At 60.1% G+C, this 115,343-nt stretch carries 96 protein-coding genes, 1 tRNA gene and 3 pseudogenes (1 of these 100 running past the window's edge); 49 read left to right on the top strand and 51 right to left on the bottom strand.

The window, feature by feature from the left end; all coding sequences use genetic code 11:
* The 14 genes from rng to ACE3UG_RS09430 form a co-directional block, all read right to left on the bottom strand.
* Positions 1 to 559, bottom strand: the start of a protein-coding gene (gene rng / locus ACE3UG_RS09495; protein ID WP_374622769.1) for a ribonuclease G. It extends 911 nt beyond the left edge of the window; the window shows 559 of its 1,470 coding nt (coding positions 1-559); its start codon is at positions 557 to 559; its stop codon lies off the left edge, out of view.
* Positions 560 to 603: 44 nt separating this feature from the next.
* Positions 604 to 1,248 carry a nucleoside triphosphate pyrophosphatase gene (locus tag ACE3UG_RS09490; protein WP_374622767.1) on the bottom strand — a complete coding sequence of 215 codons (645 nt, stop codon included), beginning with the start codon at positions 1,246 to 1,248 and terminating at the stop codon, positions 604 to 606.
* Positions 1,249 to 1,453: 205 nt separating this feature from the next.
* Positions 1,454 to 2,233 (bottom strand): glycerophosphodiester phosphodiesterase, encoded by a 780-nt coding sequence (gene ugpQ, locus ACE3UG_RS09485; protein WP_374622764.1) that lies wholly within the window; start codon positions 2,231 to 2,233, stop codon positions 1,454 to 1,456.
* Positions 2,230 to 3,327, bottom strand: coding sequence for a sn-glycerol-3-phosphate import ATP-binding protein UgpC (locus ACE3UG_RS09480; RefSeq protein WP_374622761.1), 1,098 nt, complete (start codon positions 3,325 to 3,327; stop codon positions 2,230 to 2,232). The genes ugpQ and ACE3UG_RS09480 overlap by 4 nt, the downstream gene beginning before the upstream one ends.
* 2 nt (positions 3,328 to 3,329) lie before the next feature.
* Entirely contained in the window at positions 3,330 to 4,175 is an 846-nt protein-coding gene (ugpE, locus tag ACE3UG_RS09475) for a sn-glycerol-3-phosphate ABC transporter permease UgpE (RefSeq protein ID WP_374622758.1), read from the bottom strand.
* Positions 4,172 to 5,068 (bottom strand): sn-glycerol-3-phosphate ABC transporter permease UgpA, encoded by an 897-nt coding sequence (gene ugpA / locus ACE3UG_RS09470; RefSeq protein WP_374622755.1) that lies wholly within the window; start codon positions 5,066 to 5,068, stop codon positions 4,172 to 4,174. Before ugpA ends, ugpE begins: the two co-directional genes overlap by 4 nt.
* Before the next feature lie 134 nt (positions 5,069 to 5,202).
* A complete protein-coding gene (gene ugpB / locus ACE3UG_RS09465; RefSeq protein WP_374622752.1) occupies positions 5,203 to 6,534 on the bottom strand; it encodes a sn-glycerol-3-phosphate ABC transporter substrate-binding protein UgpB in 1,332 nt (443 codons plus the stop codon).
* Positions 6,535 to 6,789: 255 nt separating this feature from the next.
* Entirely contained in the window at positions 6,790 to 7,260 is a 471-nt protein-coding gene (gene rlmH, locus ACE3UG_RS09460) for a 23S rRNA (pseudouridine(1915)-N(3))-methyltransferase RlmH (protein ID WP_374622749.1), read from the bottom strand.
* 24 nt (positions 7,261 to 7,284) lie between these two features.
* Entirely contained in the window at positions 7,285 to 7,728 is a 444-nt protein-coding gene (gene rsfS, locus ACE3UG_RS09455; protein WP_374622747.1) for a ribosome silencing factor, read from the bottom strand.
* A 54-nt stretch (positions 7,729 to 7,782) separates the two neighbouring features.
* Positions 7,783 to 8,514: a nicotinate-nucleotide adenylyltransferase gene (locus ACE3UG_RS09450; protein WP_374622745.1), complete on the bottom strand. Its 732-nt coding sequence runs from the start codon at positions 8,512 to 8,514 to the stop codon at positions 7,783 to 7,785.
* A gap of 13 nt (positions 8,515 to 8,527) precedes the next feature.
* Entirely contained in the window at positions 8,528 to 9,463 is a 936-nt protein-coding gene (hemF, locus tag ACE3UG_RS09445; RefSeq protein WP_374622742.1) for an oxygen-dependent coproporphyrinogen oxidase, read from the bottom strand.
* A 124-nt stretch (positions 9,464 to 9,587) separates the two neighbouring features.
* Positions 9,588 to 10,472, bottom strand: a complete 885-nt coding sequence (locus tag ACE3UG_RS09440) for a mechanosensitive ion channel family protein (RefSeq protein WP_374622740.1) — start codon at positions 10,470 to 10,472, stop codon at positions 9,588 to 9,590.
* Between the two features lie 291 nt (positions 10,473 to 10,763).
* Complete coding sequence (gene purD / locus ACE3UG_RS09435; protein WP_374622737.1) at positions 10,764 to 12,041, bottom strand: phosphoribosylamine--glycine ligase; 1,278 nt, start codon at positions 12,039 to 12,041, stop codon at positions 10,764 to 10,766.
* A 1-nt stretch (position 12,042) separates the two neighbouring features.
* The gene (locus tag ACE3UG_RS09430) at positions 12,043 to 12,768 is read right to left on the bottom strand and encodes a YebC/PmpR family DNA-binding transcriptional regulator (RefSeq protein WP_374622735.1); all 726 of its coding nucleotides are present in this window, start codon (positions 12,766 to 12,768) and stop codon (positions 12,043 to 12,045) included.
* Positions 12,769 to 13,236: 468 nt separating this feature from the next.
* On the opposite strand from ACE3UG_RS09430, the gene ACE3UG_RS09425 reads away from it, so the two are divergent.
* Together ACE3UG_RS09425 and ACE3UG_RS09420 are read left to right on the top strand one after the other, a co-directional pair.
* On the top strand, positions 13,237 to 14,718 hold the full coding sequence (locus ACE3UG_RS09425; protein WP_374622901.1) for a helicase HerA-like domain-containing protein: 1,482 nt from the start codon (positions 13,237 to 13,239) through the stop codon (positions 14,716 to 14,718).
* Positions 14,719 to 14,878: 160 nt separating this feature from the next.
* On the top strand, positions 14,879 to 15,799 hold the full coding sequence (locus tag ACE3UG_RS09420; RefSeq protein ID WP_374622732.1) for a DMT family transporter: 921 nt from the start codon (positions 14,879 to 14,881) through the stop codon (positions 15,797 to 15,799).
* Between the two features lie 51 nt (positions 15,800 to 15,850).
* Here the strand turns inward: ACE3UG_RS09420 and upp are convergent, their stop codons facing one another.
* Positions 15,851 to 16,501 carry a uracil phosphoribosyltransferase gene (gene upp / locus ACE3UG_RS09415; RefSeq protein WP_374622730.1) on the bottom strand — a complete coding sequence of 217 codons (651 nt, stop codon included), beginning with the start codon at positions 16,499 to 16,501 and terminating at the stop codon, positions 15,851 to 15,853.
* Between the two features lie 210 nt (positions 16,502 to 16,711).
* Here upp and ACE3UG_RS09410 point away from each other — a divergent pair, with 210 nt between their 5' ends.
* Genes ACE3UG_RS09410 through ACE3UG_RS09400 form a run of 3 tightly spaced genes read left to right on the top strand, consistent with a single transcriptional unit; the run spans position 16,712 to position 18,939 of the window.
* Positions 16,712 to 17,491, top strand: coding sequence for an SDR family oxidoreductase (locus tag ACE3UG_RS09410; RefSeq protein ID WP_374622728.1), 780 nt, complete (start codon positions 16,712 to 16,714; stop codon positions 17,489 to 17,491).
* Between the two features lie 19 nt (positions 17,492 to 17,510).
* Entirely contained in the window at positions 17,511 to 17,924 is a 414-nt protein-coding gene (locus tag ACE3UG_RS09405) for a methylglyoxal synthase (RefSeq protein WP_374622725.1), read from the top strand.
* 40 nt (positions 17,925 to 17,964) lie between these two features.
* Positions 17,965 to 18,939: a quinone oxidoreductase gene (locus ACE3UG_RS09400; protein ID WP_374622723.1), complete on the top strand. Its 975-nt coding sequence runs from the start codon at positions 17,965 to 17,967 to the stop codon at positions 18,937 to 18,939.
* 95 nt (positions 18,940 to 19,034) lie between these two features.
* Here ACE3UG_RS09400 and ACE3UG_RS09395 read toward each other — a convergent pair whose 3' ends face one another.
* Positions 19,035 to 19,316, bottom strand: coding sequence for a YkvA family protein (locus tag ACE3UG_RS09395; protein ID WP_374622720.1), 282 nt, complete (start codon positions 19,314 to 19,316; stop codon positions 19,035 to 19,037).
* 385 nt (positions 19,317 to 19,701) lie between these two features.
* On the opposite strand from ACE3UG_RS09395, the gene ACE3UG_RS09390 reads away from it, so the two are divergent.
* Positions 19,702 to 21,135: a gamma-glutamyl-gamma-aminobutyrate hydrolase family protein gene (locus tag ACE3UG_RS09390; RefSeq protein ID WP_374622717.1), complete on the top strand. Its 1,434-nt coding sequence runs from the start codon at positions 19,702 to 19,704 to the stop codon at positions 21,133 to 21,135.
* Between the two features lie 103 nt (positions 21,136 to 21,238).
* Here the strand turns inward: ACE3UG_RS09390 and ACE3UG_RS09385 are convergent, their stop codons facing one another.
* Positions 21,239 to 22,402, bottom strand: coding sequence for a porin (locus ACE3UG_RS09385; protein WP_374622715.1), 1,164 nt, complete (start codon positions 22,400 to 22,402; stop codon positions 21,239 to 21,241).
* A gap of 835 nt (positions 22,403 to 23,237) precedes the next feature.
* Positions 23,238 to 24,521, bottom strand: coding sequence for a sigma-54-dependent Fis family transcriptional regulator (locus ACE3UG_RS09380; protein ID WP_374622712.1), 1,284 nt, complete (start codon positions 24,519 to 24,521; stop codon positions 23,238 to 23,240).
* Between the two features lie 181 nt (positions 24,522 to 24,702).
* Between ACE3UG_RS09380 and ACE3UG_RS09375 the strand changes: the two genes are divergently transcribed.
* The gene (locus tag ACE3UG_RS09375; RefSeq protein WP_374622709.1) at positions 24,703 to 25,647 is read left to right on the top strand and encodes a LysR family transcriptional regulator; all 945 of its coding nucleotides are present in this window, start codon (positions 24,703 to 24,705) and stop codon (positions 25,645 to 25,647) included.
* Positions 25,648 to 25,827: 180 nt separating this feature from the next.
* Here ACE3UG_RS09375 and ACE3UG_RS09370 read toward each other — a convergent pair whose 3' ends face one another.
* The 3 genes from ACE3UG_RS09370 to ACE3UG_RS09360 form a co-directional block, all read right to left on the bottom strand.
* Positions 25,828 to 26,583, bottom strand: a complete 756-nt coding sequence (locus ACE3UG_RS09370) for an SDR family NAD(P)-dependent oxidoreductase (RefSeq protein WP_374622707.1) — start codon at positions 26,581 to 26,583, stop codon at positions 25,828 to 25,830.
* Between the two features lie 102 nt (positions 26,584 to 26,685).
* A complete protein-coding gene (locus ACE3UG_RS09365) occupies positions 26,686 to 28,548 on the bottom strand; it encodes a TRAP transporter large permease subunit (RefSeq protein WP_374622899.1) in 1,863 nt (620 codons plus the stop codon).
* Between the two features lie 15 nt (positions 28,549 to 28,563).
* Positions 28,564 to 29,583 carry a TRAP transporter substrate-binding protein gene (locus ACE3UG_RS09360; RefSeq protein ID WP_374622704.1) on the bottom strand — a complete coding sequence of 340 codons (1,020 nt, stop codon included), beginning with the start codon at positions 29,581 to 29,583 and terminating at the stop codon, positions 28,564 to 28,566.
* A gap of 668 nt (positions 29,584 to 30,251) precedes the next feature.
* Here ACE3UG_RS09360 and ACE3UG_RS09355 point away from each other — a divergent pair.
* The 4 genes from ACE3UG_RS09355 (at position 30,252) to ACE3UG_RS09340 (ending at position 34,093) form a co-directional block, all read left to right on the top strand.
* A complete protein-coding gene (locus tag ACE3UG_RS09355) occupies positions 30,252 to 31,421 on the top strand; it encodes an acetyl-CoA acetyltransferase (protein ID WP_374622701.1) in 1,170 nt (389 codons plus the stop codon).
* A 61-nt stretch (positions 31,422 to 31,482) separates the two neighbouring features.
* Complete coding sequence (locus ACE3UG_RS09350; protein WP_374622698.1) at positions 31,483 to 33,150, top strand: acyl-CoA synthetase; 1,668 nt, start codon at positions 31,483 to 31,485, stop codon at positions 33,148 to 33,150.
* Complete coding sequence (locus tag ACE3UG_RS09345; RefSeq protein WP_374622696.1) at positions 33,147 to 33,683, top strand: hypothetical protein; 537 nt, start codon at positions 33,147 to 33,149, stop codon at positions 33,681 to 33,683. The genes ACE3UG_RS09350 and ACE3UG_RS09345 overlap by 4 nt, the downstream gene beginning before the upstream one ends.
* Positions 33,680 to 34,093 (top strand): PPC domain-containing DNA-binding protein, encoded by a 414-nt coding sequence (locus ACE3UG_RS09340; RefSeq protein ID WP_374622694.1) that lies wholly within the window; start codon positions 33,680 to 33,682, stop codon positions 34,091 to 34,093. The genes ACE3UG_RS09345 and ACE3UG_RS09340 overlap by 4 nt, the downstream gene beginning before the upstream one ends.
* Before the next feature lie 156 nt (positions 34,094 to 34,249).
* Here the strand turns inward: ACE3UG_RS09340 and alaC are convergent, their stop codons facing one another.
* Complete coding sequence (gene alaC, locus ACE3UG_RS09335; RefSeq protein ID WP_374622691.1) at positions 34,250 to 35,467, bottom strand: alanine transaminase; 1,218 nt, start codon at positions 35,465 to 35,467, stop codon at positions 34,250 to 34,252.
* Positions 35,468 to 35,642: 175 nt separating this feature from the next.
* On the opposite strand from alaC, the gene ACE3UG_RS09330 reads away from it, so the two are divergent.
* Positions 35,643 to 35,972 (top strand): multidrug efflux SMR transporter, encoded by a 330-nt coding sequence (locus tag ACE3UG_RS09330; protein ID WP_374622688.1) that lies wholly within the window; start codon positions 35,643 to 35,645, stop codon positions 35,970 to 35,972.
* Positions 35,973 to 36,113: 141 nt separating this feature from the next.
* Here ACE3UG_RS09330 and rocD read toward each other — a convergent pair whose 3' ends face one another.
* Positions 36,114 to 37,319 (bottom strand): ornithine--oxo-acid transaminase, encoded by a 1,206-nt coding sequence (gene rocD, locus ACE3UG_RS09325; protein ID WP_374622686.1) that lies wholly within the window; start codon positions 37,317 to 37,319, stop codon positions 36,114 to 36,116.
* 203 nt (positions 37,320 to 37,522) lie between these two features.
* Between rocD and ACE3UG_RS09320 the strand changes: the two genes are divergently transcribed.
* From ACE3UG_RS09320 to ACE3UG_RS09300, 5 genes and pseudogenes are all read left to right on the top strand, one after another.
* A tRNA-Arg gene (locus tag ACE3UG_RS09320) sits at positions 37,523 to 37,599 on the top strand.
* Positions 37,600 to 38,048: 449 nt separating this feature from the next.
* Positions 38,049 to 38,801, top strand: coding sequence for a hypothetical protein (locus ACE3UG_RS09315; RefSeq protein WP_374622683.1), 753 nt, complete (start codon positions 38,049 to 38,051; stop codon positions 38,799 to 38,801).
* Between the two features lie 304 nt (positions 38,802 to 39,105).
* Positions 39,106 to 40,314, top strand: a pseudogene (locus tag ACE3UG_RS09310) (IS110 family transposase).
* Between the two features lie 285 nt (positions 40,315 to 40,599).
* Positions 40,600 to 40,815, top strand: coding sequence for a hypothetical protein (locus ACE3UG_RS09305; protein WP_374622680.1), 216 nt, complete (start codon positions 40,600 to 40,602; stop codon positions 40,813 to 40,815).
* A 78-nt stretch (positions 40,816 to 40,893) separates the two neighbouring features.
* Positions 40,894 to 41,451: a hypothetical protein gene (locus tag ACE3UG_RS09300; protein WP_374622677.1), complete on the top strand. Its 558-nt coding sequence runs from the start codon at positions 40,894 to 40,896 to the stop codon at positions 41,449 to 41,451.
* Between the two features lie 1,929 nt (positions 41,452 to 43,380).
* On the opposite strand, the gene ACE3UG_RS09295 is transcribed toward ACE3UG_RS09300, so the two are convergent.
* The 3 genes from ACE3UG_RS09295 to hpaR all read right to left on the bottom strand — a co-directional run bounded on the left by ACE3UG_RS09295 (position 43,381) and on the right by hpaR (position 46,210).
* Complete coding sequence (locus ACE3UG_RS09295) at positions 43,381 to 44,685, bottom strand: hypothetical protein (RefSeq protein WP_374622674.1); 1,305 nt, start codon at positions 44,683 to 44,685, stop codon at positions 43,381 to 43,383.
* On the bottom strand, positions 44,664 to 45,104 hold the full coding sequence (locus tag ACE3UG_RS09290; protein ID WP_374622672.1) for a hypothetical protein: 441 nt from the start codon (positions 45,102 to 45,104) through the stop codon (positions 44,664 to 44,666). Before ACE3UG_RS09290 ends, ACE3UG_RS09295 begins: the two co-directional genes overlap by 22 nt.
* 707 nt (positions 45,105 to 45,811) lie before the next feature.
* Positions 45,812 to 46,210 (bottom strand): homoprotocatechuate degradation operon regulator HpaR, encoded by a 399-nt coding sequence (gene hpaR, locus ACE3UG_RS09285; RefSeq protein WP_374622669.1) that lies wholly within the window; start codon positions 46,208 to 46,210, stop codon positions 45,812 to 45,814.
* A 172-nt stretch (positions 46,211 to 46,382) separates the two neighbouring features.
* Here hpaR and ACE3UG_RS09280 point away from each other — a divergent pair, with 172 nt between their 5' ends.
* From ACE3UG_RS09280 to hpaI, 7 genes are read left to right on the top strand one after another with little or no spacing between them, the layout of a single operon-like run.
* A complete protein-coding gene (locus ACE3UG_RS09280; protein WP_374622666.1) occupies positions 46,383 to 47,138 on the top strand; it encodes a fumarylacetoacetate hydrolase family protein in 756 nt (251 codons plus the stop codon).
* On the top strand, positions 47,135 to 47,893 hold the full coding sequence (locus tag ACE3UG_RS09275; RefSeq protein ID WP_374622897.1) for a fumarylacetoacetate hydrolase family protein: 759 nt from the start codon (positions 47,135 to 47,137) through the stop codon (positions 47,891 to 47,893). The genes ACE3UG_RS09280 and ACE3UG_RS09275 overlap by 4 nt, the downstream gene beginning before the upstream one ends.
* Before the next feature lie 18 nt (positions 47,894 to 47,911).
* Positions 47,912 to 49,369, top strand: coding sequence for a 5-carboxymethyl-2-hydroxymuconate semialdehyde dehydrogenase (gene hpaE, locus ACE3UG_RS09270; protein ID WP_374622663.1), 1,458 nt, complete (start codon positions 47,912 to 47,914; stop codon positions 49,367 to 49,369).
* A gap of 40 nt (positions 49,370 to 49,409) precedes the next feature.
* On the top strand, positions 49,410 to 50,273 hold the full coding sequence (gene hpaD, locus ACE3UG_RS09265) for a 3,4-dihydroxyphenylacetate 2,3-dioxygenase (RefSeq protein WP_374622660.1): 864 nt from the start codon (positions 49,410 to 49,412) through the stop codon (positions 50,271 to 50,273).
* An 18-nt stretch (positions 50,274 to 50,291) separates the two neighbouring features.
* Positions 50,292 to 50,708 carry a 5-carboxymethyl-2-hydroxymuconate Delta-isomerase gene (locus tag ACE3UG_RS09260; protein ID WP_374622657.1) on the top strand — a complete coding sequence of 139 codons (417 nt, stop codon included), beginning with the start codon at positions 50,292 to 50,294 and terminating at the stop codon, positions 50,706 to 50,708.
* Between the two features lie 6 nt (positions 50,709 to 50,714).
* A complete protein-coding gene (gene hpaH / locus ACE3UG_RS09255) occupies positions 50,715 to 51,518 on the top strand; it encodes a 2-oxo-hept-4-ene-1,7-dioate hydratase (RefSeq protein WP_374622654.1) in 804 nt (267 codons plus the stop codon).
* A gap of 8 nt (positions 51,519 to 51,526) precedes the next feature.
* Positions 51,527 to 52,330, top strand: a complete 804-nt coding sequence (hpaI, locus tag ACE3UG_RS09250) for a 4-hydroxy-2-oxoheptanedioate aldolase (RefSeq protein WP_374622651.1) — start codon at positions 51,527 to 51,529, stop codon at positions 52,328 to 52,330.
* Positions 52,331 to 52,379: 49 nt separating this feature from the next.
* Here the strand turns inward: hpaI and ACE3UG_RS09245 are convergent, their stop codons facing one another.
* The 5 genes from ACE3UG_RS09245 to hisC all read right to left on the bottom strand — a co-directional run bounded on the left by ACE3UG_RS09245 (position 52,380) and on the right by hisC (position 59,188).
* A complete protein-coding gene (locus ACE3UG_RS09245; RefSeq protein WP_374622648.1) occupies positions 52,380 to 53,171 on the bottom strand; it encodes an IclR family transcriptional regulator in 792 nt (263 codons plus the stop codon).
* Between the two features lie 358 nt (positions 53,172 to 53,529).
* On the bottom strand, positions 53,530 to 54,960 hold the full coding sequence (locus ACE3UG_RS09240) for an aldehyde dehydrogenase family protein (protein WP_374622645.1): 1,431 nt from the start codon (positions 54,958 to 54,960) through the stop codon (positions 53,530 to 53,532).
* Entirely contained in the window at positions 54,957 to 56,633 is a 1,677-nt protein-coding gene (locus ACE3UG_RS09235; RefSeq protein ID WP_374622642.1) for a thiamine pyrophosphate-dependent enzyme, read from the bottom strand. Before ACE3UG_RS09235 ends, ACE3UG_RS09240 begins: the two co-directional genes overlap by 4 nt.
* A gap of 118 nt (positions 56,634 to 56,751) precedes the next feature.
* On the bottom strand, positions 56,752 to 58,047 hold the full coding sequence (locus tag ACE3UG_RS09230) for an MFS transporter (protein ID WP_374622640.1): 1,296 nt from the start codon (positions 58,045 to 58,047) through the stop codon (positions 56,752 to 56,754).
* A 40-nt stretch (positions 58,048 to 58,087) separates the two neighbouring features.
* Positions 58,088 to 59,188 carry a histidinol-phosphate transaminase gene (gene hisC, locus ACE3UG_RS09225; protein WP_374622637.1) on the bottom strand — a complete coding sequence of 367 codons (1,101 nt, stop codon included), beginning with the start codon at positions 59,186 to 59,188 and terminating at the stop codon, positions 58,088 to 58,090.
* Positions 59,189 to 59,483: 295 nt separating this feature from the next.
* Between hisC and ACE3UG_RS09220 the strand changes: the two genes are divergently transcribed.
* The 6 genes from ACE3UG_RS09220 (at position 59,484) to ACE3UG_RS09195 (ending at position 64,962) form a co-directional block, all read left to right on the top strand.
* Complete coding sequence (locus tag ACE3UG_RS09220; protein ID WP_374622634.1) at positions 59,484 to 60,389, top strand: LysR family transcriptional regulator; 906 nt, start codon at positions 59,484 to 59,486, stop codon at positions 60,387 to 60,389.
* Between the two features lie 473 nt (positions 60,390 to 60,862).
* On the top strand, positions 60,863 to 61,951 hold the full coding sequence (locus ACE3UG_RS09215) for a 2Fe-2S iron-sulfur cluster-binding protein (RefSeq protein ID WP_374622631.1): 1,089 nt from the start codon (positions 60,863 to 60,865) through the stop codon (positions 61,949 to 61,951).
* A gap of 44 nt (positions 61,952 to 61,995) precedes the next feature.
* Entirely contained in the window at positions 61,996 to 63,342 is a 1,347-nt protein-coding gene (locus ACE3UG_RS09210; protein WP_374622628.1) for an aromatic ring-hydroxylating dioxygenase subunit alpha, read from the top strand.
* Between the two features lie 15 nt (positions 63,343 to 63,357).
* The gene (locus tag ACE3UG_RS09205) at positions 63,358 to 64,152 is read left to right on the top strand and encodes an SDR family NAD(P)-dependent oxidoreductase (RefSeq protein ID WP_374622626.1); all 795 of its coding nucleotides are present in this window, start codon (positions 63,358 to 63,360) and stop codon (positions 64,150 to 64,152) included.
* A 20-nt stretch (positions 64,153 to 64,172) separates the two neighbouring features.
* Entirely contained in the window at positions 64,173 to 64,760 is a 588-nt protein-coding gene (locus tag ACE3UG_RS09200) for a 3-phenylpropionate/cinnamic acid dioxygenase subunit beta (protein ID WP_374622623.1), read from the top strand.
* Between the two features lie 13 nt (positions 64,761 to 64,773).
* Positions 64,774 to 64,962 carry a hypothetical protein gene (locus ACE3UG_RS09195; protein WP_278646460.1) on the top strand — a complete coding sequence of 63 codons (189 nt, stop codon included), beginning with the start codon at positions 64,774 to 64,776 and terminating at the stop codon, positions 64,960 to 64,962.
* 212 nt (positions 64,963 to 65,174) lie between these two features.
* Here ACE3UG_RS09195 and ACE3UG_RS09190 read toward each other — a convergent pair whose 3' ends face one another.
* The 10 genes and pseudogenes from ACE3UG_RS09190 to ACE3UG_RS09145 form a co-directional block, all read right to left on the bottom strand.
* Positions 65,175 to 65,555: a VOC family protein gene (locus ACE3UG_RS09190; protein ID WP_374622620.1), complete on the bottom strand. Its 381-nt coding sequence runs from the start codon at positions 65,553 to 65,555 to the stop codon at positions 65,175 to 65,177.
* A gap of 63 nt (positions 65,556 to 65,618) precedes the next feature.
* A pseudogene (fghA, locus tag ACE3UG_RS09185) lies at positions 65,619 to 66,504 on the bottom strand (S-formylglutathione hydrolase).
* A 10-nt stretch (positions 66,505 to 66,514) separates the two neighbouring features.
* Positions 66,515 to 67,621: an S-(hydroxymethyl)glutathione dehydrogenase/class III alcohol dehydrogenase gene (locus ACE3UG_RS09180; RefSeq protein WP_374622617.1), complete on the bottom strand. Its 1,107-nt coding sequence runs from the start codon at positions 67,619 to 67,621 to the stop codon at positions 66,515 to 66,517.
* Between the two features lie 37 nt (positions 67,622 to 67,658).
* Positions 67,659 to 68,381 carry an enoyl-CoA hydratase/isomerase family protein gene (locus tag ACE3UG_RS09175; protein ID WP_374622614.1) on the bottom strand — a complete coding sequence of 241 codons (723 nt, stop codon included), beginning with the start codon at positions 68,379 to 68,381 and terminating at the stop codon, positions 67,659 to 67,661.
* On the bottom strand, positions 68,381 to 69,559 hold the full coding sequence (locus ACE3UG_RS09170) for a CaiB/BaiF CoA transferase family protein (RefSeq protein ID WP_374622612.1): 1,179 nt from the start codon (positions 69,557 to 69,559) through the stop codon (positions 68,381 to 68,383). The genes ACE3UG_RS09175 and ACE3UG_RS09170 overlap by 1 nt, the downstream gene beginning before the upstream one ends.
* A 71-nt stretch (positions 69,560 to 69,630) precedes the next feature.
* Positions 69,631 to 71,034, bottom strand: a complete 1,404-nt coding sequence (locus ACE3UG_RS09165) for a TIGR00366 family protein (RefSeq protein WP_374622609.1) — start codon at positions 71,032 to 71,034, stop codon at positions 69,631 to 69,633.
* A gap of 65 nt (positions 71,035 to 71,099) precedes the next feature.
* On the bottom strand, positions 71,100 to 72,209 hold the full coding sequence (locus ACE3UG_RS09160; RefSeq protein ID WP_374622606.1) for a Rieske 2Fe-2S domain-containing protein: 1,110 nt from the start codon (positions 72,207 to 72,209) through the stop codon (positions 71,100 to 71,102).
* A 52-nt stretch (positions 72,210 to 72,261) separates the two neighbouring features.
* Positions 72,262 to 73,272: a 2Fe-2S iron-sulfur cluster-binding protein gene (locus ACE3UG_RS09155; protein ID WP_374622602.1), complete on the bottom strand. Its 1,011-nt coding sequence runs from the start codon at positions 73,270 to 73,272 to the stop codon at positions 72,262 to 72,264.
* A 177-nt stretch (positions 73,273 to 73,449) separates the two neighbouring features.
* Positions 73,450 to 74,337, bottom strand: a complete 888-nt coding sequence (locus tag ACE3UG_RS09150; protein WP_374622600.1) for a LysR family transcriptional regulator — start codon at positions 74,335 to 74,337, stop codon at positions 73,450 to 73,452.
* Between the two features lie 211 nt (positions 74,338 to 74,548).
* Positions 74,549 to 75,430, bottom strand: a complete 882-nt coding sequence (locus tag ACE3UG_RS09145; protein WP_374622598.1) for a LysR family transcriptional regulator — start codon at positions 75,428 to 75,430, stop codon at positions 74,549 to 74,551.
* Between the two features lie 378 nt (positions 75,431 to 75,808).
* Here ACE3UG_RS09145 and ACE3UG_RS09140 point away from each other — a divergent pair, with 378 nt between their 5' ends.
* From ACE3UG_RS09140 to ACE3UG_RS09075, 14 genes and pseudogenes are all read left to right on the top strand, one after another.
* Entirely contained in the window at positions 75,809 to 76,369 is a 561-nt protein-coding gene (locus ACE3UG_RS09140; protein WP_374622595.1) for a hypothetical protein, read from the top strand.
* Between the two features lie 435 nt (positions 76,370 to 76,804).
* Positions 76,805 to 77,305, top strand: a complete 501-nt coding sequence (locus tag ACE3UG_RS09135) for a flavin reductase family protein (RefSeq protein ID WP_374622592.1) — start codon at positions 76,805 to 76,807, stop codon at positions 77,303 to 77,305.
* A gap of 94 nt (positions 77,306 to 77,399) precedes the next feature.
* The gene (locus ACE3UG_RS09130) at positions 77,400 to 78,761 is read left to right on the top strand and encodes an LLM class flavin-dependent oxidoreductase (RefSeq protein WP_374622590.1); all 1,362 of its coding nucleotides are present in this window, start codon (positions 77,400 to 77,402) and stop codon (positions 78,759 to 78,761) included.
* An 85-nt stretch (positions 78,762 to 78,846) separates the two neighbouring features.
* Positions 78,847 to 80,184, top strand: coding sequence for an MFS transporter (locus ACE3UG_RS09125; protein ID WP_374622587.1), 1,338 nt, complete (start codon positions 78,847 to 78,849; stop codon positions 80,182 to 80,184).
* A 76-nt stretch (positions 80,185 to 80,260) separates the two neighbouring features.
* Positions 80,261 to 81,733, top strand: a complete 1,473-nt coding sequence (locus ACE3UG_RS09120) for an NAD-dependent succinate-semialdehyde dehydrogenase (protein ID WP_374622585.1) — start codon at positions 80,261 to 80,263, stop codon at positions 81,731 to 81,733.
* 193 nt (positions 81,734 to 81,926) lie between these two features.
* A complete protein-coding gene (gene ribB / locus ACE3UG_RS09115; protein WP_374622582.1) occupies positions 81,927 to 82,604 on the top strand; it encodes a 3,4-dihydroxy-2-butanone-4-phosphate synthase in 678 nt (225 codons plus the stop codon).
* Positions 82,601 to 83,812, top strand: a complete 1,212-nt coding sequence (locus tag ACE3UG_RS09110; RefSeq protein WP_374622579.1) for an MFS transporter — start codon at positions 82,601 to 82,603, stop codon at positions 83,810 to 83,812. The genes ribB and ACE3UG_RS09110 overlap by 4 nt, the downstream gene beginning before the upstream one ends.
* Positions 83,813 to 84,228: 416 nt before the next feature.
* On the top strand, positions 84,229 to 85,227 hold the full coding sequence (locus ACE3UG_RS09105) for an MDR family oxidoreductase (protein WP_374622576.1): 999 nt from the start codon (positions 84,229 to 84,231) through the stop codon (positions 85,225 to 85,227).
* A gap of 415 nt (positions 85,228 to 85,642) precedes the next feature.
* Positions 85,643 to 87,052, top strand: a complete 1,410-nt coding sequence (locus tag ACE3UG_RS09100; RefSeq protein ID WP_374622574.1) for a TIGR00366 family protein — start codon at positions 85,643 to 85,645, stop codon at positions 87,050 to 87,052.
* 73 nt (positions 87,053 to 87,125) lie between these two features.
* Entirely contained in the window at positions 87,126 to 88,619 is a 1,494-nt protein-coding gene (locus ACE3UG_RS09095) for a class I adenylate-forming enzyme family protein (protein ID WP_374622571.1), read from the top strand.
* Positions 88,620 to 88,645: 26 nt separating this feature from the next.
* The gene (locus tag ACE3UG_RS09090) at positions 88,646 to 89,476 is read left to right on the top strand and encodes an enoyl-CoA hydratase/isomerase family protein (RefSeq protein ID WP_374622569.1); all 831 of its coding nucleotides are present in this window, start codon (positions 88,646 to 88,648) and stop codon (positions 89,474 to 89,476) included.
* The gene (locus ACE3UG_RS09085) at positions 89,476 to 90,672 is read left to right on the top strand and encodes a nitrate/nitrite transporter (RefSeq protein ID WP_374622566.1); all 1,197 of its coding nucleotides are present in this window, start codon (positions 89,476 to 89,478) and stop codon (positions 90,670 to 90,672) included. The genes ACE3UG_RS09090 and ACE3UG_RS09085 overlap by 1 nt, the downstream gene beginning before the upstream one ends.
* A 193-nt stretch (positions 90,673 to 90,865) precedes the next feature.
* Positions 90,866 to 91,531: a TetR family transcriptional regulator C-terminal domain-containing protein gene (locus ACE3UG_RS09080; protein WP_374622563.1), complete on the top strand. Its 666-nt coding sequence runs from the start codon at positions 90,866 to 90,868 to the stop codon at positions 91,529 to 91,531.
* A 127-nt stretch (positions 91,532 to 91,658) separates the two neighbouring features.
* A pseudogene (locus ACE3UG_RS09075) lies at positions 91,659 to 92,753 on the top strand (NAD-dependent succinate-semialdehyde dehydrogenase); the annotation flags it as partial.
* Positions 92,754 to 92,968: 215 nt separating this feature from the next.
* Here the strand turns inward: ACE3UG_RS09075 and ACE3UG_RS09070 are convergent.
* The 8 genes from ACE3UG_RS09070 to ACE3UG_RS09035 all read right to left on the bottom strand — a co-directional run bounded on the left by ACE3UG_RS09070 (position 92,969) and on the right by ACE3UG_RS09035 (position 102,869).
* A complete protein-coding gene (locus tag ACE3UG_RS09070) occupies positions 92,969 to 94,051 on the bottom strand; it encodes a porin (protein WP_374622560.1) in 1,083 nt (360 codons plus the stop codon).
* A gap of 100 nt (positions 94,052 to 94,151) precedes the next feature.
* Positions 94,152 to 95,441 (bottom strand): nitrate/nitrite transporter, encoded by a 1,290-nt coding sequence (locus tag ACE3UG_RS09065; protein WP_374622557.1) that lies wholly within the window; start codon positions 95,439 to 95,441, stop codon positions 94,152 to 94,154.
* A gap of 821 nt (positions 95,442 to 96,262) precedes the next feature.
* On the bottom strand, positions 96,263 to 96,577 hold the full coding sequence (locus ACE3UG_RS09060) for a transposase (RefSeq protein ID WP_374622555.1): 315 nt from the start codon (positions 96,575 to 96,577) through the stop codon (positions 96,263 to 96,265).
* Positions 96,578 to 96,849: 272 nt separating this feature from the next.
* Complete coding sequence (locus ACE3UG_RS09055) at positions 96,850 to 97,575, bottom strand: class II aldolase/adducin family protein (RefSeq protein ID WP_374622552.1); 726 nt, start codon at positions 97,573 to 97,575, stop codon at positions 96,850 to 96,852.
* A gap of 237 nt (positions 97,576 to 97,812) precedes the next feature.
* Positions 97,813 to 99,108 carry an alpha-hydroxy acid oxidase gene (locus ACE3UG_RS09050; RefSeq protein ID WP_374622549.1) on the bottom strand — a complete coding sequence of 432 codons (1,296 nt, stop codon included), beginning with the start codon at positions 99,106 to 99,108 and terminating at the stop codon, positions 97,813 to 97,815.
* Between the two features lie 70 nt (positions 99,109 to 99,178).
* Positions 99,179 to 100,513: an MFS transporter gene (locus ACE3UG_RS09045; protein WP_374622546.1), complete on the bottom strand. Its 1,335-nt coding sequence runs from the start codon at positions 100,511 to 100,513 to the stop codon at positions 99,179 to 99,181.
* A gap of 726 nt (positions 100,514 to 101,239) precedes the next feature.
* Positions 101,240 to 101,578, bottom strand: a complete 339-nt coding sequence (locus ACE3UG_RS09040) for a hypothetical protein (protein ID WP_374622544.1) — start codon at positions 101,576 to 101,578, stop codon at positions 101,240 to 101,242.
* A 112-nt stretch (positions 101,579 to 101,690) separates the two neighbouring features.
* A complete protein-coding gene (locus tag ACE3UG_RS09035) occupies positions 101,691 to 102,869 on the bottom strand; it encodes a toxin-antitoxin system YwqK family antitoxin (RefSeq protein WP_374622542.1) in 1,179 nt (392 codons plus the stop codon).
* 507 nt (positions 102,870 to 103,376) lie between these two features.
* On the opposite strand from ACE3UG_RS09035, the gene ACE3UG_RS09030 reads away from it, so the two are divergent.
* On the top strand, positions 103,377 to 103,634 hold the full coding sequence (locus ACE3UG_RS09030; RefSeq protein ID WP_023594725.1) for a helix-turn-helix domain-containing protein: 258 nt from the start codon (positions 103,377 to 103,379) through the stop codon (positions 103,632 to 103,634).
* Positions 103,635 to 103,643: 9 nt separating this feature from the next.
* On the opposite strand, the gene ACE3UG_RS09025 is transcribed toward ACE3UG_RS09030, so the two are convergent.
* A complete protein-coding gene (locus tag ACE3UG_RS09025; protein WP_374622538.1) occupies positions 103,644 to 103,943 on the bottom strand; it encodes a hypothetical protein in 300 nt (99 codons plus the stop codon).
* Between the two features lie 1,108 nt (positions 103,944 to 105,051).
* Positions 105,052 to 106,017, bottom strand: coding sequence for a DUF932 domain-containing protein (locus tag ACE3UG_RS09020; protein WP_374622535.1), 966 nt, complete (start codon positions 106,015 to 106,017; stop codon positions 105,052 to 105,054).
* A 105-nt stretch (positions 106,018 to 106,122) separates the two neighbouring features.
* Between ACE3UG_RS09020 and ACE3UG_RS09015 the strand changes: the two genes are divergently transcribed.
* The 4 genes from ACE3UG_RS09015 to ACE3UG_RS09000 form a co-directional block, all read left to right on the top strand.
* Positions 106,123 to 106,389, top strand: a complete 267-nt coding sequence (locus ACE3UG_RS09015; RefSeq protein ID WP_374622532.1) for a hypothetical protein — start codon at positions 106,123 to 106,125, stop codon at positions 106,387 to 106,389.
* Between the two features lie 812 nt (positions 106,390 to 107,201).
* Positions 107,202 to 108,761, top strand: a complete 1,560-nt coding sequence (locus tag ACE3UG_RS09010) for a hypothetical protein (protein ID WP_374622529.1) — start codon at positions 107,202 to 107,204, stop codon at positions 108,759 to 108,761.
* A gap of 179 nt (positions 108,762 to 108,940) precedes the next feature.
* On the top strand, positions 108,941 to 113,035 hold the full coding sequence (locus tag ACE3UG_RS09005) for a HigA family addiction module antitoxin (protein WP_374622527.1): 4,095 nt from the start codon (positions 108,941 to 108,943) through the stop codon (positions 113,033 to 113,035).
* A gap of 563 nt (positions 113,036 to 113,598) precedes the next feature.
* Positions 113,599 to 115,343 (top strand): SIR2 family protein (locus tag ACE3UG_RS09000; protein ID WP_374622525.1); only part of this gene is annotated, 1,745 nt, incomplete at its 3' end.

Genomic DNA, 115,343 nt, shown 5'->3' with positions numbered 1-115,343 from the left:
CGATGTCGTTTGCCAGTTCGGCGTCGGCTGCGTCTTCCGCGATGGTGCGCACGATGAAGCCGCCTTTCTCGTCGGCCGGCACGAGCGCCTGGATCTTGCTGCGCAAGGCCTCGCGCTCCGCTTCGCTCTCGATTCGCTGCGAGATGCCGATATGGGGCTCCTGCGGCAAGTAGACGAGCGTGCGTCCCGCAATGCTGATCTGCGTCGACAGCCGTGCGCCTTTCGTGCCGATCGGGTCCTTGATGACCTGCACCATCAACGTCTGTCCCTCGAAAACGGTCTTTTCGATGGGCGGCTGCGGGTGCGGGGTCGACGTGTCGTTGCTTGTGCGCGGATGCCAGATATCGGCGACGTGCAGGAACGCCGCGCGCTCCAGGCCGATATCGATGAATGCCGACTGCATGCCCGGAAGCACGCGCACGACCTTGCCCAGATAGATGTTGCCGACCAGCCCGAGCGAGAGCGTGCGCTCGATGTGCAATTCCTGCACTGCACCGAGCTGCATGAGTGCCACACGGGTTTCCTGTGGCGTGATGTTGACCAGAATGTCTTCGTTCATAAAGTGTCGACCCGACTCGAAAGGCTTGGCAAATTCGGAATGCATCAGAAGTCGACGCCTGCCTGGCGCAAGAGCGCGGCAGTCTCGCACAGCGGCAACCCCATGATGCCGGAGTAGCTGCCGTCGATGCGCAGGACAAATTCGGCGGCCTTGCCCTGAATGCCGTAGGCACCCGCCTTGCCCCTGGGCTCGCCCGAGGCGACATAGCGCTCGATTTCGTCGCGACGCAGCGGCCGGAACCAGACGTGCGAAATGTTGACCGCCTGATGGATCTCATCGCCTGCGCAAACGGCAACGGCGGTCAGCACGCGATGACGTGTGCCCGACAGACGTGCGAGGACGGCGCGAGCGTCGGCGTCGTCGAAGGGCTTGCCGAGGATGGTGCCGTCCAGACACACCGTCGTGTCGGCGGCCAGAATGGGGGCGCCGGGCAGTCCGGCGCGGGCGAGACGCGTGCGTGCCGCCTCGGCCTTGGCGTGTGTGACGCGCTGTACATAATCGTCGGGTGGCTCACCGGGCAGCACGGCTTCGAGTGCTTCGGCGTCCTCGTCGGCACCGGGCAACAGCAGTTCGAAACGAACGCCGAGCTGTTGCAATAGTTCCTGACGGCGGGGGCTTTGCGAAGCGAGATAGATGTACGGCATGGCGGCTTGGCTCGAATTCGTCCAGCCCGGCACACGATTTCGCATCGATTCGCGACGCATGCACCGGGCCGCTGGGTGGGCTGGGCGAGGGGATGCCCTATTATGCCGCCTTGCGCCCACGCCCGCCAGCTTGGGCGGGACAGGGACCGTGGCGCAAGGGCAGGGAAACGGTGGGAATGCCCGAAATGCAGGAAATGCCGGAACGACCGGAAAGGCCGGAAAGGCCGGAAAGGCCCCCCGGGCGGAACGCTCAGGCGTCGACGAGGAAGTCGGCGCCGATCAGGTCGATGCGGTCGGTGCAGATCGCATCGACCCCCCACGCGGCCAATTCGCGCGCACGCGCCGGCTCGTTGACCGTATAGACGAGCATATGCAGGCCGGCCGCCTTGATTTCTGCAACCTGCGGGCCGTCGAGGTGCTTGTGGCTTGCGTGCAGCGAGACAGTGCCGAGCTTGCGGGCGTCCTCACGCCAATGCGCCGGCACGGCCTCGTAGAGCATGCCGCGCGGCAGGTCCGGCGCGGCGGCGGCCGCCGCTTCGAGTGCCTCGTAGGAAAACGACGAGAGCAACGGCGGTTGCGCCTGTCCGGCCCATAGCGTCTGGACTGCCTTGGCGACCCACCGACCCGTTTCGGCCTCACGGCCAGGGCACGGCTTGATCTCGACGTTCGCCGCCAGCCCCAACGTCAGGCAGCGCTCGGCCACCTGTTCGAGGGTCGGCATCACCTGAGCGGCGAAGCGTGCGTCGAACCAACTGCCGGCATCGAGCCTGGCGATCTCCGCATAAGTCATCTGCGCCGCGGCGCCGTGGCCGTTGCTCGTGCGATCGACGGTGTCGTCGTGCAGCAGGAAGACGACGTTATCCGCCGAGAGCTTCGCATCGAACTCGACCATGCGCAGGCCGAGCGAAGCGCCCATCTCGAAGGCAGCCAGCGTGTTCTCCGGTGCCAGCTTGCCGCCGCCCCGGTGCGCGACGATGCGCGGATACGGCCAGACGCGCCACAAATGAGCCGGCGTGGAGGTATCGCTCATGCTTCGACTCGCTTGCCGGTCGCAGGATCGAACAGATGCAACGCCTTGGCCGAGATGGCCAGCGGCACCACCGTGCCTGCGCTCGGGCGCATCTCGTGCGGCAGACGCACCGTGACAGGCTGATCGCCCCAGCGGCCGTGCACCAGATTGTCGGCGCCGAGCAGTTCGAGTTGGTCGACGAGGATGTTGGTCTGCGCCGCGAACGCGCCCAGGCCGTTGTGCTGCTCGGCGGGCACCAGATGCTCGGGGCGCACACCGAGCACGAGCTCGCGATTGGCATGTGCCATGCTCGTGGGCGGCAGACGCAGCGCAGGACCGCCGCCGTTGACCTGGAACGTGCGGCCTTCCGAGTCGACGCGGCCCTGCAGCAGATTCATCGCGGGCGAGCCCATGAAACTCGCCACGAACAGCGACGCGGGGCGCTCGTACACTTCTGTCGGCGTGCCGATCTGCTCGGCGTAGCCCTTATTCATGACGATCACGCGATCGGCCAGCGTCATGGCTTCGATCTGATCGTGCGTGACATACAGGCTGGTGGTCTTCAGGCGCGCATGAAGGCGCTGAATTTCCAGACGCATCTGCACGCGCAGCTTGGCGTCGAGGTTCGAGAGCGGTTCGTCGAACAGGAACACCGCCGGCTCGCGCACGATGGCGCGGCCCATGGCCACGCGCTGACGCTGCCCGCCCGAGAGTTCGCGCGGCTTGCGTGCGAGCAGCGGTTCGAGTTCCAGAATGCGCGCCGCGGCCAGCACGCGCTCGTCGATGAGTTTCTTGTCGACGCCACGGATCTTCAGGCCGTACGACATGTTCTGGCGCACATCCATATGCGGATACAGCGCGTAGTTCTGGAACACCATCGCGATGTTGCGATCTTTCGGCTCCAGTTGATTGACGACCTGCGAGCCGATCAGGATGCTGCCTTCGCTGACCGATTCGAGGCCGGCGACCATGCGCAGCAGCGTCGACTTGCCGCAGCCCGAGGGGCCGACGATGACGACGAATTCGCCGTCTTCGATGTCGATATCGACGCCGTGCAGGACGTAGTTGGTCCGGTCGTAGGTTTTCTTGACGCTATGGAGTTTGAGATTTGCCATGATTACTTTTCCGAATCGACCAGACCGCGCACGAACCAGCGCTGCATGAGCAGGACTACCGCGAGCGGCGGCAGCATGGCGAGCAGCGTGGCGCTCATGACGAGTTGCCATTGCGTGGCGGTGTCGCCACTGCCGATCATGCTCTTGATGCCGACCACGGCCGTCGTCATCGACGGGGCGTTGGTCACCAGAATCGGCCACAGGTACTGATTCCAGCCATAGATGAAGGTGATGACGAACAGCGCTGCGATGTTCGTCTTCGACAGCGGCAGCACCACGTCGACGAAGAAGCGCATCGGTCCGGCACCGTCGATGCGTGCGGCTTCGACCAGTTCGTCGGGCAGCGTCATGAAGAACTGCCGGAACAGGAACGTGGCCGTGGCCGACGCGATGAGCGGCACCGTCAGACCCATATAGCTGTTGATGAGCCCGAGGTCCGAGATCACCTGCACCGTTGGGAAAATCCGCACTTCGACCGGCAGCATCAGCGTGACGAAGATCAGCCAGAAGAACAGATTGCGCAGCGGGAAGCGGAAATACACGATGGCGAAGGCCGACAGGATCGACACCGAGATCTTGCCGATGGTGATGACCAGGGCCATGAACAGGCTGTTGCCGAGCATCAGCCCGAACGGCGTGGCCATGTCGCCCGAGCCCTGACCCCACACCGTGGCGAGGTTCTCGAACAAGTGCGTGCTTGGGATGAGCGACAAGGGGACGGTGAAAATCTCGCTCGAATTCATGGTGGCGGCGACGAACGCCACATAGAGCGGGAAGACGACCAGCAGCACGCCGATGATCAGCATGACGTGGCAGAAGATATCAAGGCCGCGACGGTTCTCGATCATGCGTATTGCACCTTGCGTTCGATGAAGCGGAACTGCACGACCGTGAGCACGATGACGATTGCCATCAGCACCACCGACTGGGCAGCCGAGCTGCCGAGGTCGAGCCCCTTGAATCCTTCCGAGTAGATCTTGTAGATCAGCGTCATGGTCGACTGACCCGGACCGCCGCCGGTCGCGGCATCGATCACCGGGAACGTGTCGAAGAACGAGTACACGAGGTTGACCACGAGCAGGAAGAATGTCGTCGGCGAAATCAGCGGCAACACCAGCCCGAAGAAGCGCCGGATCGGCCCCGCGCCGTCAATCGCTGCGGCTTCCACGAGCGAGCGCGGAATCGCCTGCAAACCCGCGTAGAAGAACAGGAAGTTGTAGCTGATCTGCTTCCAGATCGAGGCGAGCACGACGAGGAACATTGCCTGGCCGCCATTGAGCGCGTGATTCCACTCGATGCCGAGCTTCGCCAGGCCGTACGTGACGAGACCGATACTCGGGTTGAAGAGGAACGCCCACAGTACGGCCGCAATGGCCGGCGCCACCGCGTACGGCCAGATGAGCAGCGTCTGGTAGGTGCGCTTGCCGCGTGTGACGCGGTCGGCCATCGCCGCGAGCAGCAACGAGATGACCAGCCCGCAGACGGTCACCAGCCCGCTGAACACCATGGTGGTGCGAAACGATGCGAGGTAGAGCGGGTCGTGCCACAGCGATGTGAAGTTATCGAGGCCGACGAACTCACTCGACAGCCCGAAGGCATCCTGTGCCGACGTCGATTGCCACAGGGCCTCGCCCGCAGGCCACAAAAAGAACACGACGGTGATGAGGAGCTGCGGGGCTACAAGAGCGTAGGGCAGCCAGCCGGTGCCGAAGCGAGGGCGTTCTCTGGAGTTATGCGCCATAACGGAGTGACTAAAAAAAAACCAACCCGGCCCGCGTTGACGGCGGGCCGGGCGGTCATTGTAACGTCACGATTCGCGCCCTGAAAGCAGGAAACTCGCCTGCTTCAGTTGCGCCATCGCACGTTGGGAGCTGCTTAGCTGCCCTGCTTCTGGAAGCGGCGCAGCAGTTCGTCGCCACGAGTGACCGCCTTGTCGAGTGCGGCTTTGGGCGTTTGCTTGCCACTCCACACGCCTTCGAGTTCCTCGTCGACTACCGTGCGGATCTGCGGCATGTTGCCCAGACGCAGGCCGCGCGTGAACGGCAGAGGCGGCTTGTTGAGCATCTGCTTGATGGCGACGTCGGCGCCCGGATTCTTCGCGTAGAAGCCTTGCTTCTCGGTCAGTTCGTAGGCGGCCTTCGTGACCGGCAGGTAGCCGGTGTCCTGGTGCCACTTGGCGGCCACGGCCGGCGAGGCGAGGTACTTCAGGAACTTGGCCACGCCCTTGTACTCGGCCGACGACTTGCCGGCGAGCACCCACAGGCTGGCGCCACCGATGATGGCGTTCTGCGGCGCGCCCTTCACGTCGGCGTCGTACGGCATCATGCCTACGCCGTAGTTGAACTTCGCATATTTGGCGATGTTGGCGAGCGCACCCGAGGTGGTCATTGCAATACCGCAGTCGCCGCTATAGAACTTCGAGGTCACTTCATCCTTGCGGCCCACGTACGTGAACGTGCCTTCCTTGGCCATGTCGGCCAGGAACTGGATGTGCTTGATCTGTTGCGGACCGTTGAAGGTCAGTTTGGCGTCCAGGCCATCGAAGCCGTTGTTCTTCGTGGCGAACGGCAGGGCGTGCCAGGCGCTGTAGTTCTCGAGCTGCGTCCAGCCCTGCCAGCCGGTGCTGAAGCCGCACGCAAGACCCGCGGCCTTGAGCTTCTCGGCGTCGGTCTTTACGTCGGCCCAGGTCTTGGGCGGGGTGTTCGGGTCGAGGCCTGCCTTCTTGAAGGCGTCCTTGTTGTAGTACAGCACCGGCGTCGAGCTATTGAACGGCATCGACACGAGGTGGTTGGTCTTGCTGTCGGCGTAGTAGCTCGCGATCGTCGGCACGAAGGCCGATTCATCGAACGGCTCGCCGGCGTCCTTCATGACTTGCCACACCGGCTTCACGGCCTTCTTGGCCTGCATCATCGTGGCCGTACCGACTTCGTACACCTGGAGAATCGCCGGTGCGTTGCCCGCGCGGAAGGCGGCGATACCGGCCGCCAGTCCCTGCTCATAGTTGCCCTTGTAGATCGGGACAATCTTGTAATCGCTTTGCGATGCGTTGAAATCGTTGGCGATCTGGTTCACGCGATCGCCGAGCGCGGACTCCATTGAGTGCCAGAACTGAATCTCGGTAGCGGCCAGGGCCGTTGTGCTCATGCCGAGCGCCATTACAGCGCCAACGCCAGCCAGGGCGATTCTGCGCAGGGAAGGTTGCTTCATGCCAATCTCCGGTGGTTCACGAGAAGTCTAGTCTAGTTGTTCGCGGTGCGAACTGTGCAGCGCCGGGTAGACTAACACGTCGTCATGTTTTTTCCACTCGCACCGCACAACAAGTGTTGCACGAGGGCATCTGCCAGGGATTGACAAAGTTCGGCGCGGCCCATCCAGCAAGGCGTTGTGCGGCATTGGCCGTCCGGTGCAACGTTGCATTGCGCCGCACAAGGCGCGTTGACATATTTCTGACTTATTTTTTTGTCAGGCGCGGTGATACGGATGATTGGCGTTGATGCTCCACGCACGGTAGAGCTGCTCCGCGAGCAACACACGCACCATGCCATGGGGCAGCGTGAGGCTGGACAGACGGATGAGCGTATCGGCGCGGGCCTTGAGGGCGGGGTCGAGTCCATCGGCGCCGCCGATCACGAAGGCCACGTCGCGTCCGTCCTGCTGCCAGCCGGTGAGCGACTGGGCCAGGCGCATCGTGGTGAGGTCTTGTCCGCGTTCATCCAGGCACACGAGGCGACAACCCCGCGGCAGCGCTGCGTCGATACGCTGCGCTTCGGCCGCCATCACCGTCTCGGCCGTGCGGGACTGGGAGCGCTGCTCGGGCTTGATTTCCTTGAGCTCGATGCGTAGCTCGGGCGGCATGCGCTTGGCGTACTCGGTGAAGGCGGTCTCGATCCAGCCGGGCATCTTGTGCCCGAGCGCGAGAATGAACAGACGCATGACAGACGAAGTGCGCGCTGCGCCTTATTTTGCCTTGCGGCGGGCGGGGACCGGGGATTCGGGCGTGTCGTCCTCATCCTCGTCGTCGTGGTCTTCCACGCTGGCCTTGGCGCCGGCCTTGGTGCCGGCAGCCTTCAGGCGCACGGGCTTCTCGCCCCAGATTTCTTCCAGGTTGTAATACTGGCGCAGTGCCGGCTGCATGATGTGCACGATGGCGTCGCCCGTGTCGACCAGTACCCATTCGCCCACGTCTTCGCCTTCCATGCTGACGATATCGCCGCCGGCGGCCTTGACCTTGTCGCGCACGCTCGCAGCGAGTGCCTTGGTCTGACGGTTGGAGGTGCCGCTCGCGATGATCACGCGCTCGAACAGGGCGGTGAGGTGCTCGGTGTTGAACACCTTGATGTCCTGGGCCTTGACGTCCTCGAGGGCGTCGACGATGAGGCGCTGAAGTTTACGAATATCCATAGTGCGTTATTTTTGTGAAACAGGGCGTGCGAGGTGGCAGCCCTGGAGGGGCCGTCAGGCGCGGTACAGGTGTTGCGCGCGGATGTAATGCCACACGGGTTCGGGCAGGTTCGCCGGGGGCGTGGCCGCATCTCGCGCGTGCGCCAGCGTGGCGCGCAACTCGGTGGCGGAGATGTCGACAGCCAGTGAGTTGTCGATCAGAATGCCGCCGCATGGCGTGGATTGTACCCCGAGCGCGGACTTTTCCCGCTCGGCGAAGACTTGGCGCAGTTCTATGGAGGCGGTGGCCCGGCTGAAACCGGGTCGTGCGGCCGCGCAGACATGGGCATAGGTGAACAGCTCGCGCCAGGCGTGCCAGGTGTCCAGGCGCACCAGTTGATCGGAGCCGATGAGCAGCGACAACGAGGCCTGCGGGCCGACGTCATGGCGTAAATCGCGTAGCGTATCGACGGTGTAGCTGGGGCCCGCTCGGTCGATCTCGCGCGTGCTCACCGTCAGTTGTGTCCAAGGCTGCGTGCGTGCCAGTTCGGTGGCGAGCAATGCCGCAGCCAGGCGCGTCATCGCCAGCCGGTGCTCGGCTGGGGTGCTGCCCTGCTTCTGCGGTTGCTGGCCGGCCGGCATCAGAATCAGTTCGTCGAGCGCGAGCGTGCGGGCGAAAAGCGCGCCGAGCGCGAGGTGGCCCGTGTGAATCGGATCGAACGTACCGCCCAGCACGCCGATGCGCCGGATCGACCCGGCGGGCGACGTGTCGCAAGCGTGGTGGGCAATGGGGGAAGAGGCGGTCATGCGCGGCTGGCCTTCACACCCACTCGCGGCGTACGAGGAAGTCGGAATAGAGTTTTGCTTCCGGCGTGTCCGGTTCCGGCTTCCAATCGTAATGCCATTTCACGATCGGCGGCATCGACATCAGGATCGATTCGGTGCGCCCGCCCGATTGCAGTCCGAAATGCGTGCCACGGTCCCAGACGAGGTTGAACTCGACGTAGCGCCCGCGCCGATGCGCCTGAAAATCCCGTTCGCGCTCACCATACGGCATGCCCCGACGGCGCTCGACGATCGGCACGTAGGCGTCGAGGAACGCATCGCCCACGCTTTGCATGACGGCGAAGCCCGTCTCGAAGCCGCCCCCCGAAAAGTCGTCGAAGAAGATGCCGCCGATGCCGCGCGGCTCCTGTCGGTGTTTCAGGTAAAAATACTCGTCGCACCAAGCCTTGAAGCGCGGGTACCACGACGTGTCGAACGGATCGAGCGCGTTCTTGCAGGTCTGATGGAAGTGCCGGCAGTCGTCTTCGAACGGATAGTACGGCGTGAGATCCATGCCGCCACCGAACCAGAACGCGGGCAACTGACCGGGGGCGGTCGCAATCAGAATGCGCACGTTGAAGTGCACCGTCGGGCAGTACGGATTGCGCGGATGCAACACCAGCGAGACGCCCAGGGCTTCGAAGCCGCGACCTGCCAGCTCGGGGCGAGAGGCGCTGGCCGAGCCCGGCAGCTTGTCGCCGACGACGTGAGAGAAATTCACGCCGCCGCGCTCGAAGAAATCGCCGTCGTCGAGCACGCGCGTGCGGCCGTCACCGCGCAGTGGGCTGTCGGCCGGGCGCTGCCAGTCGTCGGCGAAGAAGCGTTTGCCGTCGAGGCGCTCGAGCGTCTCGACAATGCGGTCCTGAAGCCCGAGCAGATAAGTTCGCACCGCGCCGGTATCCGGCGCCGGTGCGGCGTCTTGCGCTGTCATTCTGTGACGTCCCGATGCGTGGTAATAAGCGCGATTGTACCGGCAGCCACGCGTTCGGGGGCAGGCCGGGGCGGCGAGCGGACTCGCCAATGCCGCCCGAATGACCTGAATCAAACCTCGGCGATCAGGGCGTGGGCGCGTTGGGCAGCGGACTTGTCGGTGCGGCGCCGCCAGCGGGCAGCGGGGGCATGCCTTTGCCGGTATCGCCGGGCGGCGGCATGAGGATCTGGCGCGGCGCCGGCACCGGCCAGTGCGCCGTGCCGCCGACCTCGGCGATCGCGCGGTTGGTGTCGAAATACACCTGCCAGTAGTCGCGGTTATGGCAATACGGGCGCACCGCCAGTACCGGGCCGGCCGGATTGAATTCGAGAATCTCGATGTCGGTGGCGGGCGAGCCCATGACGTTCGGAATCTGTGCGATGCGTGTCTTGAGACGCGCAATTGCGTCCGGCACATCGACCGTGTGGGCGAGCTGTGCGGTCAGATCGACGCGGCGGAACGCGTTGGCGTCATACACCGTGATGTTGTCCCCAAAAACCTTCGTATTGCCAACGTACACACGCAGATTGTCGGCCGTCGTGAGCGTGGTGACGAACAGCCCGATCTCATCGACCACGCCCGTCACGCCGCCCGCGCCGATCATGTCGCCGGTCTTGAACGGGCGCAGCACGATGAGGAAGATGCCCGAGGCGAAGTTCGACAGGAGTCCGGACCAGGCGGCGCCGATGGCGATGCCGGCGGCGGCGAGCAGCGCGGCGAAGGAAGTCGTCTCGATGCCGCAGACACTGAGGATGGAAATGATGAGGGCGATGCGCAGGGCGATGCGCAACGTCGATTCCGTGTAACGCACGAGCGTGGGATCGATGGACCGGCGCGTCATGGCGCCGCGTACGAGCCGTGCCACGATGTTGATGGCGATACCGCCGACGATCCAGATGACGATGGCCATCACGATCTTCAGGCCGAACGGCATCAGATAGTCGTTGACCAGCTTGGAGAGATCGAACATGTACGTCTCCGTCGAGTGAAGGGCTGTCGGGAAAACTGCATGAATTCCGCCGGGGCTGGCCGGATGCGCGAGCGGGAGGCGTAGGGTGTGAGCCGTGAGCCGCGAAGCGTCTGCGCGGTGCCAGCGTGCCAACTTGCCGCGTACTTGTCAATCGCGGTGGTGCGATGGCTCTCGTGCCGCCGTGCGACGTTGCGCCGCCGCTGAAACGAAAACGGCCCGGGTGACATGGCGTCCCCGGGCCGTGGCAAAACGGTTCAGCGCTTCAAGGCATCCCTTCGAGCGCTGCCGGACTCACTCCGGTTTGCGCGCCAGCGCGCGATTGCCGATATCGTGGCGATACTGCATGCCTTCGAAGTTGATCTGGTTTACGGTCTGGTACGCCACGCTCTGCGCGCCGCGCACGGTGTCGGACAGACCGACCACGCACAGCACGCGTCCGCCGGTGACCTTGAGCACGTCGTTTTCGAGTTGGGTCCCTGCGTGGAACGTCACGCAATCGGCAGTCTCGGCCGGAATATCGGAGATCCGGTCGTCCTTGCGCGGATTGTCCGGATAGCCGTGAGCGGCGAGTACCACCCCGAGCGCATAGCGGCGATCCCAGTCGAGTTCGACCTTGTCGAGCGTGCCGGCAATCGCGTGCTCGACCACCACCGAAAAGTCGCCCTTCAGACGTGCCATGATCGGCTGCGTCTCGGGGTCGCCCATCCGGCAGTTGAATTCAAGCGTCTTGATGTTGCCTTGCGGATCGATCATCAGACCCGCGTACAGGAAACCCGTATAGCGAATGCCATCGGTTTCCATGCCTCGCACGGTTGGCAGAATGATCTCGCGCATCACGCGCGCATGAATCTGCGGTGAGACGATCGGGGCAGGCGAATAGGCGCCCATGCCGCCCGTGTTGGGGCCCTGATCGTTGTCGAGCAGGCGCTTGTGATCCTGCGACGTGGCGAGCGGCAACACGTTCTTGCCGTCGACCATCACGATGAAGCTGGCTTCCTCGCCTTGCAGGAACTCCTCGATCACCACGCGGGCGCCGGCGTCGCCGAGCTTGTTGTCCGCGAGCATCATGTCGACGGCGTGGTGCGCTTCCTCGAGCGACATCGCCACGACCACCCCCTTGCCTGCGGCGAGGCCGTCCGCCTTGATGACGATCGGCGCACCCTTGGCGTCGATGTACGCGTGGGCGAGGGCGGCGTCGGAGAACGTTTCGTAATCGGCGGTGGGAATGCCGTGACGCTTCATGAACGCCTTGGCGAAATCCTTCGACGATTCGAGCTGCGCGGCTTCCTTCGTCGGGCCGAAGACCTTCAGGCCACGCGCGCGGAAGAGGTTCACGATACCGGCGGCGAGCGGCGCTTCCGGGCCGACCACCGTGAGCGCAATGCCCTCGCGCACGGCAAATTCGGCGAGCACGTTCGGATCGCTGATCGGCACATTGCGCAGACGCTCGTCGAGTGCGGTGCCGCCATTGCCTGGGGCAACATACACGAGTTGAATACGCGACGATTGAGCAAGCTTCCACGCCAGCGCGTGTTCGCGGCCGCCTGAGCCGACAACCAGAATTTTCATCTTATTCCTCGATGACGGCGTTGGTGAACACTTCCTGCACGTCGTCGAGGTTTTCGAGCGCGTCGAGCAGCTTTTGCATCTTCACGGCGTCTTCGCCGGTGAAGACCACTTCGGTTTGCGGCTTCATGGTGACCTCCGCGACTTCGGCCTTCAGACCAGCCGCTTCGAGCTTGGTCTTGACGGCCTGGAAGTCGTTCGGCGGGCAGATGACTTCGAAGCTGCCGTCGTCGTTGGTGATGACGTCGTCCGCGCCGGCGTCGAGCGCCACTTCCATGAGTTTGTCTTCCGGGGTTTCCGGCGAGAAAAGGAACTGGCCGCAGTGCGTGAAGAGAAACGCCACCGAGCCGTCGGTGCCCATGTTGCCGCCGTGCTTGGAGAACGCGTGACGCACTTCCGCCACGGTGCGGGTGCGGTTGTCCGTCATGGTATCGACGATCACCGCAGCACCGCTCAGGCCATAGCCTTCGTAGCGGATTTCTTCGTAGTTGGCGCCGTCCAGGCCGCCAATGCCGCGATCGATCGCGCGCTTGACGTTGTCCTTGGGCATGTTGGCGTCGGCTGCCTTTTCCACGGCCAGACGCAGGCGCGGGTTGCTGTCGGCGTCACCGCCGCCGAGGCGGGCGGCCACCGTGATTTCCTTGATCAGGCGTGTCCAGACTTTACCGCGCTTCGCATCTGCCGCGGCCTTCTTGTGCTTGATGTTGGCCCATTTGGAATGACCCGCCATGAATTTCTCCGTCGTGCCGCGCTGTGCGGCGATGTGTGCTCTGCCGGCCGGCGCAGTGCGGCGCGGCCAACCGTTGATGCGGGAGCGCCCGCCACCTCCGCGGTCGCGGGCGCTCGATGCCCAATCGCCCCGTTGGCTCCGACGGATCCTGTCGATCCCGTCGATCCGGTCGGTCCCGTCAGTCATTTCGGGCCGGGGCAGTCCCAGCGGCAACCTGCCGCTATAATCGAAGGCAATTTTATCATGCCGCCGCACCGTGCCACGGGTGTTTGCTGCGCCGTGTCACGCGCCACGCCGTGGCCATCGCCGAGGACTCTCATGCCCCAGAAGCCCGTGTCGCCGCAAGCATCGCCGCTCGAAGCGCCCTCATCGGCCCCCGCCGCCAGTGTCGCGCGTTCTGCTCACGAAGCCGGTGAACGGCTCGTGATCGCGCACAACGACCAGCATGTCCTCGGCCTGCTCCCCGCCATGGGCAACCGCCATGGACTGATCACCGGGGCCACGGGCACTGGCAAGACCGTGACGCTTCAGGTCGTCGCGCAGGCTTTCTCCGATATCGGCGTGCCCGTGTTCATGGCCGACGTGAAAGGCGATCTGACCGGAATCACGCAGCCCGGTGTCGAGACGCCCAAGCTCAAGGAGCGCATCACCCGTCTTGGCTTTGATACCCCCGACTGGCACGGCAGCCCGGCCACGCTGTGGGACGTGTTCGGCGAGCAGGGCCATCCGGTGCGTGCGACGGTCTCCGACCTCGGGCCGCTCCTGCTCGCGCGTTTGCTCGGGCTGAACGAGACGCAGACCGGCGTACTCAATCTCGTGTTCAAGATCGCCGACGACAATGGCCTGTTGCTGCTCGATAGCAAGGACCTGCGCGCCATGCTCCAGCACGTGGGCGATAACGCGTCGACCTTCACCACGCAATACGGCAACATTTCGGCCGCGTCGGTCGGGGCGATCCAGCGCGGCCTGCTCACGCTCGAGCAACAGGGCGCTGACAAGTTCTTCGGCGAGCCGATGCTCAATATCGAAGACTTCATGCAGACGGACGCGCAAGGGCGCGGCATCGTCAACATTCTCGCGGCCGACAAGCTGCTGGCCGCGCCGCGCATCTACGCCACCTTCCTGCTGTGGCTGCTCGCCGAGTTGTTCGAGCGGCTGCCGGAGGTGGGAGACCCCGACAAGCCCAAGCTCGTCTTTTTCTTCGATGAGGCGCATTTGTTGTTCAACGAGGCGCCCAAGCCGTTGCTCGAGCGCATCGAGCAGATGGTGCGTCTGATTCGTTCGAAGGGCGTCGGCGTGTATTTCGTGACGCAAAACCCGGTCGATGTGCCGGACACCATTCTCGGCCAACTGGGCAATCGCGTGCAGCATGCGCTGCGGGCCTATTCGCCGCGCGATCAGAAGGCGGTGAAGGTGGCCGCGCAGACCATGCGTGCCAATCCGTCGCTCGACATCGAAACGGCGATCGGTGAGCTGGGGGTCGGCGAAGCGCTGGTGTCGTTGCTCGACGAGAAGGGGCGTCCGGCGGTGACCGAGCGCGCGTATATCGCGCCGCCGGCGTCGCGCATCGGACCGATAACGCCGCAGGAGCGCGCCGCGCTGATCGCCGCCTCGCTGGTGGCGGGCGTGTACGAGAAGACGGTGGATCGCGAGTCGGCTTACGAAAAGCTCGTTGGGCGCACGCAAACGCGGCAGGGCGACGTGCCCCCCGCTTCCGGGGGCGCGCCTGTGCCGGATGCTCAGGCCGGCGGGTCTTCCGGCGGCGGTCTGCTCGATGCCGTGAAAGACTCGCTCGGCGGCTTGCTCGGCGGTGCGGGCGGTTCGCGGCGAAAGGACACGGCTGTCGAGGCGATGGTCAAGAGTACGGCGCGCACGATTGGCAGCCAGTTGGGCCGCGAGATCGTACGCGGTGTGCTGGGCAGCATTCTCGGCGGTAGCAAGCGCCGGTGAGCCGGGGCATCGCGCCCGACGACGCAGCCTATGACGGCGCGTGCGTCCGAGGGCTTGTCTTGTGCGGCGCGCGCTGCGGCGCGGGCGCGCCGCCTGCATCGTCACCTGCACCATCACCATCACCTGCACCATTCCCCCCTCCAGGACCCTGCACTGCCCCATGTCGCTGAAATCTTCGCTGGAACCGGTGCGCACCGGCGTCGCCCACGATCCGTGGTGGCTGCGCGCGGCGCCGCTCATCTTTCTGTTTCTGTGGTCGGTCGGCTTTACCGTCGCCAAAATCGGTCTGACGTATGCCGACCCGCTGACTTTTCTCGCGTTGCGCTACGGCCTCGTGCTCGTGCTGCTCGCGCCGCTGGCGGTCGTCATGCGTCCACCGTTGCCGAAGACGGCCGCCGCGTGGGGGCATCTCGTCGTCATCGGTCTGCTCATTCAGGCGCTGTATTTCAGCATGACGTACCTGGCGCTGCGATTGGGCGTGTCGGCGGGCAGCGTGGCGCTGATTACATCGCTGCAACCGATTCTCGTCGCGCTGGCCGTGCCGCATCTGGTGGGTGAGCGCGTGAGCGGTGTTAACTGGATCGGGCTCGGGCTGGGGTTGGCGGGCGCGGCGCTCGTCATCGTGGCGCGCTCGGCGGTGGAGGCGACCTCCATGCTGGGGCTGGTGCTGACGTTCGTGGCGCTCGGCGCGATCACTTGCGGCACGCTCTACGAAAAGCGCTTCGGCGTCGGCGAACACCCGATCACGTCCAATCTCGTGCAGTATGCCGTGGGCTTCGCGGCGACGTTGCCACTTGCCTGGTGGCTCGAGCCGATGCGCGTCGAATGGACATGGCAGCTCGGCGCGGCGCTCGTCTATCTCGTGATCGGCAATTCGATTGTCGCGATCTCGTTGCTGCTGGCGATGATCCGGCGCGGTGAGGCGTCGCGCGTTTCGGCGCTGTTTTTCCTGGTGCCGCCCTCGGCGGCGCTCGCAGCGTGGATCATGATCGGCGAACACATGCCGCCGCTGGCGTGGGGCGGAATGGTGCTGGCGGCCGTCGGGGTGGCCATGGCCACGCGGCGGCGCAAGGGCGCTTAGGCAAGCATGGAGTGCGCCTCGGCGTTGCCGGGGCGCACTGGCCGCAGCTTGTCAGTTCTTGGTGCCGAACAGCCGGTCGCCGGCGTCGCCCAGACCGGGAATGATGTAGGCGTGATCGTCCAGACGTTCGTCGAGCGACGCGACATACAGTTTCACGCCCGGATGGGCATCGTGAAGCACCTTCACGCCTTCGGGCGCCGCCACCAGCGCGAGGAACGCGATGTTCTCTTCGGCCACGCCGCGTTTGCGCAGCACGTCGACGGCGTGCACGGCCGAATAGCCGGTCGCCACCATCGGATCACACAGAATGAAACGGCGGTCGGCCACGTCCGGCAGACGCACGAGATATTCGACCGGACGGTGTTGTTCATCGCGATACACGCCAATGTGCCCGACGCGCGCCGACGGCACGAGATCGAGCAGGCCGTCGCTCATGCCCACGCCGGCACGCAGCACCGGCACGATGGCGAGCTTCTTGCCCGCGATCACGGGCGCGTCCATGGCGACCATCGGCGTGTCGATACGCTCGGTCGTGAGCGGCAGGTCGCGCGTGATCTCGTAGCCCATGAGCAACGTGATCTCGCGTAGCAGCCCGCGGAATGTGCGCGTCGACGTTTCCTTGTCGCGCATGTGCGAGAGCTTGTGCTGGATCAGCGGGTGATCGCAGATGTAGAGATTCGGGAAGCGGATGTCTTGTTTCATGGCAGGCAATCTGGGGCAGGGCCGGTGTGGCCCGCATGGCCGCGATTTTAGCCGATGCACGCACCGCCGGTCCGGGTTTCGATGTCAGCCGGGGCGAATCCCCACGGCGCGGGCACGGCAAAGCGGCCCTCGCACGATTCCCTTAGAATCGCAGCAAGACGGCGGTACGGCCGCAGTTGTCCAACGCTTCACTTGTTTTGAAGGCTGAACATGGATCTGGGAATCAAGGGGCGCGCCGCGCTGGTGTGCGGTGCGAGCAAAGGGTTGGGGCGGGCATGCGCGCAGGCGCTGGCCGACGCCGGGGCGAACGTCGTGATCGTCGCGCGCACCGCAGACGCGCTCGAAGCGGCGGCAGAGCACATTCGCGCGACGTCGGGCGTGCGCGTGACCTCCGTGGCCTGCGACATCACGACGCCGCAGGGGCGTGCGCAGGCATTGGCGGCATGTGGGCAACCCGACATCCTGGTGACCAACGCGGGCGGGCCGCCGCCGGGCGACTTCCGCGACTGGCAGCGCGACGACTGGATTCGTGCGCTCGACGCGAACATGCTCACGCCGATCGAACTCATCAAGGCGAGTGTTGACGGCATGATCGCGCGCGGTTTCGGGCGCATCGTCAACATCACCTCATCTGCCGTGAAGGCACCCATCGACATCCTCGGATTGTCCAACGGCGCGCGATCCGGGCTGACCGGGTTCGTGGCCGGGCTCGCGCGCACGACGGTCGCGCATAACGTCACCATCAACAATCTGCTGCCGGGCGCATTCGATACCGACCGCCTCGCGGGGACCCTGCAGGCATGGGCCAGCAAGAGCGGCCAGTCGCTTGACGACGCGCGCGCCAAACGGGCCGCGGCGATTCCGGCACGCCGCTTCGGCCGGCCGGACGAGTTCGGCGCGGCCTGCGCGTTCCTTTGCAGCGCACAGGCAGGCTATATCACCGGGCAGAACGTGCTGATAGACGGCGGCGCGTATCCGGGCACGTTCTAATCCATCAAGGATCGACTCAATGACTGTATCGACGGTGCCGAGCGTTCGGATCGCGCTCATTGCGCACGATAAGAAGAAGGACGAAATTCTGGCGCTCGCGCGCGACTACGTCGGCGTGCTGCGCCAGTGTCGACTCGTGGCGACGGGCACAACGGGTGGGCGCATCGCCACCGAGCTGGGCCTCGACATCGAGCGCATGCTGTCCGGGCCGCATGGCGGCGACCTCCAGATCGGCGCGCAACTGGCCGAGGGGCGCGTCGACATGGTGCTGTTCCTGCGCGACCCGATGACGCCGCAACCGCACGAACCCGACATCAACGCCCTCGTGCGTGCCTGCGACGTGCACAACGTGCCGTGCGCGACCAACAGCGCCACCGCGCGCTTGTTGCTCGAGCAACTGATGGTACGGCTGGCGGCACAACCGTCGGCCTGACGCCGAGAACCTGCATATCTGACGAAGGGAAGGAGCGAGGATGACGAAGGCAATCCGCATTGAACAGAATGGCGGTCCGGAAGTGATGAAGTACGTTGACATCGAAGTCGGCGAGCCCGGACCGGGCGAGGCGCGCGTGCGGCACAACGCCGTGGGGCTGAACTACATCGACGTATATTTTCGCACCGGTCTTTACCCGCAACCGCTGCCCGCCGGTCTGGGCATGGAGGCTGCCGGAGTGGTCGAGGCTGTGGGCGAGGGCGTGACGCATGTCAAGCCGGGCGATCGCGTGGCGTACGCGAGCCGTCCGTGCGGCGCATACGCTCAGGCTCGTGTCATGCCGGCTGAGCCGCTCGTGCGTCTGCCCGACGCCATCAGCGACGACCAGGCCGCCGCGATGATGCTGCAAGGCATGACGGCGCAATACCTGCTGCGCCGCACCTATCCGGTCAAGGCGGGCGACACGATCCTCATCCACGCGGCGGCGGGCGGCGTGGGACTCATCGTCTGCCAATGGGCCAAGGCGCTGGGCGCGACGGTGATCGGCACGGTCGGTTCCAACGAAAAGGCGGCGCTCGTGCGCAAGCACGGTTGTGACCATCCGATCGTCTACACGCGTGAGAATTTCGTCGAACGAGTGAAAGAGATTACCGGCGGCGAAGGCGTGCCTGTGGTCTACGATTCGATCGGCAAGGATACCTTCATCGGATCGCTCGACTGCCTGCGGCCGCTTGGCATGATGGTGAACTTCGGGAGCGCGTCAGGCCCCGTCGAGCAGATCAACACGGCGGATCTCGTGTCTCGCGGCTCGCTGTTCTTCACGCGCCCGACGCTGTTCAGCTACACGGCCAGGCGTGCTGATCTGGAAGCCACGGCGAACGAACTGTTCGACGTCGTCGCCAATGGGGCGGTCAAGATCGAGGTCAATCAGCGTTACGCGTTGTCCGACGTAGCGCAGGCCCATCGCGATCTCGAAGCGCGCAAGACCACGGGATCGACGCTGCTCATGCCCTGAGCTGCCGTGGCCGTCGCCGTGCCGGTGGGGCACGGGGCGGTGGGACGGCCTCGGCGTCTCGCTTTTGTTGCAGGCGATGCCGCTGGCGGCTGCGTTCAGGCGCGTTGGGTGAAGACGTTGGCGCGTGCGTCCTCGCGCAGGTCGACCGGCAAACGCGTGATGAGCCAATGTACGACCATGCCGATGACGACGACATCGTCGAGCAGGCCGAACACCGGCACGAAGTCGGGAATCAGGTCGAACGGGCTGACCAGGTACACGGCGAGCAGCGCCAGCGCGGGCAGCAACCAGCGAGGGCGGCGCGGATCACGAGCCGCACGCCACAGGACGCGGAAATCGTGGCGGGCGACTTGCCAAAGACGGAGAAAACGCTTCACTTTCAGGCTCCTGGTACCGATATGCCCGCCGGATGACGGCGGGTATGTCACTGCGGTGGCACAAACGTCGTTCAAAATTTGGGGAACGTCGAGCTTCGTGCGCCAATTGTACGCGTTGAGTGCGTTGAGTGCGTTGAGTGCGTTTAGTGCGTTGAGCGCACTGCGTGCCGGGCGCGAACGAATGTGCACGAAGCGTGACAAATGATTTCGACCGCGCAGCGGCCGGACGGTTTCATCGGCGTTTGCACTGGCTGGGATTCGCTGCGCCTGTTCCGGCAGTGCATTGGCTTTCCGGGTTGCGGCTGGGTCAGGGCAGCGGGATAATTTGCCAGCCGCAGTGGTCAATCCATTTTTCCCCCTTAGCGGACGCCTTCCAAACGCCATCATGACCGACGCTCAAGATCCGAAATCGCCGCAGCAGTCAAATCAGTCAGAGTCCGATACGAGCAAGAGCGCAACGCCACCGAAGACATCTCCGGCAACCGAGGCTGGCGAGGCTGGCATCGCGCCAGCGTCAGCCACGCAGGGCTCGTCCGAGTCCGACTATGTGGAGGCACCGACATCGGCGACGGCACATGCGACGGGGAAGCCCGTTGCCGGCACGTCCGAAGCCTCGACCGACATGCCGGGCAATCCCGATACGCTGACGCGTCAGGCGCAGCCGTCCGAATCACCGGCGTCGAGCGACGCCCCGCCCGACAAGCCGCAGGGTCAGCCAACGCCTGCAACGATACCGGCAGCGCATGCGCCGGTCGTCGACGTGGCATCCGAGCGCAATCCGATCGGTGCGTCCGCGCCACGCTCGGGCGAGGACGTGAGAGCGGCCGGCCCGGGCACTGCGGGCGCGACTGGCGGTGCCGGGGACGGCGAGACTTTGCATCAACCGACGTTCGGCCAGGGCGCCCCGCGTCCGGGGAGTCCGTCGTCGATGGGCGACCAACCGTCGTACTTGCGGGCGGGAGATTCCCCTTGGTCGGTCCTGCGTCGCATCACGTCGGCACGTTTTCGCGCGTGGTACGAGCGTGCGGGGCAGCGCATCACGCAGCGCACGCTGAAGATCGGCATCTCGGCGCGCATCTTTCATCCCGAGCCGGGGGCCAAGGGGCTGCGTGGCAAGACGCTGCAATATCTCGAAGAGTCGATCGCGCATTGGGTGATGTCGCGCGACGTGCTGGTGTTCATGATCCCTACGGTCGACACGCAGGGCCTGCTGCACCCGAGTCATATCCGCCTGCACGATTACGCGAAGCATCTCGACGGGCTTGTGTTGCAGGGCGGCGCAGACGTTTCGCCGATGACGTATTCGGAAGTGGCAACGCGTCATGAGTGGCAGGGCGATCGCATGCGCGACATGTACGAACTCGAATTGCTGCATGAGTTCGTGGAGCAGGGCAAGCCGATTCTCGGCGTTTGCCGTGGCTGTCAGCTCATCAATGTGGCGTTCGGCGGCACGTTGCACCAGGACATCGCGACGGATCTGACCGAAGCGATCCCGCACGTCACCGAGACATACGAACACAACCGTCACACGCTGACGTTCCCCGAGGGCTCATCGCTTGCGCAGATGCTGGCACCGGTCGACGTGCCGATCGTCAACTCGATCCATCATCAGTCGGTGAAGACACTCGGACGCGACTTGAGTGTGGAGGCGGTGTGTGCGGAAGATGGGGTGGTGGAAGCCATACGCTACCGCAAGGCGCCGTTCGTGCTGGGGCTGCAATGGCATCCGGAGTTCCACCGGGCGGGCGGGCCGGAGTTTCTCGATTGCACGCCGGTTCTCGACAACTTCCTGCGTGCCGCGCGCGAAACGCGCTTCTGATCGCGAGAGACGGTCGATGCAATAAAAAATGGGCAGCCGCGAGGCTGCCCATTTTCATGTCTCGAGCACCGGCATACAGCCGCCGGTGCTCGAGCCGCGTCGCTTAGAAGCGGTGACGGATACCCGTGCCCACAACGGTTTGCGAGCTGGTCGACGACATACCGCCGGCAGCGCCGACACCGGCCTGGAGGCCCGTGCCTTCGTTGTCGGAGATGTGCTGGTACGAACCGGTCAGGTACACATCGGTACGCTTCGACAGACGGTAGTCGGCTTGCAGCGTGACGGTGTGGAACTTCGGCTTCTTGTCCGTCGAATCCTGCTTGGCCATCGTGTACGTATAGGCGGCCGAGAGCGAGACAGCCGGGGTCAGCATGTAGCGACCGTTGACTTCGAAGTTGTCGAACTTCAGACCGTCGTTGCCGAAGGCAACGGCCGTGCTGTTGTAGTTCAGGCCGGTCAGCCCTTGCAGTTGCGTGTGGGTGTACACCAGGCCGACGGTTGCCGGGCCGAATGCGTAGTTACCACCGATACCCCAAACGCGTTGCTTCGAGGCGTTGAACACCGAGTCACCGCCGCTCGACGTGTCGACTGCGCCGCCGGTGTTGTTGTTGCCCGGGTTACCCTGACGCTCCAAGTAGGCAGCCGCGACCGTCAACGGGCCGTTGGCGTAGTTCACGCCAGCGCTGAACGCACGGTTGTTCGAGAAATCACCGGCCTTGTTCGAGAAGCCATACAGGCCGCCGAACGTCAGACCGTTGTAGTTGGCGCTCGAGTACTTGACCGAGTTGTTCACACGGAACGAGTTGTTCGTGTTGTCGTTATCGTACGGGTGAGCGGCGATGGTGCCGCCGAACGACGAGCCGTTCAGCGTGAGCGGCGCCAGGTAGTCCACCAGCGAGTCGTACTGACGGCCGATCGTGACCGAGCCGAACTTGTCGTTCTGCAGGCCAACGAACGCCTGACGGCCGAACATGCGGCCGTTCTGGCCCGACGTGCCGTTGTTGATCGAGAAACCGTTTTCCAGCACGAAGATGGCCTTGTTACCGCCACCCAGATCTTCCGCTCCCTTCAGGCCCCAACGGCTGCCATTGACCAGGCCACTCGTGGCGCGGAAGTTCTTCGAACCCGAAGCACCTGCCGTGTTCGTCGAGTTGCTGGTGTAGGCAACGCCAGCGTCGATCAGGCCGTACAGGGTGACGCTGCTTTGTGCTTGGGCGCTCGCGGAGAACGCGCCGACAACGGCAGCGGCAAGAAGAGTTTTTTTCATGGTTTAAGCTCCAGTAACGTGACACGAATCGCAGAATTCGCGTGAAAACAGAACGCGGCGAAACAGAACATGTCGAGGCGACCGTTTGTCATTCGCGGACCCGATCAGGTATCGGCACTGCTCTGTAGACAGGGGGCAGTGTATGAGTGAGCGTTACTCCCGCCTATTTCATAATCCGCAAGAATCTATTTCGGATATGGGAAGAATCCGACGGATGTGTCGAAAAGCGTTGTCCGATAAGGGATTGGCTTGATTAAGCGTAGGTGAGAAATGGCCGTGCAAGCGACGTGTGTTGCGCTTGGGACACAGTGTTCAGTGCATGGGAAGGTGCGCGGGAACCATTGTCAGTACTGGATTTGCGCGCGACAGGTGCCCATGTCGTTTAGTTCCGGCGATGCATCCGGCGACGCATGAGCAAGGCACGGGGTCTGTTGGTGAGCGTGGCGCCCCGCACGAAACGTCGTTGTCGACATCGGACGCAGTTCGACGCATGGGGGTTCACGTTTCGCCACCGCGATATGGAAGTGCCTTCATCGGGGGAGATTGGGCGGCGGTGATGCTCATGTCAACGCGCGCTGACCTGCTCGCGATGAGGAAAATCCGAGATGATGGTCCGCATGAAAAATCTGCGTGTCGCAAAAAGTCCTTTATTAATAGTGTTTTATCGGACTATTGCGAGTCGCCGAATAATGCATTGCGTCGAATGATGACAATGATCTCGGTCAGCAGACCTATACTACGCGTCGCGAGAAGTAGACTTTTGCATTGAGTGAAAAGTCTCCAAACCTTGGCGCGGCCTTATTGGCCGCGCTTTTTTTTTGCCTGCGTTTTTCGGCTATGCGTAGTGGACCGCGCTAAGTGCCTCGCCGCAATCGCGTACGTGCGGAATGCTCAACTGCTTGAGCTTTCGATACAGCGACGCGCGGCAGAAGCCGAGCGTGCGCGCGGCAGCGGAGATGTTCCAGCGATGTTGCGCGAGCGCTTGCAGAATGCGCTCACGTTCCCGGTCCTGCGGGGAGTCGTCCGGACTTGTCTCATCATGCAATGCGAGCGGCATCGACGCGACGGCATCGTCGGCTTCCTGTGTCCCTATCGCTCCTATCGCCCCTTTCGCCCCTATCGCTCGGATCGCCTGCGTCGCTCGCATCTCTGCGTGACGATCCGATCCTCGCGCCGGCGCCGACAGGTGGGGTTCCGGCGGCAGATCGTCGGCGCACAACACGTTGCCGCTCATCACGGCACAGGCGTAGCGCAGCGCCGCGCGCAGCTGGCGCAGATTTCCCGGCCATGCGTGGGCGAGCAGGCGCGACTCGGCGTCGGGCGATAAACGCGCCAGCGCCTGATCGGCGCGCAGATCTGGCCATTCATCGCACAGCATGCGGGCGATCAAATCGCGCTTGTCGCTGCGCTCGCGCAGGGCCGGCAGTGTGAGTATGCCGACGGCAATACGGTAGTAGAGATCTTCGCGGAACGTGCCCTGGGCCACCGCGCTGGCGAGATCCTGATGCGTTGCGCAGATGAGCTGCACATTGATGGGCACCGAATGACTCGCACCCAGCGGCGTGACTTCGCGCTCCGAGAGCACCCGCAGCAGGCGCGTTTGCAGCGCGTGCGGCATGTCGCCTATCTCGTCCAGGAAGAGCGTGCCGCCATCGGCCTGTTGTAGCTTCCCCTTCATGCCGCCGGGTAATGCGCCTGAAAATGCGCCGCGCTGATAGCCGAAGAGCTCGCTCTCGACCAGATGCTCGGGCAGCGACGCCGTATTGATCGCAACGAACGCCTGTGCGCGCCGCTCACTGTACGCATGCAGTGCTCGGGCCAGAAACTCCTTGCCCGTTCCTGTCTCACCGAGAATCAATACCGGCAGTCCGCGATCGATAAAGCGTTTGCCGCGCGTGAGCAGCGCGCGCATGCGGCTATCGGTACCGCACAGCTCGTCGATAGCGAGGTAGTCGGGACGCATCGGATGCGCTGCAGTGGGGGGGGCGGGCACACGGACGATGCGCTCGGCGAGCGCGGTGATGTTGTTGAAGGCGGTATTGGGAGTGGCGGCGCCGTGGGGGCTGGCGTGGCCGACAGGTCGAGCAGGGGCTGGCGCTACAGCGAGGTGAGCGGGCATGACTTGTCTCCTTCTCGTATCGGTACGAAAGGGCGCCGTCGGTGGCTTGTGGCCTGGCGTTTCCTGACGTCTCTTTATGTCGCGGCCGGCTCGGGTGGCCAACCGCTAACGCAGCATACGACCGCATAGTCATAACATCCAATACAATATTGATGCGCTATTAATACCTCTGGGGTATCAAATGATCGAGCTGCGCCATTTCCAGTATTTTGTAGTGCTCGCGGAGACCCTCCATTTCGGCCGTGCGGCCCAGCAATTGCATATCTCGCAGCCGCCGTTGTCGCGGCAGATTGCCCTGATGGAGGCGGAGTTGGGCGTGCAGCTTTTCGAGCGCACGCGGCGCAGTGTGCGGCTCACGCGTGCCGGCGCACGCTTTTATCAGGACGCGATGGAAATCCTCAACGCGGTCGAGCGGGCGCGCCGCAATGTCGTGGCGGCGAGCCGGGGCGAGGATGGTGCGATCACGGTCGGCTTCATGATGTCCTCGGCGTATAACATTCTGCCGGCGCTCACGCGCACGTATGCTGCGGCGTACTCGCGCGTCGACATGAAACTGGCGGAGACCTTGCCCAATCTGCTCGCTGAGGCAGTGCGGGCTGGGAAAACCGATGTGGGCATCATGTATCGTCCGGAAGACCTCAGCGGCCTCAACACTGCCACCGTGTTTCGCGAGGAAATGGTGGCGGTGCTGCCGCGCACGCACGCCCTGGGCAAAGCGCGGGTGCTAGACGCCGCGCAACTGGCCGAGGAGTCGTTCGTGAGCATTCCGCGCGAGATCGCGCCGCTGGTCTACGATCTGGTCGTCGATCATTGCCGTCGCGCGGGCTTTTCGCCGCATATCCGGCTGGAAACGAACTTACAGCAGACCATCATCAACCTGGTGGGGGAGGGGCTCGGTGTCGCGATGGTGCCGATGTCGATGAGCAGCGCGAGCGCATCGGGCAACGCGGTCTTCAAACCGTTGCGCAACGCACCCGTGGCGGAGGTGGTGCTGCTGTGGAGCCGCGACAATCACAATCCGTGTGTCGAAACGTTTGTCGCGAACGCGAGAGCCGTGTGGCAGGAGATGCAGAGCGCACCGGGTGCCCGGCTGGTGCCCGATGGACCGCGCGCCGGGGCTGGCTGATGGCGCAAAAGGGGGGGGGCGAAGGCTAATACCGTTCAATGACGCGTGTGAGGCGCTTGTGCCGGCATGGCGAAGCGCCACCAAGCGCCGAAGCGCCGAAGCGCCGACGAATTGCCGTTTCGATTTGCGTCGACGCGGCAATTCGTCTTGTCCGAACGGCACTGAAGGACGAAAGCGAGATCAGATCTCCAGAATTCCAGCCGCCACAAAGCCGCCGTCAACCGGCAGGATGTGACCGGTCACGTAAGACGCGTCGTCCGACGCCAGAAAGCTCACCGCCCCCGCGATCTCGCTCGGCTGACCGTAGCGGCCGAGCGGCGTCGTCTCCGTATAGTGACGTCGCGAGATGTCGGAGTGGAGCGCCTGCGTGAGCGGCGTGTCGATGGGGCCGGGCGCGACGCCGTTGGCGGTAATGCCGAACGGCGCGAGTTCAATGGCCATCTGGCGCGTAAGGCCGATGACCGCCGCTTTCGAGGTTCCGTAAGCCGTGCGCCCGGCGCTCGCCAGAATGCCCGCGACGGACGCCAGATTGACAATCCGCCCCCAGCGTTGCTCCCGCATGAGTCGCCCCGCATGCTGAGCGCACAGCAACGTGCCCGTGAGGTTGACGGCCATGACCTGATGCCAGTGATCGAGCGGATAGTCGAGAAACGGGAATGTCTTGGCGATGCCGGCGTTGTTCACGAGGACATCGCAGCGGCCATGCCGTTGCGCAACCTGTGCGAAGCCGCTCTCAATCGATGCCGCGTCACCGACATTCATCCCCAGCGCCCATGCCTTCCCCCCCGCCGCGCTCAACTTCTGCGCCGTTTCTGCCGCCGCACCTTCGTTCAGATCGGCCACAACCACGGTCAGGCCGTCGCTCACCAACCGTTCGCAGATGGCCGCGCCAATACCCATTGCGCCGCCCGTCACAACTGCTACTCTCTCCGTCATGCTATGGACTCCTAAATTTATTTATTTCTACAGGACGGGCCCCGCCGCCAGCAGCGCGGCGGAGCCCGTCGGTGATATCGAGAAACCGTTAGCGGGTTTGCCTTACTTCAGAAAGCCGACCGAGATCCAGGGGACGAAGACGACGAGGAGCAGGGCGATGAACAGCGCGCCCATGTAGGTCCACATCCGGTTGAATACTCTGTCCGGCGATGTCTTGCCGATGGCGCACGCGGCATAGAAGCCGACGCCCAGCGGTGGAGCGAACAATCCCATGCCCATCGACAGGATCACGACCATTGCGTAATGCACGTCGTGAATGCCCAACGACCGGGCGACCGGAAAGAGCAGTGGCCCGAACAGCACGATGGCCGGAATGCCTTCCAATACGCTGCCCAGCACGATGAACACGACCATCGAGATAAGCAGAAAGCCGACCTGCCCGCCGGGCACGCCATGCATCAGCGCGACAAGCTTGGCGGAGAAGCCCGACTGGGTGAGCGCCCAGGCCATGGCGGTGGCCATGCCGATGATGAGCAGAATCGCACCGGAGAGCGCAGCCGTTTCCGTCAACAGCGGGTAAAGGCGCTTGAAGTTCAGGTGCTTCCGGAAGGCGTGGACGATCAGGCCAATCACGATTGTGTAAGCGATGCCGACAGTCGAGACCTCGGTCGCCGTCGCGGCACCTTCGATCACGGCCGTGCGGATGAGGATCGGCAGGGCGAGCGCGGGCAAGGCAACGATGAACGTCTTGCCGATCACGCGCCACGGCGCGCGACGTGTCGCACTGGGCGCTTCCTTGCGCGAACGTGCGAAGCACACCACGACGATCGCGAGCGTGGCGATAACCGCAGGCAGCAGACCGCCGACGAAGAGCGCGGTGATCGACACACCGCACACCGCGCCGATCGTGATCAACACAAGGCTGGGTGGGATCGTCTCGGTCATGGCGCCGGTTGCCGAGAGCAGCGCGACGAGATCTTCGGGCTTCGATCCGCGCCGCTGCATCTCGGGGAAGAGCGCGGGGGCGACGGCGGCCATATCGGCCGCCTTGGAACCGGAAATGCCCGAAACCAGGAACATGGCGCCGAGCAGCACATATTGCAGGCCGCCGCGCACGTGACCGAGCAGCGAGGCCATGAATTCGATGAGGCTGCGCGCGAGTCCGCTCATCTCTATGAGCGCGCCGAGCAGAACGAACAGCGGGACCGACAGCAGAATGAGGCCCGACATGCCTTCGTCCATGCGGCTGACGACGATTTGCAGCGGCGCATCGGTGACCAGCGCCAGATACGCCAGTGTTGCCGTGCCGAAGGCGAAGGCGATGGGAATGCCGCCTGCCACGCATGCGCCCACGATCAGCACGAAGAACACCAGCAGGTTGTAGTTGCCCATGGCAATGAGCGCCGGACGGCCGAGCCACAGCGCGGCCCCCAGTGCGGCGACGAACAGCACACCGAGACCGACTTGTCGCATGCTCGAGCAGCGCGCCAGACGCGAGACGGCCGCGATGAGCATCAGTACCGCGCCCACTGGCAGGGCGGCGGCGCGAAGCCCGTCGGGGATCTCGAGTGCCGGCGTGGTGATATCCATCTGCTCGATGGCGTGCGTGTACGCGGGCACGATGATGAGCGCGACGAACACGCAGACCGTGAGCGCAGCCATGGTCTGGAACCAGTCGCGCCACGTCGCCGGGAGTTTGTTGACGATGGCGGACAAGCGCATATGCTCGCCCCGGTCGAGCGCGAGCACAGCGCCGAGCATCGATAGCCAGATGAACAGGATTTGCGCCAGTTCGTCCGACCACGTGAGCGGATTGTCGAACCCGTAACGCGAGACGACGCCCGCGAACAGGATGAGAGTCTCCGCCACCACCAGCAGCACGGCAACCGCTTCGGTGACTTTCATCACCGCGCGGTTGACGTGGCAGAAGAGGCGGGCGAGCGCGTGCGTCGGCTCGGCCGTCATCGTCAACGTTTCCATTTACGCGAGCTTCCCGGTGTACTTTTCCAACATGGCCCACGCCTCGTCACCGAACTTCTTGTGCCATTCGGCATAGAAGCCGGCGGCGCGGAGCTTTTCGCGGAACTGCTCGTTGTTCGGTGCGTTGAACACGAGTCCCTTCTGCTTGAGTTCGACCATCACGCCGTCGTTGAGCTTTCGCACGTCGTCGCGTTGCGCCATTGCTGCGGCGTTCACATTGGCGGTCACGATCGCCTGCAGGTCCTTCGGCAGCTTGTCCCACTTCTGCTTGTTGGCGAGGAACCAGAAACCGTCCCACATGTGATTCGTCATCGACACGTACTTCTGCACTTCGTACAGCTTGGCCGTGGTCAGCAGGGCCAGCGGATTTTCCTGGGCTTCGACGATGTGCGTCTGCAGTGCCGAATACACCTCGGCGAAGTTGATCGACGTGGGCGACGAGTCGAAGGCGCGGAACATCGACGTCCACAACGGGCTCGGGGGAACGCGGATCTTCAGGCCCTTGAGGTCGACCGGGGTGTTGATCGGGCGGCTGCTCGTGGTGATCTGGCGATAACCGTTTTCCCAGATCTTGTCGAACGCGAACACCGACGTCTTAGCGATCTGGCCACGAACGTGCGCACCGAGATCGCCGTCCATTGCCGCCCACACCTGTCCGTAATCCTTGAACGCGAAGCCCACGCCGGAAATTTGCGCCGAGGGCACGAGCGTGCCGAGAATCAGCGGCGAGAGCGTGAAGAAATCAATGGCGCCCGCGCGAATCTGGCTCAGCATGTCGCTGTCGGTGCCGAGCTGGTTGTTCGGGTAAATCTGGAAATCGATGCGACCTTTCGACTGCTCCGCGATCTTCTGCGCCATCTCTTTGGCGCGAATGTTCATCGGGTGACTGATGGGAAGGTTGTTGGCGAATTTCAGCGTGAATTCGGCAGCGTGCGCTTGCGTCTGATACAACCCCGTGGCGGCCGCGGCCGACGTGGCTGCCACGACCTTGATGAAGTGGCGGCGATCCATGTTGCTCATACTGCATGTCTCCTGTTTATTGGTTTGGTGACTGCGTCTGAAGCGCGAGGCGTGCGGACGTGTTGCCCTGCAGCGTCTCGGCCATCTCGGAAGGCGAGCGTGACGCGGCTCGCAAGTGGCCTGGCTATCTTACGCAAGTCGAATGCCAGATCGCGGCTTAAGCGGGAAAACCCTTATGTTATTAAGCATTAGTGAAATCCCGACGCGCGCGCAGTGCCTTGTCGCAGCGGCGCCCGCCGCGCGGAACAAGTCACGGTGCGGATTAGGGGCGAGCGAGGGTGTTTGATACGCGCGCCGTGTGAGTGCTGGACGTGCAAAGCGTGCTGCGACACCTGTCGCACTTGTCCGCAGTCGTGCGACACCTGTGACACGCGATGGGCGAAGACGATGCGACAGGTGTCGCAGGCGTTGCGCGCGTGACGTCGTGCTGCGGTACAGCAAATTGGCCTTCGCCTGCGGGCCGCCGCAGGCCCTGGTTCGTGTGATGGATGGGGGGCTGTCCGCCTACGCTAGCGGCGAGCGCGTCAATGCATGCAAGGGCGGTGCTGAGGGCATCCCGGGCCGAGGCGCGATGCCGTAGGTGCAGCACCGCTCGACGAACGTGCCCGTATCTGGCATTGAACTTGCTCACCGGAGTCTTGATGACCCCAATTTTCCGGAGACACTTCATGGTTGCTGCATGCCTAACGGGCTGGGCCCACTCCCAGTTCGGCAAACTCGATAACGTGGACGCCGAAGTTCTGCTGGCCGACGTTGCACAAGCTGCGCTCGACGACGCGGGCCTCGCGCCCGAGCAGATCGATTCCATACACGTCGGCACATTCAATGGCGGTTTCCTGTATCAGGATTTCCCGTCGTCGCTGATCTTCAACCGAATTCCGGGACTGCGCTTCAAGCCTGCCACGCGATATGAGAATGCGTGTGCGACGGGTTCGGCCGCCGTGCACGGCGGGCTGCAATCCATCGAGGCGGGCAAGGCCACGCATGCGCTGGTGATCGGCTTTGAGAAGATGACCGAATTGGCAACGCCGCAGGTGGGCGAAGTGCTGCTTAAGTGTTCGTATGCACGTGAAGAGGCCGACATTCCGGGGGGCTTCGCGGGCGTGTTCGGCACGATTGCGCAGGCCTATTTCGACCGCTATGGCGATCAGTCCGATGCCCTCGCGCGCATCGCCGCGAAGAACCATCGCAATGGCTCGGTGAACCCCTACGCGCACATGCGTCGCGACTTCGGCTATGACTTCTGTCGCAACGTCTCGGAGAAGAATCCGTTCGTGGCGGGGCCACTCAAGCGTACTGATTGTTCGATGGTCTCGGATGGCGCCGCGGCGCTGGTGATCTCGTCGGCCGACGTGGCGCGCTCGATGTCCAAGGCGGTCGGCTTTCGCGCGGCGGTGCAGGTCAACGACTACTTGCCGCTCTCGCGTCGCGATCCGCTGGCGTTCGAAGGCGGCCAGCACGCGTGGCGGCAGGCGCTCGGGGTTGCCGGCGTTTCGCTAAAAGACTTGTCGCTGGTCGAGACGCACGACTGTTTCACGATTGCCGAGCTCATCGAATACGAGGCCATGGGGCTGGCCAAGCCCGGGCAGGGCGCGAGCGTGGTGGCCGAGGGCTTGACCGAGAAGACCGGCCTGCTGCCGGTCAATCCGTCGGGCGGCCTCAAGGCGAAGGGCCATCCGGTGGGCGCCACCGGCGTGTCCATGCACGTGATGGCCGCCATGCAACTGACGGGGACCGCTGGCGAGATGCAGATTCCCAACGCGCGGCTCGCGGGCGTGTTCAACATGGGCGGCGCGGCGGTGGCCAATTACGTGAGCATTCTCGAAGCCCGTCGATAAGTCGATAAGTCGATAAGTCGATAAGTCGATAAGTCGATAAGTCGATAAGTCGATAAGGCACATGAACGATGGGTGTCAGGCAGGCAGCCCGGCCTGTGAAGGGCGGGGCGAACGGCAAGACGAAGCAAAGAAGAAAGAGGAGACGAGCGAAATGCTCAAGAAGGTCATGAATCTCGGCCGCTTGCTGGCCGACGTTGCCCGGCGACATCCGGACGAACCCGGCGTGATCGTCGGTGACAAGGTCAGTACCTGGGGGGAAATCGATGCCCGCGTGAACGCCGCAGTCGAAGCCCTGCGCAAGCTGGGGGTGGGCAAGGGCGACAAGCTGCTGGTGCACTCGCGCAACAACCTGCCCATCTTCGAGAGTGCCTGGATCGCGTTTCGGCTCGGCGCCGTGTGGGTGCCGACGAACTTTCGGATCACGGCGCCGGAGGCGGCCTATCTGGGCCAGTCGAGCGGTGCATGCGCGATGATCTACGACGCCGGCTTCGAGGGGCATGTCGACGCCGTGCGTGCCGCGTCGCCGGCATTGCGTCACGTGATCGCGTTGGGCGCGCCGCGCGAGGGCGAGTTGCATTACGAGACGCTCGTCGCCGAGCATAGGGGCGCGCCCTGCGATGAGGCGGAAGTCGAGTACGAGGATCCCCTGTGGTTCTTCTATACGTCGGGCACGACCGGGCATCCGAAGGCGGGCGTGCTCTCGCACGGGCAGATGGCTTTCGTCGTGACGAATCACCTTGCCGATCTCATGCCCGGCATCACTTATCGCAGCCGGTCGATGGTGGTCGCGCCGCTCTCGCATGGGGCGGGCATTCACGCCATCGTCAATACCGCGCGCGGCGCGGCAAGCGTGCTGTTGCCGGGCGAGAAGATGGATGCGGAGCAGGTCTGGCAAGCGATCGAGCGTCATCGCGTCGACAACATGTTCACGGTGCCGACCATCGTCAAGATGCTGGTGGAAGATCCGGCCGTGGATCGTTATGACCATAGCTCGCTGCGCTTTGTGATTTATGCCGGTGCGCCGATGTATCGCGCCGATCAGAAATACGCGCTGCAAAAGCTGGGCCGCGTGCTGGTTCAGTACTACGGGCTGGGCGAGGTGACGGGCAACATTACGGTATTGCCGCCATGGCTGCACACCGACGACGACAACGCGCCCGACGCGCGCATCGGCACTTGCGGCGTGCCGCGCACCGGCATGGAAGTGGCGATTCTCGACGAGCGGGGCGAGCGTCAGGGGCCGTTTGCATCGGGCGAGATTTGCGTGCGCGGGCCGGCGGTCTTCATGGGGTATCACAACAATCCGGACGCAAACGCCAAGGCGTTCAAGGACGATTGGTTCCACACTGGCGACCTCGGGCATGTCGACGCACAGGGGTTCCTGTACATCACGGGCCGCGCGTCGGACATGTACATCTCCGGGGGCTCGAACGTCTATCCGCGCGAGATCGAGGAAGCGTTGCTCACGCACCCGGCCGTATCGGAGTGCGCGGTACTCGGCGTGCCCGACCCCAAATGGGGTGAGAGCGGGCTCGCGGTGGTGGTCGCCCGGGAAGGCATGGCCGCTCAGGCCGATGAGCTGATCGGACACCTGGAAGCGCGCATTGCCCGCTACAAATGGCCGCGTCGCTTCATATTCTGGAGTGCCATGCCCAAGTCGGGCTACGGCAAGATCGTGAAGAAGCAAATCAAGACGATGCTCGAAGAGCAAGGAGACTATCGACTATGAAACCTGCGCTTTCACGGATCTATCGGCATGCAGGCGCCCCCACGTTACCCCGTGTGGAAGACTGCGTGTTGAGCGGGCAGCACGAACTGCGCGTGACGATCCGGTCCGGTGCGAATCTCGGCGAGTCCTTACGCGCGGCGTTATCCCGCTATGCGTACGGTGGCGGCGTCGGCCGTTTCTGCGCGGGTACCGCGCGAGGTCTGCGGTATCACATGATCGAGAACACCGCAGACACGGAGCGCCCCTTTGGGTATGGCGCGCCGGTCGACGAAATCCGGGAAGTGGATCTGATCGGCGGGGCGATCACAGTCGGCCGCACGGCTGACGGCGCCACGTTGTTGCATTGTCATGCGGGGTTTTCCGACCCGTGCGGCGAGTTGCACGGCGGTCATCTGATTCTCGATCACACGTGGGCCGGTGACGAGCCGGTGGTGATTCGCCTGTGTCTGTTCGAGCGCGGCGGCTACGTGACGGCAGACGACGAAGAGACACGCTTTCACCTGCTCCATCCCGTCGCCGGAGGTCGCTCATGAGTGCAGCGCTGGAGGTTCCGGTGGCCATCGAGAACGGCACGCTGGGCAGGTTGGTCGTGGCACGTCTCAAACCGAATCAGGATCTGACCGAGAGCATCGAGGCGCTGTGCGCGGAGCATGGCATCTCGCGTGCCATCGTGCGCGGCGCCGTGGGGAGTCTGATCGACGCTCGTCTGGCGTTTCGCGCGGGTGAGGGTTGGCGTGAGCAACTGGTGAGCGGCCCCGGTGTGGAAATCCTCAATGTGTTCGGCGAGGTGGATGTCCGCTCCGATGCTGCGCACACGCGGCCCATGCTGCACGGCATGGTGGCGGACACCGACGGGCGCATGTTCGCCGGGCGCTTCGTGCGCGGTGGCAACCTGTCGTTCATCACCATCGAGGTGACGTTGCAGGAGTGGTTGCCCGCGTAGCCGGATGCTTATCCAACCGCGCAGTCCGTGGGTCGCATGCGTGCCACCGAAGGGTGGGCACGCATGCGACTTTCGATGCGCGGTCCGCGCCACCCATTCACGATCGGCGGGGCTTGCGGGCGCTGCCGACGCGCTTTTCGTCCGTGCTGAAGCGGGTCAGGCGACCGTGGGTTGAACGAGTCCGTCTTCACGGAACATGTGTTTGATGCCGCGCACCGCCTGGCGAATACGCGACTCGTTCTCAATCAAGGCGAAGCGTACGTAGTCGTCGCCGTAATCTCCGAAACCGATGCCCGGCGAGACCGAGACCTTGGCCTGCGCGAGCAGCTTCTTCGCGAATTCGAGCGAGCCGAGCGCGCGATACGGTTCGGGAATGCGCGCCCAGATGTACATCGATGCGCGCGGCAGATCGACTGCCCAGCCGGCTTCCGTCAAGCCTTTGTGGAGCACGTCACGGCGGCGCTGATACTGTGCGCGAATCTCTTCTACGCACTGCTGGTCGCCTTCGAGTGCGGCGATGGCCGCGACCTGCACCGGCGTGAAGGTGCCGTAATCGTGATAGCTCTTGATGCGAGCGAGCGCGGAGACCAGATCGGCGTTGCCGACCATGAAGCCGATGCGCCAGCCGGCCATGTTGTAGCTCTTGGAGAGCGTGAAGAATTCGACGGCCACGTCCTTCGCGCCGGGCACCTGCATGATCGAGGGGGCCTTGTAGCCGTCGTAGACAATATCCGCATAGGCCAGATCGTGCACCACGAGAATGTCGTGTTTGCGGGCGAGATCGATCACACGCTCGAAGAATTCGAGTTCGACGCATTGGGCGGTGGGGTTCGACGGGAAGCCGAGAATCACCATTTTCGGCTTCGGATGGCTCTCGCGAATGCCGCGTTCGAGTTCGGTGAAGAAATCGATGCCGGGCGTCATTGGTACGGAGCGAATGTTCGCGCCGGCGATGACTGCGCCATAGATGTGAATCGGGTATGACGGATTCGGCACGAGTACGGTGTCGCCCTGATCCAGCGTGGCGAGCATCAGGTGGGCGAGACCTTCCTTCGAGCCGATGGTGACGATGGCTTCGCGCTCGGGATCGAGGTCGACGTCGTAGCGATCCTTGTACCAGCGCGTGATCGCGCGGCGCAGACGGGGAATGCCACGCGACGTCGAATAACCGTGCGTGTCGGGGCGTTGAGCGACTTCGACGAGCTTGCTGACGATATGCGGCGGCGTGGCGCCGTCGGGGTTGCCCATCGACAGGTCGATGATGTCCTCGCCACGGCGGCGTGCCGCCATCTTCAGCTCGGCTGTGATATTGAAAACGTACGGGGGAAGACGATTGATGCGCGCAAAGCTGCGCGAGCCCTGAGAGCTGGACATGATGATCCTGGAACGTAAGCGCCCGGAACCGTCCGAGCGACGCCGGTGTGCTGGCCACACCGTGATGGCGACTCTAGCGCAGCGCGGTGCGCCAAGGCAAGCGAATTTTGAGGGGGATGGCGGGGAACGCGTCGGTTATGATGGCCGGCCGGGCGTTTGAGGAAGAGGAGTTTCGATGGCGTATCTATACCTGTTGGTGGCGATCGTGGCGGAGGTGATTGCGACGTCGGCGCTCAAGGCATCGGACGGATTCACGCGGGCAGGGCCGGTGGTGCTGGTCGTCGTGGGTTACGGCGTGGCGTTCTACATGCTGTCACTGACTTTGCGCACGATTCCGGTGGGCATTGCGTATGCGATGTGGTCGGGACTCGGCATCGTGCTCATTTCGATGGCGGCGCGCGTGTTGTTCGGGCAGAAGCTCGACGCGCCAGCGCTGCTTGGCATGGCGCTCATCATTGCGGGTGTTCTGGTGATGAATCTCTGGTCGAAGTCATCGGCGCATTGATAGGTGTACGAATCGGTGTGCGAGGTGGCACGTCAAGTGATGTGGAAAGCAGGCTGGGATGGGGCTGAGAAGGGGGCAGGGAGGTGGGCAGGGAGGTGGGCTGGAGAGTGGGGCGGCGTTCTGCGCCGCTGCCGGGGGCGTTCAGGCGTCGTGTTCGGCTTCTGCCAGCACGGCCTTGAGTGCGGAGATGCAGGTGTCGATCTCGGGGCGTTCGATGACGAGGGGCGGGGCGAGGCGCAGCACGGTGGAACGCGTTTCCTTGGCGAGTACGCGACGGCGAAGCATCCGCATGGACAGGTCGTGGGCGTCGGCGCGTGCCGGGTCGATTTCGATGCCGGCCCAAAGGCCACGGCCTCGCACTTCGCGAATGAGCGGCGAGTGAATGGCGTGCAATCGCGAGAGCAGGTATTCCCCCATCTCGGCACTTCTTCCCGGCAGGTCTTCGTCGGCCATGACGTCGAGCGCTTCCAGCGCTACGGTTGCAGCGAGTGCGTTGCCGCCGAATGTGGAGCCGTGGCTGCCAGGTTCGAACAGATCGATGATGTCGCGCCGCGCGACAAAGGCTGACACGGGCAGCAGGCCACCGCCGAGCGCTTTGCCGAGCATGACGCCATCGGGCACGATATCGTCATGTTGATAGGCGAACCAGCGACCGGTGCGTCCGAGCCCCGACTGGATTTCGTCGAGCAGCATGAGCACATTTTGTTCTGTGCAGAGGTGGCGAAGCTCGCGCAGGAAGCCGTCCGGTGGGACCACGATGCCGCCTTCGCCCTGAATGGATTCGAACAGTACGGCGCAGGTGTTTGGCGTGATGGCGGCGCGCACTGCGTCGATATCGCCGAAGGGGACGTGAACGAATCCGGGGGCGAACGGACCGAAGTCGGCGCGATAGGCGGGCTCGGAGGAGAAACCGACGAGGGTGGTGGTGCGTCCGTGGAAGTTGCCGTCGGCGACGATGATTTCGGCTTTGTCGGCGGGGATGCGTTTGACGCTGTAGCCCCAGCGGCGTGCGGCCTTGATGGCGGTTTCCACGGCTTCTGCGCCGGTATTCATGGGCAGGGCGCCATCGAGTGTGGTGAGGTCGCAGAGGCGTTCGAGGAAGGCCCCGAGCCGGTCGGTGTAGAAGGCGCGGGAGACGACGGCGAGGCGCTGTGCCTGTGCGGTGAGCGCGGCAACCAGACGCGGATGCGCGTGGCCGTGGCTGACGGCTGAATAGGCGCTCATCATGTCGAGATAGCGATTGCCGTCGACGTCCCAGACCCAGACGCCCTTGGCGTGCGAGAGCACGACGGGCAGTGGCGCGTAGTTGTGGGCGCCAAAGCGTTGTTCGCGTTCGATGTCATTCATGGGCGCGCTCCTCCACGCAGCCAGTCTAAAGGCGAACGCGACGGTACGCAAAGGGGGACATCTCCTGACGTGATGCCGATGAAATTGACATGCGCGTGCGCTATAATCGCTGATTACTCGGGCGTAGCGCGTCGTTTCGTCGTTTCGTCGTCTCGTCACGCCGAGATGCACCGGTAGCGACATTCGGTCGCCGCCATCACGCACTGCCCATAGCTCAGTTGGATAGAGCATCGGCCTTCTAAGCCGACGGTCGGGGGTTCGAATCCCTCTGGGCAGGCCAGTCAAATAAAGATTTTTCCGAGATCGCGAAGACTATTTGCCCTGGTAATTTTTTCATGTAGGCGCTGTGTAGGTTTTTTCCATGCGCCTAGATCAACCTCCCTCCATGTTCAATCTTCAGAGCTGACTGCAAGGCAGCGTCCCGCGCTGACGCAGTAAGGCAAATGCAGCGCCCTGCGAGGTGGGCTTCGCCCTGCATGTTCGGTTGCGCTTGGCAATGGTGCAGGGGTAAGCCGGCTTTATCCGGTCACGGTATCATTACCGTCCCGATTTTCTGGAGTAGGGACGAAAATGGTGTTGTTGATAAGGAGCCCGAATGATGAGGACATCGCGAAGGCTGTGAACATGAAAAAGTGGTCGTCGTTGGAGGGGGCGTTTCTCATCTGTAGAATTCACCCGATAGCGTCAAGCCGGCCTCTTACATTGGCGGATTGCCGTGAACAAGAGACGATGAATTCACAGTTCGGAACGGCCGAACGCATCGTTTCCTTGTGGAAAAGTGAATCGTTTGGTGCGATTCACCCATCTCCAAACGCTTTTCTCTTATGGTGCAAATATCGCAACATTAGCGAGGTCGACTGGTTTCTGGAGCGGGTTGCAGAGGTCGCTCCACGATTCTTGGAGAGCAATGATCCGGAGCGTTTCTCTGATCCGTCCCGCTTGAGGGCGGCATGTGAGAAAGCGTTGGCCCCGTTTGTTTTGAGTCCTTGGGGCGTCCCCGATGTGCCCGCTGTCGAAGACTCGCCTACGTGGGGCTCGGTAAGCACAATCGGCAGAGTTCCGGCCAAATCAGCGAAAGAAAAAAAGCCACTGAGGTCATATCCTCCATCCGGTGTGATCGCGAGGGCGTTTGGCGGATGTGTTTGGTCACAGCTTGAATGGTCGGAGAAGTTGAAGGATCCGGGCACAACGAAATGGTTGATTCGTGGCCGGAAATCCGCCGGCAGTGCGGGGACGACTGGAGCTCACTGGGACCCCGTTGAGCTTGCCACTGCGCTGTACTTGGGCGTGAAGAAGAAGCTGACCAATGAGGAAATCGCTGAATCAGGCAGTACGGCGTATTTCGCAACGCGCAAGGTCAGCAAACAGAGACTCGATAAGATCTTCGCGAGCGTAGAACTTGTTGAGTGGCGGGAGGACTGGGAACGCAAAGCCGAGATGTTGGCGCAATTCGGTAGCGGCGACAGTTTGATGACGTACTGATTGCTCGTTGCGGACCGATGCCTAGGTCTTATTCTCGACGAAGCATTCGGAACGTCGCCGGTACACAAGTTGCCACCGTTACCATCTTCCTGCCTCGATAATCGAGGTTTTGGCCAGCCAGGTCCGGCATGATTCCCGCCCCCATTCGCTCTTATGATCCGGGGGGTGTTCTCACCGGACCTGGTGGGTGGCTGGTGATCGCTGATAGGGGTTTAGCCGGGATATTCCGACGCCGTCCGTAACGTGGATGCCGAGACTTGCCACCGTTGTTGCAGGCCAATTCGTTCACTCTGCATAAACTGCGATGCAAGAAATTCAACAACATGACGCAGCCGATGTCGTCGTTGGCGTTGGCGTTGACGTCGGCAAAGGCCAGCATCACGCCGTTGCGCTCGATCGTAGCGGCAAGCGCCTATACAACAAAGCGCTTCCCAACGACGAGGCCAAGCTGTGCGCCCTCATCGCCGAACTCTAGGCGCACGGCCGAGTCCTGTTCGTCGTGGACCAGCCCGCCACCATCGGCGCACGCCGGTGGCTGTTGCGCGCGACGAAGGCGTGATGGTCGCCTATCTGCCCGGACTGCCGATGCGCCGTATCGCCGATCTGCACGTCGGCGAAGCCAAGACCGACGCCCGCGATGCCGCGATCATCGCTGAGGCCGCCCGCTCGATGCCGCATACGCTGCGCTCCCTTCTATTGGCCGACGAGCAGCTCGCCGAACTCACCATGCTGTGCGGCTTCGACGACGATCTCGCCGCCCAAGTCACCCAAACCAGCAACCGCATTCGCGGTCTGCTCACCCAGATCCGTCCCGCGCTTGAGCGCGTTTTCGGCCCCCGCCTGGATCATCCAGCGGTGCTCGATTTGTTCGAGCGCTACCCGTCGCCCGCCGCGCTTGGGCGACTAGCGCGAAGACCCTCGCCAACCGTCTGATCAAGCTCGCTCCGCGCATGGGCAAGGGCCTCGCGACCGAAATCGTTCAGGCGCTGAGCGAACAGGCCCTGATCGTCCCCGGCACCCAGGCCGCCACCATCGTCATGCCTCGTTTGGCCCAGCAATTCGCCGCCTTGCGCAAACAGCGCGATGAGGTAGCCGCCGAAGTTAAGCGACTGGTGCTTGCGCACCCTCTTTGGCCGGTCTGACCAGCATGCTGGGAGTCGGCGTCAGGACTGCTGCCAGACTCCTCACCGAAGTCGCGCACAAAGCTTTTGCCTCGGCCGCGCACCTCGCCGCCGACGCGGGGCTAGCACCCGTCACGCGCCGTTCGGACTCGTCCATTCGCGGCGAACACCCCTCCAGACGCGGCAACAAGGTGCTCAAGCGAGCACTTTTCCTCTCGGCGTTCGCGGCCTTACGAGATCCCATCTCGCGGCACTATTACGCGCGCAAGGTCCAACAAGGCCAACGCCACAACCAAGCGCTCATCGCCTTGGCCAGACGTCGCTGTGACGTCACGTTTCCCATGCTGCGCGACGACGCCTTATATCAACCCAAGTCCGCCCCTAGCGCTTGATCAAGCGCATAGGGGCACCTCCCCAGCATTTTTGAGAGCCCCCGCAATCCAAAATCGCGGAGGCTTTCTTTCTTGGGCCACCGCCAAATGCGGTGGTGGCGCGCCGGAAGGCCCGTGGAACAAGGGCTTCAATAGCGGAGACGGCTGCGTGGTGGCCTCCGCTATATTTAATTCGACTCATGCACTGCCTAGGTGGATGCGGCCCAGACGGCAAGACTGGACTTTCGTCGTGGACCCGAGGCAGAACTGAAACCGCTCCCCAACGGAGCCGCGGAGTCGATCGTTATGAACATCCAAACCCTGTCCGAAGTTTTCCCGAACCGTACCCACATCAGTACCGACGAGGCCGCCGCGGTCCTTCTAGTCAAGCCGCAAACGATGCGTAAGGGTCACTGTATCTGCGGCGAATATGCCGGCATCCGCCCGGTTCGTTTGGCTTCTCGCAAGCTCGCGTGGCCGCTGGATGGTATCGCGCGCGCGTTGATGCAGGGCGCGGCATAGGCGGGGCGGCTCGGTGCGTAACAATTCTTGGCCGTGGCGGTACAGCGGCCTGACATGCGAAAAGTTTTGGAGATGGTGATGCTCGACGTAAATGGTTTTTATGCTGATCTGCAAAAGTTGTCCATGCAGGCTGGCAACATGACGGCAGTGATCCGCAAACATGCAGCTTGGATTCAGACCGCAATTTTTGACCACGGGGTGACGGACGCGGCAATTGTCGACGCGCTGAACCGCAACGGCCTTGCGATCAAGCTGTCGACGTTTAAGACTGCCTGGCGCCGAATCTGCGAAGAGAGCGATATTCCCATGCGCCGTGCGAAGCGTGTCGTCGCTCAATCGCAGATCAATCAAAATTCGGGGGCTACTGCGCTGAGTCCCGCGAACAGCTATACCCCCGCACGCCCCGCATACGCAGGCGCTGCTTCCCCGCAAGGCCAACAGTCCGGATATGGGCACGCGCGCTCCTTCAGTAACCTGCCTGAGAATAGCCAGGCTGCGCTCGGTGCAAGCGCTGCTGTGGCGGGAGGTGGCAACAATTCCGACCCGTTGAGGTCGTACGTCGTGAATCAAAGTAATTCGGCTAACGGATCGTATGCCGCTCCGATGGCCCCGTATGAGAGTCAATTCCGCTACTAAACGAGCCCGTATGCCAGCGTGCTAGATTTGAGCACGCTTCATGCGCTCGACGTCTCAGTTCCGGGTGCATTGGCATTGCGTGCAATGCGCGCAGCCCACGTTGCTGACAAAAATTTGCGGCGCTTGGCATGCTCTCAATGGTTCGCGATTAGCCGCGTTCGCAGACGTCCGGTGATCTGGCTATGCACCGGTCGTTGTTGAACTATGTCCGCAAACCTAGCGAAGAATTTCCTGCATACATGTACTTAGTATCGCGTCGGCGCTGTTCGAGGTGCTCTCTTCCTAGCGTGCGCGACTGACTTTTCCGCCTGCGGCGATCTGGCGTTTGGCGGTCATGCCACGAACCTTTGCTTGAATCTCCCTCTGCGTCCGAAATTCGCACGCTACCTTACCCTTCCCTTGCTCCCCTCCACGAGCTGCGATTCTCGTCCTGTGGATTTCGCCCGACGAGTTGCCCCCCCCACTGCTGCCTGAAGCTCCACCAGCCACGACGATTCCCTTTGTCGATGGCTTGACCTTTTGCAGTTCCTCGATCGTGATTTTCTGTAGTCAATTCGGAACTGCATGCTTCAGAACGATTCATGCCAATTCATTGCCAAAAATCGTCGGAGTACGGATTTCGTCAAAAGAGAAATGATTCTGAGAGTGTCGTCGGCTAGATATTTAGTTTGATAGCTTGATTCATTTGGACACATTGTTTCACTTCACTTCACTTCGATGCGCCACGATTCAGTTCGAGCCAAATAGGTCGTGAGACAATTTATTTGAATGGTAAGTCGCGTAGCTTGTCACCTCACGGAGCCTATGCTTGCGCGATTGTCACCATAGTGGCGGCAGTATTGAAGCTCTGAGTGATTCTTATTTTGACCACTGTGAGTGGCCGATCGGGGGCGACGTCCAGGGCACTCGCAGCAACGTTCGACGTCGCGGAGAGCGGTGAAATCGATCGCGAGGAATATATATGTACAGGACCAGCAAGCTCGTGGTTCGTTAGCTATGGCGCACGGCCGGCGTGCGCCGCATTTATGCTGGAAGCCTCGTTTGCTCATTCCGAATCGAACTGGTGATGGCTGACCAACTCTGTTACCTATGTCTAGCGCCACGGTCAACTTCGATGACAGTGCCTCTCATTGCGGTATGTTGCTCGTTAGGTTTCTGTTGTAAGGGTTCCTAGAGTTCCTTTCAACTGCTTTGCTCTATTTCGGATGCGTCCATCCCACCAGGTTGCGTTGCTGCACCAGGTCGGTTTTGGGGAGGGCTGTCGGCCACGCGTCATACTTTGTTCGGGAATGGAGAAATATATCGGTAAGGCCTATCCCTGTGGTAATCGAGGTGCGGCGATTGATGAAGCTATCAAAGTCTGAATAGGCGCACACTGGCGCCTCAAGTGAGCGGCTCGGTACGTCGGTGCGGCGACAAAAAAATCCCGAGATCATCAATCTGATGGATCGCCTCGCCGGGCCACTCACCTGAGAGGAAATCTCGTTGGAGCGAACAAAATTAGTAGCGGTTGGGCGGCGGTCCGTTGTTCGCGTTTTATCGTCTGTGGAAACGCGACATTCGCCGATCAATGGCCACAGACGACCGGCGGATTTTCTGAGTGTGTTGAGTTGTGAGGTAGCCCCAGTTTGCTCACTCGAATGTCGGTGAATGCGCGAGCGCGATACAGTCGTTGTCGTGGCTCCAGTAAGCAGGCGGGCAGACTTTCTTTGCGAAGTCGACTCCGTTTGAAGGGGCAGGGCGCCATCGTCTTCCTTGCACCTTTTCTGAAGGTGTAAGCGAAAGAACCGCCAACCAGTTCAATCGATATGCGTCGGACTTTATGACTCTTCGATCGGGGCTGCTATATGGATCGTCCCACGGATCGGTCAGGTCATGAATCCCAGATTCGGAAGCAAGTGGTCTCGCGGCGTATCCTAGGCTCGAATTTCAGGAATGGGCCCAGTCGGCTTCGTCAAGTTGGCGGCGGTCAATCCGATCGTGATTGGCAAGCAGTGTCCGGATGGTTAGGCTGGATACCTTGAAGTGATGAGCAACGTCCTGCTGGTTCTCCATCGAGTAGTCGCCGTCCAGCATGTCGTCAACCACTTGAAACGGGCTGAGGAGTTCGGCTGCGAATGCACGCTGGGCTTTCTGGCGGTAAGTATTCGAACGCGTGGCAGGACGCATTGGGTCTGCGGTCGGGTAAACCAACTGGTCGCCCAACAGGCGCGCCAATTCAAAACGGCGGCCCGTATCGTACCGGGAACGTAATATTGTTCGCTGGTGCTTATCGAACTCGGACAACGTAAAGGACAAATCAATCGCCTGTCCCGAGCGTTTTAGGATGTCACGAGTTGCACCGAACATGCCGGCGAGTCGATCATCTGAGATTGCAACATCCGGATCGATTTTTTCCTGCGAGCGAAGCAATTGTGCTGCACGGATGCCAACGCGCCAAGCCGGCTCAGCTTCATGTGAAATTGGCGAGTCTAGCTTGACTTGGTCTTGCGGGTGGGTCACGGTTCCTTGCGAACGCCCTATTGCGATCAGGTGTTCGATATCTGGGATCGCTTTGCCAGGAATACGGTTGGCCGCAATTTCCTCAAGTGCCGCCTGACCGGTCGTCTCAATGTTGCTTGCGAACTCCTGCAACTGGTCCTCGTTCATCTCGCCGGGATCTTCCCCAAGCAAGGCTTCGAGCTTACGCCGCACAGACAGGATTGGGTCTTGGCGTTCATCGAGCACGTCCCGCCAGATATCGTGTAGGTTGCTACCTCTGATATTGCGAGTTACCAGTCGTTGGAATACTGTTTCGATAAACAGATCAATGCCATTTTCAAATTCGGCGGCATTTAGAACGTTCACGCTATCGCTGATATATCGGAAAGGGGTGCTAGCACGCTCAACAGTGGGCCTACATACGAGCGTGATCTTCTCCCCATCGGAGTCGATGCGGATGTTTGGCCAAATGTAGCCGCCACCGATGCTTGCCATCGCATGTGAGAGCTCCCAGTCAAGCGACTGCTTGCGTGGTTCCCAGCGTAGGCGCCACCAGTTCCAAGCGAACCATTCTGCCAAATGATAAGCCGACAAATGCGGTGTCTGTTGGATGCTTTGCAACAGTCGATCGTGGCCGGTTGTCAGACAGGTGTCATAGGCATAGATGCCAAGCATGGCAAAGCCAGCTCGCTCTTCGGGGGAGCCAGTCTCAAGTTCTGCCCAGTCGGTTCTTATTGACCAGCGTTCTGACATCTTTCTTTCCAGATCGATTTTACGTACCTGTACATCTCGTCTTCATCTTCCAACGGATACCCATGGTACTCGCCGGTACCGTGGGTGTCGGTCTTGGCTTCAAACACTTCGCCTTGATCGGAGACGCTCCAGATGAATTTCGGGTATCCATCTTGCTGGGGTTCGCTGAAAAGCCCATAGTCGATGCCGCTATTCACCAGTTGCTGCGCTTCATTCAAGTCAATGGGGCGCACCATGTCGCACAGTGACTTGGTAGGTCGAGGGTTCGCCTTAGGAAATCCATAGTTGGCAGGGTAACGCTTATGGTGACCGCTGCCGACATAACGTACAGCACTCTTCAGAGCCGTCCTTTCTTCCTGTGTCAGGCAGTGGGCGGAGGCTATACGGCGTTTGGGGTTATTTCCGGGGCGGCGTGCCATTACCGTGACGCGGCTTGGCCAACAAGCCGACTATTCTCCAAGTTGATTTTGCCGCATTTTCGCACAAATACGCGAACCGTCTCTCGCTTCCGAGAAGGCCGATCAAATCCGGGTTGGGAGCGCATGTGCCGCCGTCCCGAGCCGGGGCAAACCTTGGCGACGAATCACAGGTGCCTCTGAGCTGGCCAGATGTAGTGGTCTAATGAAACCGGACACTGATCTAGGCGAAAATGCTCGCCATGAAGAGGTGTCTGATGACCATGTGATGGACCCAGGCATTTCCCTTCCAAGGCAGAAGTCCTGGACGAGTCGCAGCGAGATCATTATCAACGTCGCGGTAACACCCCATGATACGTACGAAGGCACATCCCATCGTGAACGTAGACAGCGGGACGACCATTACCGATGCAATAAGGACGCGCTGCCGCCCGTACCGATCTCCGACGTGACTGAGAATCAGGCCGCCGAGAGGTCTCGAGAGATAACCAATGGCGAACACGACGAATGACCGTGCGAGCGCTACAAGCAGATCGAGCATCGGGAAAAACGCCTTGCCGATGTCGGAACAGCGGGGCGCAAAGCCACGCCCATGTACTAATTGGGTTTTACAATTGAACTAGAGTAAACGGGAAAGGGTCGGTTATGCCGTGTTCCAGGAGAGGGGGAGGGAAGCGCTTCCAACAGGGGACAACCCTTTCATGCGTTGGCTATGCCTCCAGCCCTGCCAGAAGTTCGTCGACAGCTTTGTAGACGCGATCGACCACACCCTTTCCGACATCTTCCTCCAAACTGGCGTACAGATGCTCGAGGTCGCCGCTGATCGCTGAAAAGATGCCTTCGCTCGTCGACGTCAATGAAACGAGGACGCGCCGCTGGTCTTCGGCAAAGCGTTCTTTCGTGATGAGGTCCAGCGATTCCATTCTTGCAAGCACCCCAGCCATGCTCGGGCTCGAAATGCTGCATAGGTCGGATAGCTGGCGCGGTTCCATGCCGCCGTGTTCATGGAGCGCCCGAATGATTCGCCACTGCTGGTCTGTCACTCCGTGAGCAGAGATAAGTGGTCTGAACCTCTCCATCATCTTTTCTCTCGCACGCAACAGCAACATTGGCAGATTTCTGTGCGGTACCGGCGGCTTGGGCATTCTCTTCATCCGTGGAGCAAACAATCCAACTTTGGGTAGATATTGGGGGAAACCCTTAAATATCGAGTCTCTCCTTGACTGGCGATGATAGCAAGCCAAATAATACTCACATGTTAGTAAATTTTGGGGCGCAATTGTGTCTTTGCCACACGACTATGTTCTGCATGTAACTGGGGAGCCGCTCGCGCGCGACGTGACGGCCGGTGACGCAAATAACTTGCTGACCAGCGGTGTCGGCTGTTTGCCGCCGGTAGATGGAACGGTGTATGGGACTCTTTTGAACGATGCCGGTAGCTTGGCGGCGCTTGGCAACGCAGTTCATGAGGCGCCCTATAAAGCGCCGCCCAAAGCACCGATTCTCTACGTGAAACCGCGCAACTCCATTGTTGGTCACCGATCTGCAGTCGAAGTGCCCGCTGAGGGGGCGCAACTCGGGGGCTCGCTGGGCATCGTTATCGGCCGTGTCGCTTGCCGTGTGAGCGAAGCCGATGCGCTCAAATACGTCGCGGGTTATGTGACGGTTGCCGATCTGTCTGTGCCGCATGAAAACGTGTACCGCCCGTCGGTGCGATTCCGCGCGCGAGACGGCTTCTGCGTCATTGGGCCGTGTGCTGTGGCAAAGAGGTTCGTAGCGAATCCAGACAGCCTCGCAATCTCCGTAGAGGTCAACGGGGAGCGGGTGTTCCGCGCTGACACGAGCACCGCCTTACGAGGCGTCGCGCGGTTACTTAGTGACGTGACGGAGTTCATGACGCTTTTGTCGGGAGATGTGCTGACGCTGGGGGTGCCTCATGGCGCGCCAGTCGCCTACGCCAACGACAGTGTGCGTATCGCGATGGGCGACCTGCCGCCGTTGGAATTTTCGTTGGTCGCGCAGAAGGGGATTCAATAATGCGAGCAAGAGTTGCCTACGCCGGCGCAATTCACGAGGCCTATCCGCATGCAAATGGAGTGAGACTGGCCGATGGTCGAATTTGTGCTGAAGACGAAGTAGTTTGGTTGTCGCCGATCGAGCCGGGAACGATTATCGCGCTCGGCCTCAACTATGCCGAACATGCCAAGGAACTCCAGTTCTCCAAGCAGGATGAGCCGCTCGTGTTCCTCAAAGGGCCAGGAAGCGTAATCGGCCATCGCGGCTTTACTCGCCGTCCCAAGGGCGTGGCGTTCATGCACTACGAGTGCGAACTCGCCGTGGTCATTGGGAAGCCCGCAAAAAACGTCTCGCGTAACCAAGCCATGGATTACGTGTCCGGGTACATGGTCGCAAACGACTATGCCATCCGAGACTATCTGGAGAACTACTACCGTCCCAATCTACGCGTAAAGAATCGCGACGGCGGGACAGTGCTTGGTCCGTGGTTCGTGGATGCAGAGGACGTCGCGAACGTGAATGACTTGGGGTTGCGGACCTACGTCAACGGCGAGCTCCAGCAGAACGGGAATACGTCCGACCTTGTGAACGATATTCCCGCCCTGATTGAATACCTGAGTGGCTTTATGACTCTGGCACCGGGAGACGTCATTCTGACCGGCACACCCGAAGGGATTGTCAACGTAGACGAAGGTGACGAAGTCGTCTGCGAAATCGACGGCCTGGGCCGTCTGGTGAATCACATTGCATCTGACGCCGTCTTCAATCGCGGCTGACCCTCTACAGGAACAACTATGCGTATCGAACACCTTATCAACGGCAAGGAAGTGGCCGCTGCGGATTACTTCGAAACCGTGAACCCGGCGACGCAAGAGGTGCTTGCCGAGGTCGCGAGCGGTAATGCTGATCACGTCAATCAGGCCGTCCAGGCGGCCAAGGTCGCTTTCCCTGCATGGGCGGCAAAGCCCGCGACGGAACGTGCAAAGCTGATTCGCAAGCTGGGCGAATTGATTACGCAGAACGTGCCGGAACTGGCGAATACGGAGACTCGGGATACGGGCCAGACGATTTCACAGACTGGAAAGCAACTTGTGCCGCGTGCGGCAGATAACTTCACGTACTTTGCTGAAATGTGCACGCGTGTGGACGGACATACGTATCCGACGCCGACGCACCTGAACTACACGTTGTTTCACCCGGTTGGCGTCTGTGCACTGATTTCGCCTTGGAACGTGCCCTTCATGACGTCGACCTGGAAGGTTGCCCCGTGCCTGGCATTCGGCAATACCGCAGTTCTGAAGATGAGCGAACTTTCGCCGCTGACCGCTTCGATGCTGGGGCAGCTCGCCCTGGAGGCGGGGATCCCGGCTGGCGTACTCAATGTGGTCCACGGCTATGGCAAGGATGCTGGTGAGCCCCTGGTCGCACACCCGGACGTTCATGCCATTTCGTTTACCGGTTCGACGGCTACTGGCAATCGTATCGTTCAGGCCGCGGGATTGAAGAAGTTCTCCATGGAGCTTGGTGGCAAGTCTCCGTTCGTGATCTTCGACGATGCAGATTTCGAGCGAGCATTGGACGCCGCAATCTTCATGATCTTCTCCAACAACGGCGAGCGATGCACGGCCGGTTCGCGAATTCTGGTTCAAAAGTCGATCTACGCCAAGTTCGCCGATCGCTTCATCGAGCGTGCCAAGCGACTGACGGTCGGCGACCCGCTCGACGACAAGACCATCGTCGGACCGATGATCAGCCAGGCTCACTTGGCCAAGGTGCGTAGCTATATCGCGTTGGGCCCGAAGGAGGGCGCGACGCTGGCTTGTGGTGGCCTTGATGCCCCGAACGTCCCGGATTCGATGAAGAAGGGTAATTTCGTGATGCCGACAGTGTTCGTCGATGTCGACAACCGTATGCGTATCGCGCAGGAAGAGATCTTCGGCCCGGTGGCTTGCCTGATCCCGTTTGAAGATGAAGCGGAAGCGATTCGTCTCGCAAATGACATCTCTTATGGACTGTCGAGCTATGTCTGGACCGAAAGCACCGCCCGCGCCCACCGAGTGTCCGCTGCAATCGAGGCTGGCATGTGCTTCGTGAATAGCCAGAATGTGCGCGACCTGCGTCAGCCTTTCGGCGGTACGAAGGCATCGGGCGTTGGCCGCGAAGGTGGTACCTGGAGCTATGAAGTGTTCCTGGAGCCGAAGAACGTGTGCGTGTCTCTGGGGGATCACCATATTCCGCGGTGGGGCGTGTAAGCCGCAGCGTATCAGAGCACACGAGAATTAGGAGACTTGAATGGGAAAGCTAGCGCTGGCGGCAAAGGTGACTCACGTCCCTTCGCTTTACCTGTCTGAACTTGATGGCCCCAACAAGGGCTGTCGGCAAGCTGCAATTGATGGTCACCATGAGATCGGTCGCCGTTGCCGCGATCTCGGCGTGGACACCATCGTGGTGTTTGACGTGCACTGGCTGGTGAACAGCGAGTATCACATCAACTGTGCGCCGAAGTTCGAGGGTATCTATACGAGCAACGAACTTCCGCACTTCATCAACAACATGCCATATGCCTACCCGGGAAATGTTGAGTTGGGCAAGGCGATTGCGGAAGTCGCCAACGAGATGGGCGTGAAGACGCGTGCCCATAGCGAGACGTCGCTGGATCTGGAGTACGGCACGTTGGTGCCTATGCGTTACATGAACTCGGACCAGCACTTCAAGACGGTGTCGATCTCCGGTTGGTGCATGTGGCATGACCTGGCGACGAGTGTTCGTTTCGGTCTGGCCGTTCGTCGCGCGATCGAGGAGCGTTACGACGGCACCGTTGCCATTCTTGCCAGCGGGTCGCTCAGCCACCATTTCGCGAACAACGGCACGGCGGAACAGTTCATGAACAAGGTTTGGGATCCGTTCCTCGAGCAAACCGACCGTCACGTTGTTTCCCTCTGGGAGCAAGGCGACTGGAAGACGTTCTGCGAAATGCTTCCGCTTTACAACGAGAAGTGCTGGGGAGAAGGGGGCATGCACGATACGGCAATGCTGCTCGGCGCTCTCGGCTGGGATAAGTACGAAGGCAAGGCGGAGGTGGTGACGCCTTACTTTGGCAGTTCTGGTACTGGGCAGATCAATGCGATCTTACCGGTAACTCCGCTTCCAGCCTGATCACTTGCGAGAAAGTCCATGCCTCATCTGACTCTTGAGTACAGCGCAAATCTGGCGGGCTTCCGTGACATGTCGGAGCTTTGCGGACGACTTGCCGAATGTTTGGCCTCTGTCCGTGAAGACGACAAGCCTGTGTACCCCGTTGGTGGGATCCGCGTGCGTGCCATTCGGTGCGAGGTCTACTCCATTGCCGACGGCGAATCCGTTACCGATGCGTTCCTGCACGCAGAATTGAAGATCGGTGCAGGGCGCAGCGAGGCAGTTAAGAAGCGAACGGGAGATGCGCTCTTTGAGGTGATCAAAGCGCATTTTTCGGAGCATTTTTCCAAGGACGGTTTGGCACTGTCGCTGGAGATCTCGGAATTTTCCGAAGCCGGCACTTGGAAGCACAACAACCTGCATGCTCGGCTGAAGGCCAAGCATGCCCAGGAGTAACCCTTCATGCTTGATCAGAAAATCATCCAGGAGCTTGCTGCGAAACTGGATCATGCGGAGCAAACTCGTCAGCAGCTTCGACACTTTTCCGCGGCATACCCGGAGATGACCATTGAAGATGGTTATGCCATCCAGCGTGAGTGGCTGAAGCTGAAATTGGCGCGCGGCCATGTTGTCAAGGGCCGAAAGATCGGGCTTACGTCGCGCGCAATGCAACGTTCGTCGCAGATCAACGAACCGGATTACGCGCCGCTTCTCGACAGCATGTTTATTGAATGCGGTCAAGACATTCCCGCAAGCCGATTCATCGCCCCGCGCGTTGAAGTCGAGCTGGCGTTTGTGCTGAGCAAGCCTCTTGAGGGGCCAAATGTGACGCTGTTCGACGTGCTTGATGCGACGGCTTACGTTACGCCGGCTATCGAGATTATCGATGCCCGAATCGAGCAGTTCGATCGCGAGACCAAGGCGCCGCGCAAAGTGTACGACACCATTTCCGATTTTGCGGCCAATGCCGCCATTGTGACCGGGGGCCGTCCAGTGCGTCCGTTGGACGTGGATCTCCGATGGGTCGGCGCACTGCTATACAAGAATGGTGCGATCGAGGAAAGCGGTCTTGCGGCTGCGGTGCTGAACCATCCGGCAACCGGTGTGGCTTGGCTCGCGAACAAAATTGCACCGTATGGTGAGAAGTTGAACGCCAATGATGTCATTCTTTGCGGCTCATTCACGAGCCCGATTACGGCGAAAGCGGGCGATACCTTCCATGTCGACTACGGTCCGCTTGGTGGCATTGCACTGAATTTTGTTTGAGGCAGGACATGAAAAACCCTGAGAACGCGTTCAAACGCGAGCTGACTTCGGGAAAGCGGCAGTTTGGGCTGTGGGCGGCGCTGGCTGATGCGTACGTCATCGAAATCCTGGCAACCAGTGGATTTGACTGGCTTCTGATCGACAACGAGCACGCACCGAATGACGTGCGAAGCACGCTTGGTCAGTTGCAGGCGATCGCCCCCTATGACATCAGTGCTGTCGTTCGTCCGGTCACCGCTGACGCTGCTTTGATCAAGCAGTTTCTCGATATTGGCGCGCAGACGTTGTTGCTGCCGATGATTGATACCGAGGCACAGGCGAAAGCTGCGGTTGCTGCCACTCGTTACCCGCCGCATGGTATCCGCGGAGTCGGAAGTGCACTGGCGCGAGCGTCGCGTTGGAACAAGGTCGACGGATATCTTGGCGGTGCTGCCGATGAGATCTGCGTACTGGTTCAGGTTGAGACGGTCATAGGTTTGGCCAACCTGTCGGCCATCGCTAACGTGGATGGGGTCGATGGGGTGTTCTTCGGGCCGTCGGATCTAAGCGCGTCGATGGGCCTTCTCGGGAAGCCGGGCGACGACAAGGTACGCGACGCGATTTGCTCCGGTATTCGAGAAGTCCTGGCCGCGGGAAAAGCCGCAGGTGTCCTGGCGCCGGATCGAGCAATCGCCCAACAATACATCGACGCCGGCGCGACGTTCGTTGCTGTCGGCACCGACGTGGGGCTCCTGAACGCCGGGGCAACACAACTGGCTGCGGCCTGGAAGGGAACTACCACGACTCAAGATCGCGAGCGCGGTGGCTATTGAAGAGGCCTCATTGTCTGTTTCACCCCGGCACGGCGCCCGTCGAGCCGGATTATGCCGGCTCCACGTCAATGGGCTGGCCCTTGGGATTTCCCAGTAGCTTGGACAAGCTGTCCGCGTGAGCCATTAGGCGGGAGGCGATGGTTGCGATCGTGTCCTTGTCCAAGCGCACACTTGGTCCGAACACGCCGATTGATCCCGCCACCCGCTTGCTATGGTCAAAGAAGGGCACTGCAATGGCAATTGCGCCGTTGATCAGCTCGTTGTGACTGACGGCGTAGCCCAGCTTCTTAACCGATTGCAGCTTCTTGGCCAGCTCCTTCGGGTCATAATCAATATCTGAACAGTATTGCGCGAGTTCCTGAGGTGTCGGATCCATCCACGCGAGCAGTGCTCGGCCGCTTGCGCCCCGAGCGATTCGCTCGCTGTAGCCAACACCTCGACGGAATGACAATGGCTGGGAGCTAGGCAGTTCCGCAACACAGATCCGGGTATTGCCTTGGGGCACGAAGAGGGCGACCGTTTCGCCAGTTTCTTCCCAGATCTCGCGGAGAATCGGTTTCGCGATCGCGGATACGTCGAGGCTGGACGACCAGGCCCAAGCCAATCGCCCCACCGCAGGTCCCAATCGGAAGCGCTGCGGATCACCTTCCCCAAGGACGAATCCGTTCTGCTCAAGGGTGTAGAGCAGTCGGTAAAGCGTCGGGCGACTCAGGTCGACGCGCTTGAGTAGCTCGCCAACGGAGAGGTCTCGGTCCGTTTCCCCGAACGCTCGCAGAATCTCCAACGCTCGCTCAACAGCGCGAACACCATCCCCACCTTTTTCCTTGTCTGCTGCTGGCATTGCGATCAACCTTATGTTGTCTCTCTTGGAAGTCGTTATATTACCTGTTCGCCTGATGGACTCCAGTGAAAATTCAACGGCGCATGGGGGCCTTCTGACCTTACCCCGCCGAGGACGTGACCTTCGAAGAAATGAATCTGAAAGGTCCTCACCCCCATTGAACGAATCTTCCTGCGGGCTGTTCACGAAAGGCGTGTAGGCGAAGCAACTCTGATACAGGAGGAGGGGGGAGTGGCTATCCGAAAAACAACGATTGCTGTTGGGACCTTTGCGAATTACTGACTTATTCGCAGTTGAACGAAGGCAAGGGGCGTCCCAGACATCGGGACGCCCCAAGATGCGAAACATCATGCGACGCTTATGACAGCGCTTCTGAACCGTGCACGGCTCGATACGTCAGCAGCTCTTCGATGCCGAATCGGCCATTCTCCCGACCAAAGCCGGAGTCTCCGACGCCGCCAAACGGTGTGGCCAGGTTCTGCGGCGCGCCATTAATGACAACCTGTCCCGTCGTCATTTGCGACGCGAACGCTGCGGCCTGAGCGACGTCGGCGGACCAGACCGCGCCTGACAAGCCATAGCGGGTCGAGTTTGCGAGACGGATCGCGTCAGTCACCGAGTCGTATCCCATCAACGCGAGCACCGGTCCGAACACCTCCTTCTGGGCGATATCCATGTCGGGGGTTACGTCGGAGAACAGCGTCGGCGGAACGAACCAACCCTGCGACTGCTTGCTAGTAGCTCCATCCCCGCCAGTACATAGCCGAGCGCCGCCAGCACGCGCTTGTTCGATCATCCGATTTATGTGTCCGAACTGGGATACAGTCGCTACCGGACCCAGCCTGGTTTCTGCGCTCATCGGATCTCCCATCGGCCATGCTTTCAGCGCCGCCCGGACGCGATCTACGATTTCTGGCACCAGACGGGAGGGCGCGATCAGACGAGATTGGCTGACACACGCCTGACCTGCGTTGACTAGTGCCAAGCGTGCGACGGCCGTGATAGCCAGATCAAGATCTGCGTCGTCGAGAATCACCGCTGCTGACTTCCCGCCGAGCTCCAGCGTGACCGGTGTCAGGTTTTCCGCGGCGGCAGCCATGATTTGGCGGCCAACGTTAGTCGAGCCAGTGAAGCTGATCTTGTTGATGGACGGACTCGTTACCAAGGCGTGTCCGACATCAGCGCCGCCCCAGACCAAATTCACTAGGCCGGCAGGTGCACCACTCGCGTGAATGGCTTCGATGAATAGCTGTCCCGCACCTGGCGAGACCTCGCTGGGCTTGAGCACTGTGGTGCATCCCGCCGCAATTGCCGCAGCCACCTTTGCAACGATCTGGTGGAGAGGGAAGTTCCATGGCGTAATTGCCGCGACAACGCCAACGGGAACGCGTTGCACTAATCCGTTACCGACGCGCTCGGTCCAGGTAATGGCGTCAATGCCTTCAATGGCAAAGTCCAGTCCGCGCAACCCCATGGGGACTTGCATTGCGCAGCCCAACCACACGGGGCAGCCCATCTCGCGCGCGAGTGATTCAGCGAAGGCTTCTGTGCGCTTCTCGATCTCGGCGCGCAAGCGAACCAACAGTGCCTTACGGTCGGCCAGACTGCTGCTGGCCCACGCCGGCAGTGTTTTTTGAGCCGATGCGATCGCTCGCTGAACGTCTTCGGGCGAGCAGGACCGAACTTCCCCGATGATCTGCTCGGTCATAGGGCTGACGACGGGGATGTGGCTGGCGCCGTTGGAGGCGGCCAACCCACCGTCGACGTAGAAGTGGTTGTATTGCTTCAACGGTACACCTCGTCAAGCGGGTTGGTCGGCGCAGCCGGGCCAGACATGCCGCTCATGGGCTGCAGGCGGAGGAGATGCCACGGGCTCGGCATGACACCGACCTTCACTTCGATCATCACGGGGCCATCGTGCTGCATGGAGTCCTTGACTGCGCCGCCCAATTGCTCCGGATTCTCCACCTGCGTGAACGCGATGCCGAATGCTTGCGCCAGGCTACGGAAGTCGGGGTTGGTTAGATCAACTGCGACCTCGGCGCCAAACTCGCGCTTCTGGATCGATCGAACGTTGCCGTAGTGGCCGTCGTTGAACACGATCAGCGTCACCGGCAAGTTGTAACGTCGTGCCGTTGCGAGTTCCTGCATGTTCCAGCCGAAGCCGCCATCACCCGTGATCGATACGACGCGACGCCCGCCTGCGCCGACGGCGGCGCCAAGCGCCAGCGGGAAGCCATACCCAAGTGTGCCTTGATAACCCGGGCCGATGTAGGTGCGCGGGCCGTAGACAGGCAACGCAATCCGAGCCAGGTAGCCGATCTGCGTCAACTCGTTAACAAAGACAGCATCGTCAGGCATTGCGGCGCGCAGTTGCGAGACATATTCCGCTTGCGGCGAGATCGCATTGATTTGCCCCTGTGCCCAGTCCTTGACCTGTTGTGCGTTCTCATTCGAGATTGCCTCACGCGAGATCAGTCGATCGGTGAGCACGGGCAGCGCTTGCGCTGCGTCTGCGGTAATTGCGACCTCGGGCGAGCGCGGAGCGCCGAGATCAGCCGGGTCAATATTGATATGGATGAAACGCGTCTTGCCGGCCGGCCAGGATGCGGTCGGGGTAAGAACGTCGACAAAGCGGCTACCGACGACAAGAACGACGTCGGCGTGTTGGAAGACGGCACGGCCTGCCAGCGAGTTCATTGCGAGCGGGTGGCGATCGCTGAGTGCTCCACGGCCGTTGTCACTCATGACGACAGGTGCGCCAATTTTTTCCGCCAGCGCTTGCAGATGCTCGGTCGCGTCCGTGTGGAAAATGCCGCTGCCGACATAGATGACGGGCAGGCGAGCTTCGTTCAGAAGCTTTGCTGCTGCGTCCAGGGCTTTGCTGTCGAGTTCGCCATTGGGCGCGCTGCCGCCGGCGGCGCTTTGATCGGTAATTGCGTCGAGTTTCGCGCTCAGATAGTCGTGCGGAATTTCGATGCCGACCGGACGGGGGCGGCCCGTCGCGAGTTGGCGGAACGCCTCATTGACGGCTCCAGGAATCTCGGTCGGACCGTTCACAAACTGATTCCATTTGGTGAGGCCCTTAACGAAGCCCGTTTGGTCCTTGATTTCATGAAGCAGGCCGCAGCCGCGCCCTACGCCGGTCGAGTGAATCTGGCCGGTCATGAAGAGAACCTTTGAGTTGGATGCGTACGCGGTTGCCAGTCCTGCACCGGCGTTAAGTGCGCCAGGGCCCGGCACCACCATCGCGGCACCGACCTTGCCGGACGCGCGGTAGTAGCCGTCAGCCATGTAGGTCGTGCTTTGCTCGTGACGAGGCACGAAGAGGCGAATTTCGTCACTGCGTTGGCGCAGAGCGTCCACGGCCCAGTCAAGCTGGATTCCGGGAATCATGAACAGGTCGCGAACATCGTTATCGATGAGGCTTTGCACGAGTAGTTGGCCGCCGGTCTTGGTCATGGGGTTCTCCAGTGTTTGAACAGGTGAGTGGCGAGAGCGCGTCAGGATCTCTCGCGACAGATCGAGTTTTCAGGTAGTCAAAAGGGCGGCCTCTATGGCCCCCCGAACTCATTGAGGGTCAATGGGATTCAGATAGTCGAGGGGCTGCCGCCGGGGCTCCTCTCACCATCAGAAAACCGCCAATGCCAAGAAGGAAGAACACCGCGCAGTAGTGAGCCGGCACAAACATGTCGCCTGTCGCGTGAATCAGCCACGTGAGTAGCGGAGGCGTCAGGCCGCCAAGCAGAGATGCGCCAATGTTGTACGAGAGAGATAGTGCTGTGGAGCGGACTTCGACGGGGAAGAGCTGGGCGGACAACGTTGATACCGGCCCCTGGAACGCTCCCATCAACGTCGCGAAGATGACTTCAGCGACCATGAGGGAGACGATGCCAGGTTGATTGATGACCCAGTAGAAGCACGGGTAGACCACGATCAGGAACAGCACGAGTGATGTCTTCAGGATGGCGGCTCCGCCGACGCGATCTGCCAGAAGTCCGAAGACAGGGATGACGGCCATTCGCACCAGTACCGCAACGACTAGAACGTTGAACGGGACGCTTGCTTTGAGCCCAAGATTGGCCACAGCGTAAATGGGAACGTAGGTGATCAGCACGTACCCCATGACGTTCAGTGCACCGCTGAGGGCGGTCGCGACAACGAGCTCGCGCGGATACTTCGCGATGGCAACCTTTAGGCTGCCTTTGTGCGCGCCTTTCGATTCCTTGAAATCCTCGGTTTCCGTCAGGTTCCGGCGCAAGTACATGCCGTACGGTCCGATGATGAGCCCAAGGACAAACGGAATACGCCATGCCCAGGCTTCCAGCTCGGCAGGAGAGAAAACATTGGTGAGAAGCGCCCCCATGCAGGCAGACACCAGCGATCCAAAGCACTGAGCAAACATTTGGAAGCTGCCGAATAGATTTCGGCGGTTCTCTGGCGCGTACTCGACGAGCAGTGCCGTCGCCGTCCCAAATTCACCGCCAGCTGAGATCCCTTGGAGAATTCGAGCAAGTACGACAAGAACCGTGGCTCCCACGCCAATCTGGGCGTAGGTTGGAGTGAAGGCTAATATCAACGTAGCGAGGGTCATCAGCATGATGACCAACATCAACGCCTGACGGCGGCCAACGCGGTCGGCATACATGCCGATCAAGATTCCGCCAATCGGACGAAAGATCAGGCCAGCGCCGGTCGTAGCAGTCACGAAGAGAATCGACGTGTACGTGTCAGCGGCTGGAAAGAATTGCTTCGAGATGAGTATTGACAGGAAGCCAAAGATGATGAAGTCGTACCACTCCAGCATATTGCCGATCGTCGAAGCGATGGCGCCGCGCCAATTTACCGATCGGGACTCGATTTGATAGATAGCCATTGCGCTGTTCCTTGATGTGTATGAGGTCGGCTGAGCAGGATCACTGCGCTTTCTTTTGCAATTCGTTCAGGTGGGATAGCAGCGCTGCATTCTGTTCGGGCAAACCGACCGAGATACGCAACCATTGCGGAAGGCCGTAGTTCGCAACTGGGCGTACGATCACGCCGCGCTTAAGCAGGTGCTGGTTCACGTCTGCGGCTGCCTCGCCGAAGCATGCAAGGATGAAGTTCCCGTAGGACTTGACGTAGGGAATGGACAAAGCGGTAAAGCCCGCTTCTAGTTGTGCGAGGCCGGCGAGATTCATGTGGAACGTCGTCTCGCAGAACTCCGTATCCTCAAGTGCGCCGATCGCAGCTGCTTGTGCAACATTGCTCACGTTGAACGCAGGGCGGACTCGATTGAGAAAATCGCAGACTTCGGGGCTGCTGATCGCATAGCCCACGCGAAGGCCAGCAAGTCCATAAGCCTTCGAGAACGTGCGCATCACTACGAGGTTCGGGTACGTTTTGACCCAAGCGATGCTGTCATAGCGCAGCGTATCCGGCAGATACTCGTTGTAGGCCTCGTCAAGCACGATCAGCACATCGCTAGGGACTCCTTTGATGAAGCGCTCAATTGATGCCGGTTCAAGGTAGGTGCCGGTGGGGTTGTTCGGGTTCGAAATGAACACCACGCTTGTATCGTCACGTACCGCTGCTGCCATCGCGTCGAGGTCGTGCCCGTAATCTCTGGCGGGAACTGCGATGCCTTGTGCGCCGGCTCGCAGCGTGGCCTGTGCGTACACCGTGAACGCATATTGCGAGTAGACCGACGAGCGGCCCGGAGCAAGAGAGATGCTCGCGACGAGTTCGAGCAGATCGTTCGAACCATTGCCGAGCGTGATGTTTTTCGGACTGACGTCGCATCGCTCCGCCAGCGTATGCTTCAAGTCAAACCCGTTCGGATCCGGGTACAGCCAAGACGTCTCTATGGCAAGCGTTGCGTTCGTTTTTGCGCGGGGAGACATGCCCAGCGGATTCTCGTTTGATGCAAGCTTGATGATGCTTGCCTCGTTGAGCCCGTACTCGCGCGCGAGCTCGCTGGTGGGTTTGCCTGCTTGGTAGGGGCGAGCCTGGAGGACGTTGGGGTTGATGCGTGTCATGCGATCTCTGCCTTATTGCTGTCAGCTAGGGCGTGCCACGGTGTGACGACGCTCACGTAGAGTGTGGGTCGGTGTCGAACACAGGGGGGGCTTTGCCCTATTGGCGTACGTCGGCCAGTCGTTGCTGGATGGTTATCGAGAACCATGTGCATAGCCGATGACGTCCGGTTTTAGGTGTGTCTCCAACGCGGCGCAGTTCACGCTTACGCGAGTGCGGCGCCTTGTTCGTTGAAATGTATGCCTCCGAGGTCATACAATCCAACAACGACAAAAAAACATTCCATAAAGTAATTTTATGAATCCGACCCTTCGACAACTGGAGGCTTTCTCCCTCGCATACCGCTTTGGGGTGTTGACGCGTGTAGGCGAGGAAATGTGTATTTCCCAACCTGCAGTCAGTGTCTTGATTCGTCAGCTGGAAGAGAATCTGGGGATGCGACTCTTCGATCGGACGTCGAGGTCGCTAAGACCCACGGTGGCTGCGGAAGCTCTTATTCCAACGGTTGAGCGCATGCTCCGTGACATGGATTCGCTAAAGGGGAGCGTCCAGGAACTGCTCACGAGAAGCCGGGGCCAATTGAATTTTGCGTCAACGCCATCGATTGCCGTGGCCATCGTTCCGGCGTTGGTGGCCGAGTACAAAGTGCTTTTTCCGAACATCGAGGTCCGGGTCGACGACGCCGGACCGGAGAGGCTGACCGCTGCAACGTTGGCTGGCGATATTGAATTCGGAATCGGTGTCGGCATCGGCCGTGGCGACGATCAACCCGACGGAATCACGCTTCAGTGCCTCGCGAAAGACCATCTTTGTGTCTTCTGTCGGAAGGATTCCGAACTCGGAGCATTGAAGCGAGTTCGTTGGGAGGACATATTGCACCTGCCTTGGATCAGCGCGAAATCCGGTACCGGTCTTCGGATGCTGATCGACGAGACGCTTTTCGGTTTGGGATTACGGAAGTCGCCGGACTATGAGGTTTCGTACATGGCCACCGGGCTTTCGATGGTCCAGGCTGGGTTGGGCGTCGCCATTTTTCCCGGCACGCTGCTAGCCACATACCCCCACCCGGATATCAAGGCCCACAAGCTCGTGGGGCCGATGGTACGGCGCGACATTCATCTGGTGACTAGGTCAGAGCATTCGCTGTCACCGGCTGCAGAGTCGTTTATCGAGCTATGGCATAAGCGCGTCGGCCCGGTCTGATGCTGTACGTAACCGTCGAATCCCACTTGCCCGGCGTAACACGATGAGTACTCGCGGTTCATCTTGATCTTTGGCACTTTTGACTCAGTGTAATCCCTAGCATCGCCTCCCTTCTGGGCATGTTCAGTCGCTCAATGCGGGGCACTTGCTCCGCTCTCTATATCCCACCTCTCTAGCCTGCTAGCACGCATTTGCGAGCGCTCAGGCGCTATCCAGTCCTCCTCTTCATGCGATTTGGCCGGTGCCGCCATCTCTGGTTGTCGCGCCGGTATCTGGCCATTTGCTCAATTTTTAATCTTGACAATTGGAGTTGAGTTCGTACAATGGACATAAATATCACGTGTTGGACACATGAGGTGTCCGACCAGGAGACGCAACATGCCGCACTTAGTCCCGATCCAACTCCAGTTCCGCATGTCCGAGGAGTTCTCCTTTTTCGTGTAGTTGCCAGCGGCGTGTCGTGTTGACCGCGAATGCCGACGGCAACCATCGTCCGTCGCTTCGGTCAGTTGGGCTCACAGGCACGCGCCGACGGCATGTCCTTTGAAATTTTGGAACGAAGCATGACAACCATCCCCATCACGCTGCTCTTCGCTGACGGCGTTACTCATCGATTCGATGCTGAACCGGGCGAGAAACTCGTCGACGCCGCATCTCGTTCCGGATTGAGCTTGCTCACCGATTGTTCGAACGGTCAATGCGGGACGTGTGCCGGTCAATGTGTGTCCGGTCAGGTCGAGCTCGATGATTACGATCCGAGCGTTTTGCCGGATGATGAGCGTGACGACGGGGCGATTCTCTGCTGCGTGACCCGCGTCACTGAGCCGGTTATCGTTGAGCTGCCTTATGACGCCAGCGAGGCCAGTGCAGAAGAAGCCGCGCCTCAGATCGGTCGTGTGCACTCGGTCACGCAAGTCGCGGATGAGACGCTTCGACTTGACGTCGATGTGGACACCGCTGTCGATTTTCTGCCCGGGCAGTATGTGAAGCTCAAGCCCGACGGTGTGGCCGAAACGCGCTCCTATTCCATGGCCAACGAATCAGGTCAGTCACGGCTGACGTTTTATGTTCGCATTGTTCCCGGTGGGTTGTTTTCGACGTGGCTCGCGACCAAAGCGAAACACGGAGATGCGATCGAAGTCAGCCCTCCCCGAGGCAGTTTTTTCCTTCGCGACGACGATCGGCCAAGGTTGTTTGTTGCGGGCGGAACCGGACTCGCGCCGTTCCTGGCAATGCTGCGTGCGATCGGTGCTGGACGTTACGAGCCAAGTCCTACGCGATTGATCGTTGGCGTCCGCACCGGCAAGCACTTCTTCGCGCAGGAAGAAATCGCCGCGTTGAAGGAGGCCTTCCCGCGGCTGGAAGTTCAGTACTCGGCGGAAGTCGACGCTATAAAAAATTGCCACGAGGGTTACGGCACCGATCTCATCGCTTCGACGAGTGTTGATCCGCGAACTCAGGTGTATCTCTGCGGGCCGCCGCCGATGGTCGAGGCGGGGCGAAACGCGATTGCAAAGGCTGGGCTGCGCAAAGGCGACGCGTTGTGCGAGCGCTTCGCGTGAACGAATTCAAGATGAGTTTCTAAATTATTACGGTGAGAGAGCGTATGAACTACGATGCCATGATTGACCCGGAACAAGGGGTGATTAGCCGCGAGATCTTTTCCGAGAAAGCGGTGTTTGACGAAGAGCTTGAGAAGGTATTCACCCGTGCTTGGCTTTTTGTTGGTCACGAAAGCCAGATTCCGAATCCGGGGGACTACTTCACGTCCCGCATGGGTACCGAGTCTGTGATTCTTGCGCGTGACAAGAAGCATCAGATTCACGTGTTCCTGAACTCGTGCCGCCATCGCGGCATGAAGGTTTGTCAATACGATCATGGCAACACGCAACTGTTCACGTGCCCGTATCACAGCTGGAGCTACACGACCGAAGGCAAGCTGTTCGGCGTGCCGCAGTTCAAAAACCTGTACGAAGGTTGCCTGCAGAAGGAAGATTGGTCGCTGATCGAAGTGGCGAAGCTGTGTAACTACAAGGGCACGATCTGGGCAACGTGGGACAAGGATGCGCCAGATTTCCTGACCTACCTTGGCGACGCGAAGACGCACCTTGACCTCGCACTGGACGGACGCGATGGCAGCGAAGGTGGTTCAGAAGTTCTGATGGGTGTCCACAAGTGGATCATTCCGTGTAACTGGAAGTTCGCAGCAGAGAACTTCCTTGGAGATACGTATCACAACGTTAGCCACCGCTCCGTCGATCTGATCGGCATTGGGCCGAGCGCGGAAGCGGGCGTCAAGGGCCGCCGCGACAACGAGCTCGAGCACGCGAAGCACGTGTGGGTAAACTTCCCGAGCGGTCACGGCGTTCACAGCGCGATCATGCCCGAGAACACGCCGTTCGTGAACACGTTCCAGAACGACCCAATCGTCGCGGAGTACTTCCGTCATTGCCACGAGGAGCGCCAACGCAAACTGGGCGACGACGCACGCCTTGTCCCCTTCGTTGGCACGATCTTTCCGAACGCGTCTTTCCACGGCAAGCAGCCGCGCTCGATCTGCGTGTGGCATCCGCATGGTCCGACGGCAACTGAAGCATGGCGCTTCTTCCTTGTCGACAAGAACGCTCCGCAGGAGGTGAAGGACTTCCTGCGCCACTACTACATGCGCTATTCCGGCCCGGCAGGTATGACCGAGCAGGATGATATGGAGAACTGGAACTACGCAACTGCCGGCAGCACGGGCGTGATCGCCAAGCGTTACCCGTACAACTATCAGCAGTCGATGGGCACGGCATTGGGCGCAGGGAAGGGGCCGGTCGAAGGCAATGTGAGCCTTCAGGTGAGCGAGGAGAATCCCCGTCAGTTCTATCGTCGCTGGAAGGACTACATGAACGGCGCGGACTGGGACACGCTTCTCGGCAAGAAAGACGAAGTTGCGGTCGTTCAAGGCTGACGAACGGAAATCATCATGCCAGTAACCATAGTAACAGGCGGTACCTTCGGGCTCGGGCAATCCATCGCGATTGACCTGGTCGAACGCGGGCATCAGGTGGTGGCGTTCGGACTTAGCGCAGCGCAGGTCTCGAGCACTGCTCGGGGCTTCGACGATTTGTTCGCGGAGCTCAAGGAACGGGGCCTTGCTGACAGAGTCGACGTCCTCGATGCCGATGTGTCTGATGCTGCAGCGGTGGACAGGGTGGTCGAGCACGCGATCACACGCTACGGCCAGGTCGATGGGCTTGTGAACAACGCGGCTATCGGTCCTTTGGGAACGGTCCTCGACACTGACGAGGCGCTATTCGATCGCATTTTTGCGGTCAATGTTCGCGGAACATACTTGACCAGCCGTGCTGTTATCCCGCACATGCGTGTGAACGGCGGCGGCTCAATCGTCAACATTGGATCGGGCGCTGGATATGGCAAGCCGAACATGGCTGCTTACGCGAGTTCGAAGGGTGCGATTCTCGCTCTGAGCTCTGCGATGGCGTATGACCATTTTCACGACCATATTCGTGTCAACGTGGCGATCCCGGGGGGCGGCGGCATCGTGTCCGGTATGAGCGTGGGGCGAGTAGGCGGCGACGAAGCCGTGTTCCGTCAGCGCGCCGTCGCCGGCACCGTCGCCGGTAGGCCGGCAAACGGCAAGGATCTGGCTAACGCCGTTGCGTTCCTTCTCTCCGACGAAGCGGCAACCATCTCGGGCTCTGTAATTGATGTCGGTTGTTTCGCCCATCAAGGCGGCCCCGTTTCCCCCAAACAATGAATGCATGGACGGATTCAAAAATGACCGAACTTGTGAATGAAAGCGAAGCGCCCCAGCAGGACGTGCGCATCACGCGGGACGCCAAATACTACGAGCTGAAGCGTGAGCTCGAAGAGCATCTCTATGACGAGGCCGAGATGCTTGACCAGCGTCGCTTCAATGAGTGGCTCGATACGCTCAGCGATGACCTCGTCTACTTCATGCCGATGACGTATAACGTCAAGTTTGGCGAGCACGCTGCCCGCGAAAAGACCAGTTTCGAGAAGGATATGAGCTGGTTCAACGAGGGCAAGTGGACGCTCACGAAACGAGCCGAGCAGATTCTGACCGGCGTTCACTGGGCTGAGGAGCCGCTCTCGCGCCTCTGCCGACTCGTAACGAACGTTCAGATCACCGGCATCAGCACGAACAGCGTCGGCCAGCAGGAAGTCGCGGTGCGCAGCCGATTCGTGACGTACCAGAACCGTTGCGAGTACGAGGAATACTACTTCACCGGCAAGCGCAATGACGTCTACCGTCGCGAAGGTGATGCGTGGAAGCTTGTGCGTCGCGAGATTGACCTCGGACAGACGGTGCTTCTCGCCAAGAACCTGACAATGTTTTTCTAACGAAGGTGAAATCATGATCAACTTCATGGAATTGCAGCCCGGTCAGAAGCTGGCTCTCAAGGAAGGAGCCGTAGCGGAAGTGATCGAAAACATCGGTGATGGCATCTGGGTGCAGGTGCGCTATCTCGAAGCGCCGAAATCGCCTTCACTCGTCGGCTCGGAAGAATTGCTGCACTGCGAGGAAGCTGTCGGTTTGGCCTGATCCAGACCGGCACCCTTGGCAGGCGCACTCGACCAAAGCGAAATCAGGCCCACTCGTAGAGCGGGCCTGATTTCATTGGGCTCCCGCCGGGCTAGTCCGGCTCGGCGATCGAGGCGATCAGCACGACTACGCTTTTAGAAGGCTCCCGAAACTAAGCGGAAACTATACGTTATCTCGCCTTCCGTCTAATGCAAAACGCAGCATAGGATGGTTTATGCGGGGGCAAAGCAATATGTGCAAATCTTATTGCCATCGGGATCTCTTACGTATGCCGCATAGGCGGTAGGGGTAAAATTCCGTGGCCCCGGTGCGCCTTCATCCCGTGCACCTTTCGCGATTGCGGCTTCATGGAAGGCATGTACTGCGGTCCGACTGGACGCTACGAAGCTGATAGTACCTCCGTTGGCATACGTGGAAGGCAAGCCGTTGCCTGGCTTGGTGACCATGAACTCAGGAGCGTCTATGCCCCACAGCGAGGCATTGTCTAGGTTTGCGACGCGCGCGATGCCAAGTGTCGCGAGTACGTCGTCATAGAATGCGCGAGCGCGCTCCAGATCATTCGTGCCGATAACAATATGGGTAAAGACTGACATTTTTAAATTTCCTTGGAGTTAAGAGATGAACAGGGCGTGGAAGAACGGGGTGGTGCAGGGCATTTACAGCACAAAATCTTGAATCGACATTGGCTTTAGAGAAGTGCTATTCGGGACGTTTCCGTGGAAGCGAATATGGTCTGCCATGAGGGAAGCGATAAAGAAGTAGCCGTGGTCGTAATCCTCATGCAGCCGCAGATTTAGGCTTTGCCCTACGTGAGCGCAGGCTTCCGCGAACGCGTCGGGCATGAGTTGCTCGTGCAGGTACTGATCCGATAACCCTTGGTCTATCAAAATTCCGTCTGGAAAAGGGGGGGACTTGCTTACGCATCAGTGCCGTCGCATCATGCTCTGCCCAAACGCTTCTGCTAACGCCGAGGTAGCCGGTCAAAGCCTTTTCTCCCCACGGGCACAGGGACGGCGCTGTGATTGGCGCGAAGGCCGACACCGAGCGGAAGCGCTCGGGATTCCGTTGTGCCAAGACTAGAGCGCCATGTCCGCCCATTGAGTGTCCGCAAATGCCCTCGCGGTCAGCGTCGCCAGGCAGCGCAGTGGTGACTAGGTGGAACAGTTCCTCGGCGATATAGCTTTCCATCCGCCAGTACCTGCTCCAGGGCGCCTCGGCGGCGTCCACGTAGAAGCCCGCACCGACACCGACGTCCCGCGCATCGGCCTCGCCCGGCACGTCGGCGCCGCGCGGGCTAGTGTCGAGCGCCACCAGCATCAAACCCTGCTCGACGGCAAAACGCTGCGCGCCGGCCTTGATCATGAAGGTGTCATCGGTACAGGTCAGACCGGCCAAGTAGAACATTACCGGTAGCTTTCCACCGTCCTGTGCTTGCGGCGGCAGGAACACGGCGAAGTGCATTGGCAATCCAATCTCTTTGGAGTCATGCCGGTAGAAGCGCTGCACATCGCCATGGCAGCCGTGTTGCGATATCAGTTCCATTTTGCGCGCCTTAGTACAGAACCACCGAGCGGATCGAATCACCGCGCTTCATTAGATCGAAGCCCTCGTTGACGCGGTCGAGCGGCAGGGTGTGCGTGATCAGATCGTCGATGTTCAACTTGCCTTCCATGTACCAGTCGACGATCCTCGGCACGTCGGTACGGCCACGGGCGCCGCCAAAGGCGGAACCCTTCCATTCGCGGCCCGTCACCAGTTGGAACGGCCGTGTCGAGATCTCCGCGCCGGCTTCGGCCACGCCGATGATGATCGACTTGCCCCAGCCCTTGTGGCAGCACTCCAGCGCCTGGCGCATGACCTGCGGATTGCCGATGCACTCGAACGAGTAGTCGGCGCCGCCATCGGTCAGTTGCACGATGGCGTCCACCACGTTCTCGACGTCCTTCGGATTGATGAAGTGGGTCATGCCGAACTTGCGTGCCATGGCTTCGCGGCCCGGGTTCAGGTCGACACCGATGATCTTGTCGGCGCCCACCATCTTGGCCGCCTGAATCACGTTCAGGCCGATGCCGCCCAGCCCGAACACCACCACGTTGGCGCCGGCTTCCACCTTGGCCGTGAACAGCACGGCGCCCACGCCCGTGGTCACGCCGCAACCGATGTAGCAGACCTTGTCGAACGGTGCGTCCGGACGAATCTTGGCCAGCGCGATTTCCGGCACCACGATGTGGTTGGCAAACGTCGACGTGCCCATGTAGTGGAAGATCGGCTTGCCGTCGATCGAGAAGCGCGACGTGCCGTCGGGCATCAGGCCCTTGCCCTGGGTGGGGCGGATGGCCTGGCACAGGTTGGTCTTGCGCGACAGGCAGAACTTGCACTGGCGGCATTCGGGCGTGTAGAGGGGGATTACGTGATCGCCCGGCTTCAGCGAGGTCACGCCGGGGCCCACGTCGGTGACGATGCCTGCGCCTTCATGGCCCAGGATGGCCGGGAAGATGCCTTCCGGGTCGGCGCCGGACAGCGTGTAGTAGTCGGTATGGCAGATGCCGGTGGCCTTGATTTCGACCAGCACCTCCCCGGCGCGCGGGGCTTCCAGGTCAACGGTTTCGATGGTCAGGCGGGCGCCGGCTTCCCAGGCGATTGCAGCTTTCGTCTTCATAAGTTTCGCGTGTCTAGAGTGTCAAAATTGGGAGGGCCTATCGACCAAGATACCGCTCGACGCGGTGTCGCAATCCTGGCACCGCAGCCGACCTGACCAATGCCGCCATGTCCACGTCTGCTGTCGATTGATGTACCGCTGCGTATAGGGATTGCTGCGCGTGGGACGAAAGCATGCCCACTTCCTTCATGTCACGTGCAAACATGTCAGCCCAGTCATCCTGCTCGGTGATGCGGGAAACCAGACCGATCTGGCTAGCTTCATCGGCGGGAATCTCGCGCACCGTTTGTAGGATTTCACGAGCCCGTTCGGAGCCGACGAGTGCGGAGAAGCGGCGTGTTCCGAGTACCAGGTCAAACAGCAGACCGGGCATGCGAAACTTTGCTTCCGACGTGGCATAACGTCTTTTACAGGCGGCGAACAGATCGACGCCGGCGCCAAAATTCTTCCCATGAGCGTACGCAACCGTCATGCAGCGAGAATGCGCAATCAGTTGCAGCATGGTTTCGATCCTGACCAACCGCAGGAGAAGGCTCGCGTCCGTTTCCTGGTTGAGGTTGCTCAGGTCGAAGCCCGCGCAGAAGTTGCGCCCCATGCCGCGGAAGGAGATAAGCCTGACATGCTCGTTGGCGTGGGCAAGTTGGATCGCGTCGATCAAAGCTTCAACAAGCTCTGAACACAGGGAATTCAACTTGTCGGGTCGATTCAGCGTGAGTGTGACAGAATCGGCGTTCTGATCGACGATCAGGGTGTCAGTCATTACGCGATCTCCTTACTAGACACTTCGGTTGCATCTAGAATCGTCGCGTTATGTTCTCCCAGCGCCGGCGGGGCACTGCGGATTGGCAGGTTCCTTCCGGAAAGGCGAATCGGCGAAGCAAAGGTGCGAGTCTCCACCCCATTGGGCAGCGTGAGAGGCTGGACCCACTGCATGTACTCCACTTGTTCGTCGGCCAGTACATCGGAGTAACTGTTGATCGGCGCGCACGGCACGCCCGCCGCTCGAAACCGCTCCAGCCACGTAGCTGCGTCCTCCCGAATGAACTCGGCTTCTAGTAGTGTGCGAAGTTCCATCTGATGATTTGCGCGCAGCGTGGGACTGGCGAAACGGCCATCAGCCAGCCATTCATCGCGCGACATGACGCCACATACCGAGCGCCATAGCGCGTTGTTCCCGGCTGCCATGCCAAAGTAGCCGTCGCGACAGGCAAACACTTGATACGGCGCATTGCGTGGGTGAGCGCTCCCCAGTTTGACCGGATCGCGACCACTGCCGAAGAACTCAGACGTCTGCAAGGCAGCAATGCCAAGTGTGGCACCGAGCATAGAGATATCGACATGCGTTCCCTTGCTGGTTGCGCTGGCCTGCTTGTATGCGCAGACGATGGCAAATGCAGCGTAGAGCCCGGCCGAGAAATCTGCGATCGGCACCCCGCACTTCACGGGCGGTCCTCCTGGTTCGCCTGTCACGCTCATGATGCCACTCATTGCCTGCAGGGTCAGGTCGAAGCCCCCCTCGCTGGCGCGCGGGCCGGCTTGGCCGTAGGCGGAGATCGAGCAGTAGACCAATTGCGGATTGCGCTGGCGCAGAGCCTTATAACCTAGCCCTAGCCTATCCATGACGCCGGGCCGGTTGTTCTCGACGAGGATGTCCGCGGAGTCGATCAGTTCCAACACCCGCGAAAGATCGGCCGGAGCCTTCAGATCGAGGGTCACCGAACGCTTGTTCCGATTCAGGGAGGCAAAGTTCTCGCTGTAGCCGGCCGAAATGGGTGGCCAACTCCGCAACGTATCGCCGCCTTCCGGATGTTCGATCTTGATGACATCTGCGCCCATGTCTGCAAGCAGCATGGCGCAATATGGGCCCGCAGCCACATTGCAGATCTCGATCACTCGCAAGCCTTCCAGAGGGAGGGTCTGTTGTCCTGGGTTAGTCATCGCTTTAGTCCTGAAGTGGGTTGAAGAGTGCTGCCGGCGGCGCCAATTTCCGTACCGCCGGGAGGAATCGGTCAGGCGCCGACATGCGGCACGATCAGGAGGTACAGCAATCCGAAAAAGGTACCCGCGGTGATGAAGCTGACCAGCGTGAAGCCCAGCACTCGCTGTACACCTACGCCAGCGATAGCGACGACGGGGATGGCCCAGAAAGGCTGCAGTAGACTTCCGGCCAATTCACCTGTGGCGACGGCCATCGATGTGCCTGCCAGGGTCGAACCAAGTTGTTGGGCCGCCGGGATCGTGAAAGGACCTTGCACTGCCCAGTGGCCACCACCACTAGGAATGAAGATGGTAATAATGATGGAGCCAAGGTAGCTCCAAAAAGGCAGGGTATCGGTGGTGGCGAAGCGGATGAACGATGCAGAAGCGACTTCCGCCAGACCGGTGGCATGCATGATCCCCATGATGCCGCCGTAAAAGGGATACTGCAGCAGCATAGGGCCCGTCACCTTCGCCGCGTCCGTTACCGCATGAACATAGGCGCCAGCGCTGCCGTGCAGGCACAACCCGGCGAGCAAGAAGATGAAGATAACGGTATTGATATCCAACTGTATGCCGTTCGCGCTCCAATGTTGCCCGAGGTAAGCTGCACCTGCCACCACAAACACCAATGCGCACAGTCGGGACCGTTCCAGCAAGCCGGCGAGGCAATCGCGCCGCTTGGGAGCAGAAACGGCGGCTTCGCTGGCCTCGATTGCTTTCGGATCGGCGGCAATTGTGTCGCTGTCTGACGGACGCATCATCATGAACACAAACGGCAGCAGTAGCGTGGCGATAAGTCCCGCCGCCAGACTCCATCCTGAAAACACGGTATGGGCAAGCGGCACTACGGCACCGGTATGTTGCTCGACGATATTAAGCGGGTTCCCCGGTGATGCGATGGACAGGGCGATCGAGCTGGACATACCAGTAAAGGCCCATAGAACCCAAGCCGTGTAGCCCGCAGCGACGAGCCACGCGAAGTCGACGCGTACCCGCTTGGCGACTTCCTTGGCTAGCATCGCGCCAACGACAAGCCCGAATCCCCAGTTGAGGAACGTGGCGAAGGCGCCCACGATCGAGACCAACGCGACCGCTGAGAGCGGCCCCGTGGCGAGCATGGTGAGACGTTGCAAGCCGCTCCGAATGATGGGAGCACTGGCCAAGGCGTACCCAGTGACTAGCACTAGTACCATCTGGAAAGCGAAGGTAAAAATGCCGAAAATTCCTTTGTACCAGCCGGACAAAATATTGCTGATCGAGCCGCTGGGAGCGAAGACGGCTGCGCAGCCCGCCGTCATCGCCGTCAGCAAGATCACGATCACGAACGGGTCAGGCATCAGCCGCTCAAACAGATAGACGCACGACCCGATTGCGCGCTGCATCCATGTCTTTTGCGACAGGGGCCGTGACAGGCCGATTTCATTTGCTTCCATGATGTGTCTCCTCATCAGAGGGTTGCGGGCCCATATCGGGCCTCTGTAATCTGTGGCGCAATGCTTTAGGCCGCGGCTTCGGCGGGCTGGGGATGAATGGGGATAATGACCTTCTCCTCCTGGCGCTCCTGCCGCTGCATGCCCAAGAGGATCTGTCGGGCGCGGCGCAGTGCCTTGTCCGTTTTCAGGAAGAGTTCGGAGTAGTCGTCGTCCGGGTAGTCAAACATCTTCTGTTGCCGCTCCAAGGCCCACTGGTCCTGCGCGACCACCTCGGGGAACATCTCCGCGACTTTGTGGGCCGTGAGGGTGCTGGTGTCGCTCAGCGTTGTATGTCCCTTCGTGCAGGAGACATTCCAGCGCCACACGAGGTTTGCCTCGTCGACGGGGTAGTGGAGATGCAAAATCGTATAGCCACGCTCCATTGCGGTGCCAAGCTGGCCCTCCGGTGCAACGCGCATTTCTACGCGGGTCAGGCCGGGGGTCACCATGCAGTGTGTGTGCAGGCGTTCCACCTCGTCGTAATGGAACCACTCGCGCAGATAGGGCGGCTGCCGGTAGCCATGCACATGACGGATGGTCTTGACATAGTCGCAGCCCCCGACATTGCCTTCTTCGAGTTGTACGGGAATCAGGCTGTTTGCCTTGTCGCCGATATTGCCATCGTGGAGTGGATAAAAGTGCGTGATATCAAGGAGGTTCTCGATCAGCAGCAAGTAGTTGGCCGGCACTTCCAGTGGCTGCGGCGAGCCCACGGCATCCTTGTCCACGGAAGTCACTTCGGGCGTGCGAGGTGGTTCAATATCCGTGGCGGCCTTCTGCTCGCCGGGCCATACCCATACCACGCCGTCAGTTTCCCGCACTGGTACGACATGCAGACGGGCCTGCGGTGGAATCTTGCCTGGTTGCGAGGGAATTTCCACGCACTGGCCGCTCGTGTCATAGCAAAGACCATGGTATGCGCATTCGAGGCGACCGTCGTCAAGAAGCTTGCTCTGAGAGAGCGGGAAGCGCTTGTGACAGCAGCGATCGTCAAACGCGACCATTTCGCCGTCGCGGGTTCGCCATATCACGATGGGCTTGCCCGCAACCTTGAAACCCTTGAGCTCTTGCGCGGGAAATTCCCGCGAGAAACCGATCGGGTACCAGCAATTCTTCACAAATTCAAATTTGCTCATGTCTATGGTCTCCTCGTCTTCTGGGGGTAAAAAGCTTGAAGCGATCGCTCGCCTACAGGTCAAGCGTCAACTTTTCGCTTCGGGCGCGGCAGCAGCAGATCATGACGAACTCCTGCTGGTCGTCCTCGTCGAGGACACTGTCGCGATGGATGGGGTCACCGTCCAGATAGCGCGTCATGCATGTGCCGCAGTAGCCTTCCTCGCACGAGACGTCGACGTCGACTGAGTTTTCACGCAGGATCTGGACGATGGTTTTCCCCGGGGGCACCGTAAAGGTCTTACCGCAGCGGGCGAGGCAGATGTCGAATGACGCTTCTGGAGCGGGCGGGACAGTATTGGTATGTGGTGGAGGCGCCGAGAAGCGCTCGCAGTGCCGTGTATTTGGTGCCCAGTGAGCGGAACTGGCGTCAACGGCGTCCATGAAACGTGATGGGCCGCAGTAGTAGAGATGCGCGCCAGTCGGCTGTTCGCGCAGCACAACGCCCAGGTCAAGTCCCTTTGCAGGATCGCCCTCGTCATGATGGATCACGGCCACGCCGGCCTTCACGAGGGGGAGAAATTCCTCAAGGAACGCTGTACGTTCTGGTGAGCGCGTGCAGTAATACAGTTGAAAAGTGTCACCTCGCGCTAGCGCGGCGGTCATCATTGAACGAATAGGCGTGATGCCGATACCGCCGGCCACGAAGACATGGTGTGTCGCCGCACTCGCTAAAGGAAAGTGATTGCGAGGCGCTGAAATGAGGACTTGGTCTCCGGCGGAAAGTTGGTGCATTTCCACGGAGCCGCCGCGCCCGGCATGATCCTTCAGTACCGCGATGACGTAGTGGCTGACATCGGCGGGATCGCTGCAGATCGAATACTGGCGAATGAGGCCTGACGGAAGGTGTACGTCGAGATGGGCGCCGGCGGAGAAAGCGGGCAACGACGCGCCAGTCGAGTTCACTAACTCAAATGCACAGATGTCGGCACCGAGCTTGCGAATTGAACGGATCGAAACGGGGTATTTGCCAACGGCTGTTATCCCGTGGGGAATTGCAGTCGGTCGTTCGACTATGAGGTCCATCGCGGTCTCCTGAAGGCTTGCTCAACCGGCCGAAGGCGGCGGCGAGATCATCTGAGTTGCTTTAAGCCTAGGAGGTGCGACAGCTTGATTCAAACGATATATTTCTACAAAATCACATCTAATAAATTGATGTGTTGCGTCGCCTGCTTGTGCACAGGGGCCATGCAGTACATCCGGCTACTTCTTCCGGAACATACTGACTCTCTGCGCGATCTCGGCGATCGCACTGGGAAGGGAGTAGGTATGCTCGGGGGATACCGCCGCGACAAACTCCACGGGTTCAAACGGGTTGGTAACTTCAATGATCTCCAGCGAGCCTTCTTCGAGTTCCCGCCGGAAATTGGGCTGCGGCAGATATGTCACGCCCATACCTGCCATCGCCAGAGAAGCTGCGACTCCCATGCTTTTGCATCGCGCCAAGTAGTGGCAATGCGCGTGATCGCGCAGGAACCATGCATCAATTGCAGCGCTGTGGAACGACTGAGGCTTGAGCCCAATGATCGGATATTGAGCCAGGTCGGCCGGCGTATGCTCCTCTCGTATCGACACCATTCCCGGACGGGCCATCCAGGCGAAATCCACGTTCCCAAGAGACAGCGCAGACACATCATGCATCCGCGTGTAGCCGGGGGCGAGTACCAAGTCGAGTTCTCCCTGCGCAAGCGAGTCCATTAGATCGCTAGTGAGCGCCTCGTCGATCTCCAGCCGGACTTGCGGATACTCGTACGCGATTGTCTTGATCAACGCAGGAAGCCAGGAGATGGATACGACCTCCGCGACGCCCATTCGGATGGTGCCGCTCACGGAGTCAGGAGCCGCGACACGATGAGAGAGTTCCGAAGATAAATTCAGAATTCGCGTCGCATAGTCCAATACCTCACGGCCGCGCGGGGTCAGTCGAGCCTTACGCTGAGTTCTGTCGAACAGCTCCACGCCCAGACTTCGCTCCAACTCACGCAATCTCATCGAGACGGTAGATTGCGTTGCGCAAAGCCGTTCCGCGGCGGGCGCGAACCCGTCGAGCTGAACGATCCAGTAGAACGTTTCAAGTTGCTGTAGAGTCAAGGCTGGCTGCCGGGAGTAAATCCGTTCTCATAGCATACAGGCATCCGCGACGAGCATTTCGAAGACCTTGATACCAATGGCGGGCGGATCGGCGTGAAGGACTTGCTATGAATGTGGGACGACCTGATAGCGTCCGCTAGCGACGCGACCGACAACTTCTAGCCGGCGCACGGCCGCCGGCCGATGCCACTATGGTGCCGAGGTCACCGGGTCAGTCGAACGAGCTCGAAACTTTGCACAGAGCCGCGATTTCCTCCAGAATTTTTGCGGACGAGCGTTTAGCATAAATAACGGTAAAGGGCATATCTACGCCTGGAGGTTCAGTTGGGAGTTGCGTGAGTTCCCCTGAAGCGATCGAGTCTTCAAAGATCCTTTCGGGCAATAAACTTATGCCAACACCAGCGACGGTGAGCGACTTTACGGCAGCTAAACTGTTGCAAGACGTTCCCCGCTGCCGTTTGATGGTCGGCAGACCGAGCCATCGATTAGTTATTTGTGTGGTGTACGAATCTGTGCCTTGGTAGATGATGGGGAGTTTGCGGAGATCACGGGCATTGAGAGTACCTTCGGGTAACTCGAAATTCGATCCGCACATCCAGTAAAAATGTACATTTCCCACATGTGAAGCACATAACTCAACGTCGGAAGTAGGTCCTGCAATAACGGCTATATCCAATTCTCCGCTTCGAATTCCTTCCAGAAGAAATGGATTGAGGCCGACAGCGAATTCCAGAAGTACCCCGGGATACTCTTTGCGAACAAGCTTTGCAAAATGAGAAAGCCAAGTCAATGCAACGAGTTCCGCGACGCCGACCCGTACCACTCCTGTCATCAAATTCGTGGACGCAATTTGATCTTTGATCTCAGCGAATAAGTCTGACACTTGCTGCGCATATGCGATCAGGTCTCTACCTTTTGGCGTCAGGTGGACTTGACGTTGCGAGCGGTCAAACAGCGCAACGCCAAGCGCTTCCTCCAATTCCTGGATTCTGGCCGAGATAGTCGATTGCGTGACATGAAGGCGCTCCGCTGCGGCGGCAAAGCTTCCTAATTTTGCAATCATCAGAAAACTCTCTAACTGCTTCGTGTTCACTTCAGCATAACTCCCATGTGATCGTTGGCCAGCTTGATCATTCGGCACAGCTCGCAAGGTGGCCTTGTCCGCTATCCGGCGCGTTTGAGTTCATCGGTCTCGTCGAACCCGAGGGGGGGAACTACGTATGTGGCCGCGAAATTCACTCTCCCAAAATTTGTCGGTTCGACGCCATGAACATCTTGCCGAGTGCCCCGATAACGGTGAACAGTGAGCAACGTCATGAGAAGAACGTATGCGACGAGCGACGTCGAGGCAGATCGCAGGTTCGGATACTGGCAGTAAGCCGCATCTGGCTACATGCTTGCGGCGAAGCGCCGCGCGGATGACGTCGCAAGTTGCGAAGGCACCTTTTCCGTCGAGCAGGTGGGGCATTGAATGTTAGCGTCTATTCCGCTCGGCTGCACTATTGGTCTCGAACGGACTTTCATGTTTGGCGTTATCCCGACGATCACATCTGGCCCGCGTAACTCGGTGGGAGATGCAGGTCGCTCCGTTGGTCAACTGGTGTTGGATCAGGTTGAATATGCCAACGTTATTCTCGTGAGCCGGTGTGACCTCGTCGCTGATGACGAGCGCGCGAGCCTCTCAGCAACCTTGGCTGTGTTCCATCCTGCGGCGAGGATTTATCCAATGATAATGGGCGAGGTTGAGCTGGAAAGCATCATGAATACAGGCTTATTCGGCGCTGCGGCTCTAGTCAATTCGCCCGGCTGGCGCCGCGCCATGGACGACGAGGAAGATCTGGAATCTGAGGTCAAGACCTTCGGCGTACTGTCGACGGTGTATCGCGCCCGCGTGCCGGTCCATCCTTTGCGCGTTCTCCAGCTCCTGGGGAGCGGGTGGGGAATGGTCGCCAACTTTGGTGCAAAGGCTACTTTTGGGTCTGGAGTCGATTCTTGGACACAGGGCTGCATGACCCATGCCGGCTCGAAATGAAGTGGGGGTATGTCGGTCGATGGGGGCGATGCATCGGTCAAGAGCAATGGCCATCCGACGACTGCCGACGTCATGCCATTCTCAAAAGTGGGACGACGGCGTCGCCGACTGTCGCCAAGAGCTGGTTCTCATTGACCAAGGCATCGATGTCGCGCTTCCGCATCGGGACTTGGACGCCTGCCGATTGCCGACTCAAGAAATCGCCTTGGGCCTGACGTTTGGACCGGACTGAACGGTGCAGTTGCGTTCGATGCGCGGGCTTTATCTTGACCGGGTTTACCCGAAGGAGTGAACAAAAGATAACAAGTGAGTGCAAAAAGAGACGTGTCGGGATTGTTGGCCTTCGAAAAAATCGATCGATAGACAATGGTTTTTTTCGTTTGAATCGATGAGTGGCGCGTACCAGAATGGCATCACACGAACAAGGAGACATTCATGGACACGTCCCCCAACACCAACGCTGTCGATCTTCGCCGTTTCGCCGGTCGCTTTCCTACGGGAGTCGCGGTTATCACCACGCGAGACAGCGAGGGCAAGTCCCACGGTATTACGATGAGTGCGGTCACGTCCTTGTCGTTGACCCCACCCCTCTTTCTCATCTGCCTCAACAACGCTTCGAACACGCTCGGCGCCATCACACTCAGCGGCCACTTCTGCATCAACTTTCTGGCTTCTGAGCAAACCGACATCTGCAAGATCTTTGCCTCGAAGAGCGAGGAGAAATTTCAGAATGTTCGCCATACGATCGGCGCCGTTGGCAGCCCGCTGATTGACGGGGCACTCGCTCAAGGTGAGTGCATTGTCGAAAACACCATTTCCGAAGGCGACCACACCATTGTCGTCGGTCGGCTCGAACGCACGCACGTCCACGACAGGGAACCGCTGGTGTACTACGGCGGGCAGTTCACCGCGCTCGCTGAGTTCGAAGCAGCCTAATTCCGTTACGCGACGGTCTTCCCTAATCACGCCCCGGAAATGACGGGGCGGGGAGACGCGCATCCAAAAATACTATTCCATAGGGGATCATCAAATGAAAAAAGAGATTCGAATTAACGCGTTCGATATGAATACGGGGGTGCACCAGTCCCAGGGTCTTTGGCGTCATCCTCGTGATCGCTCCTCCGAATACTCCACCCTCAAATATTGGCAAGAACTCGCCAAAGTCCTCGAACGGGGGAAGTTCGATGGGATATTTCTCGCCGATGTCACCGGCGTCTATGACGTCTACGGAAGCAACTGTGACGCGGCGCTGCGCAACGGCGTCCAGGTTCCAAACTGTGATCCGTTCTTGCTCGTTCCGGCAATGGCCGCGGTTACGGAACATCTCGGCTTCGGTGTAACCGGTGCGCTGTCGTACGAGCCGCCATATACCTTTGCGCGGAAGATGACCACGTTGGATCATCTCACGAACGGAAGAGTGGGCTGGAACATTGTAACGGGCTACCTGAACAGTGCGGCGAAGGCCAGCGGCGTAACAAAGCAGACCGACCACGACACACGGTACGACATCGCCGAAGAGTACCTGGAACTGATGTACAAGCTTTGGGAGGGTAGCTGGGAGGATGGCGCCGTCTGCAGAGATCGTACACGCGGCATCTACGCCGATCCCTCAAAGGTGCATGCGGTCAATCACGACGGCGAGTACTTCCGCTTGAACGGTATCCATCTGTCTGAACCGTCGCCCCAGCGAACCCCCGTTCTTTATCAAGCGGGATCTTCGCCCAAGGGCCAAGCATTTGCCGGACGCCACGCCGAATGTGTGTTTGTCAGCAGCCCCACCAAGCATGTGCTCACCAACACCGTCAAGAAGATGCGGGCAGCGGCAGTTCAGCAGGGGCGTCGTCCGGAAGACCTCGTCGTCTTTGCCATGATGAACGTTATCGTGGGTCGCACCGACGAAGAAGCCCAGGAAAAGCTGCATGAGTACAAGCAATATGCCAGTTACGAAGGCGCGCTCACGTTGATGTCTGGTTGGACTGGCATCGACTTCTCGTCGTGTGACCCTCAGGATGAGGTGAAGCACATTCGTAACGACAGCATGCATACCGCGATCGATCGCTTCACGATCGCTGACCCAAATCGCGTCTGGACTGTCGGTGAAGTTGCTGAACACCTCGCCATAGGGGGCTCTGGTCCTGTCATTGTGGGGTCTATCAAGAAGGTGGTCGATGAACTTCAACAGTGGATGGAAGAGACCGACATCGACGGATTCAATCTGGCCTACACCATCGCTCCAGAAAGCATCAATGACTTCGTGGAGCTGGTCGTGCCTGAATTGCAAGCGCGGGGCATCTACAAGACCGAATATACACAGGGAACGCTGCGAGAAAAGCTCTTCGGGGGCTCATCTCGTTTGGTCGGCCCGCATCCGGGGGCCGAATACCAACGCTGAACAAGCGCTGTTGCCTAAGCGAAGGCTGCGATGCGCGGCCTCCTCTTAGATTTCGATTATTGCTAGACACTATAAAGAGATAGTCATGGAGACAAGCAACATTTCTACCGCCCCCGGTGTAGTGGATTTGTCAGACTCGAGAGTCGATGATGGCAAATACACAATCGCAGAGCGAAAGCGGTCCCTCAAAGCCGCAGCAGTTGGCAATATTCTGGAGTGGTACGACTGGACAATCTACGGCACGTTCTCTGTCTATTTGGCAGCGAATTTCTTCAGTAAGTCGGATCCCACTGCTGCGCTGCTGTCGACGCTTGCGATCTTCGCGGGTGGCTTCCTCGCACGTCCTATCGGTGGCTTCGTTTTCGGTCGACTAGCGGACGGTAAGGGCAGGCGTCTTGCGCTGGTGACTACGATGGTGCTGCTTGCCGCGGCAAGCTTGGGCATTGCTTTGCTCCCGAGTTACGCTGAGATTGGATCTTGGGCGTCGTTGGCCCTGTTTCTTATGCGTGTTATTCAGGGCTTTGCGCATGGCGGCGAATCCGGTGTGTCGTACGTGTACGTAGCCGAAATCGCCCCGAAAGAGAAGCGTGGTCTGTGGGCGAGCTCCGTCTACGTGAGCGTCATCCTCGGCGTAATGCTTGCGACCGGCGTCGCTGCTGCTCTCAGCGCCAATCTTTCCGGCGAGGAGATGAACTCCTGGGGGTGGAGAGTGGGATTCGGGATTGGTGCGGTCCTCGGCATCTATGCATTGTTCATCCGGCGCAAGGCTGTAGAGACGGAGGCCTTCACCGCGCTGCATAACAAGCAAGCGAAAGGCGAGCATAGCAAACCGTTGTCGAAACGCGAAATCGCAAAGTTCGCCATTCGGGTCATTGCGCTGAACGCGGCGATGAATGTTTGGTACTACATCTGGGTGGCCTTCGCTCCTGCCATGGCAATTGCAATCCATAAGATGGATGCAAAAGGCGCCTACGTGGCAAGTCTTTGCGCTCAGGCACTCACATTGCTTTTTCTGCCGATCTTCGGCGTGATGTCGGACCGCATTGGCCGTCGCCGGACGATGCTGATCTTCGGTTCGCTCATCGCCGTGATGGCGATCCCGATCCAGATGTTCCTGACCAATCAACCGTGGACGCTTTTCGTGGCACAAGCCCTCGGTCTTGTCATATGGACTATCGGCGTCGCCCACTATCCGGCTTTGATGGCTGAGCTTGTTCCCGGGCGAGTGCGTGGAGTGGGGGTCGGCATTCTCACGTCGCTGGCCGTCGGTCTCTTTGGTGGCACCGCCCCCTATCTCAATACGTGGACACAATCCATCGGGGCGAGTTGGCTGTTCCAGGCGTACATCATCGTGCTGGCGATCATTACTATCATCGTAGCGGCGTCCATGAAGGAAACGGCTGGTAGCGACCTCAAAAGCTAGCTTATACACGCTCACATGCCGCCGCAGTCAGACGCAGCGGTGGCATGTGCCAAGTTTCCAAAATCAGAGATTAGACATGAACAACTCGATTGCAAGTTTGCTGAAGCGCCCGGACCTGGTGCGTACGCAGGCTTTTATCAACGGCGAGTGGACCGGTGCGGCAGACGGTGCCAAGATCGATATTGAGAATCCGGCCACCGGGGAGGTTATCGCCACCGTTCCGAGTCTCGGCGCCGACGCAGCAGAGCGCGCGGTAGAGGCCGCGCATGCGGCCTTCGCGAGATGGCGCTCCCTGACCGCAAAAGAGCGAGCCCTTCGGCTCAAAGCCTGGCACATGCTCGTGCTGCAGCACGAGGATGACCTCGCCACGCTCCTTACCGCAGAGCAGGGTAAGCCGGTTGCCGAGGCTCTCAATGAAATTCGCTATGCGGCCTCGTTCATCGAGTGGTTCGCCGAGGAGGGCAAGCGAGTTTACGGCGACACTATTCCTAGCCACTCTCAGGACACCCGCTTCTTGGTTTTCCGGGAGCCAGTTGGCGTGGTAGCGGCAATTACGCCGTGGAATTTCCCTTCCGCGATGGTGACACGCAAGCTCGCTCCGGCGCTGGCCGCAGGCTGCACGGTCGTCTTGAAGCCTTCTGATGTCACGCCGTTATCCGCATTGGCCTTGGTATTTCTTGCGCAGGAAGCCGGGATCCCAAAGGGCGTCATCAATGTCGTCACGGGCGGCCCGGCAGCGATCGGTTCAGTGCTTACCGGCCATGCTCTCGTGAGAAAGCTCACGTTCACGGGTTCGACAGCGGTGGGAAAAATGCTCACGGCCGCTTGTGCCGCGACCATGAAGAAGGTTTCGATGGAACTGGGTGGGAATGCACCCTTCATCGTCTTCGACGACGCCGACATTGACCTCGCTGTGTCGGAAGCGATCGCAGCAAAGTTTCGCAATACAGGGCAGACCTGTGTATGCGCTAACCGGATTTTCGTGCAGGACGCCATCTACGATGAGTTTGTAGAGAAGCTCACCGTCAGAGTGAGTGGCCTTCGCCTTGGCAATGGGCTGCTCGGACCAACGGACCAGGGCCCTCTCATCGACCAGCGGGCAATAGAAAAAGTGACGTCCCATGTCGAGGATGCGGTAAAACGCGGCGCTCGCGTAACGACGGGCGGAAGCCGCGCTACAGGACCGGGTAACTTTTTCTTGCCCACCGTTCTAGCTGGTGTCCCGCCCGAGGCGCTGATTCACTCCGAAGAAACGTTTGGGCCTGTCGCTCCCATTACGCGATTTGACGGGGAGCAGGATGTGATCCGCGCCTCCAATGCTACAGCCGCAGGCTTGGCTGCTTACGCCTTCACGCGGGACTTAAAGCGCTTTTGGCGGGTTTCGAGCCAACTCGAGTACGGCATGGTGGGGATCAATACCGGCCGGATTTCGACCGAGGTTGCACCTTTTGGCGGCATCAAAGAGTCCGGGGTAGGTCGCGAAGGTTCGAAGTACGGCATCGACGATTACACCGAACTGAAATATGTTTGTATCGGCGGCCTCGATTGACTGTCAGGTTCCCGCAGTATCTGCGCCTACGCGGTCTACCGCGTTCACGTAGGTCGCGGTCGACGGAAATCTTTCGCGCTATTGGGGGAGATCCGTCGGGTAGTCATGCGATTCGCTTCGAGGCTGATGGCCGAGGTGTTCCCGTATTCCTGAATCTTGGTCGCTGCGTCTGCGGACGTGTATGGAGTTGATTATGAAGAATGCATCGATCGAAAAAATAGTTTCCGAATTTCGGGCCGGCGCGCTAGTGGTGGTGACCGACGATGCGGATCGCGAAAATGAAGGTGACCTCATCGTAGCCGCTACTCATTGCACCCCAGGCATTATGGCGTTCATCATTCGTCACACTTCGGGGATAGTTTGTGCACCTCTTAGCGAGGAGCGGGCTGTGGAGTTGGATCTGCCGCCAATGGTGCAACACAACGAAGATCCCCATCGCACCGCATTTACCGTGTCGGTCGACGCGAAGGCGGGTGTCACCACCGGCATCTCCGCGGCGGAGCGTTGCAATACTGTCAACGCATTGGCTTCTAGCACGGATCCGGCGGACTTTGTCCGTCCTGGCCATATCTTCCCATTGATCGCCAGGTCGGGCGGAGTCTTGGAAAGGCGGGGCCACACTGAGGCTGCAGTGGACCTCTGCCGACTTGCCGGCCTACCCGAGGTAGCAGTGATTTCTGAGTTGGTGAACGACGACGGCAGTGTGATGAAAGGTGCTGAGATTGCCAGCTTTGCTGCCGGGTTTGGTCTGCGCGTCGTATCTATCGCTGACCTGGTGAGATATCGAGCGGAAGCCGAGGATGATGATTTCATCCTCGTGCGAGGAACGGCACCGCAAGTGTATGCAGCTAGTCCGGATCTGCAGCAATGAAGCTGCTGAGTCGAAGTCCTAAAGCGGTTATTGTCCTCGGCCAACTCTTGGGGACGTCACTCTGGTTCAGCCCAAACAGCGCTGTCGAAAGCCTTTCGCATGCTTGGAATCTGACTACGGCACAGTTCGGACAATTGACGAGTTGTACGCAGTTCGGTTTTATCATCGGAACTTTGGTGCTCGCCGTCACCGGTTTGGCAGATCGCTTTTCAGCAAGCCGCATATTCGCTATCGCCAGTGTCTTCGGCGCACTCTTCAACGGAATTTTCGCGCTGTGGGCGAGCGGCCTTGGCGACGCGATGGTTGTCCGTTTCTTGGTCGGTCTGTGCCTTGCCGGAATTTACCCGCTTGGCATGAAAATGATCATCGGATGGACTCAGGGAAAAGCCGGGTCGGCATTGGGGCAACTTGTGGCGATGCTGACTCTCGGTTCGGCACTACCGCACCTAGTGCGCGCCGCCGGGGGCGGTTTGCCTTGGCAGATGGTAGTGCTCACCTCCAGCGCATTGGCAGTGTTAGGTGGGCTTGCCGTTCTGGCGCTGGGAGACGGCCCGTTCCTCCCGCCCCGGCGCGTAGGGCGGCTTTCCTGGGGGGCCTCCATTGGTGCGTTTCGAAACCGCTCGTTTCGCGCGGCGGCGTGCGGCTATTTCGGGCACATGTGGGAACTCTACGCCTTCTGGACATTAGTTCCCTTCTTTGTCGCAGATGCCCTGAAAGGCAGCGATGTAGAACGAAGTGTTTTGGGTCAGGTACCTGCCGTGACGTTCATAGTGATCGCAGTCGGCGCCTTCGGCTGCCTGCTCGCGGGCCGCCTGAGCAATAGGTTTGGAAGCCAATCCGTTGCGGCCATCGCGCTGGCCATCTCGGGGGGCATGTGTATCGTCTACCCCCTACTCCGACCCTATGGGGCAGTGGCAAGCCTCATCGCGCTGCTGGTGTGGGGAATCGCCGTTATTGCGGATTCGGCGCAGTTTTCAGCAGCTTCAGCCCAGTCCTGCCCGCCCGAACTGGTTGGCGGTGCGCTCGCGATTCAGAACAGTTTCGGATTTGCGATAACCATTGTCTCAATCATGTTGGTGACGTCGAGCTTTCCGTCGCAAGGCATCTATGTGGCGTGGTACCTCGCTCCAGGACCATTGGTGGGGTTGTTGGCCCTCCTCCCGTCGCTGTGTGCCGCCAAAGGCGAACCATCATCCTCGACAGCTTGAGTCAAACTGCCCAACGCCTTAATGGTGCTTATTGGGAATTCGCGTACTCGCGACGGTCCGGCCGAAGGCTTAGCGTCTAACAGTCGCGCCGCGATTGTCTAGCCTGTCTTCGGCCGCTAGGCCACAGCGGGGCGCCCTCCAACAGCGATAGCCCCCTGTGCGGGAGCCAGAATATGTGCAGCTTCCCTCGACCTTTCGCAACCCGTCGGGTGCCGACGCCCGCGTAAACCCCTGTAGATCGATCCTTGACGCTACAGAAGGTGATGCTTATAGTTGACTGGTCGTCTAGTTGATTGCGATGCCGCTCCGAGCCGCTTTCGATGGACCGGAAAGCTTGACGGCGCAACTGAACTTGCTCGAGGCAAGCCGTACACCCGCAACGGCTCTCGGAAGAGGGCCTCTGAAAGGATTTACCCATGAGCGTTGACCAATTCCGCGCAATGATGCTCCGCGAGGAGGATGCGAAGACTGTTGCCACCGTCGAGAACCTGACCGTCGATGCGCTGCCAGGTGAAGACACGCTGGTAAAGATCGAGTACTCCACGATTAACTTCAAGGACGCGCTCGCCGTGACCGGCCGCGGCAAGATCGTGAAGTCCTGGCCGCTCGTGCCGGGTATCGACTTAGCGGGAACGGTCGTCGAGTCTTCCAATCCTCGGTTCAAGGCAGGCACGAAGGTGGTGCTCACTGGATGGAGCGTGGGGGAAAAGTACTTTGGCGGCTTCTCCCAATACCAACAGGTGAAGAGTGAATGGCTCGTTCCGCTGCCAGAGGGACTTACCACCCGACAGGCGATGATGGTGGGCACGGCTGGCTTCACCGCCATGCTGTGTGTGAACGCCCTCGAGCGTGCAGGAATCACCCCTGCTTCGGGGCCCGTACTCGTGACCGGTGCCGCGGGCGGCGTGGGCAGTGTTGCGGTGGCAATCCTGAAGAAGCTTGGCTATCAGGTTGTCGCCCTGACTGGCGATACCGCCAAGCATGACTATGTAGCAACGCTGGGCGCCTCGGAATTTGCTGACGGTCCTCAATGGGCTGACCAGCCAAGGGCATTGGAGGGGCAGCGTTGGGCGGCTGCCATCGATACCGTTGGCTCCAAGGTTCTGGCCCGTGTGCTCGCCGAAATGCAGTATGGCGGCGTGGTGGCCGCCTGCGGGTTGGCCGGTGGCGCCGATCTTCCAACATCTGTGATGCCGTTCATCCTGCGCAAGGTCAATCTGATTGGCGTGGATTCGGTCATGTTGCCGACACAGGACCGCATCGCGGCCTGGAATCGAGTCGTCCACGATCTGCCAATCGAGATGCTTGAAGGAATCTCGGCAACGACGGTATCGCTGGATGACGTGAAGAGCACTGCCGAGCGCATGCTCGACGGAAAACTGAAAGGACGCGTTCTCGTTGACGTGAACGCGTAGATGTATTTTTGCTCGGGCGAGTGTCGATTGGCACTCGCCCGGTGGCAGTACCTTGGCACCAAGGCAATAAAACGACGCCGGGCAAACGCCGGCGAACAAAAAGACTCACCGGAGGCAGCCATGCAGATCACATCTTCCATCGCAGATCGCTCAGGTTAGGCGGGCTTGGTGACCTTGTCGGGCCGCGCGCGCCATAAGCCTTGCGCGAACCGGGGCGGCTTCCCCAAGGCGTCACCATGTGAACCGTTATTCATCCGAGCGAACCGACTACGGTCGGCAATGAAATTCCATGGCGAGTCCCGTATCTCGCTCTCGGGGCGCCGCTCCTCAGTAAAACAATAAATGACCAGTCAACTGGTAAATGAGCCCTTGCACGGCAGGGCATGTATGTCTACAGCGCTAATGGAGACAAGCGATGGACTTTTCCGATTCGAACTCACACGGTGCGCCGACGGAATCTGAAGCGATCGTTGGTGGCAGTTTTATCCGGCGCCTAAGCCGGCTGTGCGTGCGCCTGGTAGAGCAGGTCATGCCGGATCCGTTTGTTATCGCGGTTCTTCTCACCGGCTTCACCTGCCTGCTTGCATTTGCCGTTGCACCGAAAGGGACGCCTTCGGACGTCCTGACGGGATGGTATGACGGCGTCTTCAAGATCGCCAGTTTTGCATTTCTCGTCGCACTGACTTTGGTGACCGGGCACGCGCTGTCCACCTCCAAGCCAGTCTCGAAGCTTCTCTCGGCGACTGCAGACCTGGCGACGTCGCCAGGGGGAGCTATGGTCCTGACAGTCTTCGTCGCGCTGATCAGTACGCTGCTCAATTGGGCCTTCGGCCTGGTAGTCACAGCGCTCTTCGCCCGTGAGGTTGCCAAGCGGGTCCGAGTGGATTTTGCTTGGCTGGTGGCCGCGGCTTACGCTGGCTGGTCGTTCTATGTATGCGGTATCTCAAGCTCTATCGCGCTACTCAGCGCTAGCAGCGGGGCGCCAATGAACATCATCGAGAAGGTCACCGGCAACGTGCTTCCGATGAAGGACTTTCTGCTGTCTCCCCTGAACTATCTTCCGCTTTTGCTGCTCTCTGTGATCATCCCGTTTGTCTTCTGGTTGATGATGCCGAGTGCGAAGGAAGCGGTGCCGGCCGATCCGGAGAAGCTCAAAAATGAGGATGCAATTGCGGCTGATGCTCCGGTACCTGCGACGATTGCGGGTTGGCTGAATCACAGCTGGGTCGTCAACCTTATTCTGGTGGGAACTGGCGCCTGGTACATCGCGATGAAGTTCACGGCGGGTACGTTCAAGCTTGATCTGAACATGCTTGTCCTGATTTTTCTGTTGCTTGGCATGTTGATGCACGGGACGCCGCGCGCTTACCTCAAGGCAGTCAACAATGCAGCACGAGTTGCCGGTCCCATCCTTCTGCAGTTCCCGCTCTATGGCGGAATTATGGGCATCATGTCGGCCACAGGCTTGGCCGACATGATGTCGCAGATGTTTGTCCAACATTCTTCCAGTCAGACGCTTTCCTTCTGGACCTTCATCTCGTCACTGATCATCAGCGTGTTTGTCCCTAGTGCCGGCGGACACTGGGTCGTGCAAGCTCCCTTTGCGGTGCCCGCTGCCACCAGTCTGGGGGTCCCGCCCAGCGCGGTAGCCATCGCGGTAGCATTAGGAGAGGGCGCCGCCGACATGATCCAGCCGATGTGGGCGATTCCGCTGCTCGCGATCGCCGGCGTCGGGTTGGGACGCGTCATGGGCTACACGCTGATTATCTTCTTCGTGATGTGCACAGTCATGGGCGGTGTGCTGCTCATGTTCCCGCACGGTTAAACGTCGACCTAGCACCGAAAGCGCGACGTCGCATGATCCGGTGTCGCGACAACCTAATTGACATGGTGAAGCAATGAAGCAGAGCATCCTCGCATCTCGCCTTGAACAAGCTGCGAACACCTATGGTGACCGCGTTGCACTTAGCGGTGAAGGCGTCAAACTGACCTATTCGGAGTGGCTTAACCGGTCACGGCAGTTGGCGCAGCACCTGAGCGAAGCCAAGCTGGCTCAGCATGAGCCTGTCATGGTCAAATGCTCGAATCATCCGCTCGATTTCGTTGCATTTCTTGGTGTCTGGCTTGTCGGTGGCGTCGTGGCGCCGGTGCATCGCACCACCCCGGAGGCGGTGGTCGGGGCCATGCAAGCCAAAGCGGATTGCCAGCTTTGTCTCGATCTGTTGGCGGAAAACGAGCCGCTGAAGGAACTGCGTCCCTCGGGTAGCGCGACCGATGGTGCCCAGCGTCGCATCCTGGAGGACGGCGCGCTCATTATTTTCACGTCGGGATCGACGGGTCTGCCAAAGGCCGCAGTGCTCTCTCACGCTGCGTTCTCTGGCAAGCTGGATCAAAACCAGCGTCTACTGTCCATCCAGTCTGATGATGTGACGATGCTGGTGCTGAACAATACGTTTAGCTTTGGAATCTGGGTTTCCTTGCTGACCCTTCTGGCGGGGGGACGGCTGCTCACACAGTCAAAGTTCTCACCGGCCGAGTTTGTCCATTCGCTGGCTCGCGATGGCGTCACTTTCCTTGGGGTGGTCCCGACCATGGTTCGGGCAATCTTCAGCGCTTTGAAGGACGAAGAGCTCGCGACGGCGAAGGATAACGTGCGAGCGGCAGGGCGTCTGAGGTCGGTAGTCATCGGCGGTGAGCCGCTTGGCAAGGATCTTTCGCAATCGTTGCGCGCCTTCGTCGAGCCGGCAGGGCTCTTCGATATCTACGGTCTGACAGAGACTTCGACGTGTGATTTTGTGCTCCAGCCTCGAGATTTCGCGACGCATGAAGGCACCATTGGTCAGCCGTTTCCCGATATTGAATACCGGGTCGTATCTACCGATCGGGAGGAAGACGCACCAGGTGAACTGCAACTTCGATCACCGTATCTGATGAGTGGCTACCTGGGCGATGACGAGCTGACGCGAGCCGCGTTCGAAGATGGGTGGTTTCGCACGGGCGATCTTGCCGTTCGACACGGTGATGGCTATGTGTCGATCGTAGGTCGTCTGAAAGATGTCATCGTTCGCGGGGGTAACAAGGTTACCCCAGTGGAAGTGGAGCGCGCGCTGACGAGCTGCTCCGGCGTTGCTGCAGCCTTGGTCACCGGTACTCCCGACCCGGTCATGGGGCAGAGAATTCAGGCGTTGCTGGTGCCCAAAGCCGGTGTAGAAATTGATGCGCTGCTGGTGCGAACGGAGCTGTCCAATATCCTCGAGAAGTTCAAGCATCCCGACGCCTGCTTCGTCGGTACGGAGTTGCCGACGGGGCGCACCGGAAAGGTCGACCGTGGCCAACTCGCTAGATGGCTGGAGACGCAGGCGGTTGCGCCGCTCGCATCCTGGAAAGCCTGAGTGCTGACGCAAATCCTCCTCACATCATGCAAACGATGAACTCATTCGAATCCATTCAGGTTGACGTTGGTGATGATGGTGTCGCCGTCCTCAAACTCCATCGCCCAAAGCGTCTCAATGCGCTCTCCAAGGACATGCTCCTGGAGATATGCGAGGCCATGACGCAGTTGGAGGCGGACGAGCGTGTCCGGACCATTGTGCTCACGGGTTCTGGAAATGGCTTCTCTTCGGGCTTTGACCTCAAGGATCAAATGGAGCGCCAGCCCAAAGGTCCGCAGATATGGCGCGAGATCTTGGACCTGGACTTCACGGCAACGATGAGATTCTGGCGCAGCCCGAAGCCAACGATCGCGGCCGTGCACGGACCTTGCGTCGCCGGTGCGTTTGAAATGGCGCTGGCCTGCGATTTGACCATTGCCGCCGAGGATGCATTCTTCGGCGAGCCGGAACTGCGCTTCGGCGCAGGCATTGTCACCATGCTCCTGCCATGGATGACATCTCCGAAACACGCCAAGCGCATCATCTTGAGCGGGCAGGATCGCGTCGGCGCGCGTCTTGCCATGGAGATGGGGCTGGTGAGCGAAGTTGTGCCGCCTGGCGAGCATTTGAGTGTTGCGCTACGCATTGCTCGGAACATGGCAAAGATGGACCCGGACCTCGTGCAACAGACCAAGAAGGCGATCCAGCGCACGTATGAAATTCAGGGCATCGAGACGGCATTGGCGGCAGCATTGGATATCGACCACAGCATCGAATCCCACGGCTCGCCAGACAAAGTGAAGTTCATGGATATCGCCCGAAACGACGGGCTTAAGGCTGCGCTGGCATGGCGCGCCGAGCGTTTCGAAGACGAGTAATGAAGTTCTCAAAATATCCAATCGGCATTATCGTTGTCGCGCAGCTTCTCGGAACTTCGCTGTGGTTCAGTCCGAACAGTGCGGCCGAGAGCCTTGTGCAAGCGTGGGGAATCGCGACGCCACAGCTCGGGCAGTTGACGAGCGCCGTGCAACTCGGATTCATCGCCGGAACGCTTCTGCTCGCCACTTCTGGGCTGGCAGACCGCTTTCCAGCAAGCCGTATCTTTTGCATTGCCAGTGTGTTGGGCGCTGCATTTAACGCAGGATTCGCGCTGGTGCCAATCTCGTTCGACCAAGCTCTTCTTGTGCGCGCGGCGGTTGGCCTCTGCCTGGCTGGCATCTACCCGCTGGGCATGAAGATGGTCATTTCCTGGTCGAAGGGGAATGCCGGCAAGACGCTGGGGCTTCTGGTGGCGATGCTAACGATGGGCACAGCCTTGCCTCATGGGGTGCGGGCTGTCGGGGCCGCGTGGTCCTGGCAAACGGTCGTGATGACGTCTTCCGTGCTGGCACTAGTCGGGGGCGCTATGATCGCATTGCTCGGCGACGGGCCGCACTTGCGGAGTGGCTCTGCGCCCCGAAGACATTCTTGGGGAGCGGCGCTGACCGTGTTCCGGGAGCCGGCATTTCGTGCCGCGGCGATGGGCTACTTTGGCCACATGTGGGAGCTCTATGCGTTCTGGGCGGTCGCCCCATTTCTGGTGACGTACGTTTTGGGTGTCGGCGGCGGAGATGGACACCATTTGGCATCGCTGGTGACGTTCGTTGTCATTGCATCAGGCGCGCTTGGGTGCGTGGCGGCGGGGCTCGTGAGCCAGCGATTCGGCAGTGCACGCGTTGCCGCGTCAGCGCTGGCACTCTCAGGCAGCATGTGCCTGATCTTCCCGCTAGCTGCGCACCACGGCAGCCCAGCGCTCAGCATCGCCGTCTTGCTGATCTGGGGGGGCTCGGTGATCGCCGATTCGGCGCAGTTCTCTGCCCTGTCCGCGCAGGCCTGTCCACCGCAGTTGTTGGGTAGTGCGCTCGCTATCCAAAACAGCATCGGGTTCTTGATCACGGTGTTGCCGATCACCATGGCGGTGGGCGAGGTCGGCAAATTGGGTCCCGACGTGGCCTGGCTGATGTTGCCGGGCCCGGTAGTGGGGTTGGTGTTCTTGCGACGCCTCGTGTACCCGGGGATGCGGCGGCAAATCTGATAGCGGACCAGACGTTCGTCAGCATCCAAGGTGGCGCACGGGCTCTAGTTGACCAGTCAGCCAAAACTGCATACGATAGGCCTGTAGTCCGGTGGGACCAACGTTGTAGCTATCAAGGAGCGCCACTTTGACCGAGAAGACAAAGCGACCCGCGGTGCAGAGTCGGACCCGCGATGGGAACAAACGCGAAGACTTGCTCCGAATCGGCGTAGCCGTCTTTACGGAGAAGGGCTTCCACAACACGCCTGTTGATGAGATCGTGGCCGCCGCCGGCGTCCCGAAAGGCTCGTTCGCCTACTACTTCGGTAGCAAGGACGCCTATACGGTTCAGGTGATTGAGCGGTACGCCGAGTACTTCAACAAGAAGCTTGATCGCATACTGTCCGACGCGACCGTGGAGCCGATTGATCGCGTCAAGGCGTTCATGGATGAAGCTACCGCAGGAATGGAGCGGTTCCAGTTTCGCCGTGGGTGTCTGGTCGGCAATCTTGGTCAGGAACTTGCCGCGCTCGATGAAACTTTCCGAGGTGTATTGCTCGCCACTGTGCAAGGATGGCAGGCACGCGTACGCGCTTGTCTGGACGAAGCGCAGGAAATGGGACAACTCTCGCCCAGCGTAGACACGGATGGCCTGGCGCGGTTGTTCTGGTACGCGTGGGAAGGCGCCGTATTGGGGGCCAAGCTCGAAAAGTCGCGTGCACCGTTGGACGCGGTGAGCGAAGCATTCATCGGTCAACTGAGAGCACTGGGAAACTCGACATCGCGTGTGGAGGATCCAAGGCCTAGCAAGGCTCGCGCAACCGGCAAGTTGGCTCGAGGCGGGCACGTGCCGCGACTACCGAAATCGGCGGCAGCATAAGGTCACTAGTCACTCGGCAGCACGCTTGATGCCGACCTTAGCAAGGGAGGTCGATGCCGCGCTGATGACATAAATTGACGTACCGAACACGCCTAACGCTGGACGCTACCTCGCACTCATCCTCGCCGCGGAGCAAGGCAAGCGCATTTACGGCGACACAATCCCGAGGCCCGCGAACGACAAGCGCATCGTCGTGACGAAGGAACCCGTGGGCGTGTGCGCCGCGATCACGCCGTGGAATTTCCCCGCCGCAATGATCACGCGCAAGGGCGGTCCCGCGTTCGCAGCAGGCTGCCCGATGGTGCTCAAGCCCGCCGAAGCCACACCGTTCTCGGCGCTTGCGCTGGCCGTTCTGGCTGAGCGCGTGTGCGTGCCGCGCGGCGCGTTCAGTGTCGTGTCGGGCGACCCGAAGGCGATTGGCGGAGAACTCACGAGCAACCCGACCGTGCGCAAGCTCTCGTTCACGGGCTCGACGCCAGTGGGCCGCCTGCTCATGAGTCAGTGCGCCTCCACGGTCAAGAAAGTCTCGCTGGAACTCGGCGGTAACGCGCCGTTCATCGTGTTTAAAGATGTCGATCTGGACGCTGCCGTCGCCGGCGCGATCGCTTCGAAGTATCGCCATAGCGGCCAGACCTGCGTGTGCACGAACCGCTTCTACGTGCACGACGCCGTGTACGACGCGTTCGCGGCCAAACGGTGCGACGCGGTTGAAAAGCTCAAGGTTGGTCTCTGCAGGGAAGCCGGCGTGACGCAAGGCCCGCTCATCAACGAAGCGGCCGTGCTGAAGGTGGAATCGCACATCGAGGACGCGCTCGCGAAGGGCGCCCAGGTGATCGCGGGCGGCAAGCGTCACGCGCTCGGCCATGGCTTTTTCTAGCCGACCATCCTCCCCGGCGTCACGCCCGCGTTGAAGGTTGCAAGCGACGAAACTTTTGGCCCGCTCGCACCACTGTTTCGCTTCTCTTCGGATGAAGACGTGATCAGGATGGCGAATGATACCGAGTTCGGACTCGCCGCTTACTTCCACAGCCGCGACATCGGCCGAGTGTGGCGTGTGGCCGAAGCGCTCGAATATGGCATGGTCGGCATCAACACCGGCCTTATCTCGAACGAAGTCGCACCGTTTGGCGGCGTGAAGAAGTCGGGCATTGGCCGCGAAGGCTCGCACTACGGCGTGGACGATTACGTGGTGATCAAGTGCATGTGCGTCGGCGGGATCTGACGACGGGACGATGTTGGGATGATCTGAACCGGAGCATTCTCTGGTCCAGATCGTACGGACGTTGAGGGAATTAGGGGGCAGCGCCTTTGCAGATGAGAGCCGGCGCTAGGGCAACGCGGATCTGTCTGGAAAAGCTTGTCCCGGCGCTGAGTTCCGAAGCGGCGCGCCGGGACGCTTGTCACGCCTCTTGGCAGGAGCGTGCGGTTCGCTGCAGCTTAAAAGAGGTGATGGATACCGACTGCGAAGCCGGTCTGATTGGCGCTGGCAACGACGCCGGTACCGTACCCTGCAACGCCCAGATTCGAACCGTTGCTGTTCTTGACGTAGTTGAACTCGGCGTAGAGGCTGGTCGCCTTGGACAATAGGTACTGGGTGTTAATCCCGAAGTCGATCGGGTGCTGCCCTGCCGACTTGATATTGGTGTAGTACGTCGCTGCGGAAACAAATAGGGCGGGAGAACACTCAACCCGGAGGCCGCCGTAGTACATATCGGAGCGGGCGGCCGTTGCCGGGACGGAACTGTTGAACCACTTGTAGCCCGCAAACACCGTCACGGGAGAAGCGATCTGGTAGCTTGCCCCAAAAGCAATGCGTTGCTCCTTGTTACCCTGCGTGGAAACCGACGTCCCGCGGCGGAGATCGTACACGAGAGCCGCGAGGAGCGGGCCGGCGCCATAGGAGGCGCCGCCGCTGATCTCCTGACCTACGCGGAATTCACCGGGGACCTGCGCACCATTTTCAATCGTCGCGTCGTACCCAGTACTGAACAACGCATCAAATTTGACCGGGCCAACGCTGGCAACGTACTTGATCGAGTTGTCGGCGCGATTTGCATACTGGGGGTCCTGGGCAACGAGCGACCAGTTGTAGTATCCGAGCGGATCAAGCGGCACAAAGAAGTCATAGATCGGCACTCGCTGGCGACCGAGCGTCACGGCGCCATAAGATGTTTCAAGCCCGACAAATGCCTGTCTGCCGAACAGTCTGCCATTTTGCTGTAGCGTCCCGTTCACGACGCTAAAGCCGTTTTCCAGTTGAAACACGGCTTTTAGCCCGCCTCCGAGATCCTCAACTCCTCTGAAACCAAACCGGTCGGCGGCTTCGCCGCCCGAGAACATCTGAGCTGCAGAGTGGTTTTGGCCGCCACTCTTGGATACGTTCGTCACGTAGCTGATGCCGGCGTCAACGATGCCGTACATTGTTACGCTTGACTGCGCGTGGGCACCAGACGCAGCAAGGCATGAACCTGCTGCAACCAGACCACTCACAATATGCCTTTTGCTTTTGAACTGCTTCATTTATTTAGTCTCCAAACCGTACTTTCGTTTTTATAAATAAGTAAAACTATGTAATTTTTATAGAGCCGATGATTGGCTCATGCACCGATGCTAGGTTCGGTTACTGCGCCGCCTGAGGTTCCTGGGCGCTATCGGAAATCGAAACGTCTGCCGATGGCGCGAGGTTCTGCGCGACGAAGAAGAGGAGAACTACACCGCATAACGGCCCGGCGGCGAGCGTAAGCAGCGCGAAGAGAAAGGAGTGCGTCGATGCGTATACCCCGCCGACAACGATGGGAGCCAGCGCACTTCCGGATTGCCAGACAGCGTTGGTAAGACCGGCTGCGGCACCGGCGGACTTTGCGCCGGAGGCACGGGTAACCTGTGCGATAAGCACGGGCGTATAGCCGAACGCTGCGGCACCCAGGAAGGGCGCAACCATATAGAACTGGGCGACGGTCGAGCATTGACTGAAAACAACAAGCATCGATGCGAAGCACAGCAAGCACACGATCGAGACCAGTTTCGCAGAGCCTTTAAACAGGTCGGTAAGCCATCCCAGCAAGGGCTTCGCGATCACCGCACCGACACCGAACAAAGCGGCGATCGAACCGGCGGTCACTGGAGCGATGCCATATTGCTTGGTCATGAGGGCGTTACCCCACGCGCCGAAACCAACGGTCGCCCACAGCGCTCCGCATCCCGCAAAGGAAAGGAGGACGAGATTCCGGTTTTTAACCAAACGACCGACTTCCTCGCGGGTAATTCGGGCACAAGGCACCTTTAGCGGGCTATCCCGCAGCAGAATGAGACACACAATTGCCCACAGGAACGTAACCACACCCATGGTTCGAAATGCGATTTCCCAACTGAAGACCTTCGCCACGGTGGGAACGATCGCGTTTGCGATGACGACGGCCAGAGAAGTGGCGGTCGCATAGAGGCCGAGTGCACGGCCGCGGTCCTTGCCGAACCACGAGGTGAGGATCTTGACGCCCGCTGAGTAGTCCGCGCCTGCGGCGATGCCCATGACGACCTGAATCCAGATACCAGTTGTGAGATTGCGAGTAAAACTAAAGCAGAAGGTGGCGACACCCAGAGGAATGAGAGCCCAAACGAGCGTGCGGCGACCTCCGATCGTGTCTGTGATGATGCCGCCGACTACGTTCGCAAGGACATAGCCCACATAAAATGCCGTCACAAATGCGCCGAGCATGGCTACCGAGATTCCGAGCGAACGTCCTACAGGCGCGGCAACGGTACTCCATGCCACACGGTCCACATAGCTAAGCAGAAACGCGATCCAGACGACGAACAGCACGACCCAGCGGTAGGCCGGTGGATTCTGGTCCATATTGGGAATTTGGCGAGGGCTTTCTTTGCCTTCTTGGGCAAGCTGCTTCGTCTCCATGGTTTTGTTTCTCATGTGGGGATGTGGCTGGGCAGATGAATGCCTCCGACGCAGCAAAGCCGGCGGCCTGCATCATCTGGGTATGTCCGACAGACGGACAGTTGTCTCAAGTTTTGATAAGTATCAAACATTCGGCATGGATCGTCACGTGGGGTTTACTCGTGTTCGCAGCGTGGATAGGGTGGTGCGGGTCGGTCTGATCGATCGCGTGATGGCAATGCGTGTGCCGGCATCATCTGCCGCGATTTCGACCACCTGTGCGGCCTCTCGTGCTCACATTGTGCGGAGCCCAGATGGAAAAACAGACCCACCGCCTGAAGGCAAAACGCGCGCGAGAAGGCACTGCAAGCGCATCGGCAACGCCGGGGCGCAAGCGCGGTGATCAACCTCATCGCGTTCGGGCGGTAAGGACTGAAAGCGGAGGGAGCAGGGAGAACGGCGAAAGATCGGCTGCCAGGAGGAGTTCCTGCAGTCGCTCGAGCTTGACGAGCGTGAACATCATTTTGGGTGCTGTGCCTCTGATTTGCGCTGAGACGAAGCCTTGTTGGACGAAATCGCCAAGCGTCAGGAGGCGGCGCCGTTTGGCCGACGCGGCTACGGGGTGCTACCGCTCAAAATAGGCTTCCTGCACGTCTTGATGCTTGACCACACCAGGAGAGAGCACGAACAGTACGAAGGTGCTAGTGAATAGTCCGGCGAGTCACGCAATGATTCGGAAAACGATGTAATTTAAAAGAATTTTTGAACCGGGACGTGCCGGAAATGGAGGGGAGCGGGGCACGGAGAGCGTCATTGCAATGAACCAGCAGAACCTGCTCAGGTCAGGCGGCTAAAGCAAAAGCCTCGGCCGGGGTCATCATCTTCAGCGCTTGATGCGGCCGTCGATGGTTGTAGAGCTGAATCCAGTCGCCGATCACACGGTTGGCGTGTTGCAGCGTCTCGAAGGGATGGCGGTGCGCACATTGCTCCTTAAGCGTCCGGATGACGCGCTCGACCATGCCGTTCTGCTGTGGACAATGCGGGGTGATGAATTCCTGGCGCAGGCCGTAGCTGCGCGCCAGCGCGGTGTAACTGCGACTGGTATCCGGTAACACCAATGCCCCGATTATCATGATCGCGGAAAAGGCCAGCGACATGATCCGGAATCGTGGCGTGAGGACCGAGTGAAAGACGGATTTCGTGGCGAGCTGAATGAAGGATGGGGGTCCAAGGTTATCTTCGGCAAAGCGGCGCGTGTCGCGCCGTCGCCCTAGTCGGGATGCGAGCTGTGCCCGGACATCCGCGCTTTCGTGTTCGCCAGAGTGATGCGCCAGCGAGCAGATTCTTTGCACCTCGCGTGCGTATTAATGCAGCGACGTTACGCATCCGCAAGTGACTCTCGGGCGCCGGGGCGAGTTGCCTGATTCGTCTAGAGCTGAATTCCGGCGCGGCGGAGCATCGCCTCAAAGATTAGCCGGTGAACCGTTGAGTTCGAAGCGACGCGTGACTGCGGAACTTTCTCAAGGATCTCGGCGGGGATGGCGCGGTTGGGACCCGCTCCAGCATCCGACGCGAGCTGGATTTCACAGGCGCGTTGCAGCGTCCAGAGTCGGTTGAATGTCGTTGGAATGTCGGGGCCGACCGCAAGTAGTCCGTGGTTCCGCAAAATGAGGTGATTTCGGGATCCAAGCGAAGCAATGAGTCGTGGCTGTTCGTCGACGTTGGTTGTCACCCCTTCGTAGTCGTGATAACCAACGTCACCATAAAGCATTGCGCTATAGAAATTATCCGCCCTTAGTCCTTCTTCCTTCGAGGCTACCGCACATCCGGCCGTGGTGTGCATGTGCATGATGCAATGTGCGTCCGCGCGACTCGCGTGGATCGCGCTGTGGATAACGAAGCCAGCGCGATTCACGGTGTATTCCGATTCCTGCTGCAAGGTTCCGTCGAGTGCGACGCGAAGGAGATTTTCCGGCGTCACCTCTGCGTAGTGCAGGCCGAAGGGATTGATCAGGTACTGGTTGTCGGTCTCCGACGCTGGTAGTCGGACCGTAATGTGATTGAAGATAAGTTCCGTCCACCCGAGCCAGTCGAACATGCGATAGCACGCCGCGAGATCCCGGCGCAGGTGAGCTTCTTCATACGCGTTATTCATCACTTTTATCCACAATGGGCCAGCGCGAGCCAATCGCCCCATGTTGTCCGGATTCACCGGGCCTCGGCGACGGATTCGCTGGCATAGACGCGATCGGCGCGCCAGTTGGGTGGACTGCAGGAAAGCGGCCGAAGGCGTGCCCTGCATTCCTCCCCGAGAGAAAACTAAAGGTCCACACGCGGTCGCCTTGAAGCCGCGCGCTACGAGAGTGCTCTGCTCATCAGCGAGAGATGCGTTTCAACGAGAGCAGTGGAAATCGCCGCCTCCGGCGCTATGGGTCGCCGCCGGACAATTAATATGTCGCGCAACACAGGCCAAATCAAGACAACCGAGCAATCCCATCACGCGATGTATCTCACTCATCAGGATATTGATTGCGTGAGCGGCGCCCCCTTCACCTGCTGCTGCAAGACCGTATAATGTTGCACGCCCAACCATTACAGCGTTGGCACCAAGCGCAAGCGCTTTCAAAACGTCGCTACCCCGGCGAAAGCCACTATCCACGAGGATCGGGAAGTCCGGCAGACGGTTCCGGATTGCTGGTAATACCTCGATTGGAGACACAGCGCAATCTAACTGACGTCCTCCGTGATTGCTCAATACGACGCCGTCCACGCCGGTATTCCGCGCTCGTATGGTGTCAGCTTCCGTCATGACGCCCTTCACTAGGAGGGGGCCGTCCCAAAGCTGCCTTATTTTCCTGACATCGTCCCAGGTGATGCGGGGCTTCAATTGCGAAGTGATCAGCGAAGCGGCCTTGGCCGCGGAGATCTGCCGTCGGGGGAAGAACTCGGCAAGATTCGCGAATACAGGTTCACCGTGTGACACCATACGGCGAACATACTCACGAACCCACCGAATATGGCACAGCGCATCGAACAGGTGCGGATGACTTAGTTTGCCGGGAGACCGGTAACAGCGCCTTTGCCACTCGCGAGCGCTGCTCACATTCGCGTCGGTCGTGACCACAAGCGCCTTGAAATTCGCTTGCCGTGCCCGCTCGACAAGACGCGTGGTGATCGAAGGATCCTCTAGGATGTAAAGCTGGAACCAGTTCTGCGCCCCTGGGATCGTACCAATCTCTTCGATGCTTTCATTCGCGAAACTGCTCAGGGTGAACGGAATGCGTGCGCGCTGCGCAGCACGCGCGAGAGCAGAGTCCCCCCCCGGGAAGGCGAGTCCATTGAAACCAGTGGGAGCCACCACGAGCGGCGCGGGTAAGCGCGCGCCAAACAATTCGACACTTGAATCCAGTCCGGACGTGTCAACCAGAGTCGACGGCACAAAGGAAATATTGCGAAACACACGTCGATTTCGCTCGAGCGTCAGTTCGTCTTCTGAGCCGGACTCAATGTACTGCCACGCAAATGCAGGGAGCCGGCGTTCCGCTGCGGCACGGAGCTCGTCGATGGTCTGAACCCGCTTAAGGTCACACCCGATGTATAGATGTCGTCGCACGTTGTGTTTTTGCGATACTCGCGTCGAAAATCGCTTTGGTTGTATGCAGTTGCCTTCGAACTCGCCACCCGTCATGGTGCATCGCAGACCATGGAACGCGGCGTCACTCTCTGTAGCGGCGACCTGTTTGATGAGGTCGCGACGATCAAGTCCTAAACGGCCTTTCTCTTGGAATGCCTAGGACGATTGCAAGCGCTCCGGCGGCGATGACAACTGCAATGAAGTAGAGTCCCATGCTGAAAGACCCGGTATGAGCTTTTGCAAAGCCGAATATTGATGAGCCAAGCAATCCGCCCAGACTTCCGACGCCACCAATCAGCCCGATACCTGCTGCACTGATCGACCGCGGGAGCGCGCCAGACGGAATAGCCCAAAAAACGGGATAGCATCCCGCAATCAGACCGCTTGCGAGAGTGAGCAAGACCATCGAAAGAAGAATATTGCCACTGAAAAATCCGAGGCCAACGAGGCAAATACTGCCGGCAAAGAGAGATGCACCAAGGTGCCATCTGCGCTCCTGTTTCCGGTCCGAGTGACGCGACAAGAGGATCATGTACACGAGCATCGCAACTGCCGGAGCAGCGGACAGCATGCCAATCCAGAGGGGATCTCTTAAACCGAAGCTCTTGATCACGCTCGGCATCCAGAAAGACAGCGCGGATGACGTGCATACCAGGCAGATGTAGGTAAACGAAGCGACCCACACGAGTGGTTCTCTCATTGCAGCCAAAAGGGAAGACGATCCGTTAACTTTCTCACGTTTCTTTTCCTTGGCCTGCAACTCTGTCAAGACCGCGAGCCGCTGATCGGGCTGTAGCCACTGTGCGGATTCCGGACTCTCCGCGAGCGCAAAGAAGGCATAGGCACCAAGGAGAATCGTCGGCACCGCCTCAAGGATAAACATCCATTGCCATCCCCTGAGCGTCGTCGAATCCTGAAAAGCGTGCATGATCAATCCGGATATCGGGCTGCCGATAATGCCCGCTACAGGCATCCCGATATAGAAGAGGCTCTGTATTTGTGCGCGGCGGTCGGTTGGAAACCAGCGCGTCAGGTAATAGATCGCCCCCGGTAGAAATCCGGCTTCGGCTGCGCCGAGGATTACCCGCACCACATAGAACTGGAAAGGTGTTGTGACGAATGCCTGTGCGGCGGAGGCGCAGCCCCAAAGCAGCATGATTCGCGTGAACGTCTTGCGCGCGCCGATCTTCTCCAGCAGCAGGTTACTTGGAAGCTCAAATAAGGCGTATCCAATGAAAAATAGAGAAGCCCCAAGTCCGTATATGGCCGGCCCGAATCCTAAGTCCTTCTGGAAATCCAAGGCCGCGAAGCCGGCATTCATCCTGTCGATGTTGCAGACGACGTAGGCGAGAAATAGAAAAGGGACGACCCGTCGGGCAATCAGCCGATACGCACTTTCTCTTGTACCGGTGCCCTGGATGTCCGCAAGCGTTATCGATACTTCTGGGTTGGTTCTCATCGTCACCGCGTCTCCGATTGTTATATGGCTTCCGGCCGATGGGCCACGAATCCCGCATGTCCGCATGGCGGACATTGATCTCATTAAATATTGAGGGGAATTCAGTCCAGTGTCAACCAGGGAGCTGCCCGAGTTATGTCTGCGATGTTCCAGCGGAAAGGGCATTTCCCAGGGAAAATTCAGACAGAACTGTCGACCAGTCTGGATGGCAGGCTTAGGTCACTGCAGCCGTGCTCAATAACGCAATTTTGGCAGTCCGGTTCCGCGACGTCCCCGATCGTTGTTGGTCAGGTCTACGCAACGTCGCATTCGTTTTCGATGGCTCTCTGACGTTGGCCATCGGTCCGCTGTGCGGCGCAATCCTGGTGGGTTTTGTCACGCAAAGCCGGGCGCCAAATGTGGTGCCCCTGAGCGCAGTGAAAGCGCGGCAGTGCTAGGGCGGGGACATTAATTGTCCGGCGCCTGAGCATGCGATATTTCGACCATTGGCGATTTCAATGGAGGAAGTAAGCGGGGGGCAGATATCTCATCCCCCGCATTAAGCCGCAACAGGATGTTCGGCCGAACACGACGCGGCGTCCAAAGAAGGCATGAGCGCTGCAATGGACGTGCGTAGCGAGTTTCAGCCCGGCGAGAGCTGGAAAGGTTGAGTCGCGCGGCAAGTAAAAAAATCGGCGCATATACGGGGGCTCGCCTTGCGGCGAGCCCCCGTATGCTTCGACATGACTATTTCACGTACTTGACTGTCACCGTGCTAGAGATCTTGTTTTTTCCAATTTCGTAGTCGGGGTTGTAGGTTGCGAGATTGTGTGCGGCTATACCGATGGCTGCCCCTACGCCCAGAACCGCGGCCGGGCTGAAGATGGAAATTAAAGAGGCAGATCGGTATTCCGTGAACACCCGGCATTTCATGCCCGATTTCTCGATGCGCCCTTCGATTCTTTCGACGACTCGCCCGATATCGGCCACACCTACCACCTGAAACGACGAATGACAGATGATCAGGTGGTCGAGTTCGGCGGTGGTGAGCTCGTCAGAGGCGTACTTCTTCATGTCGACGGACATGTCCAGATTCCTTATGCAGTTAGTGTGATTGATTTTGGTGGGCTAGCCGGGGATACGGGCTGGGCATTTTTGACGCGTAGCCCGTATGCCCGAGTTCGCCGCTTGACGCGAACTAGCTGGGTAGCTTCCCCTGCTCGCACCAGCTTTTCCATTCGCCGAGTTGGTCAACGGTTATGATCGCGTCGTCGCCGTTTTCTTTGCGGAAGGCTGAGGTCCATCTATCAACGCAGCTCGGTTTGCTGCCAGTCGATTGTGCAGCGGCATTCGCAGCGATGTTTTGATTTGCGGCCTCGCCGTTGCGGCACTCTGCGTGCCACATTTCGCGCTGGTCAGGCGTCCACAAATTCGTGGACGTTCGTTCATAAGCACTAAGCTTATGCGCCAAGCAGTCGTTGACCTGTTCACTGTCGGGCACTGTTTGCCCATCGCGGTACTCGTGTTCGAAGATGAGCTTGCCTGAGTTGTCCCAGCGCTGTGCGATGCCCTGCAGCTTGCCGTCGACAAAGTCGGCGCGACTGATTAAACGTCCTGACTCAGGGTCGAAACCCTCTTGAAGACCCAACTGTTTGCCACCGCTGAATGTTGCTTTCATGGTTACTTGGCCGCTTTCAGCCGCATATCGAGTGAAGGGGCCGTCCAATTGGCCGTTGACATAGGTGGCTTGGAGGATTCGGTTACCAGTGTTTTCATCGAAGCCTTCTTCAGCACCGATCGGCAGGCCTTTGTCCCAGTGAATGACATGCACTCGCTTCTTAGTTGACGGGCTGAAGATCTCTTGCGTGCCGTCAGGTTGCCCGTCCACGAACGCTACCTCGGAGATGACCTGGTTGTTCCCGCCAGGCACGTAAGACGTGAGTTTGCCGTCGAGTTTCCCGCTTGAGAATTTCATCGCAAGCAAAACGTTCTGGGTGTTCGCGGTGCTGCACGTTGTTGAGCCGTCAAGTAGCCCGTTCCGAATCTCTGCATCGCAGAAGACACCGACCGTTTCACGCGCCCCGCTATAGAAGTAAGCCAGACTCGAAGCCCGCGCTGGACCGACGTCCAACTGAGGCAAGCTTTTTCGGACGACGTTCGAGAATTTCGCGAAGCTGCCGAGGTTGTCGAGGATGACCCCGTTGGGGACGTTTGTCAGTTTTCCCGAGAAGGGTTCATTGGCTCCTTCGGCGTACACCTTACCGTTCACAATTTGAGCGTTTCTGAAGTCGAGAGACTTGTTGCCGCAAGCGCTGAGATTTAACACGAGTGCGGCTGTTGCGACACAAGTGATCCCCGTGATGATCTTGGTTTTCATATCCGAGTTTTGGGTTGTGAGAGCTGGCTGATGTTTGTGCTTCTTGTTGCGGAGACTGCTGTTGCGGTGTGGGCTGTTCGTTTGAGACAGAACTGCCCGTGCTTTCCAATTCAATCGATTCCAGGCACGTTGCAAGTTGTGCAGGGGACACGAGGCCTTGTGCATGCAGTGCCATCACGCGCTTACGCCGGCGCTCAACTGGGTAGGTTGAGTCGCCTACGAACTGCCACACGACATCCAGCATTTCCCGGTATGCCCGGCGGCGCTGTATCAGATATATCGGGATGATCATCGGGCCCAAAAGCAGACTGGCGATTACCCAGCCGAGAGTGGGAAGGCCGACTCGACTGAGGCGCAGGCGGCGTAAATCGAGCGCAATCGTCAATGCGATTGCGCTGGCGACCAATGCCCACCGAAACAGTCCCATGTCGCGCCCTTTATGGAGTTTCCCTAAATATAGCGTATATGCATACGGAATATGCGATATGCATATATAAAATCGACCGCATGGCCCATCCAATTCACGACTCGAGGTATCAGCGGATCGCCGGACTGTTGGCGGAGCTCCGCAGATCGCGCGGACTGCTGCAGCAGGACGTAGCGGACCGACTTGGCCGACCGCAGGCGTTTGTGTCGAAGGTCGAGAGCGGTGGCCGTCGCGTTGACCTGATCGAATTGCTCGACTTTTTGCGAGTCCTGGATGCAGATCCGCATGAGTTCATCGACCGTGTGATTGACGTCCCCATGACGGAACTGCCTCGTTGAGGTTGCCGCTCAATAGTCCTCCGGTAACAGCAACGTCGTCGCCGACCTGTCTGCTTCAGTAATTACCCATACCCTTTCGCAGGTCGGCAGCGCGTAGCTAGATAGGATGCGAAGCCCGTATGCCATGGCGTCATAGTTCTCGCGACGGTCGGACTCGTTGACTTCTCCCCAGTCACCTCGGGCGTGTCGTCTGATCAGATCCCAATGCGAGACCTTGGCTGTTTCGAGTGCCGTCAGCGCCGCCGGCGTCGCAAAGACTTTGCCAAGTCGAAACTGCGCGACGATTGGAGCGAACGTGGATGTGGTCATGTCTTCTCCCTGATTTCGTAATGAATGGACGCGTGCATGCCTCCAACGCGGGTCGGATTGATTTGCAACGCAGTACTGGTTGATACGCGGCTGGGCTTATGCCGCGCTTGTGGGGGTTGACGACGCGATTCGACGTCGCAGGTTTGTGGCTCTCGCTTGGGAGCAGCGAAGGTGTCGGCGTATATCGGCTACCGTCGGCCTAACTTGTCCAGCAGCAATTGCCTCCAGCACCTGGGCCGTATCGTCTGGTTTAGTGGTTGTCTGAGTCGCGACGATGGCAGGCGCGGGTTCAGGGTGTGACTCGTGACCGAGTAACGCGGAGTCGTGCGACTCCGAGGTGAATCCGTCTAGGGCAATTGCGTGGCTGACCAATGAATCAATGGGCTTGCCCGAAAGGCCAGTATCCCGAGAGGCAAGAGCCACTACCCACGAAATACACGCAATCCACTCCAGTACTGCGCTGACTGCCAAACTGATCGCCAAATCCACGACCGTTACGGAGCCTCCTAGCCATGGTGCAAGACGACTGGTCACCGGATCCTCTGTTGCTGCGCGGCGCTGACGATCGTTTTGCTGGGAGATCTCCTGTTGGGCGCGGGCTTCATCGGAGGCCGCGTCGATGGCGGCCAGTCTTGCCTTCAAGACTCTGCGACTAGCGAGTAGCGTCGCACAGTCACGACCGCATCGTCTTGCCTCGTTTCTGGCAAGTGCATCAACGATGTCGGCGCGCCTGGTCAATATCTTCGACAAGCTTTCAGTCTGGGCGACTGGCACCACGCTGATGGACGCACCGCGCTCCATGCCTGCGTGGCGCTGAGCCAACAGGAAGAACGTGGCGTGACCGTAGCAGGTCGCCAACATGCATCCGCCCCAAAGAAGCCGTGACGCGACTCGGGTCGAGCGCGGCATTGAGCGATTGATTGCTGGTAGCCAGTGAGTTCCAAGCACGAGGATGATTCCGAGGGCGATCCAGATCAATCGCTCGAACATCAAGCCCCCGCGCTGCCATCCCGCTGCAATGCTGAGACTCAGAGCGACAAGCGTGGCGGCGCTCGCGAGGATTCTGGCTACTTGCCTCCTCGGGGGCAGATGGGTGATTTTCATATTGTCACGCCACCAGTTTCATGGCTTCGTCCCAGGCCCGTTGCTTGATCGCCGCTCCAGCGCCGAACCAGGCAGCGTCCAGGCGATGGTCGTTCGTGCGAGCGCGACGGTGGTGATCTACGAACTCCGTGATGCTATTGACCATCCCCCAGGCCGTGCCTGATGCAGATGCCAGATCTGCCCCTCGGCCTCTTCCGTTGAACAGTTCCAGCACGTTGCGAATGGCTCGGTCGTTTTGAGACACGCCGGTCGGATCGTTTGCTGTTGAAACCGCATAGGTAAGGACCCGGCTAAAGAACTTCTCCGCCGCAGCCTGATCCACCTTCCGCTCTGCGAGTGCCTTGCTCTTCGCCATGAAGATCTCCCAGGAAGAAACGGCGACGCCCAACTGTCGCTTGACCGCTTGCGCATTGAACTGGCTTCGGTGGGCGACCTTGACAGCGCCGGTGCCGTCTTCCAATGCGATCGAAAGCGTGTTGTTACACACGACTCGAACCGAAGTGAATTGGGCCGTCGTTGCGAGGGTTCCGTCACACGCGGTCGCGAGCAGCAGGTAGCCGTTCACTTCGTCACGACCCTTGAGGGTGGCGCTTTGCCCAGTGCGCGCAAGTGCCCAGAACTTGCGGCCCTCCTTGAGGACACCGGCCGTTTCAAGTTCGAAGCCACCCACCTCAGTGAGATCTCGGTAGAACTCGAGGATCTCACCGGGCTGAACGACCTGATAGCGCTTCGATACGACGGAAAGAGGTGCTTTCGTGTCAGAGCGGTAGAGAACCTTCTGGTCCGGGTAGGTAAGAATGGAGCCGGATTCGGTGGAACCATCAATGAAGCGAACGTCCGCAGCATCGATTTGCCAGTTCATCCCGGCTTGTTCCGCCCAGACTTCGATGGGTTGATTGGGGGAGAGTTGGTTGCCCAAGCCGTGCCACGGCGTAGCGTTGATGTAGGCCATCGATTGAACGAGATGCATGAAATTGCCCCTGAAAATGCATAAAGCCCGGCGCCATGGCCGGGCTTTATGCTGGTTGGTGAGGTAGCTGCAGGATTAGGAGAGGGGGTATTGCGGGTGAAATGTGTGTCCGCAATCGAGACACTTCAGGTTATCGAGCACGTTTTGGTCAATGACTTCGCCCAAGGCCGCACCCGCTGCGCACCCGGATGTGCCGCCGATGAGGCATCCGACAATTGCGCCAGTAAGGCCGCCGAGCAATGCACCGACTGGGCCTGCGATCAGCCCGATCGATGCGCCAGTCTCGGCGCCGGCGAGTGTCATTGCTGCGCCACCCACTGCACCAGCAATTGCGCCGGCAGTTCCGCCAATCTTTGTGGCTCGATCAAGTGACTCGCATTGTCCAGACTGACATCGCGGGCATTGGATCTTCATAATTTTGGCTCCAAATTGAACGTCAAGGTCGGGGGAGGGGCGTTTCCGGCAACGGCTTCCCGCATTCAATTTGGTGATATGTGATCCAAAAAATCTTGAATACAGTGCTCCGCGACTCCATGGAGCGTGGGCAAAACACCTACGTAGGCGCTAGGGGCGGCGACCACTATTGTGTTGGCCGTGAATTCAGCGTTATGGGAGATCGGCTAACGTGGACCGGCCAGCCTTTCGTAGACATCTTCGATACATAATTTATGGCATCGGTTGTCAAAATCCTCACATTGGTCTTGTGTGCGATGCGACTACCGGAAGGGACGCCACACAGAGGAAAAGGAGATGCCGCATGCCATTTCTGGTTCTCGAAGCCACGCGGTCGAGCGGCAGCCACTATCGGCCATCGCTTGGATTGGTCACCCTGCCGAGCAATCGGGCGCCTCATGAGTGTCGCAACCGGATCGTCCTGCTCCTCGGGCTTGCCTTCTTGGCAATCGTGCAAGCCAGCTTCCCCATGGACCGCGATGGGGTCAGTTCAATGGCTCTAGACGGCCAAATTCGGACACTCGACCCCGGAGCGAAGATCGTTGACAATCGTGGCTGCTCATTCGCTCTAGCCGTATATCGATGAGAGTATCTCGGGATTTCGGAATCGTTGTCCGATGCGCTGCCGTACAGTCTTCCCGGGGGGAGGAGCGCGAGACACCGACCGACTTCGAACCTGGACGCGCGGCCTCTTCGGCGCCGGCTGAGCCCCCAACGTTAGGATTTGCGAGATGACGATCAGCGTAAAAGACGAACTGATGACGACGCTGGAAGCGTCCGGCATGCGGTCTAGAACCAACACCGAAATCGCCTTGAAGCAGCGCAACATCGCCATGATCTTGGCCTTCTATGGCTTCGGGAAACTGGTGTGGCCGACATTGGAGGACCTAGCGGTCGAGTTCGAGTTGACCACACGAGAGCGCGTGCGCCAGATCATTGAGCGGAAGTTCCGGCAGCGCATCGACGTCAGCCAACTGCCCGCGGCCCAGCGCTGCGCGGAGATTCTCCAAGGTCGGAAAAGCTGGGCCTCAGCAGATTACATCGCCGCCCTGTCGGCGGCCGGCATTGATGTCCCGCAGCGCAGTATTAAGGGCCTGCTCAACCTCATGGGGGACTTGGGGCTGGACGTCAACTACCGCGCTTACACGCCGGACCTCCGGGAAATGAGTCGCAGCCTGGTCGAGGATGGGCTCGACATGGTGCTCATCCGGGACGGTGACGCGAAAGCGCAGCAGGCGGCTTTCAAGCTCGCCGCCGATCGGCCAGGGCTGGTGGGGATTGCGAACCTGCGAGAGCTTGCAGAAGAGCACCAATGGTCGGCCGACCTCTACGCGATCGTCTGCAAGGCCGTGGCGTACGCGCCCAAAGTCTGGTCCGCGCAAAGCGGCGACGACTTCTGGTACGCCTTCGAGGAGCGCCAGACAACGCTTCGCACCTATCACGAGAAAGTATTCTCGGTGATCGAATGGGCCGACCCCGCGCACCTCGCGGAACTCTACGAGAATGCGTTGCACGCCAGAACGGTGAACATCTCCCGCCCACCCGTTTCGATCATCGAGCACTATCTGCGCACGTCCTTGCTGTTCGAGCGACGGGGCGAGCTGATTCGATACGATGGCCCGCTGGGCGAGCTCACTGACATCGAAGTCGCCACGCAGGCATTCTTGCAGGAACACGACCAATCGACCTATCCGGCGTTGTACGCCAATCTCGCCGCCAAGGGTTACTCGCGCCCGTACATTCAGAAGGCAGTCATGTTCTCTTGCCTGGTGCACGTGGACACGACGCAAGGCCGTCAGAAGTACGTCTATCGCCGAGTCCAGGGCGCCGCGAACCCCGGCGCCGAGGCGGCATCCAGTACGTATGAGTTATATCGAGAAAGGCTTCGCCGTCTCTACGAGGACGCGACGGACGGGGGCTTGGAGACACAACGCCGTCTGGAGCAAGGTGTCTTGCAGGACTGGCTCTTTGCCTCGAAGCACGAAGAGCGTTGCGCCATCTGCGGCGATCTCTTTCACGTCAGCGCCCTGGTCACGGCCCACAAGAAGAAACGTTCGCTGTGCACCACGGCGGAGCGCCTGGATCCCCATATCGTGATGCCGGCCTGCACGCTGGGTTGTGATTTCCTTTACGAGCGCGAGTACATCCACATTGTCGATGGGGTCGTGCAGGTCAATGCGACGAAGTCGGCGGGTACGATGGAATACCGTCGCGCCGCCGCCCTGGCCGGGCGCAAACTGATCGATACTTGGCGCGACGGCAAAGACGATTATTTTCGGAAACCTGGGTGACAACGCCGCGGCTCGGCAGCGTACAACGGGCGTCTCAAGGCTCTGCAAGATTTGACTGCTGACACTTCGCCATTAGGTCGCAGGTCTGGCGAAGACGCGGGCGATGTATCAGTCTCATTGCATTATCATTGCATTAGTTCTTGCTTGTATTGCGTAGCGCTACGAAATACACTTGATTAATGAACGCCTCTGACGCCACTTCTTTTCCGCCGCACCCTGGCGCGTACGTGCGGGAGTTCGTCCTCAAACCGAAAAGGCTCGGCGTTACCAAAGCCGCCGAACTGGTTGGCGTGGGGCGCCCTGCGTTCTCCAACTTTCTCAACGGCAAAGCCGCTGCTACGCCGGAAATGGCTGCCCGGCTGGAGGTTGCATTCGAACTTGAAGCAGGGAAGTTGCTCGCTCTTCAGGCCGCATACGATGCCGCACAGGCCAAGCCCAGCAAGGCGGCGTTTTCTGCGCGGCGATACGTGGTGCCGCTCCTGGAGTTCAAGGCCAACGATCTTGAGCATTGGGTCACTAACAACGTGCGAGCGCGAGCGCGCCTCGCAGTCTTGCTTCGCACCCTCGTCAACTCGACCGCCTTGCCTTCAAAGTGCGACTTTCCGGGCAACGACGATGCAGAACGGCCTGGCTGGGACGGCTGGTCCGAGTGCGAGCAGGGTAATCCGTGGGTGCCCGGCGGGGACACGGGTTGGGAGTTCGGCACCAACAAGGACCCCAAAGAAAAGGCTGACGGCGATTACGCCAAGAGCGTCAAGGCCATGGCGACGCCGACCGAGCGGCTGAAAACCACCTTCGTCTTTGTGACTCCCCGGCGCTGGCGAGGAAAGGCGGACTGGGTGAAGAAGAAGGTGGCCGAGAAGACGTGGCGTGACGTCCGCGCCTACGACGCAAGCGACCTGGAGCAATGGGTGGCGCAGTCGGTGTCGGCGCAGGCCTGGCTCGCAGGAGAGTTCGGCGTGCCCACACAGGAGGTCGCCTCCCTTGATGACGCTTGGCATGTCTGGGGCTCCGCAGCCAAGAGCAACATGCCTGCCGCCCTGTTCGACACTGCCGTCGCCGCGGCAAAGCCCAAGTTCTTGGAGTGGCTTGCAGCTCCGGCCGAAAAGCCCTTCGTGATCGCCAGCGACTCCAAGGAAGAGGCGCTGGCCTTCTTGTCTACGTTATTGCCCGGTGAAGACGCGCAGCTGGCTGCCACGCGCGACCGAGTCGTAGTCTTCAACGCGCCAGGGGCGCTGACCAAGCTGGCCAAAGGCGCCACAGAGTTCGTCGCAGTCGCATTCACCGACGAAGTGCAGCAGGAGCTCGCAGCCGCGGGACAACTGCACGCCGTGGTCGTGCTTCCTAGGAACGCCGAGGGCCTGGACGCAGATGTCGTCCTGGAACCGCTAACGTACGAAGCTTTTCATGCTGCCCTCGAAGCCGCCGAGTACAGGCAGGACGAGATTTCTAGGCTGGCAAAGGAGTCCGGGCGGTCACTTACGGTCCTTCGGCGACGGCTCTCCAACTTGCCTGCAGTTCAGAGCCCGCCGTGGGCCAACGACGCTGCCGCAGCTCGGGTTCTCATCCCCCTCTACTTAGCCGGTAGCTGGAATTCTAAGAATGAGCGCGATACGTCCGCCGTCACTCGGATGGCCGGGCTAAGCGACCCTGACCTCCTGGAGATGAAAGCGCAGGAACTGGGGGAGCTGCCCCAGGCGCCTGTGTGGAGCGTGAGCACGTATCGCGGCGTGTACTCCAAGCTGGATGTCATGTTCGCAACGCGCGCCTTCGTGACCTCCGCCATGCTCGAGCGGTTCTTCGAACAGGCCACGGTTGTTCTGGAGGAAGACGACCCGAAGCTGGATCTGCCAGAGGATAAGCGCTGGGCAGCTGCTATCTACAACAAGTCCCGCGAGTACTCGACCAGCTTGCGCGATGGCGTGGCTGAAAGCCTCGTCTTGCTTGCGGTCCACGGTGACGCCCTCTTCGGCGACCGCATTGGCTTCAATTGCAATTACGCGGTGGAGCAGTTGGTCGAAAAGCTTATGCTGCCACTGACCCCGCGGCGCTTGGAAGCGGCTGGTGGTGACCTGCTCGCCTTCGCCGAGGCGGCGCCAGAGATGTTCCTGCGCATCCTGGAGCGTGACTTGAGCTCCTCCGAGCCCGCTGCCGAGGGTCTCCTGAGACCGGCTGACACGATGTTCGGTGGCTGCCCGCGGACGTATTTGCTCTGGGCACTCGAAGGTCTTGCCTGGAACCCGAAGACGCTCGGCCGCGCCGCGCTCCTTCTGGCGAAGCTCGCCAGGTACGAAATCCGCGACAACTGGTCGAACAGGCCCATGGGCTCGCTGACCGCGACTTTCAAGGCGTGGATGCCACAGACGGCGGCGAGCCTGGAAGAGCGGCAGCGTGCAGTGCGCTTCATCGCGGAGAAAGTGCCTGATGTTGGTTGGCGCCTGTCAATGGCGCTGTTGGACCCCCGTGACCAGTTTGGCAATCACAGTCACAAGCCGCGCTGGCGCAACGACGGGTATGGCCATGGCGACCCCGTGCCAACAATGGGGCCGATTTGGGACTTCCGCAGTGGCGTTACGGAAATGGTCCTGGCCTGGCGCGAGCCGTACCGCGCACAGATGATTTGCGACCTCATCGACATCCTGGCGGCGCTAAACCAGGGGCAAGCAGACCGCGTCTGGGGGGTAGTCCTGGAATGGGCCAGGCACGCTGGCGACCGGGACAAGGCGGAGGTGCGTGAGAAAGTCCGCGTCAGTGTCCTCTCCAAGCGCGCGGCCAAGCGCGCGAAAAGCGAGGATTGGCCGCGAATGACCGAGAAAGGACGAGCGGCGTTCAAGCTTCTGGAGCCCGAAGACGTTGTGCACAAGCACGCGTGGCTGTTCAAGCAGGGATGGGTCCCGGGTTCGGCCGACGAGATTTTCGGCGAGCCGGACTTCGAGGGAAGGGAAAAGCACATCCAGGCGCTGCGAACGGCAGCCGTCCAAGAGGTCGTGAAGGCACGCGGCATTGAAGGTCTGCGTACTTTGGCGGAGCAAGGCGCCGCAGCGGAGCACATCGGGCACCTCTGCTCGGTGGGTGTCCTGAAAGGCGCGCAACTACTGCAGTTTGCGTGCGAGTGCGTGATCAATGTGCCGCTCGATACCACGGCCAAGTCGCTGATGGCCGGCTTGATGCGAGGCTTGACTGAGGAGCGTCGATCCGAATTTCTTCGTGACCTGCGCGGCGAGCTCGGTGATGCGCAATACCTCGAGTTCTTGCTGCGTGCGCCGTTCAATCGGCAAATCTGGGCACGAGTCGACCAACTTGCGCCACAGCTGCAAAACGTCTACTGGAAAACCGTGTCGCCCTGGCACGCGACGGACGAAGACGTGCTTGAAGCGGTTCGGCGCCTGACCGCAGTTGGTCGTCCGCGTGCTGCCTTCAACGTGGCGCAGTACCAGCTTAAGGCGCTCGGACCCCAGGTGGTCTACGACTTGTTAATTCAGATTGCCCAAGTCAAAGGCGACGAGGACTGTGCCTACAAGCTGGACCAGCAGTGGCTGCAGAAAGCGTTCGTGCTCTTGGACTCTGCACCGCAGCTTTCGCTCGAGCAGAAGGCTGTCCTGGAGTTCATCTACATTGACGGCTTGTACACGCGCGTGTCCCGCACGGACAGGCACCTCATTCCGAATCTTGAGAAGTACGTCGAGCAGAATCCGCACTTTTACGTGCAGGCACTCGTGTGGGCGTTCAGGAGAAGGGACGACCAGGAAGATCCGGCCGGTATGACGGCCCCTGAAGGCAGCAAGTCTATCTACGCCGAACGAGCGTATAAGCTGCTGGAAGCGGTTGTTCGCCTGCCAGCCTATGCTGGGGGTGACAAACCGACGCTTGAGAACTTGAAAGCCTGGATTGGCCTAGTGCGCGCGCGAGCTCGTGAGCTTGGTCGCATCGAGGTTGCTGACATTTGCGTCGGGCGGCTCTTGGCTGCCGAGCCCGCTGGCCCGGACAACGTCTGGCCGGGGCAGCTCGCACGCGGGGCGCTTGAGTTCATCGGGACGGATGAAGGTGCCCGCGGTGCGGTGGTTGCGCGAATCAATGCGCGTGGCGTCATCGCGCGCGCCCGTGGCGGCATGCAAGAGCGGGAATTGGCAGCGCAGTTTCGCGAGTGGTCGAATGCGCTTCAGTATTCCCACCCGTTCGTGGCCACCCACGTACTCGACGCACTTGTGCGAAGCTACGAGAATGAGGCCAAGCGCGAGGATGAGAGCGAGCTCTTGCGAGAGCGGTTGGAGTAACCCTAGCTCTAAGACAAAGGGGGCGGAGGCTGTGCAGCATCAGGTGGGAAGCTACCGGTAGCCCAAGAGCAGTCATGGCCGGCGAAGGGACCGCAGTGCCTCTGGTGCCAGCCACTTAGACTGGCATGGCTTGGTCGCGATGAGTGACCGCAGGGCGGCGGGATTTAGCCTAGAGTACCGGCCTCAGGCGCGAAGGGTTGAATCTATACTGCAGAGCGGGCGTTGACTAGCGCGGGTGTGAGCGGCGGCCGCGGGGCGGCGACTGCCGATCGCGTGGGGATGGATGCCGGCCAGAAGGCGACGTTCCCGATAAAGTTTTGAAGCGGTCGTTCGTGCGGCCGTTGCTCAACGCGGGTCCAGATCCGATGTTTCTTAACGGATTCATCGCAGATGCGGGGGCTTGCCTCCATGCAATAGCGGTCGCGTGACGAAACTTGGGGAAGTCGTTGAACTTGCAACGACTACTGCATTCGTAATCCGCGCCCGAGCAGACCCTGCCACTGCCACCGGGGACCCCAGCCCGAGCCGTGACGAACCACCACAATCTCAAACTGGAGAAGTACATGCTCGATCCCGTGAGCGCAATTGCGTTCGAAATGCAAGCCGGCAAAGGCATGTTTGCCCTACTGCTGGGATCTGGGGTGTCGCGCACGGCAAAAATACCCACTGGGTGGGACATCACGTTGGATCTTGTTCGGCGCGTCGCAGCCCTGAAGGGCGAGGATCCAGGAACCGATCCCGCTGGCTGGTACGCCATGACCTTCGCTAAAGCACCCGACTACTCGGAGCTCCTAGACATCGTCGCCACGACGCCGACGCTGCGGCAGCAGGTCGTCCGACCGTACATCGAACCTAGCGATGAGGAGAGCGCGCGCGGTGAGAAACGTCCAACGACCGCGCACCGCGCAATCGCGAGCCTGATGGCCAAAGGCTACATACGCGTAGTACTGACCACGAACTTTGACCAGTTGCTTGAACAGGCTCTAGCGGAGCTAAGCATCAACGCGACTGTAATCGCTTCGGCAGATCACGTGGCTGGCGCGCTTCCTCTCGTACATGCCGGGCCGACCATCGTTAAGCTGCATGGTGACTATTTGGATACGCGCATCCGAAATACCCTGGGTGAACTCTCTGCGTACGAGCCAGCCCTAGACGGCCTTCTCGATCAAATACTCGATCAATTCGGCCTGATCGTGTCTGGGTGGTCTGGAGAGTGGGATGTCGCGTTGAAAGCAGCAATAGATCGAGCGCCGTCCCGGCGCTTCCCCACATACTGGGCATCGCGCGGTGCGCCGGCCTCAGCCGCTCAGGCGCTTATCAAGCGGCGCGGCGCGCGAATCGTTCCAATCGAAGGCGCAGATGAATTCTTTGGTACATTGGAGCAGCACGTTCAAGCCATTGAATCTCTACGACGGCCGCACCCGATCTCAGCGGAAATTGCAGTCGCCATGCTGAAGGAGTATCTGCCCGAGGAACGGCATCAGATCCGGCTTCACGACTTGCTCGCCGGCGAGTTCAATCGCACGCTAACACGGCTTAACGCCCTAAACTTTGCAGTCCACGCTTGGGAGCCAAAGGAGTTCGCCAGACAAGCTGTTCAATACATTGCAGTCACGGAGCCTTTACTGCCGTTGGCCTTTACCGCAGGGATGTGGAGCAATGAGCAGCAAGCACGACCGTGGGTGGCATTCGTTGCAGAACTGGCCGAGCGCCGACGGGGCCTTGCGGGGGTTACGGTTTTAATTGATCTGTGTTCGTTCCCAGCGTCGTTGGTCTTCTATGCGTTCTGCTTTGGCGCTGTGGTGGGACGTCGTCTTCCATTGATTGGGGAACTCGTTGGCAAAGTCGCGGACTTCGGCAGAGGAAAGTTCGCGCTAGGCGACTCATTGAATATCGCGTCAATGATTACCGACGGAGGGGCTGATCGCTTTCGGCTTTTGACGGACTATGCGGACAAACGCCTGGCCGGATCAGAACTAATTGCTGACACCTTACGATCAGTGTCGAAACATGTACTGCGTGGATCGGTTGCCTTCGATGAAGCCCTCGCGCGTTTGGAAATGGCGTTGGCATTCGGATATGCAGAACGTGTAAGCCGCACCGAGAAGGACTGGTTTTGGGTGCCGCCGGGGCGATTCCTGTTCAACCGTGAGCTATGCGATTCGCTAATAGCTTCATGGCGCGCTGATTACGAGGCGCGATCTCTGGGCCTGTCGGAAATTTCGTGTTTGAGGCATAACATGTCGCCAAGGAGTGACGATGCCTCGCAAACCCAAAACCCCACCGGCAGAGCTGCCGACGATCCCCG

The organism is Pandoraea sp., from assembly GCF_041919235.1.
Taxonomy (GTDB): domain Bacteria; phylum Pseudomonadota; class Gammaproteobacteria; order Burkholderiales; family Burkholderiaceae; genus Pandoraea.
The sequence above is the reverse complement of the archived record's forward strand: the minus strand, read 5'-3'. Positions and strand labels throughout refer to the sequence as shown.

Coding starts and splice junctions, on each gene's coding strand:
- ribB (WP_374622582.1), top strand. CDS start 81,927: ATGAAGAATGCATCGATCGAAAAAATAGTTTCCGAATTTCGGGCCGGC.
- ACE3UG_RS09295 (WP_374622674.1), bottom strand. CDS start 44,685: ATGTCAGAACGCTGGTCAATAAGAACCGACTGGGCAGAACTTGAGACT.
- ACE3UG_RS09160 (WP_374622606.1), bottom strand. CDS start 72,209: ATGAGCAAATTTGAATTTGTGAAGAATTGCTGGTACCCGATCGGTTTC.
- ACE3UG_RS09215 (WP_374622631.1), top strand. CDS start 60,863: ATGCCGACGGCAACCATCGTCCGTCGCTTCGGTCAGTTGGGCTCACAG.
- ACE3UG_RS09220 (WP_374622634.1), top strand. CDS start 59,484: ATGAATCCGACCCTTCGACAACTGGAGGCTTTCTCCCTCGCATACCGC.
- rsfS (WP_374622747.1), bottom strand. CDS start 7,728: ATGGATATTCGTAAACTTCAGCGCCTCATCGTCGACGCCCTCGAGGAC.
- ACE3UG_RS09105 (WP_374622576.1), top strand. CDS start 84,229: ATGAGCGTTGACCAATTCCGCGCAATGATGCTCCGCGAGGAGGATGCG.
- hpaE (WP_374622663.1), top strand. CDS start 47,912: ATGCGTATCGAACACCTTATCAACGGCAAGGAAGTGGCCGCTGCGGAT.
- ACE3UG_RS09360 (WP_374622704.1), bottom strand. CDS start 29,583: ATGAGCAACATGGATCGCCGCCACTTCATCAAGGTCGTGGCAGCCACG.
- hisC (WP_374622637.1), bottom strand. CDS start 59,188: ATGACACGCATCAACCCCAACGTCCTCCAGGCTCGCCCCTACCAAGCA.
- ugpQ (WP_374622764.1), bottom strand. CDS start 2,233: ATGAGCGATACCTCCACGCCGGCTCATTTGTGGCGCGTCTGGCCGTAT.
- hpaR (WP_374622669.1), bottom strand. CDS start 46,210: ATGTTGCTGTTGCGTGCGAGAGAAAAGATGATGGAGAGGTTCAGACCA.
- ACE3UG_RS09090 (WP_374622569.1), top strand. CDS start 88,646: ATGCAAACGATGAACTCATTCGAATCCATTCAGGTTGACGTTGGTGAT.
- ACE3UG_RS09065 (WP_374622557.1), bottom strand. CDS start 95,441: ATGGAGACGAAGCAGCTTGCCCAAGAAGGCAAAGAAAGCCCTCGCCAA.
- ugpB (WP_374622752.1), bottom strand. CDS start 6,534: ATGAAGCAACCTTCCCTGCGCAGAATCGCCCTGGCTGGCGTTGGCGCT.
- ACE3UG_RS09045 (WP_374622546.1), bottom strand. CDS start 100,513: ATGAGAACCAACCCAGAAGTATCGATAACGCTTGCGGACATCCAGGGC.
- alaC (WP_374622691.1), bottom strand. CDS start 35,467: ATGTCCAGCTCTCAGGGCTCGCGCAGCTTTGCGCGCATCAATCGTCTT.
- ugpA (WP_374622755.1), bottom strand. CDS start 5,068: ATGGCGCATAACTCCAGAGAACGCCCTCGCTTCGGCACCGGCTGGCTG.
- ACE3UG_RS09130 (WP_374622590.1), top strand. CDS start 77,400: ATGAAAAAAGAGATTCGAATTAACGCGTTCGATATGAATACGGGGGTG.
- ACE3UG_RS09330 (WP_374622688.1), top strand. CDS start 35,643: ATGGCGTATCTATACCTGTTGGTGGCGATCGTGGCGGAGGTGATTGCG.
- ACE3UG_RS09235 (WP_374622642.1), bottom strand. CDS start 56,633: ATGACCAAGACCGGCGGCCAACTACTCGTGCAAAGCCTCATCGATAAC.
- ACE3UG_RS09095 (WP_374622571.1), top strand. CDS start 87,126: ATGAAGCAGAGCATCCTCGCATCTCGCCTTGAACAAGCTGCGAACACC.
- ACE3UG_RS09180 (WP_374622617.1), bottom strand. CDS start 67,621: ATGAAGACGAAAGCTGCAATCGCCTGGGAAGCCGGCGCCCGCCTGACC.
- ACE3UG_RS09370 (WP_374622707.1), bottom strand. CDS start 26,583: ATGACGGAGAGAGTAGCAGTTGTGACGGGCGGCGCAATGGGTATTGGC.
- ACE3UG_RS09190 (WP_374622620.1), bottom strand. CDS start 65,555: ATGTCAGTCTTTACCCATATTGTTATCGGCACGAATGATCTGGAGCGC.
- ACE3UG_RS09155 (WP_374622602.1), bottom strand. CDS start 73,272: ATGGACCTCATAGTCGAACGACCGACTGCAATTCCCCACGGGATAACA.
- ACE3UG_RS09350 (WP_374622698.1), top strand. CDS start 31,483: ATGAACGATGGGTGTCAGGCAGGCAGCCCGGCCTGTGAAGGGCGGGGC.
- ACE3UG_RS09420 (WP_374622732.1), top strand. CDS start 14,879: ATGTCGCTGAAATCTTCGCTGGAACCGGTGCGCACCGGCGTCGCCCAC.
- ACE3UG_RS09290 (WP_374622672.1), bottom strand. CDS start 45,104: ATGGCACGCCGCCCCGGAAATAACCCCAAACGCCGTATAGCCTCCGCC.
- ACE3UG_RS09380 (WP_374622712.1), bottom strand. CDS start 24,521: ATGCCCGCTCACCTCGCTGTAGCGCCAGCCCCTGCTCGACCTGTCGGC.
- ACE3UG_RS09200 (WP_374622623.1), top strand. CDS start 64,173: ATGACCGAACTTGTGAATGAAAGCGAAGCGCCCCAGCAGGACGTGCGC.
- ACE3UG_RS09375 (WP_374622709.1), top strand. CDS start 24,703: ATGATCGAGCTGCGCCATTTCCAGTATTTTGTAGTGCTCGCGGAGACC.
- ACE3UG_RS09165 (WP_374622609.1), bottom strand. CDS start 71,034: ATGGAAGCAAATGAAATCGGCCTGTCACGGCCCCTGTCGCAAAAGACA.
- ACE3UG_RS09005 (WP_374622527.1), top strand. CDS start 108,941: ATGAACGCCTCTGACGCCACTTCTTTTCCGCCGCACCCTGGCGCGTAC.
- ACE3UG_RS09205 (WP_374622626.1), top strand. CDS start 63,358: ATGCCAGTAACCATAGTAACAGGCGGTACCTTCGGGCTCGGGCAATCC.
- ACE3UG_RS09110 (WP_374622579.1), top strand. CDS start 82,601: ATGAAGCTGCTGAGTCGAAGTCCTAAAGCGGTTATTGTCCTCGGCCAA.
- hpaH (WP_374622654.1), top strand. CDS start 50,715: ATGCTTGATCAGAAAATCATCCAGGAGCTTGCTGCGAAACTGGATCAT.
- ACE3UG_RS09425 (WP_374622901.1), top strand. CDS start 13,237: ATGGGCAACCGCCATGGACTGATCACCGGGGCCACGGGCACTGGCAAG.
- ACE3UG_RS09245 (WP_374622648.1), bottom strand. CDS start 53,171: ATGCCAGCAGCAGACAAGGAAAAAGGTGGGGATGGTGTTCGCGCTGTT.
- ACE3UG_RS09120 (WP_374622585.1), top strand. CDS start 80,261: ATGAACAACTCGATTGCAAGTTTGCTGAAGCGCCCGGACCTGGTGCGT.
- ACE3UG_RS09305 (WP_374622680.1), top strand. CDS start 40,600: ATGAACATCCAAACCCTGTCCGAAGTTTTCCCGAACCGTACCCACATC.
- ACE3UG_RS09175 (WP_374622614.1), bottom strand. CDS start 68,381: ATGACTGACACCCTGATCGTCGATCAGAACGCCGATTCTGTCACACTC.
- ACE3UG_RS09070 (WP_374622560.1), bottom strand. CDS start 94,051: ATGAAGCAGTTCAAAAGCAAAAGGCATATTGTGAGTGGTCTGGTTGCA.
- ACE3UG_RS09170 (WP_374622612.1), bottom strand. CDS start 69,559: ATGACTAACCCAGGACAACAGACCCTCCCTCTGGAAGGCTTGCGAGTG.
- ACE3UG_RS09035 (WP_374622542.1), bottom strand. CDS start 102,869: ATGAAAACCAAGATCATCACGGGGATCACTTGTGTCGCAACAGCCGCA.
- upp (WP_374622730.1), bottom strand. CDS start 16,501: ATGAAACAAGACATCCGCTTCCCGAATCTCTACATCTGCGATCACCCG.
- ACE3UG_RS09355 (WP_374622701.1), top strand. CDS start 30,252: ATGGTTGCTGCATGCCTAACGGGCTGGGCCCACTCCCAGTTCGGCAAA.
- ACE3UG_RS09100 (WP_374622574.1), top strand. CDS start 85,643: ATGGACTTTTCCGATTCGAACTCACACGGTGCGCCGACGGAATCTGAA.
- ACE3UG_RS09040 (WP_374622544.1), bottom strand. CDS start 101,578: ATGTCCGTCGACATGAAGAAGTACGCCTCTGACGAGCTCACCACCGCC.
- ACE3UG_RS09195 (WP_278646460.1), top strand. CDS start 64,774: ATGATCAACTTCATGGAATTGCAGCCCGGTCAGAAGCTGGCTCTCAAG.
- ACE3UG_RS09390 (WP_374622717.1), top strand. CDS start 19,702: ATGACCGACGCTCAAGATCCGAAATCGCCGCAGCAGTCAAATCAGTCA.
- ACE3UG_RS09400 (WP_374622723.1), top strand. CDS start 17,965: ATGACGAAGGCAATCCGCATTGAACAGAATGGCGGTCCGGAAGTGATG.
- ACE3UG_RS09385 (WP_374622715.1), bottom strand. CDS start 22,402: ATGAAAAAAACTCTTCTTGCCGCTGCCGTTGTCGGCGCGTTCTCCGCG.
- ugpE (WP_374622758.1), bottom strand. CDS start 4,175: ATGATCGAGAACCGTCGCGGCCTTGATATCTTCTGCCACGTCATGCTG.
- ACE3UG_RS09410 (WP_374622728.1), top strand. CDS start 16,712: ATGGATCTGGGAATCAAGGGGCGCGCCGCGCTGGTGTGCGGTGCGAGC.
- ACE3UG_RS09440 (WP_374622740.1), bottom strand. CDS start 10,472: ATGTTCGATCTCTCCAAGCTGGTCAACGACTATCTGATGCCGTTCGGC.
- ACE3UG_RS09230 (WP_374622640.1), bottom strand. CDS start 58,047: ATGGCTATCTATCAAATCGAGTCCCGATCGGTAAATTGGCGCGGCGCC.
- ACE3UG_RS09050 (WP_374622549.1), bottom strand. CDS start 99,108: ATGACGGGTGGCGAGTTCGAAGGCAACTGCATACAACCAAAGCGATTT.
- ACE3UG_RS09025 (WP_374622538.1), bottom strand. CDS start 103,943: ATGACCACATCCACGTTCGCTCCAATCGTCGCGCAGTTTCGACTTGGC.
- purD (WP_374622737.1), bottom strand. CDS start 12,041: ATGAAAATTCTGGTTGTCGGCTCAGGCGGCCGCGAACACGCGCTGGCG.
- ACE3UG_RS09085 (WP_374622566.1), top strand. CDS start 89,476: ATGAAGTTCTCAAAATATCCAATCGGCATTATCGTTGTCGCGCAGCTT.
- ACE3UG_RS09300 (WP_374622677.1), top strand. CDS start 40,894: ATGCTCGACGTAAATGGTTTTTATGCTGATCTGCAAAAGTTGTCCATG.
- ACE3UG_RS09140 (WP_374622595.1), top strand. CDS start 75,809: ATGTTAGCGTCTATTCCGCTCGGCTGCACTATTGGTCTCGAACGGACT.
- ACE3UG_RS09480 (WP_374622761.1), bottom strand. CDS start 3,327: ATGGCAAATCTCAAACTCCATAGCGTCAAGAAAACCTACGACCGGACC.
- ACE3UG_RS09430 (WP_374622735.1), bottom strand. CDS start 12,768: ATGGCGGGTCATTCCAAATGGGCCAACATCAAGCACAAGAAGGCCGCG.
- rocD (WP_374622686.1), bottom strand. CDS start 37,319: ATGAATGACATCGAACGCGAACAACGCTTTGGCGCCCACAACTACGCG.
- ACE3UG_RS09135 (WP_374622592.1), top strand. CDS start 76,805: ATGGACACGTCCCCCAACACCAACGCTGTCGATCTTCGCCGTTTCGCC.
- ACE3UG_RS09030 (WP_023594725.1), top strand. CDS start 103,377: ATGGCCCATCCAATTCACGACTCGAGGTATCAGCGGATCGCCGGACTG.
- ACE3UG_RS09365 (WP_374622899.1), bottom strand. CDS start 28,548: ATGACGGCCGAGCCGACGCACGCGCTCGCCCGCCTCTTCTGCCACGTC.
- ACE3UG_RS09405 (WP_374622725.1), top strand. CDS start 17,511: ATGACTGTATCGACGGTGCCGAGCGTTCGGATCGCGCTCATTGCGCAC.
- ACE3UG_RS09490 (WP_374622767.1), bottom strand. CDS start 1,248: ATGCGAAATCGTGTGCCGGGCTGGACGAATTCGAGCCAAGCCGCCATG.
- ACE3UG_RS09055 (WP_374622552.1), bottom strand. CDS start 97,575: ATGAATAACGCGTATGAAGAAGCTCACCTGCGCCGGGATCTCGCGGCG.
- hpaD (WP_374622660.1), top strand. CDS start 49,410: ATGGGAAAGCTAGCGCTGGCGGCAAAGGTGACTCACGTCCCTTCGCTT.
- ACE3UG_RS09340 (WP_374622694.1), top strand. CDS start 33,680: ATGAGTGCAGCGCTGGAGGTTCCGGTGGCCATCGAGAACGGCACGCTG.
- ACE3UG_RS09260 (WP_374622657.1), top strand. CDS start 50,292: ATGCCTCATCTGACTCTTGAGTACAGCGCAAATCTGGCGGGCTTCCGT.
- ACE3UG_RS09345 (WP_374622696.1), top strand. CDS start 33,147: ATGAAACCTGCGCTTTCACGGATCTATCGGCATGCAGGCGCCCCCACG.
- ACE3UG_RS09315 (WP_374622683.1), top strand. CDS start 38,049: ATGAATTCACAGTTCGGAACGGCCGAACGCATCGTTTCCTTGTGGAAA.
- hemF (WP_374622742.1), bottom strand. CDS start 9,463: ATGACAGCGCAAGACGCCGCACCGGCGCCGGATACCGGCGCGGTGCGA.
- hpaI (WP_374622651.1), top strand. CDS start 51,527: ATGAAAAACCCTGAGAACGCGTTCAAACGCGAGCTGACTTCGGGAAAG.
- rlmH (WP_374622749.1), bottom strand. CDS start 7,260: ATGCGTCTGTTCATTCTCGCGCTCGGGCACAAGATGCCCGGCTGGATC.
- ACE3UG_RS09010 (WP_374622529.1), top strand. CDS start 107,202: ATGACGATCAGCGTAAAAGACGAACTGATGACGACGCTGGAAGCGTCC.
- ACE3UG_RS09060 (WP_374622555.1), bottom strand. CDS start 96,577: ATGTCGCTGGCCTTTTCCGCGATCATGATAATCGGGGCATTGGTGTTA.
- ACE3UG_RS09020 (WP_374622535.1), bottom strand. CDS start 106,017: ATGCATCTCGTTCAATCGATGGCCTACATCAACGCTACGCCGTGGCAC.
- ACE3UG_RS09210 (WP_374622628.1), top strand. CDS start 61,996: ATGAACTACGATGCCATGATTGACCCGGAACAAGGGGTGATTAGCCGC.
- ACE3UG_RS09450 (WP_374622745.1), bottom strand. CDS start 8,514: ATGACCGCCTCTTCCCCCATTGCCCACCACGCTTGCGACACGTCGCCC.
- ACE3UG_RS09125 (WP_374622587.1), top strand. CDS start 78,847: ATGGAGACAAGCAACATTTCTACCGCCCCCGGTGTAGTGGATTTGTCA.